95 protein-coding genes and 1 other RNA gene (1 of these 96 running past the window's edge) are annotated in these 115,343 nt (G+C 64.6%); 34 read left to right on the forward strand and 62 right to left on the reverse strand.

The genetic code is table 11. From position 1 onward, the window contains the following. Nucleotides 1–182 (forward strand): transposase (locus tag YUU_RS0110295; RefSeq protein ID WP_027521659.1); only part of this gene is annotated, 182 nt, incomplete at its 5' end. Nucleotides 183–446: 264 nt separating this feature from the next. Here YUU_RS0110295 and YUU_RS0110300 read toward each other — a convergent pair. Next, nucleotides 447–4,130, reverse strand: coding sequence for an AsmA-like C-terminal region-containing protein (locus tag YUU_RS0110300; protein WP_027522284.1), 3,684 nt, complete (start codon nucleotides 4,128–4,130; stop codon nucleotides 447–449). 146 nt (nucleotides 4,131–4,276) lie between these two features. Further along, entirely contained in the window at nucleotides 4,277–5,509 is a 1,233-nt protein-coding gene (locus YUU_RS0110305) for a cytochrome P450 (protein WP_027522285.1), read from the reverse strand. Nucleotides 5,510–5,626: 117 nt separating this feature from the next. Between YUU_RS0110305 and YUU_RS0110310 the strand changes: the two genes are divergently transcribed. Further along, a complete protein-coding gene (locus YUU_RS0110310; RefSeq protein ID WP_027522286.1) occupies nucleotides 5,627–6,235 on the forward strand; it encodes a TetR/AcrR family transcriptional regulator in 609 nt (202 codons plus the stop codon). Between the two features lie 140 nt (nucleotides 6,236–6,375). On the opposite strand, the gene YUU_RS0110315 is transcribed toward YUU_RS0110310, so the two are convergent. From YUU_RS0110315 to YUU_RS61120, 6 genes are all read right to left on the reverse strand, one after another. Beyond that, entirely contained in the window at nucleotides 6,376–7,521 is a 1,146-nt protein-coding gene (locus YUU_RS0110315; RefSeq protein WP_027522287.1) for an HlyD family secretion protein, read from the reverse strand. After that, on the reverse strand, nucleotides 7,521–8,027 hold the full coding sequence (locus tag YUU_RS56270; protein ID WP_084801398.1) for a DUF3302 domain-containing protein: 507 nt from the start codon (nucleotides 8,025–8,027) through the stop codon (nucleotides 7,521–7,523). Before YUU_RS56270 ends, YUU_RS0110315 begins: the two co-directional genes overlap by 1 nt. A gap of 141 nt (nucleotides 8,028–8,168) precedes the next feature. Next, nucleotides 8,169–9,584 (reverse strand): DUF2252 domain-containing protein, encoded by a 1,416-nt coding sequence (locus tag YUU_RS0110325; RefSeq protein WP_027522288.1) that lies wholly within the window; start codon nucleotides 9,582–9,584, stop codon nucleotides 8,169–8,171. A 43-nt stretch (nucleotides 9,585–9,627) separates the two neighbouring features. Next, complete coding sequence (locus YUU_RS0110330) at nucleotides 9,628–11,328, reverse strand: SulP family inorganic anion transporter (RefSeq protein WP_027522289.1); 1,701 nt, start codon at nucleotides 11,326–11,328, stop codon at nucleotides 9,628–9,630. A gap of 147 nt (nucleotides 11,329–11,475) precedes the next feature. Then, the gene (locus YUU_RS56275; RefSeq protein WP_084801399.1) at nucleotides 11,476–11,661 is read right to left on the reverse strand and encodes a hypothetical protein; all 186 of its coding nucleotides are present in this window, start codon (nucleotides 11,659–11,661) and stop codon (nucleotides 11,476–11,478) included. Nucleotides 11,662–11,772: 111 nt separating this feature from the next. Further along, complete coding sequence (locus tag YUU_RS61120; protein WP_063621692.1) at nucleotides 11,773–12,312, reverse strand: hypothetical protein; 540 nt, start codon at nucleotides 12,310–12,312, stop codon at nucleotides 11,773–11,775. Between the two features lie 283 nt (nucleotides 12,313–12,595). Here YUU_RS61120 and YUU_RS0110340 point away from each other — a divergent pair, with 283 nt between their 5' ends. Then, complete coding sequence (locus tag YUU_RS0110340; protein ID WP_027522290.1) at nucleotides 12,596–13,501, forward strand: transglutaminase family protein; 906 nt, start codon at nucleotides 12,596–12,598, stop codon at nucleotides 13,499–13,501. 586 nt (nucleotides 13,502–14,087) lie between these two features. Beyond that, nucleotides 14,088–15,884 (forward strand): NAD(P)/FAD-dependent oxidoreductase, encoded by a 1,797-nt coding sequence (locus YUU_RS0110350; protein ID WP_027522291.1) that lies wholly within the window; start codon nucleotides 14,088–14,090, stop codon nucleotides 15,882–15,884. A 23-nt stretch (nucleotides 15,885–15,907) separates the two neighbouring features. Here YUU_RS0110350 and YUU_RS0110355 read toward each other — a convergent pair whose 3' ends face one another. The 3 genes from YUU_RS0110355 to YUU_RS0110365 form a co-directional block, all read right to left on the reverse strand. After that, nucleotides 15,908–18,484 (reverse strand): EAL domain-containing protein, encoded by a 2,577-nt coding sequence (locus YUU_RS0110355; protein WP_027522292.1) that lies wholly within the window; start codon nucleotides 18,482–18,484, stop codon nucleotides 15,908–15,910. A 160-nt stretch (nucleotides 18,485–18,644) separates the two neighbouring features. Then, a complete protein-coding gene (locus YUU_RS0110360) occupies nucleotides 18,645–19,946 on the reverse strand; it encodes an MFS transporter (RefSeq protein ID WP_027522293.1) in 1,302 nt (433 codons plus the stop codon). 118 nt (nucleotides 19,947–20,064) lie between these two features. Then, entirely contained in the window at nucleotides 20,065–22,461 is a 2,397-nt protein-coding gene (locus YUU_RS0110365) for an EAL domain-containing protein (RefSeq protein WP_035662016.1), read from the reverse strand. Between the two features lie 314 nt (nucleotides 22,462–22,775). Between YUU_RS0110365 and YUU_RS0110370 the strand changes: the two genes are divergently transcribed. Then, the gene (locus tag YUU_RS0110370) at nucleotides 22,776–23,936 is read left to right on the forward strand and encodes an ABC transporter substrate-binding protein (RefSeq protein WP_027522295.1); all 1,161 of its coding nucleotides are present in this window, start codon (nucleotides 22,776–22,778) and stop codon (nucleotides 23,934–23,936) included. 552 nt (nucleotides 23,937–24,488) lie between these two features. Here the strand turns inward: YUU_RS0110370 and YUU_RS0110380 are convergent. The 8 genes from YUU_RS0110380 to YUU_RS0110415 form a co-directional block, all read right to left on the reverse strand. Continuing rightward, on the reverse strand, nucleotides 24,489–25,925 hold the full coding sequence (locus YUU_RS0110380; RefSeq protein WP_027522297.1) for an arylsulfatase: 1,437 nt from the start codon (nucleotides 25,923–25,925) through the stop codon (nucleotides 24,489–24,491). A gap of 225 nt (nucleotides 25,926–26,150) precedes the next feature. Next, on the reverse strand, nucleotides 26,151–26,825 hold the full coding sequence (locus tag YUU_RS0110385) for a helix-turn-helix domain-containing protein (RefSeq protein WP_027522298.1): 675 nt from the start codon (nucleotides 26,823–26,825) through the stop codon (nucleotides 26,151–26,153). A 198-nt stretch (nucleotides 26,826–27,023) separates the two neighbouring features. Beyond that, a complete protein-coding gene (locus YUU_RS58545) occupies nucleotides 27,024–27,284 on the reverse strand; it encodes a hypothetical protein (RefSeq protein ID WP_156944207.1) in 261 nt (86 codons plus the stop codon). A 102-nt stretch (nucleotides 27,285–27,386) separates the two neighbouring features. Next, nucleotides 27,387–27,674 (reverse strand): hypothetical protein, encoded by a 288-nt coding sequence (locus tag YUU_RS0110395; protein ID WP_027522299.1) that lies wholly within the window; start codon nucleotides 27,672–27,674, stop codon nucleotides 27,387–27,389. Between the two features lie 272 nt (nucleotides 27,675–27,946). Then, nucleotides 27,947–28,924, reverse strand: coding sequence for a hydroxyacid dehydrogenase (locus YUU_RS0110400; RefSeq protein ID WP_027522300.1), 978 nt, complete (start codon nucleotides 28,922–28,924; stop codon nucleotides 27,947–27,949). 14 nt (nucleotides 28,925–28,938) lie between these two features. Further along, nucleotides 28,939–30,792, reverse strand: a complete 1,854-nt coding sequence (locus YUU_RS0110405; RefSeq protein WP_027522301.1) for a TRAP transporter large permease subunit — start codon at nucleotides 30,790–30,792, stop codon at nucleotides 28,939–28,941. Nucleotides 30,793–30,799: 7 nt separating this feature from the next. Beyond that, a complete protein-coding gene (locus YUU_RS0110410; protein ID WP_027522302.1) occupies nucleotides 30,800–31,831 on the reverse strand; it encodes a TRAP transporter substrate-binding protein in 1,032 nt (343 codons plus the stop codon). 376 nt (nucleotides 31,832–32,207) lie between these two features. Further along, nucleotides 32,208–32,648, reverse strand: coding sequence for a DoxX family protein (locus YUU_RS0110415; RefSeq protein WP_027522303.1), 441 nt, complete (start codon nucleotides 32,646–32,648; stop codon nucleotides 32,208–32,210). Between the two features lie 96 nt (nucleotides 32,649–32,744). Between YUU_RS0110415 and YUU_RS0110420 the strand changes: the two genes are divergently transcribed. The 3 genes from YUU_RS0110420 to YUU_RS0110430 all read left to right on the forward strand — a co-directional run bounded on the left by YUU_RS0110420 (nucleotide 32,745) and on the right by YUU_RS0110430 (nucleotide 37,175). After that, nucleotides 32,745–33,665: a LysR family transcriptional regulator gene (locus YUU_RS0110420; RefSeq protein ID WP_027522304.1), complete on the forward strand. Its 921-nt coding sequence runs from the start codon at nucleotides 32,745–32,747 to the stop codon at nucleotides 33,663–33,665. A 105-nt stretch (nucleotides 33,666–33,770) separates the two neighbouring features. Further along, on the forward strand, nucleotides 33,771–35,252 hold the full coding sequence (locus YUU_RS0110425; protein ID WP_027522305.1) for a caspase family protein: 1,482 nt from the start codon (nucleotides 33,771–33,773) through the stop codon (nucleotides 35,250–35,252). Between the two features lie 255 nt (nucleotides 35,253–35,507). Beyond that, nucleotides 35,508–37,175, forward strand: a complete 1,668-nt coding sequence (locus YUU_RS0110430; protein WP_027522306.1) for a SulP family inorganic anion transporter — start codon at nucleotides 35,508–35,510, stop codon at nucleotides 37,173–37,175. A gap of 5 nt (nucleotides 37,176–37,180) precedes the next feature. On the opposite strand, the gene YUU_RS0110435 is transcribed toward YUU_RS0110430, so the two are convergent. The 3 genes from YUU_RS0110435 to YUU_RS0110445 form a co-directional block, all read right to left on the reverse strand. Continuing rightward, nucleotides 37,181–37,576 carry a hypothetical protein gene (locus tag YUU_RS0110435; RefSeq protein WP_027522307.1) on the reverse strand — a complete coding sequence of 132 codons (396 nt, stop codon included), beginning with the start codon at nucleotides 37,574–37,576 and terminating at the stop codon, nucleotides 37,181–37,183. Between the two features lie 122 nt (nucleotides 37,577–37,698). After that, nucleotides 37,699–39,051: a Spy/CpxP family protein refolding chaperone gene (locus tag YUU_RS0110440; protein ID WP_027522308.1), complete on the reverse strand. Its 1,353-nt coding sequence runs from the start codon at nucleotides 39,049–39,051 to the stop codon at nucleotides 37,699–37,701. Nucleotides 39,052–39,150: 99 nt separating this feature from the next. Then, nucleotides 39,151–40,569 (reverse strand): FAD-binding oxidoreductase, encoded by a 1,419-nt coding sequence (locus tag YUU_RS0110445; protein WP_027522309.1) that lies wholly within the window; start codon nucleotides 40,567–40,569, stop codon nucleotides 39,151–39,153. 97 nt (nucleotides 40,570–40,666) lie between these two features. Here YUU_RS0110445 and YUU_RS0110450 point away from each other — a divergent pair, with 97 nt between their 5' ends. Then, complete coding sequence (locus tag YUU_RS0110450) at nucleotides 40,667–41,182, forward strand: thioesterase family protein (RefSeq protein WP_027522310.1); 516 nt, start codon at nucleotides 40,667–40,669, stop codon at nucleotides 41,180–41,182. 129 nt (nucleotides 41,183–41,311) lie between these two features. Here YUU_RS0110450 and YUU_RS0110455 read toward each other — a convergent pair whose 3' ends face one another. Next, entirely contained in the window at nucleotides 41,312–41,485 is a 174-nt protein-coding gene (locus YUU_RS0110455) for a DUF1328 domain-containing protein (protein WP_027522311.1), read from the reverse strand. 254 nt (nucleotides 41,486–41,739) lie between these two features. Between YUU_RS0110455 and YUU_RS0110460 the strand changes: the two genes are divergently transcribed. The 6 genes from YUU_RS0110460 (at nucleotide 41,740) to YUU_RS0110485 (ending at nucleotide 47,916) form a co-directional block, all read left to right on the forward strand. Further along, entirely contained in the window at nucleotides 41,740–44,313 is a 2,574-nt protein-coding gene (locus tag YUU_RS0110460; RefSeq protein ID WP_035661956.1) for an ATP-dependent helicase, read from the forward strand. A gap of 91 nt (nucleotides 44,314–44,404) precedes the next feature. Then, entirely contained in the window at nucleotides 44,405–44,821 is a 417-nt protein-coding gene (locus tag YUU_RS60160; RefSeq protein ID WP_027522313.1) for a hypothetical protein, read from the forward strand. Beyond that, nucleotides 44,821–45,507 (forward strand): OmpA family protein, encoded by a 687-nt coding sequence (locus YUU_RS60165; RefSeq protein WP_027522314.1) that lies wholly within the window; start codon nucleotides 44,821–44,823, stop codon nucleotides 45,505–45,507. The genes YUU_RS60160 and YUU_RS60165 overlap by 1 nt, the downstream gene beginning before the upstream one ends. Nucleotides 45,508–45,745: 238 nt before the next feature. After that, nucleotides 45,746–46,195 carry an Mpo1-like protein gene (locus YUU_RS0110475; protein ID WP_245287995.1) on the forward strand — a complete coding sequence of 150 codons (450 nt, stop codon included), beginning with the start codon at nucleotides 45,746–45,748 and terminating at the stop codon, nucleotides 46,193–46,195. Nucleotides 46,196–46,227: 32 nt separating this feature from the next. Next, nucleotides 46,228–47,259, forward strand: coding sequence for an NAD-dependent epimerase/dehydratase family protein (locus YUU_RS0110480; protein ID WP_027522316.1), 1,032 nt, complete (start codon nucleotides 46,228–46,230; stop codon nucleotides 47,257–47,259). A gap of 30 nt (nucleotides 47,260–47,289) precedes the next feature. Further along, nucleotides 47,290–47,916, forward strand: coding sequence for an isoprenylcysteine carboxylmethyltransferase family protein (locus YUU_RS0110485; RefSeq protein ID WP_027522317.1), 627 nt, complete (start codon nucleotides 47,290–47,292; stop codon nucleotides 47,914–47,916). Between the two features lie 13 nt (nucleotides 47,917–47,929). Here YUU_RS0110485 and YUU_RS0110490 read toward each other — a convergent pair whose 3' ends face one another. Beyond that, nucleotides 47,930–48,880: a LysM domain-containing protein gene (locus tag YUU_RS0110490; RefSeq protein WP_027522318.1), complete on the reverse strand. Its 951-nt coding sequence runs from the start codon at nucleotides 48,878–48,880 to the stop codon at nucleotides 47,930–47,932. A 297-nt stretch (nucleotides 48,881–49,177) separates the two neighbouring features. Here YUU_RS0110490 and YUU_RS0110495 point away from each other — a divergent pair, with 297 nt between their 5' ends. Further along, nucleotides 49,178–50,305: a threonine synthase gene (locus tag YUU_RS0110495; protein WP_027522319.1), complete on the forward strand. Its 1,128-nt coding sequence runs from the start codon at nucleotides 49,178–49,180 to the stop codon at nucleotides 50,303–50,305. Nucleotides 50,306–50,343: 38 nt separating this feature from the next. Here the strand turns inward: YUU_RS0110495 and YUU_RS0110500 are convergent, their stop codons facing one another. Next, nucleotides 50,344–51,063 carry a hypothetical protein gene (locus YUU_RS0110500; protein ID WP_027522320.1) on the reverse strand — a complete coding sequence of 240 codons (720 nt, stop codon included), beginning with the start codon at nucleotides 51,061–51,063 and terminating at the stop codon, nucleotides 50,344–50,346. A gap of 276 nt (nucleotides 51,064–51,339) precedes the next feature. On the opposite strand from YUU_RS0110500, the gene YUU_RS0110505 reads away from it, so the two are divergent. Both YUU_RS0110505 and YUU_RS0110510 read left to right on the forward strand, forming a co-directional pair. Further along, nucleotides 51,340–52,263 (forward strand): ABC transporter ATP-binding protein, encoded by a 924-nt coding sequence (locus YUU_RS0110505; protein ID WP_027522321.1) that lies wholly within the window; start codon nucleotides 51,340–51,342, stop codon nucleotides 52,261–52,263. Beyond that, nucleotides 52,260–53,021, forward strand: a complete 762-nt coding sequence (locus YUU_RS0110510; RefSeq protein ID WP_027522322.1) for an ABC transporter permease — start codon at nucleotides 52,260–52,262, stop codon at nucleotides 53,019–53,021. The genes YUU_RS0110505 and YUU_RS0110510 overlap by 4 nt, the downstream gene beginning before the upstream one ends. A 101-nt stretch (nucleotides 53,022–53,122) precedes the next feature. Here the strand turns inward: YUU_RS0110510 and YUU_RS0110515 are convergent, their stop codons facing one another. Further along, nucleotides 53,123–53,446, reverse strand: a complete 324-nt coding sequence (locus YUU_RS0110515; RefSeq protein WP_027522323.1) for a hypothetical protein — start codon at nucleotides 53,444–53,446, stop codon at nucleotides 53,123–53,125. Nucleotides 53,447–53,738: 292 nt separating this feature from the next. Here YUU_RS0110515 and YUU_RS0110520 point away from each other — a divergent pair, with 292 nt between their 5' ends. The 3 genes from YUU_RS0110520 (at nucleotide 53,739) to YUU_RS0110530 (ending at nucleotide 56,385) form a co-directional block, all read left to right on the forward strand. After that, nucleotides 53,739–54,536 (forward strand): L,D-transpeptidase, encoded by a 798-nt coding sequence (locus tag YUU_RS0110520; RefSeq protein WP_027522324.1) that lies wholly within the window; start codon nucleotides 53,739–53,741, stop codon nucleotides 54,534–54,536. Nucleotides 54,537–54,721: 185 nt separating this feature from the next. Continuing rightward, complete coding sequence (locus YUU_RS0110525; protein WP_156944213.1) at nucleotides 54,722–55,324, forward strand: hypothetical protein; 603 nt, start codon at nucleotides 54,722–54,724, stop codon at nucleotides 55,322–55,324. Nucleotides 55,325–55,461: 137 nt separating this feature from the next. Beyond that, on the forward strand, nucleotides 55,462–56,385 hold the full coding sequence (locus YUU_RS0110530) for a glycerophosphodiester phosphodiesterase (RefSeq protein WP_035661959.1): 924 nt from the start codon (nucleotides 55,462–55,464) through the stop codon (nucleotides 56,383–56,385). Nucleotides 56,386–56,532: 147 nt separating this feature from the next. On the opposite strand, the gene YUU_RS0110535 is transcribed toward YUU_RS0110530, so the two are convergent. After that, the gene (locus tag YUU_RS0110535) at nucleotides 56,533–58,824 is read right to left on the reverse strand and encodes a spermidine synthase (protein WP_027522327.1); all 2,292 of its coding nucleotides are present in this window, start codon (nucleotides 58,822–58,824) and stop codon (nucleotides 56,533–56,535) included. A 164-nt stretch (nucleotides 58,825–58,988) separates the two neighbouring features. Between YUU_RS0110535 and YUU_RS0110540 the strand changes: the two genes are divergently transcribed. Then, nucleotides 58,989–60,599 (forward strand): NAD(P)/FAD-dependent oxidoreductase, encoded by a 1,611-nt coding sequence (locus tag YUU_RS0110540; protein WP_027522328.1) that lies wholly within the window; start codon nucleotides 58,989–58,991, stop codon nucleotides 60,597–60,599. Nucleotides 60,600–60,780: 181 nt separating this feature from the next. Here YUU_RS0110540 and YUU_RS0110545 read toward each other — a convergent pair whose 3' ends face one another. After that, nucleotides 60,781–61,026: a hypothetical protein gene (locus YUU_RS0110545; RefSeq protein WP_027522329.1), complete on the reverse strand. Its 246-nt coding sequence runs from the start codon at nucleotides 61,024–61,026 to the stop codon at nucleotides 60,781–60,783. 187 nt (nucleotides 61,027–61,213) lie between these two features. Then, complete coding sequence (locus tag YUU_RS0110550) at nucleotides 61,214–61,369, reverse strand: Flp family type IVb pilin (protein WP_156944231.1); 156 nt, start codon at nucleotides 61,367–61,369, stop codon at nucleotides 61,214–61,216. Between the two features lie 170 nt (nucleotides 61,370–61,539). Between YUU_RS0110550 and YUU_RS0110555 the strand changes: the two genes are divergently transcribed. Continuing rightward, the gene (locus tag YUU_RS0110555) at nucleotides 61,540–62,427 is read left to right on the forward strand and encodes a 50S ribosomal protein L11 methyltransferase (protein ID WP_027522331.1); all 888 of its coding nucleotides are present in this window, start codon (nucleotides 61,540–61,542) and stop codon (nucleotides 62,425–62,427) included. Nucleotides 62,428–62,589: 162 nt separating this feature from the next. Here YUU_RS0110555 and YUU_RS0110560 read toward each other — a convergent pair whose 3' ends face one another. Then, on the reverse strand, nucleotides 62,590–62,772 hold the full coding sequence (locus tag YUU_RS0110560) for a hypothetical protein (protein WP_027522332.1): 183 nt from the start codon (nucleotides 62,770–62,772) through the stop codon (nucleotides 62,590–62,592). 186 nt (nucleotides 62,773–62,958) lie between these two features. On the opposite strand from YUU_RS0110560, the gene YUU_RS0110565 reads away from it, so the two are divergent. Together YUU_RS0110565 and YUU_RS0110570 are read left to right on the forward strand one after the other, a co-directional pair. Beyond that, nucleotides 62,959–64,785, forward strand: a complete 1,827-nt coding sequence (locus tag YUU_RS0110565) for an aminopeptidase P family protein (RefSeq protein ID WP_027522333.1) — start codon at nucleotides 62,959–62,961, stop codon at nucleotides 64,783–64,785. Between the two features lie 274 nt (nucleotides 64,786–65,059). Beyond that, nucleotides 65,060–66,337 (forward strand): multidrug effflux MFS transporter, encoded by a 1,278-nt coding sequence (locus YUU_RS0110570; RefSeq protein WP_027522334.1) that lies wholly within the window; start codon nucleotides 65,060–65,062, stop codon nucleotides 66,335–66,337. Between the two features lie 164 nt (nucleotides 66,338–66,501). On the opposite strand, the gene ligA is transcribed toward YUU_RS0110570, so the two are convergent. The 19 genes from ligA to rsmH all read right to left on the reverse strand — a co-directional run bounded on the left by ligA (nucleotide 66,502) and on the right by rsmH (nucleotide 92,643). Continuing rightward, the gene (gene ligA / locus YUU_RS0110575) at nucleotides 66,502–68,649 is read right to left on the reverse strand and encodes an NAD-dependent DNA ligase LigA (protein WP_027522335.1); all 2,148 of its coding nucleotides are present in this window, start codon (nucleotides 68,647–68,649) and stop codon (nucleotides 66,502–66,504) included. Nucleotides 68,650–68,810: 161 nt separating this feature from the next. Further along, nucleotides 68,811–70,484 (reverse strand): DNA repair protein RecN, encoded by a 1,674-nt coding sequence (gene recN, locus YUU_RS0110580; RefSeq protein ID WP_027522336.1) that lies wholly within the window; start codon nucleotides 70,482–70,484, stop codon nucleotides 68,811–68,813. A gap of 16 nt (nucleotides 70,485–70,500) precedes the next feature. Then, nucleotides 70,501–71,400, reverse strand: coding sequence for an outer membrane protein assembly factor BamD (locus tag YUU_RS0110585; protein WP_027522337.1), 900 nt, complete (start codon nucleotides 71,398–71,400; stop codon nucleotides 70,501–70,503). Between the two features lie 254 nt (nucleotides 71,401–71,654). Next, nucleotides 71,655–72,617 carry a UDP-3-O-acyl-N-acetylglucosamine deacetylase gene (gene lpxC, locus YUU_RS0110590; RefSeq protein WP_027522338.1) on the reverse strand — a complete coding sequence of 321 codons (963 nt, stop codon included), beginning with the start codon at nucleotides 72,615–72,617 and terminating at the stop codon, nucleotides 71,655–71,657. Between the two features lie 360 nt (nucleotides 72,618–72,977). Beyond that, entirely contained in the window at nucleotides 72,978–74,765 is a 1,788-nt protein-coding gene (gene ftsZ, locus YUU_RS0110595) for a cell division protein FtsZ (RefSeq protein ID WP_027522339.1), read from the reverse strand. A gap of 87 nt (nucleotides 74,766–74,852) precedes the next feature. Beyond that, entirely contained in the window at nucleotides 74,853–76,172 is a 1,320-nt protein-coding gene (gene ftsA / locus YUU_RS0110600; RefSeq protein WP_027522340.1) for a cell division protein FtsA, read from the reverse strand. After that, nucleotides 76,169–77,194, reverse strand: a complete 1,026-nt coding sequence (locus YUU_RS0110605; protein ID WP_027522341.1) for a cell division protein FtsQ/DivIB — start codon at nucleotides 77,192–77,194, stop codon at nucleotides 76,169–76,171. Before YUU_RS0110605 ends, ftsA begins: the two co-directional genes overlap by 4 nt. A gap of 346 nt (nucleotides 77,195–77,540) precedes the next feature. Continuing rightward, entirely contained in the window at nucleotides 77,541–78,527 is a 987-nt protein-coding gene (locus tag YUU_RS0110610) for a D-alanine--D-alanine ligase (protein WP_027522342.1), read from the reverse strand. Nucleotides 78,528–78,657: 130 nt separating this feature from the next. Beyond that, the gene (murB, locus tag YUU_RS0110615; RefSeq protein ID WP_027522343.1) at nucleotides 78,658–79,575 is read right to left on the reverse strand and encodes a UDP-N-acetylmuramate dehydrogenase; all 918 of its coding nucleotides are present in this window, start codon (nucleotides 79,573–79,575) and stop codon (nucleotides 78,658–78,660) included. A 193-nt stretch (nucleotides 79,576–79,768) separates the two neighbouring features. After that, nucleotides 79,769–81,172, reverse strand: coding sequence for a UDP-N-acetylmuramate--L-alanine ligase (gene murC, locus YUU_RS0110620; protein ID WP_027522344.1), 1,404 nt, complete (start codon nucleotides 81,170–81,172; stop codon nucleotides 79,769–79,771). A gap of 120 nt (nucleotides 81,173–81,292) precedes the next feature. After that, complete coding sequence (gene murG / locus YUU_RS0110625; protein WP_027522345.1) at nucleotides 81,293–82,393, reverse strand: undecaprenyldiphospho-muramoylpentapeptide beta-N-acetylglucosaminyltransferase; 1,101 nt, start codon at nucleotides 82,391–82,393, stop codon at nucleotides 81,293–81,295. A 183-nt stretch (nucleotides 82,394–82,576) separates the two neighbouring features. Beyond that, nucleotides 82,577–83,728 carry a putative lipid II flippase FtsW gene (gene ftsW, locus YUU_RS0110630; protein WP_027522346.1) on the reverse strand — a complete coding sequence of 384 codons (1,152 nt, stop codon included), beginning with the start codon at nucleotides 83,726–83,728 and terminating at the stop codon, nucleotides 82,577–82,579. 196 nt (nucleotides 83,729–83,924) lie between these two features. Further along, complete coding sequence (murD, locus tag YUU_RS0110635; protein ID WP_027522347.1) at nucleotides 83,925–85,325, reverse strand: UDP-N-acetylmuramoyl-L-alanine--D-glutamate ligase; 1,401 nt, start codon at nucleotides 85,323–85,325, stop codon at nucleotides 83,925–83,927. A 7-nt stretch (nucleotides 85,326–85,332) separates the two neighbouring features. After that, on the reverse strand, nucleotides 85,333–86,436 hold the full coding sequence (gene mraY, locus YUU_RS0110640; protein ID WP_027522348.1) for a phospho-N-acetylmuramoyl-pentapeptide-transferase: 1,104 nt from the start codon (nucleotides 86,434–86,436) through the stop codon (nucleotides 85,333–85,335). Nucleotides 86,437–86,580: 144 nt separating this feature from the next. Beyond that, on the reverse strand, nucleotides 86,581–87,960 hold the full coding sequence (gene murF / locus YUU_RS0110645; protein WP_027522349.1) for a UDP-N-acetylmuramoyl-tripeptide--D-alanyl-D-alanine ligase: 1,380 nt from the start codon (nucleotides 87,958–87,960) through the stop codon (nucleotides 86,581–86,583). After that, complete coding sequence (locus YUU_RS0110650) at nucleotides 87,957–89,429, reverse strand: UDP-N-acetylmuramoyl-L-alanyl-D-glutamate--2,6-diaminopimelate ligase (protein ID WP_027522350.1); 1,473 nt, start codon at nucleotides 89,427–89,429, stop codon at nucleotides 87,957–87,959. Before YUU_RS0110650 ends, murF begins: the two co-directional genes overlap by 4 nt. Nucleotides 89,430–89,497: 68 nt before the next feature. Continuing rightward, nucleotides 89,498–91,261, reverse strand: coding sequence for a penicillin-binding protein 2 (locus tag YUU_RS0110655; protein WP_027522351.1), 1,764 nt, complete (start codon nucleotides 91,259–91,261; stop codon nucleotides 89,498–89,500). Continuing rightward, nucleotides 91,258–91,650 carry a hypothetical protein gene (locus YUU_RS0110660; protein ID WP_027522352.1) on the reverse strand — a complete coding sequence of 131 codons (393 nt, stop codon included), beginning with the start codon at nucleotides 91,648–91,650 and terminating at the stop codon, nucleotides 91,258–91,260. The genes YUU_RS0110655 and YUU_RS0110660 overlap by 4 nt, the downstream gene beginning before the upstream one ends. A gap of 3 nt (nucleotides 91,651–91,653) precedes the next feature. After that, the gene (gene rsmH / locus YUU_RS0110665) at nucleotides 91,654–92,643 is read right to left on the reverse strand and encodes a 16S rRNA (cytosine(1402)-N(4))-methyltransferase RsmH (RefSeq protein ID WP_027522353.1); all 990 of its coding nucleotides are present in this window, start codon (nucleotides 92,641–92,643) and stop codon (nucleotides 91,654–91,656) included. Nucleotides 92,644–93,159: 516 nt separating this feature from the next. Here rsmH and YUU_RS0110670 point away from each other — a divergent pair. Continuing rightward, a complete protein-coding gene (locus YUU_RS0110670) occupies nucleotides 93,160–93,942 on the forward strand; it encodes an N-acetylmuramoyl-L-alanine amidase (protein WP_035662020.1) in 783 nt (260 codons plus the stop codon). Between the two features lie 113 nt (nucleotides 93,943–94,055). On the opposite strand, the gene YUU_RS0110675 is transcribed toward YUU_RS0110670, so the two are convergent. Genes YUU_RS0110675 through YUU_RS0110690 form a run of 4 tightly spaced genes read right to left on the reverse strand, consistent with a single transcriptional unit; the run spans nucleotide 94,056 to nucleotide 96,117 of the window. Continuing rightward, nucleotides 94,056–95,294 carry an RNA polymerase sigma factor gene (locus tag YUU_RS0110675; protein WP_027522355.1) on the reverse strand — a complete coding sequence of 413 codons (1,239 nt, stop codon included), beginning with the start codon at nucleotides 95,292–95,294 and terminating at the stop codon, nucleotides 94,056–94,058. After that, nucleotides 95,291–95,641: a YciI family protein gene (locus YUU_RS0110680; protein WP_027522356.1), complete on the reverse strand. Its 351-nt coding sequence runs from the start codon at nucleotides 95,639–95,641 to the stop codon at nucleotides 95,291–95,293. The genes YUU_RS0110675 and YUU_RS0110680 overlap by 4 nt, the downstream gene beginning before the upstream one ends. Before the next feature lie 3 nt (nucleotides 95,642–95,644). Then, nucleotides 95,645–95,770 (reverse strand): hypothetical protein, encoded by a 126-nt coding sequence (locus tag YUU_RS62335; RefSeq protein WP_256375274.1) that lies wholly within the window; start codon nucleotides 95,768–95,770, stop codon nucleotides 95,645–95,647. Further along, the gene (locus tag YUU_RS0110690) at nucleotides 95,767–96,117 is read right to left on the reverse strand and encodes a YciI family protein (protein WP_027522357.1); all 351 of its coding nucleotides are present in this window, start codon (nucleotides 96,115–96,117) and stop codon (nucleotides 95,767–95,769) included. Before YUU_RS0110690 ends, YUU_RS62335 begins: the two co-directional genes overlap by 4 nt. A 148-nt stretch (nucleotides 96,118–96,265) precedes the next feature. Here YUU_RS0110690 and rnpB point away from each other — a divergent pair. Next, nucleotides 96,266–96,693, forward strand: an RNA gene (gene rnpB, locus YUU_RS55040) — RNase P RNA component class A. A 102-nt stretch (nucleotides 96,694–96,795) separates the two neighbouring features. Here rnpB and YUU_RS0110695 read toward each other — a convergent pair. Both YUU_RS0110695 and YUU_RS0110700 read right to left on the reverse strand, forming a co-directional pair. After that, complete coding sequence (locus tag YUU_RS0110695; RefSeq protein WP_027522358.1) at nucleotides 96,796–97,512, reverse strand: alpha/beta fold hydrolase; 717 nt, start codon at nucleotides 97,510–97,512, stop codon at nucleotides 96,796–96,798. A 76-nt stretch (nucleotides 97,513–97,588) separates the two neighbouring features. After that, nucleotides 97,589–98,029 (reverse strand): DUF983 domain-containing protein, encoded by a 441-nt coding sequence (locus YUU_RS0110700; protein ID WP_027522359.1) that lies wholly within the window; start codon nucleotides 98,027–98,029, stop codon nucleotides 97,589–97,591. Nucleotides 98,030–98,107: 78 nt separating this feature from the next. Here YUU_RS0110700 and YUU_RS0110705 point away from each other — a divergent pair, with 78 nt between their 5' ends. Continuing rightward, a complete protein-coding gene (locus YUU_RS0110705; RefSeq protein WP_027522360.1) occupies nucleotides 98,108–99,484 on the forward strand; it encodes a PLP-dependent aminotransferase family protein in 1,377 nt (458 codons plus the stop codon). A gap of 30 nt (nucleotides 99,485–99,514) precedes the next feature. Further along, on the forward strand, nucleotides 99,515–100,258 hold the full coding sequence (locus tag YUU_RS0110710) for a sulfite exporter TauE/SafE family protein (RefSeq protein WP_027522361.1): 744 nt from the start codon (nucleotides 99,515–99,517) through the stop codon (nucleotides 100,256–100,258). Here the strand turns inward: YUU_RS0110710 and YUU_RS0110715 are convergent. The 5 genes from YUU_RS0110715 to YUU_RS0110740 form a co-directional block, all read right to left on the reverse strand. Continuing rightward, on the reverse strand, nucleotides 100,255–101,514 hold the full coding sequence (locus tag YUU_RS0110715) for an O-antigen ligase (protein WP_027522362.1): 1,260 nt from the start codon (nucleotides 101,512–101,514) through the stop codon (nucleotides 100,255–100,257). The genes YUU_RS0110710 and YUU_RS0110715 overlap by 4 nt on opposite strands. 71 nt (nucleotides 101,515–101,585) lie before the next feature. Beyond that, complete coding sequence (locus YUU_RS0110720; protein WP_027522363.1) at nucleotides 101,586–102,986, reverse strand: MATE family efflux transporter; 1,401 nt, start codon at nucleotides 102,984–102,986, stop codon at nucleotides 101,586–101,588. Between the two features lie 62 nt (nucleotides 102,987–103,048). Then, nucleotides 103,049–104,848, reverse strand: coding sequence for an ABC transporter ATP-binding protein (locus YUU_RS0110725; RefSeq protein ID WP_027522364.1), 1,800 nt, complete (start codon nucleotides 104,846–104,848; stop codon nucleotides 103,049–103,051). A gap of 335 nt (nucleotides 104,849–105,183) precedes the next feature. Further along, nucleotides 105,184–106,767, reverse strand: a complete 1,584-nt coding sequence (locus tag YUU_RS0110735; RefSeq protein WP_027522365.1) for a DHA2 family efflux MFS transporter permease subunit — start codon at nucleotides 106,765–106,767, stop codon at nucleotides 105,184–105,186. 25 nt (nucleotides 106,768–106,792) lie between these two features. Next, on the reverse strand, nucleotides 106,793–108,115 hold the full coding sequence (locus tag YUU_RS0110740; RefSeq protein WP_027522366.1) for an HlyD family secretion protein: 1,323 nt from the start codon (nucleotides 108,113–108,115) through the stop codon (nucleotides 106,793–106,795). A 184-nt stretch (nucleotides 108,116–108,299) separates the two neighbouring features. Here YUU_RS0110740 and YUU_RS0110745 point away from each other — a divergent pair, with 184 nt between their 5' ends. From YUU_RS0110745 to YUU_RS0110755, 3 genes are all read left to right on the forward strand, one after another. Further along, a complete protein-coding gene (locus YUU_RS0110745) occupies nucleotides 108,300–108,935 on the forward strand; it encodes a TetR/AcrR family transcriptional regulator (RefSeq protein WP_027522367.1) in 636 nt (211 codons plus the stop codon). Between the two features lie 164 nt (nucleotides 108,936–109,099). Further along, nucleotides 109,100–109,459, forward strand: coding sequence for a DUF6665 family protein (locus YUU_RS0110750; RefSeq protein ID WP_027522368.1), 360 nt, complete (start codon nucleotides 109,100–109,102; stop codon nucleotides 109,457–109,459). Further along, the gene (locus YUU_RS0110755; protein WP_027522369.1) at nucleotides 109,456–110,649 is read left to right on the forward strand and encodes a LanC-like protein; all 1,194 of its coding nucleotides are present in this window, start codon (nucleotides 109,456–109,458) and stop codon (nucleotides 110,647–110,649) included. The genes YUU_RS0110750 and YUU_RS0110755 overlap by 4 nt, the downstream gene beginning before the upstream one ends. 424 nt (nucleotides 110,650–111,073) lie before the next feature. On the opposite strand, the gene YUU_RS0110765 is transcribed toward YUU_RS0110755, so the two are convergent. Both YUU_RS0110765 and YUU_RS0110775 read right to left on the reverse strand, forming a co-directional pair. Beyond that, nucleotides 111,074–112,294 (reverse strand): extensin family protein, encoded by a 1,221-nt coding sequence (locus tag YUU_RS0110765; RefSeq protein WP_027522370.1) that lies wholly within the window; start codon nucleotides 112,292–112,294, stop codon nucleotides 111,074–111,076. Between the two features lie 373 nt (nucleotides 112,295–112,667). Then, complete coding sequence (locus YUU_RS0110775; RefSeq protein WP_027522371.1) at nucleotides 112,668–113,003, reverse strand: hypothetical protein; 336 nt, start codon at nucleotides 113,001–113,003, stop codon at nucleotides 112,668–112,670. Nucleotides 113,004–113,454: 451 nt separating this feature from the next. Here YUU_RS0110775 and YUU_RS0110780 point away from each other — a divergent pair, with 451 nt between their 5' ends. Together YUU_RS0110780 and YUU_RS0110785 are read left to right on the forward strand one after the other, a co-directional pair. Beyond that, nucleotides 113,455–114,243, forward strand: a complete 789-nt coding sequence (locus tag YUU_RS0110780) for a DUF2147 domain-containing protein (protein WP_027522372.1) — start codon at nucleotides 113,455–113,457, stop codon at nucleotides 114,241–114,243. Between the two features lie 197 nt (nucleotides 114,244–114,440). Beyond that, nucleotides 114,441–115,343, forward strand: the 5' portion of a protein-coding gene (locus YUU_RS0110785; protein WP_027522373.1) for a FecR domain-containing protein. The gene runs 498 nt beyond the window's last position; only the first 903 of its 1,401 coding nucleotides appear in the window; its start codon is at nucleotides 114,441–114,443; its stop codon lies off the right edge, out of view.

Here is a 115,343-nt window from a genome sequence, read left to right on the forward strand (position 1 = left end):
TCAAACGCTACAACCTTCTCATCGCACGACGGCGAGCGCAGGTGGAGACGACCTTCGCCACCCTCAAACGCCGCATGCGATTGACTTGCATCCGATACGTCGGCCTCATCAAGGCAAACGGGCAGGTTCTGCTCGCCTCCATCGCGTTCAACATGAGGCGGTGGGCCGCAATCGCTGCGTGAACCGCCCGCCGAGGAGCATGAGCCGCTCCATCGTCGGCCCGCTACTCCGACAACTAGCTTCTTCCCTGACCTGTCTTGGCCTCAAAAGCCAGTAACGCAACAGGCCCCTTGTGGGAGAGGGCAACTCCGCAGGCAGATGCGTGCTCATTCAGGTGAGGGGTCTCTCTCCGCGCACACATCTCTCGCGGTGAATTCGCGGAGAGAACCCCTCATCCGGCGCTTCGCGCCACCTTCTCCCACAAGGGGAAAAGGAAGGCACCGTCTTTACGGATTGGACTGCGGCACCAGGACCAGCGGCGGTTTCGGCTTGGGCCTTGGCGGTGGAGGACCGGGCGCCGGCCTGACCTCGATCGGCGGCGGAAGCGGCGCCACCTGCTGGCTCGCGATCGGCGGGCTTGAAATCGAAGGATTTGAGACCGAGGGGCTCGGTGCAGCCGGTGCAGCCAGCGGCGGCCGCGGCGTTGGCGGGCCCTTGGGCTCGACCTTGGCTTTGGGCTGGGCGCGGCGAGGATCGCGGCCGGGCAGCGGCACGTCGACCGGTGGCGACAGCTCGGGCGCGGCGTCAGGTGACACCAGACGCGGTAGTACCGCGGTCGCCGGCGGCGGCTCGCCGCGCTCGATCGCATCGAGCCGCCGCGTCTCGCGATCGATCGTCCGCACCGCCAGCCACGAGGACAGCGGCGTGAGATCGACGGTGCGTTTGAGCTTGTCCGGCGGGCCCGCCGCAAAGAGCTGGATTTCCGGAGGCGCGCCGGAAAGGCCGGTCATGATCGGCGTCAGGCTGGCGCGGATGTCGGCCTGATCGGCGGGAATGTCATAGCCGCCGGAGACGATGGCGCGGGCGTTCTTTGCTTCCAGCGTGGTCGCGCCGACACGCAGGCGGCCGTCGCGGATCGTGAACGGGATCTGCGCCGAGCCGATCGCCAGAGGGCCTGCCGACAGCGCCGCCTCGACGAGCTGCCTGAGCCTTGCGTCGTCAGCGACCTGGCCGCCATCGCTGGCCCGGATCGCGAGCTCGAAGGCGAGCGGATCGAGCCCGGTAAGCTCGGCCGACTCGAGCGTCACGGTACCGTTGCCGGCGAGCGCACCGGTCAGCGCCGCAATGCTGCGGCCCTGGGCGGACAGCGCCATCTGCACCGAGGCGCGGCCCTTGGGGACGGCGAGATTGCGATAACGCAGCACCTTCGCATCGACGTTGGCGAGCTGGATACGCGCGTTCAGCGACAGGCCGTTGGGACTGTCGCGTGCATCGATGCTTGCGGTCATCTCGCCGCCACCGATGCCGCCCTTCAGCGAATCCAGTGCCAGCGACTGGCCGTCATTGCGGATCGTGCCGCTGATGGGCCGCATCTCGATGCCGCCGGGCAATCCGCCGCGCAGGGCCTGGAAGGTGATGCGGCCGCGCCAGCCGTTGACAAGCCCTGGCGCGAGCGGCTGGTCGGCATCGCGCCCGACCGCGCCAATGGCCACCGCCAGCGCCGGGACGAGATCGAGCGTATCGAGCCCGACCTCGCCATCGATGCTCTTCTCCGGGTCCAGCGTCACCGCAAGACGCCCGCGCAGGTGCGAGCCCGCAGCCGTGCTGTCGAGATCATCGAAGGTCAGGCTGTTGCCGGACAAGGTCAGGCGCGAGGACAGGTTGACGGTTTGCACTGACTTCTCGCCCGCACCGATCCCGAGCAGCGGCGCGAGGTTCGCGTTGCGCATGCGCAAATTCACGCTCGCTTTCGGATCGGGCGAGGACAATTCGAAGCTGCCCTGCGCGTCCGCATCCAGTCCGCCGCCCGCGATCTTCGCATTGAGCTGAAGCGGCCGGCCCCAGGTGCCGCTCACCTTGCTTTCTGCCTGCGAAGCCCCCTCGCCTGCCGCGACCACACGGTCGAGTCCGAACAGCGTCAACAGAGAGCTCGCCTGCGGCGCGGAGAGCTTTGACTCCAGTGTGAAGTCGCTGTTGCGCAGCTTGTCGAGATCCAGGCCGTTGATCGCCGCCGCCAATGTCTGCGCCGACAGCGTCGCCGTTCCCTTCAACTGCGGCGCATCGAGATCGAGCGCGGCGCGCGCATTGGTGCGATCGGCATGCTCGGCGTTCTTGTCCAGGCTCACATCGAGCTTCAGGCGCGCTGGCCCCGGCAGCGCGTCGACGCGATCGAAGCGTGCACCGAGCGCCGGCGCGATCGGGTTGATCAGGGCCGCGAGTTGAGACAGGGAATTGGCCGCCGACTTCAGCGTCAGCCTGCCGGTCGCATGCGCACGATCGAAGCTTCCGTTCGCGTCCGTCGTCACTCCGCTTGCCTGGCCGAATTGCAGCTGCTCCAGCGACAGCGTGGTCGGGCTGTAACCGAATTTGGCGGTAAACGGCCGCAGCTCCTGCCCGGCCGAGATCGCGCGGCCGACGTCGAGCGACAGTCTTGCCTCGTCCGGCCATTCGCCTTGCGGCCCGGCGAGGCCGCGCACGAAGCTTGCGGCCGCATCGAGGTCGAGCCGGTCGGCCTTCAGCTCGGCGTCAAACCGCGAACCCTTGTTGGCAGCGGTCTGCACGAAGGCGATGTGGCCCTCGACCGCGCCGCCCTCGATCTCTGCCTTCAGCTTGTCGATCGCAAGGTGGTTGGCGGCGACCGTCACGTCACCGCTCAGGCGCAACGGCTTGGTGCTGCGGCGATTGATCTCGCTGCGGCCCTGAAGCCAGGCCACCAGCGTATCGGGGTCGGAAGATTCGATGCTGAGCCGGCCGCTAAAGCTGTCGACGCCGGGGCTGGCGCCGTTGAGCGCGACCTGGGTCATGCCCGGCGCGCGCAGATCGAGCCGCTGAAAGGTCCAGGACCTGCCGTCGGTCTGCAACTCCGCGGCGATGTTTTGCAGCGGCCGGCCGCCGAGCATGATCTGCTCGGAGCTGAACGAGATCTGCGCCGGGATCGGCGCCTGCGGAATGGCGGCGAGCCCGGCGCGCAGCGCCGGCAGGATGCGCAGCGGCTCGGTATTGTCCTTGGCCGCGAGCTTGTCGGCATCGAGTTGCCGCGCCGCCAAATTCGCGCGCAGCAGGGGCGCGGCGCCGAATTTGAGGTCGCCGACGCCGGCGACCTTGAGCGCGGTGTCCTCGGGACCAAAACTCGCCTCGATCTGGTCGAACTTCGCAAGCGACGGATCGGCCTTGAGCTTCGTCGTCAGCTTCCACGGCGTCGGTGCGGGGGCTGCCGGCTTGTCCTTTGACGTCTCCTTGGGTGGAGGTACGGCCAGCGTGAGCGCGCCGTCGAATTTCGGCAGCCGGCCGTCAAAGGCGAGCACGCCTTCGAGATCGGCCAGGATCGCGCGCTCGCCGGGATCGATATTGATGTGGAGACGGGTGGCGGTGCCGTCGGGGCTCGGGCCGGAGGAGATGCGGAATGGATAGCGCGTGCCGGAGACGGTGACGTTGCCGTCGCCCCGCACCGAGCCCGCAAGCGAGCGGACGTCACCGGCAAACGCGATGTCGCTGAGCTCGAGCGTCGAGCGGCTGGCGGCATCATGAAGCGCGATGCGGCCAGTGAGGTTCAGCCGCTCGATCGCGAGCGAGGCGAGATTGAAGCTGCCGCTTGCCGTCGACGGCAGGTCGACCCGGCCCTTGGCATCGAGGCCGAGATCGGCCGCCACGCCATTGACCGTGAGCTCGGTGGCGCGCCATTCACCGCGCATCAGCGAAGAGAGGCTGAACTCGACGTCGAGCTTGTCGGCGCGGAGCTTACCGAGGTCGTTGTTGCCGCCGAAGGTGACCGAGCGCAGCCGCAGCGTCGGCGCCGGCAATAGCCGCGCATCGAGCTGGCCGGCAACCCGCACCGGGACACCGATGATTCGGCTCGCCTCCGCCTCGAACTGGGGCCGGAACTGGTTCCAGTCGATGAAGTAAGGCCCGATCAGCGCGGCCAGCAGCGCAATAATGAAGGCAATCGCCAATCCGAGCAGCGTCGTCTGCACGGGTCTCCCCTCGGCCAAAACCGGCACCCGGGCCAAACCCAAGCCTACGTCTAAGCCAAATCGAAGCCTAAGCCGCGCCGGAACAGCCCCTTATATAGGGGCAAGTGTGGCGATGTCACAGCGACTGTTGCGCACGGAGGTTAACGCTACCAGCTCGCCGGCAGCCGCTTCAGGCCGCGCAGGACGAAGGTCGGCCGCCATTCGGGGTTCTCGACGTCGTCGATCCGCAAGTCCGGCAGCCGCCTGAGCAGGGTGTTGATGGCGATTTCGGCCTCGATGCGCGCCAATTGGGCGCCCAGGCAGAAATGGATGCCGCCGCCGAACGACAGCGGCTTGACGTTCTCCCTGACGATATCGAGGCGGTCGGGGCTATCAGGATAGACGGCTGGATCGCGGTTGGCCGAGCCCAGGAGGCACAGCACGGTCTCGCCCTTGGGGATCCGCTTGCCGCCGAGATCGTCGATATCCTCCAGCGTGACGCGCCCGGTCATCTGCACCGAGGAATCGTAGCGCAAGAACTCCTCGATCGCGTTGGTGATCAGCTCCGGCCGCGCCTTGAGCAGTGCGAGTTGGTCCGGATTGCGGTGCAGGGCCAACAAGCCGTTGCCGATGAGATTGACGGTGGTCTCGTGGCCGGCGCCGAACAGCAGGATGATGTTGGCGGTCAGTTCCTCATTGGTCAGCTTGTGGCCGTCTTCTTCGGCCTGCACGAGCTGGGTGGTGAGGTCCTCGCCCGGATTGCGGCGGCGCAGCTCGAAGAGCTGCTGGAAGTACATCTGCGCCATCAGGTTGCCGGCGTTGCCCTGGCGGATCTCCTCCGGAGAGAGGGGCACGGGATCCAGAATCCGCCCGCCATCGCGCGAGCCCTTGTAGAAGGCCTCGCGATGATCTTCGGGGATGCCAAGCATGTCGCAGATGATCGTGACCGGCAGGCGGAAGGCATAATCCTCGATCAGGTCCATCCGCCCACGATTGATCACCTCGTCGAGCGTCTGGTCGACGATCTCCTGGATCCGCGGCCGCATGTCCTCGACCCGGCGCGCAGTGAAAGCTTTCACGACCAGACCGCGCAGGCGGGTGTGGTCTGGCGGATCGGCCTGCAGCATCCAATGGCTCATGCTGCGGAAGACCGGCTCCTCCATGATCTTCGGACCGTAGCGGCGCTTGCTGCGCTCGACGAAATCCTTGCCGAAGCGCTTGTCGCGCATCACGAGGCTCACCTCGGCATGCCGGCTCGCCACGAAGGAACCGAACGGGGTCACATGCATCGGATCGATCGTGCGCAACCGCTCATAGTGGGGATAAGGATCCCTGATGAAATCGGGGGCCAGTGGATTGAACAGCTGATCGCTTGCCGCCGCCTGCGCATGCTCGTTCATGGTGACCTCAAATCGTTCACGACATCGAACACGCCGGAGCCGAAATAGGCGGCGTGACCATCCTCTGAAATTCGATACGTTATTGTATTGAGTTGCATCCTGAACTAAAATGCAGCGATGTCAAGAGTGAGGACCAGGCCGACCCGCGACGACACCCGCGACCAGCTGTTCGAGGCGGCCGCGCGCGTGTTCGAGGACCAGGGCATCGGCGGCGCCAGTATCGAGGCGATCGCAGCCGCCGCCGGTTTCACGCGCGGCGCGTTTTATTCGAACTTCACCAGCAAGGACGAGCTGATCATCGCCATGCTCGAGGACCATGTCGAGCAGTCGATCCGGCGCAATCTCGACCTGCTCGCTGAGCATACCGACCTCGACGATTTCATCGCGGCGCTGAAGGCCATGGAGCGCAACCGGCGCGATCCGCTCGGCCGCTCGCCGCTCCTGCACATGGAGATGATCCTCTACGTCGCGCGCGCAGAGAAGCGCCGGCCGGAGCTCGCAAAACGCCTGCGTGCGCGGCGCAAGCTGGTCGCCGACATCATTCAGGGGGCACAAGTCGACCGCGCGAACAAGGTGAAAGATCCGTCCTGGGCCGCCGCCGTGGTCTTGGCGCTGGATGACGGTTTTCGCCTGCACCGGCTGATCGATCCGGAGACCACGCCGGCCGACAGTTTTTTCCGCGCCATCAGCGATCTCCGCCGCGCGATGGGGCTTGTCTCAGGCTAGGAATGCCTGGCCACAGATCGGCGCGCGGACGTTCGCTGGCCCTGATCGCGGCGGAATAGCGGAGTTTCCCCAACGGCTGCCAAGGGCGAATCTCGGACCTCGGCACCTGCACCGGGCGGGATCTCCGAACTAAGAGTTTCCTAGAGGGACTCAAAGAAGATGTAGTTCTGCCAGCTTCGCATCCGCAGAAGAATCTTCCGCAGCAATGAAAGTTCGTGAAAGTGCTCGGTGTAGATGGCGGCTTCGCCGGCCGCCCCGAGCGGAATTTGATAACCCGAGATGTCATCGACGATCTCGAGGACGGCCAGAGCGCGGTCTCCGGGCAGCGCTCCCCCGACATTTACTAGCGTCCCCGTGGTTTGAAGCTGGCCACCTGCGATCGCATCGATCACCACTTGGACCTTGGCCTTGAATACGCGGCCCGGTATGCCCTTGAACAGAACTTCGGCCTCATCGCCGGCGCGAACCCGCTGCAGGGCGTTTTGCTGGAACGCGGCTGCAAATTTCCGGTCCCTTTGGCTGTCGTTGACGAAAATCATGGCTGGACGGAAGGGCGCCGGGACCACATACACGCCCGGCCGCAGCGCGAGCTCGGTGACAAAGCCACTGGTGGGTGCGCGAACAGTGGTCTGGTCCAGATCGAATTGAGCATCAGCAAGTTCGTTGCGAAAACGCACGATCGCCGTATGTTCGCCATTAACAGTCGCGCCATACGCCTGCCGGGCACGATCTTCCGCAGCATTAGCTTCGGCCACTGTCTGTTTTGCCGCGTCGAGATTGCGCGTTGCGGTATCGAGCGTCGCCTGCGCGACGACTTGTTTCTGGAACAGCGTCGCCTGACGATCGTAGTTCTCTTGGGCCAGCTCCAGTTGCGCCTTAGCCTTTCCGGTCGCCGCCGCGGCTTGATCAACTGACGCCTTGAGCTGGGCAACATTGGCCTCGGCATCGGCCAGTCCCGCCTTTTTTTCGGCGACGGTGTACTCGTATGGCTTGGGATCGATCTTGAACAGAACTTCGCCGGCCTCGAGATGTTGGTTGGTGCGGTCTTCGACCGGCACCTCGACCACGCGTCCGCGGACGCCGGGCAATATCGGCGTTACGGTGAAGTAAATGCGTGCATTCGTGGAGAACGGGTGGTTGTAGGCCATCGTTATGAACAGCAGCGAAAGCCCAAAAATGCCGCCGAGCGCCGCTGTCGCAAGTGTCCATTGATTGACCGGGATTCTGAAAAGCTTGAACGTGGCATAACAGAGCGCCACGTATGTCAGGGTGAGCAGGATTTCCATCAGCGGCCTCCCGTCCCGACCTTGGAGAGCGCCTCCGCTATCGTATTTCGGCTCTCGGCACTGGCGGCTTCTGTCGCGGGAACCTTCACCTTATCGACAGCCGAGACTGCTTCCTGCGGCGGCTCTGAGCCGACCCTGCCTTCCTGAACGTGAGCTGCTCGATCGTCGATGCCGACCTTGGCCTCGATCGCTGCCAATCGATGCTTGAGCTCCTCCAGTTCAGCCACAGCCTCCTTGGGCGAGGTCGGTTCGCCCGGCTTGTGGCCGAAGCCCCAGCCACGTTCCGGCTGATACATCATCGCCCAGATCCAAAGGAACGGCCACAGCAGGTGCAGCAGGAAGAGGCTGATCCATCCGGCGGCATGGATTGCGTCCTCGTGCGGATGATGGCGGGCCTTGGCGATCCGGGCCGGAATGTCGTGGATCGCGATGATGCCGTAGACCAGCACGATCACCACGAAAAACAGCAGACCAAGCGCGAAGTAATTCAGGAATGGGTCTTCCATGGCGATCCCCATCCGGGTCCAGAATTGCAAGGCTCCGGCAATACCTCGCGCTCGGCGCGAGAACTCAATTGATCTAGATCAAGTCAAGTCTTCCATTGCCATGGCGCTGAACGGTCTCTGCGGTGGAGTTGGCTGTCAATTTTAGAACCCCTGCCGGGCAGCTATCCTTCCGTTTCGCACCGCAGCCTTGAGCGCCGCATAATCACGTTCGGCCTGATCTGCGTACGCCAACGCGAATTTTCCCATGGCCGCATCGAACGCCTCGTTCGAACCACCGAGGTATCCGCTGATGGTTGCGGAAATCTCGCTCGCCTTTGCGTGGGCGCGAGCGAGTACCCAGCCGCAAGCTTGCGCGTAGACATCCAGCATTTCGACATCAAATGTTTCCACCAGGGGCTTGATTTTGGCGTCGTGCAACTGCCGCACATAAAACTGCCGGCCGTTGGGAGCGGTCGTCCACCCGAGAAAAATGTCTGACACGGGCTGCATCAAGCGCTGCCCCATCACGACGCGCTGTCCGTGATGGGAGTATCCGCTTCGTCCGGCGTAAGGTTCGAGCACCGATTGCGCCGCTTCCTTGAATTGCAGAAACAAGGGATCGTTGCCCTCTGACATCATCAAAGCGATCCAGCACCTCCGGCCGACGCTGCCGACACCGACCACTTTGATGGCAACGTCGACGAGACGGTATCGATCAAGAAGCGTGCGTCGGTCGGCGGCCAGCGATTCTCGGTAGGTTTGAAAAAGCTCCTTGAGTGTCGACGCCGCATCGAGACTGGCGGTGCTGTCGGGATGAAAGATGAGCGGCGGCTGATCGGTAATGCGGATCTGTCCGCCCACCGAGCCTGCAAGCTTCGGAAACTCAAATTCCGAACCCGTGTGAGCTGCGGCCTTGTCGATCCGCCTCCTGACCTTTTTTTGCAAGGCTTTCGGTAAGGATGCGATGAAATCCGCGGCACTGGTTTCGGCGTACCAGATTTGGAGCGGGTCCATCTTGGAGAATTTGCGCATGTGTTCGCGGTACATGCGGGCAGAACTGATGGCGCAGTCGCGGCCCTGGGCGTCGGACAATCCGTTCGATCTCGCAGCGAGCACAATCGATGCGACCAATCGCTTGACGTCCCATTCCCAGGGCGCGGAAGAAGTTTCGTCAAAGTCGTTGATGTCGAAGATGATGCTGCGTTCGGGCGTGGCAAACCCTCCAAAATTGAGAAGGTGACAATCGCCGCAGGCCTGCACCTTCAATCCCGTGATTGGCACTCGCGCCAGGTCCGCCGCCATGATGCCGGCAGATCCGCGATAAAACGCAAAGGGAGACTGCAGCATCCGGCCGTACCGGATGGGTATGAGCTTTTTCAACCGGCCAGCGTCCGATTTGAGCAAAAGCTCGATCGGGTCCGCCCGTCCCTTGAGACTATTCCAGCGCCCATGCTGCTCGCGTCGGACCTTGTCACGCAACGCCTTGCCGGCCGCTATTCGCGCGTCTGGCGAGACGATATGCAGAGCAGGCAACGCAAGGGAAGATTCGGGTTCAACGATGTGCCTCGTGTGTTCCATCTTAGGGTGACCGCATGCCAATCAACGGGTTTTCCGGCGGCGCCTAGGCAATGCCGCCTTGCTGCTGCCAAGCTCGGACGCCATCCGTGGTCCTTTCATAGAAATTGTCTGCTCGGACAATTGCCTCGATCCCAGCACGTTTCATATCGTCTCGAACCGCATCGCGAACACGGACAAAGGCGACGCTCATCCCCATCTTCTCCAACTCCTTGATGAGACCAAGGAGTTCATCTCCCGCACTGACGTCGATGAAGTTGACGGAAGAGCAATCCAGAAGCACACGCTTGACGTCTGGCCGTGCGGCCAGTGATGCTTTCAAGGCGGAACTCATGTGTTCAATGCTGGCGAAGAAGAGGTCGCCGCCCGTTCGCCAGATCAGCAGGCCCGGAAACGTAGCAGCCTCGGGATGGTGCCGGACGTCGCGATAAGCCTCCGTGCCCGGAAGTTGCCCAAGCTCCGCTCCCCTTGGATGGCTCGCAAGGTAGACCAACGTCAGCAACGAAAGCACGACGCCCAGGGCGATGCCCTGGAGTACGCCCAGAGTCAGTTCGCCGAGGATGACAATCACACAATTGGCAAACGACCAGCGGCTTCGGGCGAACAATTCGCGCAGGTAGCTCGGCTTTGTCAGATGCAACATGGCTGCAATGACGATGGCCGCGAGTGCCGGCTGGGGCATGTTTCGGAAGAGGGGCGTCAGAAAGATCAGCGTGAAAAAGCAGAAGACCGCCGCGATGAGGTTGGCGACCTGGCTGCGGGCGCCTGCCGCCGTGGCCACCGAAGTCTTCGACAGGCTGCCCACAACGAGGAATCCGCCAAACAGCCCGCTCAGCATGTTTGCCGGCCCGTGCGCAATCAACTCCTGGTTCGGATCAATCTTGCCGCCGCTTTGCAGGGCTGCGGCCTTGGCCGCGCCGAGCGCTTCTGCGTAGCCGACCAGGACGATGGCGAGCGCGCCCGGCACAAGCTCGCTCAGGGTGGAAATCTCCAGAGTCGGAACCGTAAAGTGGGGCAAGCCGGATGGGAGGTGGCCCGCCACATGCACACCTGTCGCCTCTCCGCCGAGCAATCCGATCACGATCGTCGCGGTGGCCATGACCACGAGCGCCGCCGGCACAGCGGGCGCGATGTGGCGGAGCAGGAGCATGGCGGCAAGCGACAATATGCCGGTTACGACAGGCGCGGCCGAAGCGTCCGGTAGATGCTGCAAGATATGCCAAAGCTTCGTGAAGAAATTGCCCGACGCGCCGCTGATGCCGAGCAGATGTGGCACCTGGCCGATGATGGTGACGTAGACCAGACCTTCGATGAAGCCCCGCATAACGGGCGTGGGGATGAAGCTTGCGACCCAACCCATGCGCAGAATTCCAAAAGAGAGGAAGAAGAAGCCAATCAGGACAGCCAGGGTGGAGGTCAGCGAATTGTACTCCGCAGTTCCCTGCGTAGCGATGGCGCCGACGGTCACCGCGGAGATCAGGCCGGTCGCTGTGTCGGGTCCTACCACGAGCTGTCGCGACGTGCCGAGCAGCGCGTAGGCGAGTAACGCCGGCACGATCGTGTAGAGACCCATGATCGGCGGCACGCCGACGATGCCCGCATAGGCCATTCCCTCGGGCACCATGACGGCCCAGAGCGCGAGGCCGGCAAGAACGTCAGGCAACAGCCAATCGCGGCGATAGCCTGGAATCCAGTCGAGGATCGGCAAAAATCTGTGAGTCACAGACGCAACGTCGGAGTTGGCCATGGCCCGGCCTCCCGCGTATGAACCCGTTCGCTGCATTTAAAAGTAGATCGAATGACACAAAGCGGCTGAGACCCGATGAACTGGGTCTGGCCACCCGCTGCTCCCCGATAGTGACTTCGAGCAATTTAGCGTCCAAATCCGAGCGTTTCAGTCCGCCTTCCTTAATATTTCAAAGCCATTGGCCTTGAGTTCTCGCAGGATGACCGTGGTCAAATGCGAACATTCTTCAGGCTTGATCCAGCATGGACTCCTCCAGTCGGGATCGTCTTCCTTTGGGTAGTTGACAAAAGCGGAGCGAATTGCCGCCTGAATTACCTCTGCGGAATCTGGCATTGGAGGCCTCTCAACGGGACCGCCGCAAGCAGCGCCGAGTTATGCATCGTTGGTGTTCGAGCGAATTTAGAGGGCGGCTCTTGAGCCGCCCTTCATCGGTGCAATGAGGATCTACTGACAGACGTGCATCAGGCCGTCATCGCCTTTGAACATGCTGCCAGGATCGCAGACGATTCCATAACGCGCCTTGTAGCCAGCCCATCCATCAACGCCATACCAAGGGCCATTCGCAGGATAAGCCCTTTGCAGGTAGAACGGACTGGTCTGGATGGCGCCGCCGCCATAATAGGCATTGGCCGCCAAAGCCCCACTGCCGACGTATGGCCGGCCGCCATAGTAACCAGTACCACCCCAGCCCCAAGGCTGGGTGGCGGCGACGGTTGCCGTGCCAGCGGCGCTTGCAAGGCCGGCGTAGTTAACCGCCATCGGGCCTGCAATGCCGGCCGAGTCGTACTGGTACGCAGCCCGCCGGTTTTGCCGGCGTGCGACACCCGCAACGCTCACCGGAGTGAGCGGACGACCGACTCGCGCCTGGGCACTCTCGATCGACAGCGAGACCCCGCGTTGCTCGGACCAGCCGAAGGAGAGCAATGCCGCGCATGCGAAGGTCGAGGTTGCTATCGCAACGTTTCTCAGACTCATCTGCTTCATGGATTGACTCCACTATTTGCTGCCCGACTGACGATGCGCCGTAGGTTCCAGAACGAGCATTGCGCCAGATCAAAGGTTTTCCAGAAGATCGCTTGCATGAGGCAACGATGCTGACGCACTGCCGTGCTTCGCCAAACGGACCGACCTCCAAGCCTGTTCGATCACGTCTGTTCAATTGGATCTTTCGGGAATAGAACGTTGCGTACATTCCGAATGTCGGTCGTGTCGGCGCTGCATTCCGGTGAGCCATTGATGTGATCAATCGATCCGGCTCGGAGGAGCAATGGCTATTCTCTTCGAGATCAAGCACACCACCACCTACAGCTATGCAAACCCGGTGGCGTTCGGTACGCATCGGGCCATGTTCCTGCCGAGGCCTGCAGCACGCGGGCGCTTAATAAGCTGGTCTGCAAGGACCAATCTCTCTTCCCGTATCCGCTGGATCAGCGACGGCCTTTCCAACAATCTAACGGAGATCGAGCTCGACGAACCCGGCAAGGAATTGACCTTTACGTTCGAGTTTCAAGGCGTCCATTTTGGAGCCAAGGGCGTTGAGCAATTTGCACTGGAACGAAGGGCCGAGCTCGTACCGGTACAATACACGCAGGACGAATGGACCGATCTTGCCGGCTTCATGCGCCCGCATACTGGCGATCCCGACCTGGCCGTTGCAACCTGGGCCAGGAGCTTCGTCGCCGATGGCAGGGGGCAAACGATCGATGTCCTGCAACGGATGCTCGACGCTTTCCGCGATACCTTCACCTACGAAGCGCGGGAAACGGAGGGTACCTTGGCTCCGGGTGAAACTCTGCGTTCGAAATCAGGAACCTGCCGAGACTATGCCTGGCTCATGATCGAGGCCTTGCGCCGGCTCGGCTTCGCCGCTCGCTTCGTCAGCGGTTACATCTATGACGCCGCGCTCGATGGAGGCGGCGCAGGGATGACTGGGTCGGGCGCCACCCATGCCTGGGTGCAGGTGTTCCTCCCCGGTGCCGGCTGGATGAATTACGACCCGACCAATCATATCAACGCCGGCTTCGATCTCATCCAGGTGGCGGTTGCCCGACATCCGGGCCAGGCCGTGCCGCTGGCGGGGGCGTGGTTCGGCAACGCGGGGGACTATCTCGGCATGTCAGTCCATGTCGCGGTCCACAAACTTGGCGATGTCACCGATCAATCCGAGGGATAGAAGGCAACGCGCAAGCGCGTCATTGATCGCTCACCGTTCCAATCGGAACCGTCCCCCCAACATAGGTGGCGCTGCCCTCCACTATGCGAACGAATGCTGTTCGAGGCCCGCTGCCGAGAACTTCGATCCTGCTGGCCTGAAGCGCTTTGCACGTCAGCAGCGTCAACAGAAGGCTCTCATCGTTGGGCGTTGACCGTGATGTTGAAGAATGTATCTGTCGGCACCGAGTTGGATATCACGCAGGCAGCAGGCATCCTGGACATCGCAAGGCCGGTCGAGCCCGAGATCAATCAGTAGTGCGACACCGGTGAAGGCGACGCGCGTCAAGCGTGCTGAAAGCTCACGTAGCTGACCTTGTGAAACACGAGCGGGCTGCACGCAGATTCGTCGCTGGACAGCGCCTCGCCGAGAATGATGTCGTGGTCGCCGCCAGCCGTTCGAGCCGCGCAAGTATCGAGACAGGGGCGGCTGAGAAGCGCTGAATCCGACCGGGAACCTCGCCGCACCAGCCTGGATTCCCGCGATAGTTGGGCTAAGGTGACGCTGCCTGCGCAGAAAAATTGCAAACGACATCCGGGAGGAAGTGATGCTCGACACAACGCTTGCCGCGCGCGTTCAGGTTTTCCTCGACAAGTTTGAAGCCGCGCTCGCGGCGGGCGATCTCGACGCCGCCGTGGGAATGTTCGCTCCGGAATGCTACTGGCGCGACCTTGTCGCCTTCACCTGGAACATCAAGACCATGGAAGGCCGGGATCAGGTCCGCGACATGCTCGCGCATTGCCTCGCGCATGCGAAGCCGCGCAACTGGAAGATTGCCGAGGGTGAAACGCCAACCGAGGCAGGCGGCGTGACCGAGTCCTGGATCTCGTTCGAGACCGAGCTCGCGCGCGGATATGGACTCATCCGACTGCAGAACGGCCAGATCTGGACGCTTCTAACGACGATGGCCGAACTCAAGGGCCATGAGGAAAGGGCTGGCTTCAGCCGGCCACTCGGCGCCAGGCACGGCTTCAATCCCGGCGCCAAGACCTGGAAGGAACTGCGCGACGAGGAAGTCGAGCAACTCGGCTTCAAGACCCAGCCCTACGTGCTTATCATCGGCGGCGGACAAGGCGGCATTGCGCTCGGAGCGCGGCTGCGCCAGCTCGGTGTGCCGACGATCATCGCCGAGAAAAACGCACGCGCCGGCGATTCCTGGCGCAACCGCTACAAGTCGCTCTGCCTGCACGATCCCGTCTGGTACGACCATCTGCCTTATATCGATTTCCCCAAGAACTGGCCTGTGTTCTCGCCCAAGGACAAGATCGGCGATTGGCTGGAAATGTACACCAAGGTCATGGAGCTGAACTACTGGACGAACACCACGGCCAAACGCGCCAGCTGGGACGACACCAAGAAGGAATGGACGTTCGTCGTCGAACGCGACGGCAAGGAGATCACGCTGCGGCCCAAGCAGCTTGTGTTCGCGACCGGCATGTCAGCCAAGCCGAACATGCCGAAAATCAAAGGCATGGAAACCTTCAAGGGCGAGCAACACCATTCCTCACGCCATCCCGGCTCCGACGGCTACAAAGGCAAGAAGGTGGTGGTGATCGGCTCGAACAATTCGGCTCATGATATCTGCGCTGCGCTGTACGAGGCCGGCATCGACGTAACGATGGTGCAGCGTTCGACAACCCACATTGTGCGCTCGGACTCGCTGATGGAGACGCTCGGCGATCTCTATTCTGAACGCGCCGTCCGCGGCGGAACGACCACGGCGAAGGCCGATCTGATCTTCGCTTCACTGCCCTATCGGATCTTGAATCAGTTTCAGAAACCGGTCTACGACAAGATCCGCCAGGACGATGCCGCCTTCTATGCCGGGCTGGAGAAGGCCGGCTTCAGGCTCGACTTCGGTGACGACGATTCCGGACTATTCATGAAGTATCTGCGCCGCGGCTCGGGCTACTACATCGACGTCGGCGCCTCGCAGCTCATCATTGACGGCAAAATCAAACTGTTCGCTGGACAGGTCGAGGAAATCACGCCCAACGGCGTCAGGCTCGACAACGGCAAGGAATTGCCTGCGGACGTGATCGTCTATGCCACCGGCTACACCTCGATGAATGGCTTTGTCGCCGATCTCGTGAGTCGGGAAATGGCCGACAAAGTCGGCAAGGTCTGGGGCCTCGGCTCGGATACGACAAAGGACCCCGGCCCATGGGAAGGTGAACAACGCAACATGTGGAAGCCGACGCAGCAGGAAGGCCTATGGTTCCACGGCGGCAATCTGCATCAGTCGCGACATTACTCGCAATTCCTTTCCCTGCAGTTGAAGGCGCGCTACGAGAGCATCCCGACGCCGGTCTATGGCCTGCAGACTGTCCACCACAAGGCCTGAGGTTGCCGAGTGCACAATGGGCGTCAGGCCGTGCGCTTGACCGGCCTGGCATCGCCCTGCGCGCGATCGAGATCGTCGTGCATCGCCCTCGCCTGCTCGGCGCTGTGATCGAGCAGCCAGCGTTCGAACGCGACAGGCGTCAGCGCCGGTGCGTAGAGAAAACCCTGCACGACGTCGCAGCCGAGCTCGGCGAGCACCTTGCACTGCGCCTCGGTCTCGACGCCTTCGGCAACCACGGTCATGCCGAGGCCCTGGCCGACGCGGACGACGGCGGTGGCAATGGCGAGCGCACCAGCATCAGCTTCGATGTCGCGCATAAAACTGCGGTCGATCTTCAGCTCTCGGATCGGCAGATGCGCCAGCCGGCTCAGGCTGGAATAGCCGGTGCCGAAATCGTCCAGCGACAGCCCAACGCCGAGTTCGCGGATCGCCTTCATGGTCTCGAGCGCAACCGCCCGCTCCTGCATGAACGCGCCCTCGGTGATCTCGAGCATCAAGGCGTCCGGCGGCAGCTCGTGCGCGGCGAGGACGTTTCCGACATGCTTTGCCAGCACGACGTTGCGGAAATTGATCGGCGAGAGGTTGACCGACACGCTGGGGATGTCGAGCCCGGCGCAGCGCCAGCCCGCCATCTGGCGGCACGCCTCGCGGATCGACCACAGGCCGATCTGCTCGATCAAGCCGCATTCCTCGGCAAGCGGAATGAATTTGGCCGGTAAGACCTCGCCGAGGTCGGCGTCATGCCAGCGCGCCAGCGCCTCGACGCCATGGATGGCGCCGTCAATGGTGCGGATCTGCGGCTGGTAGCGCAGGCTGAGCTTGTCCTCCGCGATGGCGCGCCGCAGCGCGGCAGTGAGAACGAGCCGCTGCTCGGCGAGCCCATTCATGTCGGCGCTGAAGAAGCGATGGGTGGAGCGTCCCGCCTGCTTGGCCTTGTACATCGCCGCATCGGCCTGCTGCATCAGCGTGTCGATATCGGTGGCGTGATCGGGATAGAGGCTGATGCCGATGCTGGCGGACATCTGCATCTGCCGCGCGCCGAGCCGCAGCGGCTCGGCCAATGCCTCGGTGATCCGGCGCGCGATGCGCGCGGCACCCTCGGCGTCGCGGTTCGGCAACAGGATGACGAATTCGTCGCCGCCGAGCCGGCCGAGCAGGTCGCTGGGCTCGATCTGCGCGCGCAGGCGATGCGCCAGCTCGACCAGCAGCTCGTCGCCAGCGGCGTGGCCGAGCGTGTCGTTGACGTCCTTGAAATGATCGAGATCGAGAAACGCCAGCGCGACGTGGCTGCCGGGGCGACAATCGTCGATCGCGGCCGTGATCAGGTGCCGCAGTTGCACGCGGTTCGGCAGGCCGGTGAGGATGTCGTGATAGGCGAGCCGCGCGATCTCCGCGCGCGCTTCCTTGCGCTCGATCGCGAGCGCGCCGAGATTGACGCAGGCATCGACGATGCGCCGGTGCCAGCGGCTCGGTGCGCGCGGCTCCCTGTAGTAGAAAGCGAAGGTGGCGATGACCCTTCCGTCCTTGGCCTTGACCGGGGTCGACCAGCAGGCGCGCAGGCCGACCGACAGTGGCATCGCCTTGTAGGGCTGCCAGCGCGGATCCCTATCGATATCAACAGCCAGGACCGGCTTGCCGTAGTAGGCGGCCGTGCCGCAGGAACCGACATCGGGTCCGATCGCGACGCCGTCCAGCGCGCGTGAATAGTCATCGGGAAGGCTGGGACCGCCGAGCGGATGCACGAAGCCGGCGGCATCGACGTGAAGCAGCGAGCAGACGACATCGGGCGCGATCTCCTCGACGCGCCGGCACAGCCGGTCGGCGATCTCGGTGATCGGCACCTCGTCGGCGAGCGCGCACGTGATCAATTGCTGGAGCGATCGCAGCTGCTTGGTTTCGGTGATGTCCTCGAGCAGGGCGAAGATATGCTTGACCCGGCCCTTGCGATCGCGGAAGGCGTCGATCCTGGCAGCAACCCAGATCTCCTCGCCATCCTTGCTGTAGAGCATCACCTCGGCTTCGCCGCCGCGGCCACCCGCCATCAGCCGTTTGCCGAGCCTTGCAAGCGCCCTGCGGTTGGTATGGCGGCCGGCCACGAGCTCGCTCACGGGCCGCCCCTCGGTCTCACCGGAGGCATAGCCGAACACGGTGGCGAAGGCCGCGTTGGTGTAGCGGATCTTCAGTTCGGTATCGGTGATGATCACCGCGCGATTGGTCTGGTCGGACACGGCGTTGAGCAGTCCGATCCGCACGCGGCGTTCGGCCTCCTCGGTGACGTCGCGAACGAAGACCGCGTACTGGGTTGTGCCGATGGACGAAAGCGATATCGCAGCCCTGATCCGCGTGCCGTCGCACCGCACGAGGCTGATCTCGTCGCGAAACCCCGCCGCGATCGGCTCGCCCAGGCATTTGAGCCCGAGAATGCGGGCATCGCGTCCGAGCGCGTCCGTGCGCGGGAGCTTCCAGAGTCGCTCTGCGGCTGCGTTGAAATGCGTGATCCGGCGGTCGGCATCGACGATGACAACGCCGTCCACGGCCAGCTCCAGCGCAGCCAGCAGGACTTCCGGAGTTCCGATCGCAGGGCAATCGTTGGCGGACATCGTTGGACCCGGGCGCGTCGCAACCAGATGCGACAAGGACGGCAAGCCTAGCGGTCCGATGGTGTCCAAGAGGTTGGCTCAACCTGGCATGGGCTCGCCAAGACGAGACATGCTTAAGATTCCGCGAAGAAGAGCCGAGGAATTGCGAAGGGAAGCGGACCTATGCGGCGCCGGTTCCCGGCTGAAGCTTGTGCAGCCGGCCTGCGACCGCCCTCACCTTGCGAGGTGCGGCCTGCCAGATCGACAACGCCGACAGTCCGCTCGCGACCATCGCGATGACAAAGGCAAGCGTGTAGTCGCCGGCAAGATCATAGAGGAAGCCCGTCACCCAGGGCCCGGCCGCGCCGCCCGCCAGCGCGGCCAGCATGATCATGCCGAAGATGCTGCCCTGATTCCTTCCCCCGAAGATCTCGAACACCACCGCGCCCATGATCGAAGTCAGCCCGTAGCCGAGAGCCCCTTGCGTAAACACCATCAGGTAGACGAGCCAGAGTGAGGCTTCGAATTTCAGCGCGATCAGCGCAGCAAAGCAGATCGCAAAGCCTGTGCAGCTCATCGCCCAGACCCATTCCCGGCCGATCCGGTCCGAGACATGGCCGAGCAGGATCTGGCCGGGAATGCCGAGCAGGCTGACGGCGCCGAGCGCCCACACTGCGACGCTCGGGCTGAAGCCGATGTCGAGCAGGAACTTGGTCTGGTGCACCTGCACCGCGTACCAGATGTACAGACCGCAGAAATAGCCGAGCGCGATCCACCAGAACCGCGCCGTCCGCAGCGCAAGCTTCAGGGTCCAGTCGGTGCCGGCCCAGACGGGATCGACGATGTTGGAGACGGGCTTTGCCGCGCTTGCCGACGGCGCGGCATCGCCGTCCGGCCGCAAACCGAGATCCTCCGGCCGCTTGCGCAGCAGCAGGTTGATCGGCGCCAGCGCGATCAGCAGCAAGAGTCCCATCGCAGTGCAGGCGGTGCGCCAGCCGCTCTGCTCGATCATGTGCTGCACCCAGGGCAGCAGCGTCACCGAGCCGATGCCGACGCCGGCAAAGGCGATACCGATGGCGAAGCCACGCTTGCGGATGAACCAGTTCGGCAGGAACAGCGACTGGCCGGAATAGCCGAGGCAGACGCTGCCGGCGCCGACCATGACGCCGATGGTGACATAGAGATGCCAGGGCTGGCTCGTCAGCGGCGCCAGCAGGAGGCCGCCCGCCATCAGCGCGACGCCGACCTCCATCACCGCGCGCGGACCTGCGCGATCCATCAGCCGGCCGATCAGCGGGCTGACCACGCCCGAGACCACGAAGCCAAACGAGAAGGCGCCCGCGGTGATGCCGCGATCCCACCCGAACTCGGAGATTATGGGAGGAAAGAACAATGAAAACGCGGTGCGCGCGTTGACCCCGATGGCCATGGTGACGAACGTCACCGCGACCACGACCCAGCCATAGAAGAACGGAAGCCGCATTGTGTTGGTTTCATCCCTGGACGATCTTTCCGATCATCCGGGGATGTCCGGGTCAAGCGCTTTTCGCGCATGCCCGGGCCACGTTTGCATGCGACGGACCTTTGCGCGGCGATGCGTCTCAGGCCGCGTCGAGCTGCGAGCGGGAGACCGGCGCCTCCGGCGCGATCCGTTCGATCGGCTGCGGCCGTCCGAGCAGATAGCCTTGCGCGAAATTCACGCCGAGCCCCTTCAGCCGCTCGAACTGTTCACTGGTCTCGACGCCCTCGGCGGTCACCGACATGTCGAGGCCGCGCGCCAGCGTCACGATCGAAGAGATGATGGCCGAGCTGCGCGGCCGATAGCTGAGATTGCTGATGAAGGACTTGTCGATCTTGATCTTGTCGAACGGAAACGCCGTCAGGTAGCTCAGCGACGAATAGCCGGTGCCGAAATCGTCGAGCGCGAGCTCGATGCCGATGCTCTTGAGCCGCTCCATGAAGGCGTGGTTCTCGATGCCGCGCTCCAAAAGGACGGACTCGGTGATCTCGATCTCGAGGCGCTCCGGCGGCAGGCCGGAATCTTCCAGCGCCGCGCAGATCACGTCGAACAGCTCGGCTTCCTTGAACTGCACCGGTGACAGGTTGACGGCGACCCGCGCGTCCGAAGGCCACGACGCCGCGTCCTCGCAGGCGCGCCGCAGCACCCATTCGCCGAGCGCCACGATCAAGCCGGTCTCCTCCGCGAGCGGAATGAACTGGTCCGGCGGGATCAGCCCGCGCGTCGGATGACGCCAGCGCACCAGTGCCTCGAAGCCGCGGCGCTCGCCGCTGGCGACGTCGACGAAGGGCTGGTAGTGCAGCTCGAACTGACAGCGCGCGATGGCGTCGCGCAAGTCACCCTCGAGCATGTTGCGCGCCTCGAGGTCGGCCGACATCGCCTCGTCATAGATGGTGAAGCAGTTGCGTCCCGCACCTTTCGAGCGATAGAGCGCGAGGTCCGCCTTCTTCAGAAGCTGTTCCTGGTTGCTGCCGTGCTCCGGCGCGATCGCAATGCCGATGCTGGTGCCGATCTCGACGCGGTGGCCGGGCAGGAAGAACGGCTCGGTGACGAGCTTGGCGATCCGGCCCGCGAGCTCGGTCGAGCACACCCGCTGATCGTCGCAGCCTTCCTGGATGATCGCGAACTCGTCGCCGCCGAGCCGCGCCAGCACGTCGTTCTGGCGCAGCGCGGATTTCAGGCGCTGCGCGACCTGGCGCAGCAAGAGGTCGCCGGCGCCGTGGCCGAGCGAGTCGTTGACGTTCTTGAAGCGGTCGAGATCGAGCATCAGGATCGAGAAGGTCAGCCCGTCCTCGCGCATCTGGCGGTTGATCTCGTCCAGCCGCGCGAGGAAGAAGGCGCGGTTCGGCAGCCCCGTCAGGATGTCGGTCTGGGCCAGCTCGAGCACCCGGCGGTTGGCGAGCGACAGCCGCCGCGAGTTGCGGCTCGCGAGCACGAGGTAGCTCGCCAGCGACAGCGTCAGAAGCATGCCGACGACCAGCACCGTGAGCGCGCGGTCATAAGCGGTTTCCAGCGGACCACCGGCGGTCGGCACGGCACGCACCTGCCAATCGGTGTCGCCGATACGCAAGCCACCCGACCAGTGCACGCCCTTCGACACGTCGCTCATCGATTGCGGCGCGGTCGCCGAGGACGCGAAATCCGGCAGCGACTGCTCCAGGCTGACGATCTGCCCCGTGAAGGGCGGATAGACGTTGACGCTGATCGCGGGACTTGCCGCCGTCGTGGTTCGGATGGCACGCAGCAGCAGCGGCAGATCGAACACGGCGACGATGACGCCCGCCTGGTTGCGGCGGCGATCGGCAACCGTGTCGCGCGAGGTGCCCTTGGCGTAGACGGGGACGACGACGAGGACGTTCGGCAACTGGCCGCCTTCCCGCGGCTCGTAGAGTCGCGTGCGTAGCGCCGCGATCCGGTCATTGTCGCGCGCGCGCTCGATCGCGGCATAGCGATCCGGAATGGTCGCGTAGTCCATGCCGTAGACCGGCGAGGTCTTCGGCTGCGTGGAATAGAAGACCGGGAAATACTCGTCGCCCTGCGGCGCGGTTGTGAAACCGTCGCCCTCGCCCTGAAGCGATTTGATGCGATAGCCGGACACACCGTCCGCGACTGCGGCGGCTTCGTATTCGGCACGCTCCTTGCGGTTGATCCGCGGCAACCATGCGACGCGGAGCATGCCGGGGTGATGCTCGAACAGCCGTCCCGCGAACGTCTCGAACTCGCTGCGGGTGACGTCCTCGTTGGCCGATTCGAACAGGGTACGCAGCGCCACGAGCCGGCTGATATATTCGTTCATGCCGTTCTGCATGACGATGGCTTCGGTTTCCGCCGCGCTCTCGAACTCGACCTTGTTGACGCGGTCCTCCCAGCGCGCGACCGCAGCCGCGCCCACCACCGAGAACGACAGGCCGAGGATTGCGGCGACCAGCGCAGGGCGATAGAGCCCGAACAACGGCGCAGGACGCCATCGCGCGATCATGCGCTTCCGATCCTGATCATTCTGATCGCGATCGCCCATCTCTCTTAAGCCGTCCCTCTGGCGTGACGGATCGAACTTCTGGTTGAGCCGTCAGAACGACGATCGGACATGGGGCTCGGTTAAGAAGTGCACAATTTCACTGCGGCGCCGGCCGCAACTGCGGAGCTTAGTTAACGTTTCCCCCGCAAGTCGCTGCATCATGGAAACAATCTGCACGGATTCACCGGAGTAATACGGAGCGCGATCAGCCTTGCGGTTAGCGAGGCCGTGGCACTATCGTTCTTCCGTAATTCCCGCAAATCCCCTATCACGCCATGACACGAGTCCGTTCCGCGACACGCATCATTTTGGCCGTCGTGCTGGCTGCATTCGTTGCGCCGGCGGCCCGAAGCGAGGAGGCTGGCGTCGGCACCGACGCGATCCTGTTCGGCCAGGCTGCGGCGCTCGAGGGGCCCTCCTCCGCGCTTGGCTTACGCATGCGGCAAGGCATCGTTGCCGCCTTCAACGAGATCAACGCCAAGGGCGGCGTTCATGGCCGCAAGCTGCAACTGATCAGCCGCGACGACGGCTATGATCCCGACCGATCGGTGGCGCAGACGCTGCGGCTGATCGACGAGGACAAGGTGTTCGCACTGATCGGCGCGGTGGGCACGCCGACCGCGATGGCGACCATCCCGATCACCAGCCTCAGGAACATTCCCTTCATCGGTCCGTTCAGCGGCGCGGAATTCCTGCGCGATCTGGAGCTCAGCAACGTCGTCAACATCCGCGCCTCCTACGGCGCGGAGGCCGAGGCCTGGATCAAGCATCTCACCGAGGATCGCAAGTTCAGCCGCATCGGGATCTTCTACCAGGACGACGCCTTCGGCCGCGACGGTCTCCTGGGCGTGAAACGCGCGCTCGCCAAGCGCGGCCTCGAGCTTGCCGCCGAAGGCACCTTTGAGCGCAACACCAAGGCCGTCGCGTCGGCCTGGCGGATGCTCAGGCGCGCCGAGCCCGAAGCCATCGTCATGGTCGGGACCTACGGCCCGTGCGCGGAGTTCATCAAGCTCGTGCACCGCAGCGGTCTCAATCCGACCTTCGTCAACATCTCCTTCGTCGGCGCCAATGCGCTCGCAAAGGAGCTCGGGCCCGAGGGCGAAGGCGTCATCGTCTCGCAGGTCGTGCCGTTTCCCTGGGACACATCGCAAAAGCTCGTTGCCGACTACCAGGCGGCGCAGAAGGCGTTCGAACCGACGCTCACGCCGGACTTCGTGTCGCTGGAAGGCTATATCTCCGGGCGCCTTGCGGCCGCCGCACTGGAGAAGACGGGGCCGAACCCGACGCGCGCCGAGCTGCTACGGGTCATCAACGACGTCGGCCGCTTCGACATCAGCGGCAACACCATCACCGTCGGCGTGCACATGATCGACACACCGCCAAAGGTGTTTCTGACGATGATCCAGAAGGACGGGACGTTCAGGCCGATCGACTAGGGCGCCTACTTATGAACCCGCACCATGGGCCCGAGCTGGGCCATCAGCAGCCTTGCGGCACTTGGCGCCGCTTTCGGGTCAGACCTCGAGCTACAGCCTCGCCCTCCTCCGCCGGGATTCTAGCCGACCCAAGCCGAGCTGCCGCCTGAGCAGCGGTCGCAAGAACTGCAAGGCACGGCGAGAGCGCTATTTTTGAATTCGCACAATATTTGATGTGAAAGAAGATCCGTAGCGGTACCGCCGCGTTATTGTCCCCTCACGCGTTTAACCAGCAGCGGTCGGCCTGACGATCGTGTGGCGACCGTTTTCCCGCAGAAAGCCGACATGGCGGTGGCTCTTGAGCTGTTCGGCTCAGGGCCATCGGCGGATGCTCAGGTGTTTGAGCTGAAACCAGCCGAATATCGCAACGACGGAGCATCCAAGCAGGCCGACTGTCTTCAGGCCCATTTCCAGTCGGTACCGGACAAGAGCGGTATCTCTATGAACAACCATCTGCCGACATTGCTCGATCACCTCTTGAAGGGCGAGCGACCCCGAGAACACGGTTGGAGATCAATCCACCTGCTCGTAGAACGCATCCTCGTCGGGCAATGCCGGGGGCCTACCGGTCAGTTCCTTGGTAACGCCCTTAAAGACTTCGGTGAGCAGTTGCGATTTCGACATCTCTGCTGCCAAGCCATCAATTCGCTTCTGTAATTCAGCGACCTTTTCAGGATTTTGCCCTGCAAGGTTGCTCTTTTCGTAGGGGTCTTGCGCCAAGTTAAAGAGCTCAATTTTCGATGGCAACGTCGTTCGCCAGACCAGTTTCCAATCCCCCTTGCGAACTGCACCGCGAAACATTTCAACGTTGTACACCACCTCGTCGCGCGGCGATGCTTTGCCATCGCTGATGGTCGGCCACATGTCGAAGCCATCAAGCGGCTTGCTCTTGCCGAGGCTCGCGCCGCCAAGTTTGGCCAGCGTCGGGTAGTAATCCACCACGTGCATCATCTGGTCGACGATGGTGCCCGGCTTGATCCTGCCCGGCCAGTTGATGAGAGACGACACCCGCGTGCCTCCCTCGTACAAGTCTCCCTTTCCGCCACGATAAGGCCCGTTACTCGCAGGCAGCGGTCCCTTCACCTCGGTCTCGCCCGCCAGATGGGCCGATTGATTGCCGCCATTGTCGCCGTGGAAAACGATTATCGTGTTTTGCCGCAAACCCTTCTTTTCCAGCGCCTTCACGACCCGGCCAATCTGGTCATCCATGGCCGTGATCATCGCAGCATAGATGCGGCGGTTAGGGTCACTGATTTGCTTGTACCTCTCGATATACTCCTGCGGAGCCTGATAGGGCGTATGGGGTGCAGTGAAGGCGAGATACATAAAAAAAGGCTTCCTGGTGTTCTGTGCGTCGATGAAGCGAACCGCGTCATCGCCCAACAGGCTCGTCACATAGCCCTTCTCATTGACTGGCTTGTTGTCCCGATACCAATCAAGCTTGCCGTGGACGGAGTGCGTGAAGTAGTCGATCTCGCCAAGTTGCGCGCCATACTGATAGTCGAAACCGCGTTGCTTTGGCCAAAACTCGCGTTTGGCATGACCGAGATGCCATTTGCCCACAATCGCAGTTGTGTAACCGGCCTCCTTCAGCGCTTGAGGGAGGAGCCATTCATCAGTCGGCAGGCCATAGGACGAAGATGCGGGAATGACCAAGGTTTGCAGTCCGTAGCGTAAGGGATAGCGACCAGTCATCAAAGCCGCTCGCGTAGGCGTACACATGGGCTGCACGTAGAATTGTTCGAGCCGTGCCCCGGTCTTTGCGAGCTCATCAATATTTGGTGTCAGGATGTCGGAGCCGTGAAATCCGACATCGGCCCAACCCAGATCGTCGGCCAGGATATAGATGATATTGGCCTGCGACTGCTGCGCAGCAGTTGGCGCTGCGGCGCCGAAGCAAGTCGCTAGACCCACGAGCACGGAAGCCACCGCGAACAGTGTTCTCTTCATATTGTCATCCCCAGCGCCGGAGGTCCCCGGCAAAAATTAGATCACCTGAAACTATGGCGGTTGGACCTAGCAAAAGGGTTGATATGCAAAGTGGGCGCTGAGGTCCGTTCCGGGTCAAAATGAAGAACTCAACGTGAGCAAATCTAGTCCGCTATACCCTGCTGTCCGGACCTCTACGCGGCGTGCCGGCACTTCGCTGATGGGCCACAAGCGGAAGTTGACGAACTATCCTTGCAGATCCAAAGCAAGCAGCTTTTTTCGGTTGAGGATCGTGATCTCGCGCTGACTACCAACAAAGCTGAGGACTTCTGCACGGTGTAGTCGAGATATTGAGCGAGATACAGTTTCGAGCGTCAAGCCAAGGTAGTCGGCAATATCTCGGCGGGTCATCGGGAGTGTCACGACGCCAGCAGCACTGAGCCGCTTATCCATTTCACCCAAAAACGCGGCAACTCTTTCCAAGGCGTCTTTGCGCCCCAGAAGAAGCATATGATTTTCCGCGTGCTGAAGGTTGGTGGTAGTCACACTAAGCAGGTTACAGGTCACGACCGCGTCGCTATCGGCCGCCGTCTCGAGGCTTTTCCGCTTTATGAGGCGCAGAGTGGTTTCGACAATTGCCTCTGCAGTAAATCGATGGGCATCGCCGTTCACCAGTCCGAAAATATCGCCCGCCAAGTGAAAGGCACCGATTTGACGCCGACCATCAGGAAGCATCTTGTAAGTTCGCACTGCTCCACTTCTAACCTGATAGACGTACTCGGCAGGCTCCTTTTCACCGTAGATCTCGCTTCCCTTTTTGTAAGTGAACTCATTTAGGCTCACGATCGGGTTTGAACTGCTCGTCAGGCCAAGATCGCTGAGTGTGTTAGAACGAGACTCCGTGGTGATGCGAACAAACAAATCCACCTCCCAAATCAATCGAACTTTTCGCAGAACATCCCAACAGAGTAGTGGCGCACCTCCCGCAATGGTTGAATCGTAAATCCGGCAAGCGTATTCCATGCCCGTCCGTTGGATCATTGTACCAAGGGACAATGCGACAACTGAGGCCCAATCGTTTAGTAGCGCGAGTTGGGGACCTCCCCGGCGAGTGGGCAATTAGTTGAGGCGATCGCGAAGCTTCTTGATGATTGCCCGCAATTCGTTTGCGTACTCCTCGATGATCCGCAGGGCCTCCTCGGTTCGCATCGGTTTCAACGGCAGCTCCTTTTCATCCGGACGTGGACCATCGGTCGATTTCATGTTGCAACCGTCGAACAGGGCTGAAATGGCCCATTGAGCTAAATCAACGTGTGGTCGATCGAAGTTGGAGGCATGGAGCGCGTTCGGTGAAAGCCGGGCGCGTCCGCTCCGGGTCAACAGGAGCGGTCGGCCTAACGATCGTGTGGCGTCCGGTTTCCCGCAGACCGCCGACATGGCGGTGGCTATTGCGCTGTTCGGCTCAGGGTCATCCGCGGATGCTCAGGTGTTTGGGTGAAACCAGCCGAACATTGCAACGCCGGCGCATCCAAGCAGGCCGAATGTCTGCAGGCCCATTTCCAGCCAGTACTGGACCGGAGCGGTATCTTTATGAACAACCCGCTTCGACAAGCCTGCAAGACTGTCTACAATAATGTCCAGAATACCAGTACTATGCGGGCAAGCCGTGATCTTTCTCTCGACAAGGCCAGACCGCACTTTGCGGAAGCAATCGACGCAAAGATAGATTGCGACGATACGAGCGACGATTTCATAAAGAAAGAACTGCATTCAAAAATCCGTTCACCAAGTAACCGGTTTGATGACCAGGCCGTGTTGCGCGTCAATCGGCAGGGTTACAGGCTAGGTGCGGTCATGAGCGCTACCTGGTCTTGGTGTGGCCGGATTTGGTGTTGGTTCAATTGCAGGAATGATCACGGCGCAGGTCGCGCCTAATCCGGCGCAGGAGCGTTAACGCCATGACTGATCGAAGGATTTCCGCCTCACCGCCAGAGAGCTGACGTCCGGGCCTTTATGAACACATGCCCCGGTTCAAGCGCTCTTCACGGACGGCGCGTCCAGCGTTCGGCATTGACGGCGCCCGGCGGGACCTCGCCCTTGATGATCGCCTCGACCTGGCGCACGGTTTCCAGCGACTGATATTCGATCGCCTGCGGCGTCAGGCCGCCGACATGCGGCGTGGCGATGACGTTGGGAAGATGCGCCAGCTCCGGCGTCGGCATCTGGTCCGGCGCGCGGCCGACATCCATCGCGGCACCAGCGATGCGGCTCTCGCGTAGCGCCGCTGCAAGCGCCGCCTCATCGACGAGATTGCCGCGCGAGAGGTTGATGAAGACGGCGTGCCTTTGCATGCGCGCCAGCGCCTCCGTGCCGATCAGATTCTCCGTCTGCTCATTGGCGATGGCGAGACAGACGACATAGTCGGATGCCGCCAGGAGTTCGTCGAGCGGGACGTGCCTGATTGCGGCATCTTCGATCGTCACGAAGGGATCGGCGACCAGCACCTCCATGCGCAGCACCTTTGCGACCTCGGCAAGATAGCGTCCGATACTGCCAAAGCCGATGATGCCGAGGCTGCTGCCGGCGAGCTGGCGCCCCATCCGCGCCACCGGCTTGCGGCCCGCCCGGTAATCCGCCGTGGTTCGCGACACGCCGCGCGACAGGTCGACCATGAAGCCAAGCGCGAGCTCGGCCACCGCCTGGACGAAGCCGGGGCCGGCGCGCGTCACCAGCACGCCAACTTCCGAGGCGGCCTCGACACTGACGTTGCGGATATCGACGGCGCAGCGGACGAAGGCGGAGAGGCGCGGCAGTTGCCCAAAGATCTCGCCGCGGCCTTCGGTCATGCGGTCGGCGACGATGATGTCGGCTTCGGCCGCGGCGCGGACGAGGCCGGCGGCATCGAGCGGCTGGTCGCCCTCATGCAGCATCACCTCGGCCAGCGCTTGCAAGCCTCTCAGGCTGCGCTCGCCGTAATAATTCCTGCGCATCTCCGGCGTGTGGGCCAACAGAACCTTCACGGCAAGAACTCCCTCTAGTAGCCGAATGCGCGCGGCAACGCGGTCGAGATCGACGGCACGAAGGCAATCACGAGCAGGCAGAGCATCAACAGCCCGAGATACCCCATGATCGGCTTCACCGTCCGCTCGATCGGCACATTGCCGATCAGGCAGGCTCCGTAAAGCCCAAGCCCGAGCGGCGGTGCGAACAGGCCGATGCCCATCGCGATCACCAGCACCACGCCGAAATGCAGGGGATCGATGCCGAGCTGCACCGCGACGGGCAGGAGCAGCGGCCCGAAGATGATCAGCGCGGCCGCGCCCTCCAGCACCGAGCCCATCACGATCAGCACGAGGATCGCGAGCAGCATGAATAGCCAGACGCCGGAGGTCTTGGACAGGCCCAGCATGAAGTCGCCGACCGCGTGCGGCACCTGCTGCAGGGTCAGCGTGAACGCCAGCGACTGCGCGGCCGCGACGATGAACAGCACGAGCCCGGCGCGCGTCGCCGCCTGCACGAAGCTGTGGGCGGCGGCTTTCAACGTGAGCTCCCTGAACACGAGGCTTCCGACCAGGATGGCATAGGCTGCCGCGAAGGCGGAGATCTCGGTCGCGGTGGCAAAGCCGGTTTTGAAGCCCGCAAAGATCATGAAGATCAGGCCGAAGGATGCGATCGCACCGCTCCACAGGCCGGACACCGGGACTTGCGGCTCCGTCTCCTCGGTCGCCGTCGGCGGCTTGCCGAAGATGATGGACACGGCGATCAGCACCAGCGCCATCAGGGCCGCCGGCAGCAGGCCCGCCATGAACAACCCGCCGATCGAGAGGTTCGCGACGAAGCCGAGAATGATCAGGTTGATGCAGGGCGGAATGGTTTCTGCCATCACGGCGGAGGCCGCGAGCAATGCCACGGCGCTGCCCGGATTCTGCCGGGAGCGGCGCGCCGCCGGGATCAGCACCGAGCCGACGGCGGCAACATCGGCCATCTTCGAGCCGGAGATGCCGGAGAACAGCACCATCGAGGTGACCATCACGACGTTGAGGCCGCCGCGCATGCGGCCGACCGCGCGCTGCAACAGCTCGATCAGGCGCACCGACATGCCGTTGGCTTCCATGAGGTAGCCGACCAGGATGAAGAACGGGATCGCGAGCAGCACGAAATTGTCGATGCCGCGCGCCATCTGCTGGGCGAAGATGACGCCGGGCAGCGCGCCCTCCACCCAGATGAAGATCAACGCCGCCAGCGCCAGTGCAAAGCCGATCGGCAGTCCGCCGAACAGCGTGACGAAGAAGCCGATCAGCATCAGCGTGCCTGATGACGGCACCGACGCGGGCAGCAGCGCGTCCCAGGCGAGATAGAGACCGGTGACCACGATGATCGCAACGAGGCCCCTGGCGATGTCGGAAAGCGGCCTTGCGCAGAGCTGATCGATCGCGAACACCGTCATGAACAGCGCGCCGACGCCCATCGGGTAGAACGTCAGCTCCAGCGGCAGCCCGGATCCTGTGGTCTGGCCCGTGGTCAGGGTCCCCAGCTTGATCGCGTTGTAGGCGACGTAGGCCGAGATCAGCACGATCAGCAGCGCGCTCGCGGCATCGACCAGCGCCCGCAGCCGTGGAGTCAGCATGTCGCGGAAGAAGGACACGCCGACATTCTCGCCGCGCGCAAGCGCGCTCGCCGCACCAAAAAAGGCCGATCCGACCATCAGACCGCGCGCGACGTCGTCGGACCATTCGACCGGCGCGTTGAAGAGGAAGCGCAGCAGCACCGAAACGCAGACCACCACGAGGTCGGCGGCCAGCAGGATGGCCGCGATTGCGTCGCTCAGGCGCAGCAAAAGGGTGATGCTCCCGCGGCGGCCGCCTGAGAGGGACGCGGCGGCGGTCATCGTCATCTCAGGCCTGGGTCGCGCGGATCATGTCGATGACGGGCTTGGATTCAGGGCGCGCCTTGATGAAGTTATCGCTCTGCGGCATGACGCGCTTCCTGAACGCCTCGCGGTCGCATTCGGCAACCGTCACGCCCTTCTCGGTCAGAGCCGCCAGCGCCTCCTTCTCAACCGCAAGGCCGTGCGCACGCGTGTCGGCCGCAGCCTTCTTCGCAGCATCGAGAAAGCCGTCGCGCAGCTTCGGATCCATGCGGTTGTAGGTCATGTCGCTGAAGTAGATCGCGAGCGGCGAGAAGTTGTGCTGCGTCAGCGCATAGAACTTTGCCGTCTCGAAGAACTTGCTGGCCAGGATGGTCGGCGGGTCGTGCTCGAGCCCGTCGAGCACGCCGGCCTGCAGCGCAGTGTAGATTTCGCCGAACGCCAGCGGCGTCGCCGCTGCGCCCATCAACCGTAGGCATTCCGTGATGACGGGATTTGGCAGCGTCCTGATCTTGAGGCCCGCGAGGTCCTCGGGCGTTTTCACCGGCTTCTTCGCCAGCACGCTGCGCGAGCCGAAATTATAGGCCCAGGCGATGATGCGGATGTTTGCGCCCTTGAGCAGCGCATCCTCGATCGGCTTGGCGGCGCCGGCATCGAACGCCTTGGTCTGCTGCGGGAAGCTCGCAAAGAGATAGCCGAGGTCGAAGGTGCCGACGAGCGGCACCAGATTGGCCGAGATCGACGAGCCCGACACCATCAGGTCGATGACGCCGAGCTTCACCGAATTGATGACGTCGATTTCCTGGCCCAGCTGGTTGTCGGGGAAGAAAGCGACCTCGACCTGCTCACCGAGCCCGTTGGCCTTCAGCTGCTTGACCAGATTGTCGTAGTAGACGCGGCCGTTGGCATATTTGGGATCGTTCGGCAGCGATGAGGAGCATTTCAGCTTCAATGTCGCGGCTTCCGCGCGGCCGATGATGGCGGGCGAGAATACGAGGCCGGCGGTTATCGCCGTCGAGGATTTGATGAACGCGCGACGGCTCACTGGCACTGACGTCATTGTGCTCTTCTCCCCAAGTCTTTTTTATTTTGTGCCGCAGTCGTTGCCGCAGCCGTTTGATCGACTGTAGGGCCAAAGCGACGAGACAGGCAAGGGTAGCGGCACGTGGCGACCCGGAGGGCGGCAGGCGCGGATGTTTTGGCGACAAGACGCGCGATTGGCCTATCTTTGCAGTTGTTTCCAGCAGGCCGGCGCGATGCGCGATGGATGGTGCGGCGCTCGGCCAGCCCAAGACCGATCGATCCAATTCAGGTATGGATCGATGCAGAAGTCATATTGATTGCTCTCGGCTCTCGCCGTTGGCGCAACGGAACGAGAAAAGGCTGCGGGAAGTGCTCCCGCAGCCTTGTCTCTCAATCAGTCCTCGCGAACGATCTCAGCGCGAATGCGCGCCGCTCAACTGGCCGATCGCATCGCTCTGGCGCGAGGGGCGAAGCGCATAGGCGCCGTCGCCGAGCAGCGCCTGCGCAAGCAGTGCGATGGCCCAGAAGGCGGGGAATTCCCAGCCGCCCTTTGGATTGGTGAAGAAGAAGCCGGCGCCGCCGTGCACGGTGAAGATGGCGCCGAGCAAGATCGGAATGCCGGCGAGCGCAGCGTAGCGGGTCCACACGCCGAGGATCAGGGCGACGCCGCTCAGCACCTCAACCGTCATCACGAGATAGGCTAGCTCGGGCGGAAAGCCGAGGCTGCCGAAGAACTTTGCAGTCCCGGCCGGGGTAAAGACGAACAACTTCAAGCTGGCATGGGCGAGAAACAGCGCACCCAGCGTCACGCGCAACACCAGCGCCGCATAGGGCGCGGTACGGGAATCGATCATAGCGGTCTCCTTTGATGGCCCACCTTATGATCTATTCTCAATTCGGTGATAATCTGCTATTCTGGAAGAATAGTTCACACCCATAGAGTGAGATCATTGCTCGACCGCCTGACCAGCCTGGAAGTCTTCGCCAAGGTGGCGGCGGTCGGCAGCCTGTCTGGCGCCGCGCGCGCAATGGGCCTGTCGCAGACCATGGTCACCAAGCACGTTGCGTCGCTTGAAAGCCGCCTCGGCATCAAGCTGTTCCATCGCACCACGCGCCGGCTGTCCATCACCGAGGCCGGGCGCAGCTATCTCGAATCCTCCGAGCGAATCCTCGCCGACATGGAGACCGCCGACGCCGCGGCCGCCGCCGAACGGGTCGAGCCACGCGGGCTGCTCCGCGTCAACGTGCCGGTGGTGTTCGGCACACGACAGATCGCGCCGCTGCTCGGCGATTTTGCCGAGCGCTATCCGAAGGTCACGACCGAGCTCGGCCTCAACGACCGGCTGGTCGACCTGGCCGAGGAAGGCTGGGACCTTGCGATCCGCATCGGACGCTTGCGCGACTCCAGCATGGTGGCGCGGCGGCTGGCACCGAACCGCCTAGTAGTCTGCGCTGCGCCGGCCTATCTCGCCAAATACGGCACTCCGCGCAAGGTCGCCGACCTCGCCGCCCACAACTGCCTCGGCTACACGCTGTCGCAGCAGGCGAGCGCCGCGGAATGGCTGTTCGGCGCGGACGGCGAGATCCGCGTCCAGGTCAACGGCAACCTCCGCGCCAACAATGGTGATGCGCTGCGTGCCGCGAGCCTCGCTGGCCTTGGCATCGCGCGGCAGCCGACCTTCATCGTCGCCGATGATCTGCGCGCCGGGACCCTGGTGGCGCTTCCGCTCGACCAGCCGGAGGTCCGGTCGTCGGCGGTGCATGCGGTCTATCTGCCGGATCGGCGGCCGCCGGCGAAGGTCCGCGCCTTCATCGATTTCCTGGCGGCGCGCTTTTCGCCGGAGCCGCCCTGGGATCGTGGCCTGTTCTGACCCATTTTGCCGCACATCCCAAAGTGAGCTAGCGCACAGACGCCGTCACGGCGCGCGGCTAGAAGAGCTGTCACCCTCGCGCGCATCGCCGATGGAGGTGACACCATGCGCCGTCCAGCCCTTTGCAATTTGCTTCTTGCATCCAGCCTTCTCGTTCTTTCGCAGCTCATCGCACCGACGGACGCCTCCGCCGAAACACGGCTCGCGCTCGTGATCGGCCAGTCCGCCTATCGCACAGTGCCCGAACTGCCCAACGCCGCCAACGATGCCAAGGGCATGACGGAGCTGCTCGGCAATGCCGGCTTCAACGTCACCACCGCACCCAACCTGGCGCAGAACGAGATGCGTCAGGCGATCAGCGATTTCGCCGGCAAGGTCAGCGCGAGCGGCGCCGACACCGTCGCATTGGTGTTCTATGCCGGCCACGGCTTGCAGATCGACGGCGAGAACTATCTGGTGCCGGTCGATCTCGATCCGAAGCGCGAGGCGGACATTCCCTTGCAGGGCGTGCGGCTGAACGACCTGCTCAACACGCTCGGCGCACTGCCGACGCGCGCGCGCATCTTCATGCTCGATGCCTGCCGCAACAATCCGTTCCCGGCGCTCAATGGCGCCGGCCACGGGCTTGCGATCGTCGACACCAAGGCCGGCGCGCCGGGCTCCTTCATTTCCTACTCGACCTCGCCCGGCGCGGAAGCCGAGGACGGCGCCGGCATCGACAGTCCCTACACCACGGCGGCGCTGACGATCGCCAAGCAGCCGAACCTGCCGATCGAGGAAGTCTTCAAACGCATCCGCGTCGCCGTCGCCCAGTCGACGGACGGCCGGCAGATCCCGTGGGAAAGCTCGTCGCTGACGGCCGACTTCAAGTTCTTCGGCGACAGCAGCGGGCAGCAGCTTTCCGTTCCCGGCGCGGGTTCGCCGGCGCTGGCCAGCGCGAGCCGCACCGTCGAGGACTGGCGCCAGGAGCTGCGCGGCAAGGAGCCCAAGGTCGCCTATGATCTTGTGATCGCGGACGACTCCGTGCCCGCGTATCAGGCCTATGTCGAGCTGTTCGCGCAGGCCCCCGCAACGCCGCGCCTGCGCACGATCCTGGAGCGTCGGCGCCAGATGCTGGCCTGGGAGCTAGCGGTCGCGATCAACACCCGCGCCTCATACGAGACCTATCTCACGAACTGGGGCAGCAGCGACCTTGCGGCAACCGCGCGCAGGCTGCTGCTCCGCGTGCAGAACCGCAACTACGGGCCGACGGCTGCGGCCGCCGCAGTACCGGTCGCCGTCGCGATGGCACCGACCTGCCCGTGCTCGACGCCGTCCACACCAGCGACGCCGATCAATCCGACGGTCGCCCCGATCATCAAGAAGCGCGTCGACGACACGCCGCCAAAGAGGAAGGTCGTCGACACGCCGCCAAAACCGCGCCGGCCGCCACCCGACGAAGTGGTCTACGAGCGCGCCCCGCCCCCTGATCGCGGGCCGCCGCCCGGCGCCGTCATGCAAGGCATCGGCATTGGTGTCGGAATTGGCATGGGCATGGGTATGGGCGGCGGCCGCAGCGGCGGCGAATACAATCGCGGCAGATACTGAGCCCACCTCGCACGATGCGGAGGACAGGTGCGCCCTCCGTCATTGCGAGCGAAGCGAAGCAATCCAGGCTGCCTCTGTGGAAAGTTCGGGATTGCTTCGTCGCAAGAGCTCCTCGCAATGACGACTGAGAAGCCGCCGAGCACCAACTATCACCCCGACTTTTCTGTTGATGGCCGCGAAGCCACGCCATCGGCCGCTCCCCGTTCCGGAAATGCTATAGTCTGATCGAGCAACACGGACTTTCCGAGGACCTCGATGCCGCAAGACGCACACACCAAACATGCATGGCCGCTGTTCCGGTCGCTTGCGTCCTATTCGTTGCCGGCAGACCTGATGGCGGGCCTGACGCTGGCGGCGATCGCCATCCCCGAGCAGATGGCGACATCGCGGCTCGGCGGGTTCGCGCCGCAGATCGGCTTCTTCGCCTTCATGGCGGGCTCGCTCGGCTTCGCGCTGCTCGGCAGCAACCGCTTCCTGTCCTGCGGCGCCGATTCCACGATCACGCCGATCTTCGCCGGCGGCCTTGCGGCGGCCGCCGCGACCGGCTCGCCGGAATATCAATCGCTTGCGATCGCGCTCGCGCTGATGGTCGGCGCGATGCTGGTCGCGAGCGGCATCTTCCGCCTTGGCGGCATCGCCAACCTTCTGTCGGTGCCGGTGATGGTCGGATTCCTCGCCGGCATCTCCGTCCACATCATCGTCTCGCAACTGCCGGGCGTGCTCGGCGTGGAGGCGCCAAGCGGACCGACGCTCGATCGCATCGGCACGCTGGCGCGCGAACTCGGCCGGTCCAATCCCTCCACGATCTTTATCGGCTTCGGCGTGCTCGCCGTCGTCTTCATCGCCGAGATGATCAGCGCCAAGATTCCGGGCGCGCTGATCGGACTTGTCGGGGCGACGCTGGCGGTGATCGGGGCCGGGCTCGAAGCCAAGGGCGTGAAGGTGGTCGGCACTGTCCCCGGCACGCTGCCGATGCCGACCTTGCCGGAGCTTGCACCCGAGGCGTGGGTGCGCCTCGTTCCGCTGGCCTTCGTGATCACCGTCGTCGTGATGGTTCAGACCGCGGCAACGACGCGATCGTTTCCCTCCGATCCCGACAAGCCCGCCGACGTCGACCGCGATTTTCTCGGCGCCGGCGCCGGCAGCCTGCTTGCGGGCGTATTCGGCGCGTTTCCGGTGAACGCCAGCCCGCCGCGCACGGGCATCGTGGTCGAGACCGGCGGGCAGTCGCAACTGTCGGGGCTCGCCGCAGCCGTGATCGTGCTGGCGCTGCTCGCCTTCGGCACCGGGCTGTTGAAACACGTGCCCGACGCGGCGCTCGGCGGCATCCTGCTGTTCGTGGCGCTGCGGATCATCCGCGTGAAGCAGATCGCCACGATCTATCGCCAGTCCTTCAGCGAGTTCCTGCTGATCCTTGCTACTGCCGCGCTGATCATCGTGCTGCCGATCCAGCAGGGCGCCTTCCTCGGCATCGTGCTGTCGCTCCTGCACGGAATCTGGAGCACGACGCGCGCCAAACTCGTCGAGTTCGATCGCGTGCCCGGCACCACGATCTGGTGGCCGGCACATCCGCACATCGCGGGCGAGCGTCTTCCCGGCGTCGCCGTGATCGGATTGCAGGCGCCGCTGTCGTTCCTCAACGCGCCCGGATTCCGCAACGACGTCGCCAATCTGCTGAAGACCGCGACGCCGAAGCTGATGGTGCTGGAAGCGAGCGGCATGGTCGAGATCGACTTCACCGCGGCCCAGGTCCTGCTGGACGTCTTCAGAGCATGCCGTGAACAGGACGTCACCGTCGCCGTGGCGCGGCTGGAATCGGTGCGGGCGCAGAACGCGTTCGAACGCTTTGCGCTGTTTGACGTCCTGCCGAGAAACCACGTCTTTCACAGCGTACATGAGGCCGTCGTCACGCTCGCCAAATAAGGGCCTCACTGGCCGAGCGCGGGGTAATCCTTTTGCGTGGCCTCCCGAACCCAGCTCGCCTGGATCGCGCGATAGAGGATCTGCGCCGTCTTGATGTCGCCCGCCTTCATGCAGAGATCGACGATGCGGCGGACGGCGTCGTCGCGCATCAGATCGTCCGAGATCTTCATTGCGATTTCCATCGCAGCGCGCGCCGCGCGCTCATAGCGCTCGCTTTCGAGCTTGCGCTGTTTCTCCAGCGATTTTCGGCCGTGGTCGGCAGAACCGCCAACCAGTTCTGCGCTCGCGGATGCGGACTGGCAGATGTTGCGGATGCGATCGGCGGCCTCGATGTCGCCGATCGGCCACTGGATCGGCTCATCCCAGACGTCGGACGGCTTTCGCCTTGCGAACCACTTCATCGCCCCGCCACCCGTGGTCTTCCAGCCACCGCATTGTCGAGCTTCAGCTCTGCGCAGCATAAAGAACCCCGTCGCGCTCGGCGAGGCAGTTTTTCCCGTCAAGCCTTTGGCTTGCGACGCGCTCAGGACGTCCGGCGCGGACCGATCGCCTCGAATTGCGCCTTCTGCTCGTCATTGAGCGTGGCATAGAAATCCTCGAGCGCGTCGCGCACCGACTTGACGCCGTCGAGCATGACGTCGAGCCGCTTGCGGATCGCAGCCATGCGCGCCGGCGGCGTCATCACGTCACTGGGCTGGCAGGCCGCCTTGAGCGACGCGCTGACCTTGGCGCTGGTATCCTGGAGCACTTGCAGCGCGGCGCGCTGGGTGTCGTCGGGATGAAGCCGTGCTTCGATTTCGGCGCCCGGCCAATCGAGCCCAACAGGCGTACCGCAATTCTGCACCAGCGATGCATTGGCATTGCTGGACGCAGGCGCGCGGCGCTGCTCCTCGGCCAGCGCATTGAAGCGCGCCTTCTGCTCGTCGGTGAGCGAGCCGTAGAATCTGTCGAGCGCCGGTTGCACCAGCCCGACGGCCTTCGCCATCGCCTCGACGCGCTGCTGCATGGCCGCGAGCCGGCCGGGCGCCGTCGCCGCGACCTGCGTTGGACAGGACGCGCGGATCAACTCAGCCGCCTGGATCGAGGTATTGCCGAGAGCATCGAGATCGGCGCCTTGCGCGTCCGTCGGCTGCACCGCATCCGCGATCTGGTCGATCGGCAGACCGACGATCTCGCGGCGGTCGCTGCCGCAGAGCTGATCGAGCCCAACGCCGCGCGCCCGCCGTCGTCCATACGAGCGTTGCGGCAGATAGGTTGCAAGGCCGTCATAGCCGTAGGGGCCGAAGATGCCGGCATAGATATCCGGGTAGCCATAACCCCAGAAGCCGAGACCATCGCCCCAGATCGTATAATCGTAGAGGTCGTTATAGGCGAACGGCCAGAACAGCGGTCCCACCCAGCCATAGAAGCCGCCGGGATGCTGCCACCACCCGCTGCTTGCGCCGTGCCAGCCGGCGAGTGCGGCCGCGGCCGCAATCTGGGCCCGCGCCGCCGGATTGCTGATCAGCCGGCCATTGCGGAAGGCACTGGAGTGGACGTTCAGCGCATTGCGGAAGCCCGCAGGGCGCACAGCCGCATTGCGGATCTGACCGAAGTTCCGACCGCCATGTCGGGCACCGGTTGCGAAGCGCATTCCGCCATGATGTCCGCCGCCGTGCACATGACCGAAGCCGTGACCGCCAAAATGGCCGCCACCATGATGGCCACCGCCATGCCCACCGCCGTGACGTCCACCACCGTGCCCGCCGCCATGACCACCGCCATGACCACCACCATGACCACCACCATGGCCACCGCCGCCGCCCTTGGCCAGAGCCGCACCCGCCAGCATGCAGGCAAGCACCATCGCGGCAATTCCAATGACCGGTCGCAACATCGCATCCTCCCGAGAGTACCGCGCCATTGAGGCATCGGAACGTGTCGGGAATTGGAACCGGCGCACTTGCCGAAAGTTCCCGCGCCGAGGCCGGCGGCGCTAGCCCGCCGGCACGATCTTGCCGGGATTGAAGATGTTTTGCGGGTCGAGCGCCTTCTTCAGCGCCCGCATCGCATCGAGCGCTTCAGGGCCGAGCTCGGCCTGGAGATATTTCTGCTTGCCCTGGCCAATACCGTGCTCGCCAGTGCAGGTGCCGCCCATCGCCTGCGCGCGCTCGACCAGGCGATGCATGAACTCCTCGCCGCGCGCCATCTCGTCGGCATTGTCGACGTCGCAGAGCAGCGAACAGTGGAAATTGCCGTCACCGACATGGCCGACGATCGGCGACAGCAGGTTGAGACGCTTCAAATCCTCCTCGGTCTCGGTGACGCAATCCGCAAGGCGCGAGATCGGCACGCAGACGTCGGTTGCGACCACGCCGGCGCCGGGCCGCAGCGCCTTGACCGACCAATAGGCATCGTGCCGCGCCTGCCACAGCTTGGTGCGATCCTCGGGCTTGGTGGTCCAGGAGAAATCGCCGCCGCCGCAGTCTTTGGCGATCTCGGCGAAGGCTTTCGACTGCTCGGCCACCTCGATCTCGCTGCCGTGGAATTCGAGCAGCAGCAGCGGCGTCTCCGGCAGAGTCAGCTTCGAATAGGCATTGCAGGCCTTCACCTGAGCAGCGTTGAGGAGCTCGATGCGCGCAACGGGAATGCCGGTCTGAATCGCGAGGATCACTGCCTGGCAGGCGCCATGCACTGTCTCGAAGGAGACGGCGCCGGCCGCGATCATCTCGGGGATGCCGCGCAGGCGGATGGTGAGCTCCGAGATGATGCCGAGCGTGCCTTCGGCGCCGATGAAGAGATGCGTCAGATCGTAACCGGCCGACGACTTCTTCGCGCGCGTGCCGGTCGTGATGATCTCGCCGTCGCCGCGCACGACCTTCAGCGCAAGCACGCTCTCGCGGATGGTGCCGTAGCGTACCGCGTTCGTGCCCGAGGCGCGTGTCGATGCCATACCGCCGAGCGAGGCATCGGCGCCGGGATCGATCGGGAAGAACAGGCCCTGGTCGCGCAGATGCTCGTTCAGCGCCTTGCGCGTCACGCCGGGCTCGATCACGCAGTCGAGGTCCTCGGCATGCACCGCGAGCACCTTGTTCATGTCGCGCAGGTCGATGCAGATGCCGCCCGCGGGTGCATTGACCTGGCCCTCGAGCGAGGTGCCGGTGCCGAACGCGATCACGGGCACGCCGCTCCCAGCGCAGATCCGCACCACGTCCTGGATGTCTTTGGTCTCCTGCGCCATCACCACGCCATCCGGCGGCTGGTTGGCGAGCCAGGTCGTGGTGTGGCCGTGCTGCTCGCGCACGGCCTGCGAGGTGATCAAGCGATTGCCGAAGCGCGCGGTGAGCGCTTCGAGCGCACTCGCGAGGGCTTTCGGCTCAGGCCGCGGCGGATTATTGGTGATGGTCATACCCACGGACATTCCTCCCGACAGAGGACCGTGGCAAAGGACATATGGCGGGTCAAGTCAAGGGACCCGACGCATGTCGGAAAGGAACACGGCGGGAAGGAAGATGATGCAGAGTGCTGCCCCGGGAGATGCCACGCTCACGTCCCAGCCGTTCCGTTCTTCGATCATGCAGATCGAGCCGCAATGGATCGACTATAACGGCCATCTGAACATGGCCTATTACAACGTGATGTTCGATCGGGCGATCGACCAACTCTGGCTGAAGCTCGGGATCGGGCCGACCTATATGAAGGAGCGCCACGGCTCGACCTTCACCGCCGAGTGCCATGTGCGCTATCTGCGCGAGATCCATCTCGGCGATCCCGTGCAGATCTCGGTGTGGCTGCTGGAAGCCGACGACAAGCGGCTGCACACTTTCGAGGAGCTTCGTCACGCAACCGAGGGCTGGCTGTCGGCAACCTCCGAAAACATGTCGCTGCACATGGACATGGCCTTGCGGAAAGTGGCGCCCTTCCCGGCCGACATTCGCGAGAACATCGCGTCCGTGGTCAAGGACCACAGCGCGGCGCCGCGACCCGAGGGCATCGGGAGGAACGTCGCGATGCCCTCGAAGCGCTAGCGACTTAGACCGCTGTAACACCTCGTCCTGAGGAGCCCCCGAAGCTGGCGTCTCGAAGGATGCAAGCCACGGTGGGGCCTCATGGTTCGAGACGCGCTTCGCGCTCCTCACCATGAGGGGCTTGTCACGCTAAACCCTGGTGCGGCCGCGGGCCAATCCGACCACGGCCGAGATCAGGAACAATACGACCGCGATGAAGAAGATGACCTTGGCGATTTCGATCGAAGCGCCGGCGATGCCACCGAAGCCCAGGATACCGGCGATCAGTGCGATAACCAGAAACGTCACAACCCAGCCAAGCATGGTCAAAACCTCCGTCTCGATTGTCTGCGGACGATCGGCGCGACCTCGCGCCACGCCTCGTTTGCACAGACAATCTCGAGCTCGAAACGATGGTTCCTGGCTGAGCGGGGCGGAAATTCGCTGAGAGGGCAGGAACAAATCGGCCTTCGGCGTACGTGGAAAACCCCTCGCCGCCGCCCCATATAGGGGTTAATCCCTGTTATGAAGGCTCCCTTCCGCCACCCCGCGGTGCCATCGTGGGGCCACTGATTCGCATGACCGAGCCGAGCAAAATTACCTCTCACAGCGTCCCCGACCATCAGCCCGCGGCCGGCGGCATTGCCGCGCGCGCCCGCGCCTCCGTGGGCCCGAAGTATCTGGCCGGCCTCAATCCCGAGCAGCGCGACGCCGTGGAGACGCTGGACGGCCCCGTACTGGTGCTCGCCGGCGCCGGCACCGGCAAGACGCGCGTGCTCACCACACGCATCGCCCATATCCTGAGCCAGGGCCGCGCGCGCCCCGGCGAGATCCTGTCGGTGACCTTCACAAACAAGGCCGCGCGCGAGATGAAGCACCGGCTCGGCCAGATGCTTGGGCAGGCGGTCGAGGGCATGCCGTGGCTCGGCACCTTCCACTCGATCGGCGGCCGGATTCTGCGGACGCACGCCGAGCTCGCGCAGCTCAAGTCGAATTTCACCGTGCTCGATGTCGACGATCAGGTGCGGCTGTTGAAGCAGCTCCTGCAAGCCGAAAACATCGACGACAAGCGCTGGCCGGCGCGCATGCTGGCCGGTCTGATCGACGGCTGGAAGAACCGCGGGCTCGGCCCAACGCAGGTGCCGTCAGGTGAAGCCGCGATGTTCGCCAACGGCAAGGGCGGCAAGCTCTATGCGAGCTACCAGGAGCGGCTGAAGATCCTGAACGCCGCCGATTTCGGCGATCTGCTGCTGGAGAACATCCGCATCTTCCGCGAGCACCCGGATATCCTGCGGCAGTACCAGCAGCGCTTCAAATACATCCTGGTCGACGAATATCAGGACACCAACGTCGCGCAGTATCTGTGGCTGCGGCTGTTGTCGCAGGCGCCCTCTTCTTTCACCGCTCCCCGCTTGCGGGGAGAGGTCGGATCGCGCAGCGATCCGGGTGAGGGGGACTCTCCAAGCACCGAGCTCTTGGAGGCAGCCCCTCACCCCAGCCCTCTCCCCGTGAAGGACGGGGAGAGGGAGAAGACCAAGAACATCTGCTGCGTCGGCGACGACGACCAGTCGATCTATGGCTGGCGTGGCGCGGAGGTCGACAACATCCTGCGCTTCGAGCACGATTTTCCCGGCGCCAAGGTCATCCGGCTGGAGCGCAACTACCGCTCGACCGGCCACATCCTCGCCGCCGCCTCGCATCTGATCGCGCATAATGAAGGCCGGCTCGGCAAGACGCTGCGCACCGAGGACGAGGACGGCGAGAAGGTCACGGTCACCGGCGCCTGGGATTCGGAAGAGGAAGCCCGCGGCATAGGCGAGGAGATCGAGCAACTCCAGCGCCAGGGCGAGCGGCTCAACGAGATCGCGATCCTGGTCCGCGCATCCTACCAGATGCGCGAGTTCGAAGATCGTTTCGTCACGCTCGGCCTTCCCTATCGCGTGATCGGCGGCCCGCGCTTCTATGAGCGCGCCGAAATCCGCGATGCGCTCGCCTATTTGCGCGTCATCAACTCGCCCGCCGACGATCTCGCCTTCGAGCGCATCGTCAACACGCCCAAGCGCGGGCTTGGCGATGCCACCGTGCAGATGCTGCACGATCATGCCCGCAAGCGCCGCATTCCGCTGTTCGAGGCGGCGCGCGCCGTGGTCGAGACCGACGAATTGAAGCCGAAGGCGCGCGGCTCCTTGCGCGACCTCGTCACGCAATTCGACCGCTGGCGCGCCCAGCGCGAGGTGACCTCGCATACCGATCTGGCCCAGATCGTGCTCGACGAGAGCGGCTATACCGAGATGTGGCAGAAGGACCGCTCGGCGGACGCCGCGGGCCGACTCGAAAACCTCAAGGAGCTCGTGCGTTCGATGGAGGAGTTCGAGAACCTGCAAGGGTTCCTCGAGCACATCTCGCTGGTGATGGATCGCGACGGCGGTGCCGAGGAAGATGCGGTGTCGCTGATGACGCTGCATTCGGCCAAGGGGCTCGAGTTCGACAACGTATTCCTGCCGGGCTGGGAGGAAGGCCTGTTCCCGAGCCAGCGCACGCTGGACGAACAGGGCCGCGCCGGCCTTGAGGAAGAGCGCCGGCTCGGCCATGTCGGCCTGACCCGCGCCCGCCGCCGCGCAAAACTCTATTTTGCGACCAACCGCCGGATTCACGGCACCTGGTCGACCACGATCCCCTCGCGCTTCCTCGACGAATTGCCGGCGGCCAATGTCGAGATCACGGAATCCAAGGGCGGCTCCGCCTGGGGCGGCACCGGCGGCTACGGCGCCTCGCGCTTCGACGACATGGAAGCCTTCGGCTCCAGCTATTCGACGCCGGGCTGGCAGCGCGCCCAGGCGAATCGCAACCGTGGCCAGGGTGGCCGCAACGGCGGCGGACGCGGCGGCTTCGAGGAGGAGCCCTCGCCGTTTTCCACCGCGCCCGATTTCGGCGGCAGTTTTTCGTCGCGCCGTCGCGGCCCGATGACGATCGAAGGCGAGCTGGTGGCCAAATCGACCGGCACGACGTCCGAATTCTCGATTGGCGACCGCGTCTTCCACCAGAAATTCGGCTACGGCCGTGTCGCCAAGATCGACGGCAACAAGCTGACCATCGCCTTCGACAAGGCCGGCGAGAAGAAGGTCGTGGACAGTTTCGTGCAGCGGGCGTGAGCCCGCGCCCTGTTGCGGCGGCGTTACGCCGCCGGCTTTCCTTGCTCCACGCCCCTTGACCATGGCGAACTTCCCCGTATCAGATGCGGCCATGGCCCGGGGCTTCATCACATTCGCCGTACTTGCATTTGGCATGCCGTCGCTGGCGGCAGCCGAGACGATGAGCTTTGGCGATGCGATCGGCATGCTGGCCAAGAGCTGCGGCGCGGAGATCGTGGCCAATTGCCGCGGCGTGAACCCGGATTCGACGCGGCTGAAGGAATGCCTGTCGCGCAACCGCGACGTGCTGTCACCGCAGTGCCAGACCGACTATCTCGCGGCCTTCGACGCGATCCAGAAGCGGGTCGCCGCGCGCGTGACCGTGGCGAACGCCTGCCAGCGCGAGATCGTCAAGGTCTGCGGCGGCTCGACCAAGGAGACCAGCAAGTCGATCCCCTGCCTGATCTCGACGCCCAAGGGCATCAGCAACAACTGCCTGAAGGCGGTGGACGACGCGGGGTATCGCTGATGCGCGCGGCCGGGCTCACTTTGCAATCGATCGGCCTCGCGCTCGGACTTGCACTTGGTCTGGCGCTCGCGGCAGGCCCCGTGGGCGCGCAGACGGCGCCGCCGACCCGCGACGACATCGTCGGCAAGCTCAACCATTTCGAATCAGCGCCTGATGTCGACCTCGCGGCGCTGAAGCAGCAGGTGATGGAGCGGGCGAAGGCGCGGATCAAGAACGATCCGGGCCCGGTGAATCGCCCACTGATCGCGCCTGACCTTGCGAGCCTGCCGGCTTTCACTACGCTGATCCAGTTCGACGCCGACACGCCGATCATCCAGCCTTCGTCCTACCAGACGGTCGGCCGCATCGCGGATGCGCTGGTTCACGCCTCGCTGCTGCCTTACACCTTCCTGATCGTCGGCCATGTCGAATCCAATTCGAAGACGCGGGAAGCCAATGCGATCCTGAGCCAGCGCCGCGCGGATGCGATTCGCGACGTGCTGGTCAACACGTTCAAGATCTCCGCCAAGCGAATCCAGTCGATCGGCCTTGGCGAGGAGCAATTCCTCGACCGCGCACGCCCGACCTCGACCGCAAACGGACAGTTGCAGATCCTGACGCTTGCAAAACTCCCCGAGGAACAAGCCAGCCAGCCCGCCGCGGCCAAACCTGCGGCACCGGCCAAGAAGCCGGCCAAAAAACGCTAATCGATCGCATCTGGGCCGTGCCCGGAACCCCTTGAACCCCTGACTGTTTTTTCACGCGCAGGCCGCCTCGAATGGCTGCTCTGCGCGACAACTGCACGGTTTGTGCAGGGGACAAGCAGATGCTATAGGCTGGTCGCTTCCTCCGACCTGCATTCTCAGTGAGACCAAGATGGGTGGCTTTTTTCAACGCCAACTTGCCGTTTATGTCGAGTACCATCGCGATCCCCGGAACACGGCGATGCATGTGATCGGTATCCTCTTGCTGTTCACGGGTGCGGTGATGCCGCTGACGCTGGTGGCGGTCCCGCTGTTCGGATTCGAATTCAGCCTTGCGGTGATCCTCGCGTTGCCGGTCCTCATCTATTGGCTGCTGCTCGATGTGGCGCTCGGGACCGGCATTCTGGCCGTGTCGATCGTGCTGTTTTCAATCGCGACGACCATTGCGGCGCAAGTCAGCACCGTAATGATGTGGGCGATCTTCGCCACCCTGGTCGCGCTCGGCTTTGCCGCACAGGCGATCGGCCACAAGGTTTTTGAGGGGCGCGAGGCCTCGCTGTTCACCTTTCCGTCTCATCTTTTGCTTGGACCGATGTTTGTAATGGCAAAATTATTCATTGCGCTGGGTTTTCGTCGTGACCTTGCCGCGATTCTCGCGCCTGTTCCGACCAATTCCCTTTCAACCCGATAAGATTCCAGAGCGGAACAGCAGCAACCTTCTTCATGGCTCTCGTACTGGTTACCGGTGGCAGCGGCTTCATCGGACATCATCTTGTAGAAGCGCTCCGCGCCAGGGGGCAGCGGGTGCGCGTTCTCGATGTGCGGCCGCCGGCCGCGCCGTGTGCTGACGTCGACTACGTCGCGGGCTCGGTGCTCGACGGCGACGCGGTCGATCGCGCGCTCGCGGGCGTCGATCAGGTCTATCACCTCGCCGGCCTGCCCGGCATGTGGGTCGCCGACAAGCGGGATTTCCACGAGGTCAATTGCCGCGGCACCGAGGTCGTGCTGACGGCCGCGCAACTGCGCGGCGTGTCGCGCTTCCTGCACTGCTCGACGGAATCGATCCTGTTCCCCTACTCGCAGCTCGGCGGCGTTCCCGCCGAGGAGGCGCTGCAGCCGGCCGATGCGATGCCGGGCGCCTATACGCGGTCGAAGTCGCTCGCCGAACATTGCGCGGCAAAGGCCGCGGCGGCGGGCTTCCCGCTCGTCATCGGCACGCCGACCATGCCGATCGGGCCGGTCGATCACAACCTCACGCCGCCGACCGCGATGCTGTGGTACTTCCTGCAAAAGAAGGTGCAGCCGCACATCAACTTCCTCGTCAACCTGGTCGATGTGCGCGACGTCGCCATGGGCCTCGTGCTCGCGATGGAGCGCGGCCGCATCGGGCAGCGCTATATTCTCGGCGGCGACTGCGTCCGGCTCGGACAGATCCTGCGCATGATGTCGGTGATCAGCGGCCGCAAGCAGTACCCCATCGCGGTGCCCGGCAGGCTCGCCGAACTTTCGGCGATCATGCTCGAATACATCTCCGACCACGTCACGCACCGGCCGCCCAACGGCACCGGCGAGGGCGTGCGCATCGCGCTTGCCGCCAGCGACCTCTCGATCGACAAGGCGCGTACCGAGCTCGGCTATTCGCCGCGCCCGATCGAGCCGTTGCTGCGCGAAACCATCACCCATCTGCTCGCACGCGGCGGCCTGCAAACGCAGGCCGGCATCGAGCGTCACGCGCTCAGCTCGCGCGCGAGCTGAGCCCAAGCCCAAAAGCAAGAACCTTTCCGCATGTCCTTTGATTTCAACAAGCTTCTCTCTTTCGCCTGGGGTGGCTGGACCACGACCTGGCCGACCAAACTCCTGGCGCTGATCTGGCTCGCCTGGCTTGCGAGCTGGGTCGGGGCCTCGTTCTGGCAGGGCCGCACCAAGAAGCAGGTGATGACGCTGGACTCGCAACGCTATCGCCTGCCGATCCTGATCGGCGGCATCCTGTTCACGCCGTGGACCGCGGAAGTGCTGAACGAGAAACCACTATGGGTGTTCGGCGAGGTCGGCGTCTACATCGCAGCACTCGTCGTGCTCGCCGGCATCTCCTTCACCTGGTGGGGACGCCTTCATCTCGGCAAGTTCTGGTCGAACACCATCACCCACAAGGAAGACCACCGCGTCATCGACACCGGCCCGTATGGCATCGTTCGTCATCCGATCTACACCGGCCTGATCGCCGGCATGCTCGCGACCGGCATCGCGGTCGGCACGGTGACGGCGATCCTCGGCGCCATCCTGATCTCGCTAGGCATGTGGCAGAAGGGCCGGATGGAGGAAGTCTTCCTGTCGAAGGAACTCGGCGAAGACGCCTACGGCGCCTATTGCCGCCGCGTCCCGATGATCATTCCGTTCCTGTCGCCGCGGTGATTTCCGCGCGCCGTCAGCGCGCCGGTCGCGGCTTCGCCTCGGCGGCCTGCGCCGGCATGGCCGGCAGCAGGTGGCGCGGGATGATGACGTCCTGAGCGGCGGCAAGCGGCGTGCCTTCAGACAACCCGTTGGCCTGCGCGAGCGACCACACCGGCACGTGATATTGCGTGGCGATCCGCTCGAGCGTATCGCCGGCGCGCATGGGCAGCTTCACGCCCGAGTCCCACAGTTCCACCAGCGTGTCGCCGGGAACGAGATAGCGCAGCGGCACGGGATCGCCCTGCGCCTGCGCCGGCACGCGCGGCAATTGCGCGACCATGTCGACGATCTGGCGGTGGATGTCTTCAGACTTCTCGATGTTGATGTGGGTGACGCGCTTGTTCTGCTTCAGATCGAAGCTTGCATAATGGCCGCGATAGCCGGGCTCCGCGATCACGTCGCCGCCGCCGAGCACGCTGTCGGACAGATAGATGTTGATGAAGCGCTCGACATTGAGCGGCACGTTTCCGGTCGCATGCGCAGGATCGATGGTGATCACGAGGCTGACCGGAATCTTCTCCTCGGCAAGCATCTCGGCGAAGATGATCGAGCACAGCCCACCCATGGAATGCCCCATCAGCACGATCGGCGCAGGCTGTTCGCGGTAGGTGGAGATCGCGCGCTGGGCGACCAGCCGGCAGATCGTGAATTCGTAGGCGTCGGCCTTGAAGCCAGCTTCAGTCAACCGCTCCGCGAGCCGATCCATGCCGGTCGAGAAGATCGGCCCGAGCGCGCCGCGGAAGAGATAGATGCGCGGCGGCGGCCCGGGCTCGGCCTCAGCGGGCAGCGGGGGCGGTTGCGGCAGGGACGGCGCCACGATCGCGACGGCTTTCTTCAGCTTTGCCGGTGAAGCCACCGCCACGGCCGTCGAGACGGCGAGCAGCACGCCGGCCGCCAGCAGGACCACTCGCCTCAAAACAACCATTCGTCTTGCAACCCCACCGCGGGAAGGCGGGCGCCTTCCCTATTCCGGCCTTACTGACCACTGATTTGGCAGAATTTGGGGCGCAAAGCTTGCCCAATCGCGCTCCAACGCCAACGCGAAAGTCTGCCGCTCACTATCGAGAACCACATTTCGCCAACTCCGGAACGCCGGAATTGACATCGATATTCCGTTTCGGCACCTAGAATCGTTCAATCGAGCGGTCAGTCTGTTCGCGTCTCTCGTCTGATCATCAGGCGGCGCGATCGGCCTCAAAATGCTCGTATCCGAGATCGCCCCATGAAGACGCCATCCTACATCGAACCGCTCAGCGGCACGCTCTATCCGCTGGACCAGCCGCGCTGGTGCTCCGACGACCGCAAGCCGCTGATGGTAACGCCGCTGCGCGGCATCTCACGCGACGAGGTCGATCGCAGCGTGCGCTCGCTGTGGCGTTATCGCGCGGCGCTGCCGGTCGAGATCGCGAGCCCCATCTCCATGGGCGAAGGCTGCACGCCCCTCGTCCAGAAGGAGTGGGGCAAGTTGAGGCCATACTTCAAGCTCGAATGGTTCAACCCGACGGCCAGCTTCAAGGATCGCGGGACCACGGTGATGTTGTCCTTCATCCGCCAGCTCGGCGTCAACGCCGTCCTCGAGGACAGTTCGGGCAATGGCGGCGCATCGGTTGCCGCCTATGGCGCGGCCGGCGGAATGAAGATCAAGATCCTGGCACCCGCGTCCACCTCTCCGATGAAGATCGCGCAGGTGCGCGCTTATGGAGCGGACATCCAGCTGGTGGAAGGGCCGCGCGAGGAGTCGGAGGCGGAAGCGATCCGCCAGTCCGGCAACATCTTCTATTCGAGCCACAACTGGCAGCCCTTCTTCCTCGAAGGCACGAAATCCCTCGCTTACGAGATGTGGGAGGATTTCGGCTATTCGGCCCCCGACAACGTCGTCGTTCCCGTCGGTGCCGGCAGCAGCCTGCTCGGCTGCTATCTCGGCTTCAAGGAGCTGCTTGCGGCGGGGCAGATTGCGCGGATGCCAAAACTGTTCGCCTCGCAGCCGCTGAACTGCTCGCCACTCGATGCGAGCTTCACGGCAGGCGTCGATACGCCGGTCTCGCGCGAAGTCCGCAAGACCATCGCCGAGGGCACCGCGATCAAGAGCCCGCTGCGACTGCGTCAGATGGTGGCCGCACTGAAGGAAACGGGCGGCGGCACGGTGGCCGTCGCCGAAGAGGGCATCGTCGCGGGGCTGAAGAAGCTCGCGGCCACGGGCCTGTTTCCCGAGCCGACATCGGCAAGCGCCGCCGCTGCACTCGACGAGCTTGCCCGGCGCGGCGCCATTCGCCCGAATGAGCGCACCGTCGTCGTCATCACGGGAACGGGGATCAAGGCGGCGTCGCTCATCACCGAGATCCTCAGCTAACGCCGAGGCAGCGGGACGAGACGTCCCGCGGGGCTCGCCTAGTTCCGAGCTGGCGCCGTTGCCGCGGCCGAGCGGGCGACCGGCCTCGCCGCACGCGGCTCGGCCTGCGGGGCCGCGGGCGCGCGCGAGCGCATCACCACGGCATCGATCTCGGCGATCACGCGGCGCTGGATCAACTCGTTCTTGTCGATCGTGATGTGGCCGGCGCCGGAGCCGCGCACGTCGACATTGTCGAGCTTGCCGCGCAAGCCATCCGCCGCGCGCACCGGCTCGCCGGGGCCGTCGCCGATATAGAGGTTGATGTAGCGCTCGGCGCCGGTCGAGAGCTTGGTCTTGAACACGGAGTCGAGGCCGATCGCGAGCTTCACGGGCACGCCGAGGTGATTGAGCTTGGCGATCATGTCGGGCAGCGCGGTCGCACCCGAGGAATGCCCGACCAGGACGATGGTCTTCAGCCGGCCGGCCTTGTAGGCGGCCGCCGCCTCATCCGCGAGCGAGGACCAGGAGACGAAGTTCGCAACCGTCACCGGGATGCCCTGCGCCTCAAGCCGCGAGCCGATGGTGTCGAGCCCGAGCGAGAAGATGTTGAGCACGCCGCGCAGCAGATAAACATGCGTGGTCGCAGCCGCCTGGCTCGGCGCGGCCTTGGCGCTGGTCGGGCTCATGGCAACAGCTGACAGAAGGAGCAGGCACGTCGCCCACACACGGATGGTGGACAACTGGCTGGCGCCGGCTGCGTAACGGCCGTTCGGTCTCATCGATCTTTTCCCCGGGAACAATACGCTTCGCAATTTGCCGGAATCGTAGCCATGGCCCGCTCGCAGACGCAACAAAGAGCCGCGTGACCGACAATCTTAGCAGCGGCCCGTGACTGTTGCGCAACAGTTGCCCGAAACCGGCCACTGAAGGGGCTGTTTTGAGACCATTTTTCTCCAGGGAATTGCGACCGGGCAACGGCGTTCCTATTTCAGGGCTCCGCTGACCTGCCCTCCAGGGGCGGGTTCCAGCCTCCCCTCCCCAGCCCTCCGGCCATCATGTCCTCCATCATCTCCGTCGCCAACCTGTCGAAGACCTATGGGTCCGGCTTCAAGGCGCTGAAAAACGTCAATCTCGACATCAAGCGCGGCGAGATATTTGCGCTGCTCGGCCCCAACGGCGCCGGCAAGACCACGCTGATCTCGATCATCTGCGGCATCGCCAATCCGAGCGAAGGCAAGGTCATGGTCGGCGGCGAGAACATCGTCACCTCCTGGCGCAAGGCGCGCTCGCTGATCGGGCTGGTGCCGCAGGAGCTGCACACCGACGCCTTCGAGAGTGTGTGGGCAACGGTGAGCTTTTCCCGCGGCCTGTTCGGCAAGCCGAAGAACCCCGCCCATATCGAGAAGGTGCTGAAGGACCTCTCGCTCTGGGACAAGAAGGACAACAAGATCATCACGCTCTCCGGCGGCATGAAGCGCCGCGTGATGATAGCCAAGGCGTTGTCGCACGAGCCGCAGATCCTGTTCCTGGACGAGCCCACCGCCGGCGTCGACGTCGAATTGCGCAAGGGCATGTGGGAGGTGGTGCGCGGCCTTCAGCAATCCGGCGTCACCATCATCCTCACGACCCACTACATCGAGGAAGCCGAGGAGATGGCCGACCGCATCGGCGTCATCAACAAGGGCGAGATCGTGCTGGTCGAGGACAAGGCCACCTTGATGCAGAAGCTCGGCAAGAAGCGGCTGACGCTGCACCTTGCGAGCAAGCTCGATACGCTGCCGGAGAGCCTTGCCCACTACAAGCTCGACCTCTGCGACAATGGCGCGACGCTGGTCTACGACTACGACACCAAGGGCGAGCGCACCGGCATCACCAGCCTGCTCGGCGACCTCCGCAACGCCGGCGTCCGCTTCTCCGACCTCGACACGACGCAATCGTCGCTCGAGGACATCTTCGTCGACCTCGTGAGGACGTCATGAATTTGCACGCCGTTCGTGCCATCTATCTGTTCGAAATGGCGCGCACCTGGCGCACGCTGCTGCAAAGCATCGTCTCGCCGGTGGTCTCGACCTCGCTGTACTTCGTGGTGTTCGGCGCCGCGATCGGATCGCGCATCGACCATGTCGAGGGCGTGAGCTACGGCACGTTCATCGTGCCGGGTCTCGTGATGCTGTCGGTCTTGACCCAGAGCATCACCAACGCCTCCTTCGGCATCTACTTCCCGAAATTCGTCGGCACGATCTACGAAATCCTGTCCGCGCCGATTTCCTATTTCGAGATCGTGCTCGGCTATGTCGGGGCGGCCGCGACCAAGTCGATCATCCTCGGCCTGATCATTCTCGCCACCGCCGGGCTGTTTGTGCCGCTGCACATCCATCATCCGATCTGGATGCTGACCTTCCTGGTACTGACCGCGGTGACCTTCAGCCTGTTCGGCTTCATCATCGGCATCTGGGCCGACGGCTTCGAGAAGCTTCAGATGATTCCGATGCTGGTGGTAACGCCTCTCACCTTCCTCGGCGGCAGCTTCTATTCCGTGAACATGCTGCCGTCGGGCTGGCGCACGGTCGCGCTGCTCAACCCGGTGGTCTATCTGATCTCCGGCTTCCGCTGGAGTTTTTACGAGATCGCCGATGTCAGCGTCGTCTTGAGCATCGGCATGACTGCCGCCTTCCTGGTGATCTGCCTCGTCATGATCGGCTGGATTTTCCGAACCGGCTATCGGCTGAAGAATTGACCCTTGCCGTCATTTCGGGGCGTGCGAAGCACGAACCCGGAATCTCGAACCACAACCTCCGGATTCCGGGCTCGCGCGCTCCGGAATGACGACCTGAGCCGTCACCTGTAACAATGGAAGTGGTGGTACCCGTCATAGTAGCCGCGGCAGCGATGGCGCCAGCCGTGATGAGGAATGCCGAACACGCCCTCGACCGCGCCCACGGCGCCGCCAACACCGGCCCCGACCGCGCCTCCGACCACGCCGCCGACGGGCCCGGCGACGCGGTTGCCTTCATAGGCACCTTCCTGGGCGCCGCGCACGATGCCCTGAGTGTGTCCGGGCCGCGGCAGCGCCACGAGCGCAAGCAGGAGGCTCGCGGCAAAAAGCAGGCGGAAAGGCACACTGGCCGGCAACGCGGCCGCGGTTAAGCGAGCTTTGTTCATCTCAATATCCCAGCGGATGGACCGGCGAGTTGGCCGGTGAAGGCAGGCAGTCTGAAACGCTGCTGCGGCCAAATGGTTGCGCAGCCGTGACGAATTGGCGACGCGTCGCGCTCGCGAAAATGTCAGCACCGCACGCGCGGATTCGTGATGAAGCAGCCTTGCTTACGCCCGGCGCCAAGTTAACGATGGCCAAGACGGGCCACTGGAACCGAAACCTGATTGCGGGCATAGTACACGCCGGGGGACGGACAGCCGCGGCACTTGCGCGAACAGGCCGGAGGCCGGAAGTAAAATGCGTACTTTATTTGTTACAATCGTCTCATTGATGCTTTTCAGCGCGGGCACCGCGCAAGCCAAGGTCGACATCACCATCGACAAGGACAATCAGCGGATGACCGTCGCGGTCGACGGCGTCGCGCGCTATCGCTGGCCGGTTTCGACCGGCATCCCCTCCCGCGAGACGCCGAACGGCAGCTTCCGTGCCTTCCGCATGGAAGAGGATCACTACTCCAAGGAGTTCGACGACGCGCCGATGCCTCATTCGATCTTCTTCACCAAGATCGGGCATGCGATCCACGGCACCGACTCGGTCGGCCGGCTCGGCACGCCGGCGTCCCATGGCTGCGTGCGGCTGTCGCGCGAGAACGCCTCGACGCTCTACGCTCTGGTCCAGGAGCAGGGCGTGCTCAACACCACGGTGACGCTGACCGGTTCGGCGCAGGTGGCCTTGATGCGCAATCCGCGCGGCCGCGGCACCAGCGCGGTGGCGCGCGCGGCGCAGCCATACGGTGACCAGTACAGCGCGGCCGGCGAGCCCGTCGACCTGACACCGCAGATGCAGCCCGGCCGCCGCGCGATGCCGCAGGACGACGGCTACATCTATCCGGCCGACGGCACCGACACCGGCGCGCGCTATCCGGCGCCGCGCAGCTCGCGCCAGGTCTATGACGCACAGGTCTATCAGCCGCAGGTCTATCAGCAGCAGCGGCAGTACCAGACTTACGATCCGAGCTACGGCCAGCAGGGCTATTATCAGCAGCAGCCCCGCCAGTACTATCAGCCGCGCACCTACTACAATTACCAGAACTGACGGCTGAGGATCGCCGGCGCTATCTGAACGCGGCAGTGCCGCGTTCAATCGCCTTGCACCCTGCGTCGACGAAGGCGCAGGCAACCGGCTCGCGCGGCAACTACCATCAGAATTAGTGCCTCATGCCGTGAACCCGAGAGGAGTTGCCGGCGTCATACGGTGGCTACCGCAAGAAGCCTGCGGAGATGAACGGCAATCTGGCGATGAGCGACCCTGCCCCCGATCGTATCACACTGAAATTCAACATGACCGCCGACGACTACGCCCGCCACGCGGCGGTCATAGGGCGGCGCAACAGGAGCTGGTTGGGAGTCACAGCTTGGGCTGCAGCCGGGTTCGGCGCAATCCCCGTCGCATTGCTATTCCGACTGCAGGCTGCTGGCCGTCAGCTCGACACCGAAGCGATCGAGATGATCGGATCTTACAGCCTTTACGCCTTCACACTTGGCATGCTCGCCGCCATCATCGGGAGCTCCGTCGCGCACCGCATCTTCAGAAGACGATATTTCGAAGCGATGGCGACCCCCAGGGAATTCAGCACGCTCGAACTCTACCTGACCGGGCTTACCGTGACGGCCACGGGGGCCCAGTACAGATACGAATGGACCCGGATCCGTCAGTGCACCCGCGAGAGGAGCCTTCTTCTGATGTGGATCACGCCCCGCTCGGCAGTGGCGATCCCGGACCGAAGCTTTGGCGACGCCGCCGCCTACGACGCCGCCTTTGCGTTCGTCCGCGCGCGCCTGCGCGACGCCAATGCGACGAACGCGCAAGCCCAGGGGGCATGATCGCCCTTGAAATGACCGGAGGCACACGGATAGAGCTAGAATGGCCAGCAAACGCGAACCACGCCATGAGCCCTGCCGTTCCATCCCCTGTTGTCGCGATCCTGTCAGCTTTCTGTTGTCTCATTGCCGGAGAGGTCATGGCCTTCGATCTCGAAGCGCATCGCGGCGGGCGCGCGCTGCTGCCGGAAAACACCCTGCCCGCCTTTGCCAACGCGCTGTCGATGGGCGTCGACACGCTGGAGCTCGACGTCGGCATCACCGCAGACGGTGAGGTCGTCGTGTCGCATGAGCGCGGCCTCAATCCGGATCTCGCGCGCGACGCCGCGGGCGGCTATGTCGCCGCGCCCGGCACGCCGTTCGTCAAACTGCGGCTCGACGAGGTCAGGACGTATGACGTCGGCCAGATCCGCCCCGACAGCGCCTATGCCAAGCAGTTTCCCGAGCAGCGCGCGGTACCGGGAACGCGCATTCCCACGCTGAAGGAGTTGTTCGCGCTGGTCGAAAAATCCGGCAACACGCGCGTGCGCTTCAACATCGAGACCAAGATCGATCCGAACCTTCCGGGCGAGTCGCTCGATCCGCAAGCTTTCGCCGCGCGGCTCCTCGGCGTCATCGACGCTGCGGGGTTTTCGGGCCGCGTCATGATCCAGTCCTTCGACTGGCGGACGCTGCTTCTGGTCCAAAAGCAGGCGCCGCAAATTCCGACGGTCTACCTGACGCTGCAGCAGGGCAAAGCGCCGACCATCGCGCTCGACGCGGCGACCAACTGGACGGCCGGCTTCAATCCGGCCGATCACGGCGGCTCGCTGCCGCGCACGATCAAGGCGGCCGGCGGCGCGGTCTGGTCACCCTATTTCGGCGACGTCAACGCCGCGCTGGTCACGGAAGCCCACGAGCTCGGCCTGCGCGTCGTGGTCTGGACCGTCAACAAGGCGGACGACATGGCGCGGATGATCGAGATCGGCGTCGACGGCATCATCTCCGATCGCCCCGACCTGTTGCGGCAGGTCGCCGGCGATAAAGGCATCGCGCTGCCCGCGGGCACGCCGGTCAGTCCGTGAATCGCAAATGATCTCGTGCCCCGGACGCGGCGCAGCGCGTAGCGGTGCGCTGCAGAGCCGGGGCCTATATGGGTCCCGGCTCTGCGTCGCGTCATTTCATGCCGCGCCGCGTCCGGGGCACGAGACTGTCCGAGTGTCGCGGCAGCGTTACTCCCCATCCCGCAGGCGCCGATACAGCGCGCCGATGATGTTGGAGTAGTCGTCGGTCCACACCCGCACATTGTCGTCGGCCTCGATCTCCTCCCATTGCTTGGAGGAGGCGAGCTTGCCGACATCGGCTTCCTCGCGCGCAGAGACCACGACGTCGGTCGAGAAGATGTAGTCGGCGTCGCGCCCGGAATCCTCGTTGTAGACCCAGCTCTTGAGATCGTTGGCATCGGCAATGCCGACTACGACCGGCTCGAGGTCGAGATGGCGGTTGGAGACGTGCATCACGACCGCGCCATGCGGGGCGAGCTTGTCCTTGTAGATCTTCATCGCTTCTTCGGTCGCAAGGTGGATCGGGATCGCGTCCGAGGAGTAGGCATCGACGATGATGAGGTCGTAGAGACCGTCGGGCTCCTTGGCGAAGGTCAGGCGCGCATCGCCGATCACTGGCTTCAGGCCCGGTGCGCAGCTCGAGATGTAGCGGAAATATTTGGGATCGCTTGCTGTATCGACCATGCTCTGGTCGATCTCGAAGAACTTCCAGCTTTCACCGGGTTCGGCGGCGCAGACGAGCGTGCCGGAGCCGACGCCGATGGCGGCAACCTTGAGCGGCGCGCCCTTGCGCTCGCGTATGGCGGTGATGGCCTGACCGATGCCGCCGTCCTTGTGGTAGTAGGTGATCGGCTCGGGCCGCCCCTCGACCGGCGTGCCGTCATTGTTGAGGAAGCGCTCGGCGCCGTGGATCGTGGTGCCGTGCATCAGCACGTGGAAGTAGCCGCCAGGCGTCACCACGATCTTGTGCACGCCGAAGAAGCTGCGAATGGTGACGACACGACCCTCGTCCGCCGGATAGACGCGGGTCAGCGCCAGCGCGAGCACGATCGTTGCAAAGATCTTCCAGCGGTTGGCATTGAGCGCGAGCGCCAGAAGCGCTGCGAGCAGGCCGACGCCACCGGCGATCCAGACGCGGTGATCCTCGAACCAGGTCGTGACCTGCTCTGGGATTTGGCCGGTTGAATAGGATGGCGCCACCAGCGCGATCGCGAGCGCGGCGAGCACGAGCCAGTACCACTTCATGACGGGAGCAAGCCGCTCGCCTGCCGATGGCCGGCATAGCGCGGCGAGCGCGATCAGGATCGGATATTCGGCGATCCAGGAGAAAGTGAAAGGCGCGACGAGGCCTGCGAACAGGCCGCCGACCATGCCGCCGAACGACAGTGCGACATAGAAGCCGGTGAGATATTTCGCGGCCGGCCGCGTGCGCGCCAATTCGCCATGGCAGGCCATCGCGATGACAAAGAAGCAGAGCTGGTGGCCGCCCAGCGTCAGCAGGAGGTTCTGCTCGCCGCCGAAAGCCAGCAGGATCACGGTGCCGGCAATGGCGAGTGGCTGGAGCATCAGCATCCATTTGTGCGGCAACAGCGGCCGCGACTGGAACACCAGCACCCAGGTCAAGAGGTAAAGCGACAGCGGCACCACCCAGAGCAGCGGCGCGGCGGCAACGTCGGTCGAGATGTGCGCGGTCACCGCGATCAGAAGGCCGGAGGGTACCGCGGCAAGGAAGATCCAGCGTGCGCGAACGAGCCAGCTCGGCGCCGGCGAGCTCGTGTCCTCGGTCCGCGCGTCGGCCGCAGCGAGAGCCGGCGAGCGCAGCAGCAGCAAGCCGCAGCCGGCGATCAGCAGGATCAATAATCCATAGCCGGCGGTCCAGAGCATGTTCTGCGTGCGCAGCGTGAACACCGGCTCCAGCAGCACCGGATAGGACAATAGCGCGAGGAAGCTGCCGATGTTGGAGGCGGAGTAGAGGAAATAGGGATCGGGGCCATCCGGGTGGCCGGTGCGGACGAACCAGGCCTGCAGCAGCGGATTGTTGGCCGCGAGCGCGAAGAACGGCAGCCCGATCGACACCGCAAACAGGCCGAGCAGCCAGAACGCGTAGCCCGAGGTCGGCGGCTCACCGAACGAATGCGCGATCCCGAGCGGCAGCGTCAGCAAGGCCACGACCAGCAGCACGAGATGGATGGCGACCGGAATCGCGCGGTTCCTGATCTGCATCAGGAAATGCGCATAGGCGTAGCCCGCGAGCAGCAACGACTGGAAGAAAACCATCGCCACCGACCACACTGCCGGCGAGCCGCCGAGCCGCGGCAGCACCATTTTCGTGAACAGCGGCTGCACCGAGAACAGCAGCAGCGCGCTGACGAAGATCGCGGCGGTGTAGACCGTCAGCACTAGCCGGTTGCGCGAGGCGGACGGCTGCTCGGTGACGGCGGGAGGCACGATCGAATCCATGAAAGCTCCGGCAAAACCCCGGCGGCCGCCGGACGCGCGCAATGGAGCACAAGGCGCATGAACGGGCAATAAATGGTGGGACTGTCGCGACAGGGAATGCCTGATATACAGACGTCATTTCCGGGATCGCCTCTGCGGCAACAGTCGAGAATGTTGAACCTTTCATGACCGAAACCGACGTCGTCATCATCGGCGCTGGCCATAACGGCCTCACCTGCGCGGCCTATCTCGCGATGGCGGGGCTGCGGGTGACGGTGGTCGAGCGGCGCAAGGTGGTGGGCGGTGCCGCGGTGACCGAAGAGTTCCATCCCGGTTTCAAGAATTCGGTCGCCGCCTATACTGTGAGCCTGCTCAATCCGCAGGTCATCCGCGACTTGAAGCTGGCCGAGCACGGCCTACGCGTCGTCGAGCGCCGCGCGCAGAACTTTTTGCCCGCGCCCGATGGCAGTTATCTCCTCACCGGCGAGGGACGAACGAAGGAGCACGTGGCCCGGCTCAGCGCGCATGATGCCGAGGCGCTCGACGGCTTTTCGCGCGAGCTCGAGGCCATCGCCGACGTGCTGCGCCAGTTCGTGCTGCGCGCGCCGCCGAACCTCGTGGAGAGCTTTGGCGCGGGCGCGATCCGCGAGAGTGTCAACGCGCTGCAAAGCGCCAACATCCTGCGCAAGCTCACGCTGGAGCAGAGCCGCAGCCTGCTCGACCTGTTCACGCGCTCGGCCGGCGAGATGCTGGACGAGCGCTTCGAGCACGATCTCGTCAAGGCGCTGTTCGGCTTCGACGCCATCGTCGGCAATTACGCGAGCCCCTATGCGGCGGGCTCGGCCTACGTGATGCTGCACCACGCCTTTGGCGAGGTGAACGGCAAAAAGGGCGTCTGGGGCCATGCCATCGGCGGCATGGGCGCGATCACGCAGGCCATGGCGCGCGCCGCGCGCGACCAGGGCGTTGCGATTCAAACGGACGCCGGCGTGCGCGAGGTGATCGTCGAGCGCGATCGCGCTGTCGGCGTCGTGCTCGAAAGCGGCGAGAGCATCCGCGCAAAATACGTTGTCTCGAACGTCAACCCAAAACTGCTCTACACGCGCCTCGTCGCGGCGGACGCCGTCCCTGCCGACTTCCTCGCCCGCATCCGGCACTGGAAGAACGGCTCCGGCACCTTCCGCATGAATGTCGCGCTCGACCGCCTGCCGTCTTTCACGGCGCTCCCTGGCGACGGCGATCATCTGACCTCCGGCATCATCATCGCGCCGAGCCTTGGCTACATGGACCGCGCCTATCTCGACGCGCGCGCGCAGGGCTGGAGCAGCTCACCCGTGGTGGAGATGCTGATCCCCTCGACGCTCGACGATTCGCTCGCGCCCGAAGGAAAACACGTCGCGAGCCTGTTCTGCCAACACGTCGCGCCGGAGCTGCCCGATGGCAAATCGTGGGACGACCACCGCGAGGAGGTCGCCGACCTCATGATCGCGACGGTGGACGAATATGCACCGGGCTTTGCAGGCCTCGTGCTCGGCCGCCAGATCCTGTCCCCGCTCGATCTCGAGCGACAATTCGGCCTCTTGGGCGGCGATATTTTCCACGGCGCGCTGACGCTGAACCAGCTGTTCTCGGCCCGCCCGATGCTGGGACACGCCGACTATCGCGGGCCGCTGAAGGGCCTTTATCACTGCGGCTCCGGCGCCCATCCCGGCGGCGGCGTCACCGGCGCCCCCGGCCACAATGCGGCGCGGGCGATCCTGAAGGATCATCGCTCGTTGTTCGCTGGCCGTGGATAGGTGTGTGGATAGCCTGTGCACAGGCCTGTCCGACGCGCAGGGACAGGTAGCGCGAGGATCGTGGGAAATCCTGGGGACCATGCCGGGGATATCCTGGGGACAACGCCGGGATATCCCTGTGGACCAGCCGGTGGATCGTCCTTGGGTTAACGGCTGAAAGCCTGTGAGCACCGGATCGGTCTCAGTTTGAAAATGTGCCGTCTGGGAATGCCGTCACGTAGCCCTCTGACCATCCTGGTCGCATTGGGTCCAATAGGCATTCGTCAATCGTAAATCCCTCCGGAACGTCACGAAAGCCCGGCTGATTGCGGACGGCTGCCAGCGCTGCCTCGGCGTTGGTTCGGGTGCTGTAAACCCCGATGAGCTTTATCTCTTCGTGGCCGTCGTCGAACTCATGGACGTGGTGGAGGAGAAACAGTTTAGTCATTGACTTGCACTTTCTTGTACAGCCCCCGCGATGGGATCAGAAAAATCGGCCGCCAGATTTAAAAAGAGACACTACCGGGCACCGCCGCCGCGCCAAAAACGACTTCGCCCGCAAGGGGCGTTCCCCCCGCGGGCGTCGGTCGTGGTCTTCAATGCAATAGCCCCCGCTCGGAAAAGGGAGGCGGAAATTACTTCAAGTTGCTGCTAACTGAACCGAACTTGTCATTCAGGCTGGTGCCCAGGCTGTTGACCACGGTAATGATCGCCAGGGCGATGCCGGCTGCGATCAGACCGTATTCGATCGCGGTGGCGCCGGACTCATCGGACCAGAACTTTTGAACCATGCGCTTCAAGATTTGCCTCCAATTTCCAGTTGCGTTGGCTGCACCCAACATCCGGTAATCTACGGAGCGGAACCTAAAGTTGAATAAACGCGGGAAGCACAAGTTTTGAGAATGATGCGAGGCGATAACTCATCAAATTGGACCGAATTGAGCGAGTATATTTGAAGCAAATGCCCCCCTCACCCACCCACCGCGCGAGCTTTGCGATCGGCGACGAGGCCGCCGCCAAGCGCGTTGTCGATGTCCTGACCGAGATCTTTTTCGATGGCGACGCGGCGGTCGCGGCATTCGAGCAGCCCGATGGGCGCTGGGACGTCACGCTGCACTTCGCGGATGCGCCGGATCAGGATTTCCTGAGGGGAATCATCGCTGAAACGGCAGGTAGCCGGATCGCGGACACGCTGGTGTTCGACAGCGTCGAGGCCAGGGATTGGGTCAAGGCGAGCCTAGAAGACCTCGTGCCCGTTCCGGCCGGACGCTTCGTCGTCCACGGCAGCCATGACCGCGACCGTGTGCCGCCGAACAAGCTCGCCATCGAGATCGAGGCGGCGCTGGCTTTCGGCACCGGCCATCACGGCACGACGCGCGGCTGTTTACTGTTGCTTGACCATATCTTGAAAGGTTCTAGGCCGAAGCGCGTGCTCGACCTCGGTACCGGGACCGGCGTGCTGGCGATCGCGGCGGCCAAGGCGCTGCATCGCGCGGTGCTGGCGAGCGACATCGATCCGCCCTCGGTGCGCGTGGCCCGCGAGAACGCTGGCCTGAACGAGACCGGTCACCACGTGCATGCGATCCGCGCCACCGGCTTTGCCGCGCCCGATTTTGGCGCGTGGGGACCGTTCGACCTGGTGCTGGCCAACATCCTCGCCAACCCCCTGCGGCAGTTGGCAGGTCCCATGAAGCGGCACCTTGCGCCGAGGGCGCACGTCATCCTATCGGGCCTCCTGACGCCCCAGGCCCCTGCCGTGATCGCCGCCTACCGCGCGCGCGGCCTCGTGCCCATACGACACTTGCGGATCGAGGGCTGGAGCAGCCTGTTGCTGCGACGGGTCGGGTGAGGTGCTGTTACAAGGGTGCGTAAAGGCGCGCTCTTCGCGCGCCGTGCCCACCATCGATCCACACCTGGCGATAAAAGTGGTGGGCACGCTTCCGCCTTCGCTCTTCGAGCTACGGCGGACAAGTCGCTTTGCCCCCCTACGCAGTCGTCGATGCTGCCCTAGCTACTCCGCCACCTTGTCGTCGCGGCGGACGGGCGCGCGCTCCTCACGCAAGATCCGCCTGGCGCGGCGCTCGGCGAAGCGGTCGATCATCTGGTAGAGGACGCCGCGTGGCTTCTCTGCCTCGGGGGAGGACGGTCCACGGCGGACCGGAGGCGAGATCTTTTCAAACGTGAACGCAGGCATCGTGTGTCCCCTCGCCGTTGAGATGAACCACTTGCTCGTTTTGCCCTGTTACCCGGACGAAGCGCAAAAGCCGCATCCTTTACTCCACTCGACGCGAATGGAACTTCGCAAGCACGGTCTATGCCAATGCACAACGATTGCGTCCACATTGCGGAGCAATCCCCATCACCCTAAGATAGTCACAGCATGTTCGAAGCTCATTTCCAGACATTCGAGGAGCCGGAAGCCGGCGTCGCATTGAGCGCGCGCCTTGCGGCACTTCGCGAAGAACTCGCCCGCCGCAAGCTGACCGGCTTCGTCATTCCGCGCGCCGACCAGCAGCAGAATGAATATGTGGCGCCGTCGGAGGAGCGGCTGGCCTGGCTCACCGGCTTCACGGGCTCGGCGGGACTGGCGGTCGTGCTGCCGCAGGAGGCCGCGGTGTTCGTCGACGGCCGCTATACGCTGCAAGCGGCCAAGCAGGTCGACACAAAGGCCTGGGCCGTCGAGTCGCTGATCGAACCGCCACCGGAAACCTGGCTCTCCGTGCATCTGAAGGCGGGCGACCGCCTAGGCTTTGACCCGTGGCTGCACACCTTTGCGGCAGCCGAACGCCTGTCCGCCGCCTGCGCCAAGGCCGGCGCCGAGCTGGTGGCGGTCGACTCGAACCCGGTCGATGCCGTGTGGCACGACCGGCCGCCCGCGCCAATCGCGCCGGTCGTGATTCACGCCCTGCAACATGCGGGGATCGCGGAGGCGGAGAAGGCCGCGCAGATCCGTAGCGAGATCGGCAAGCTCGGCGCCGATGCGCTGGTACTGTCCGACAGCCATGCGGTGGCCTGGAGCTTCAACATCCGTGGCGGCGACGTCGCGCACACGCCCTTGCCGCTGTCCTACGCCTTGGTGCCGAAGGACGGCCGGCCAACCGTGTTCATCGACCACCGAAAGCTCTCCAACCTGACGCGCGACCATCTCGAGCGATCCGCCGACGTGCGCGAGCCGGATGCGTTGACGCCGACGCTGATGGCGCTCGCCAAGAGCGGCGCGGCGATCGCGCTGGACAATGCGACGGCCGCCGATGCGCTCAGCCGGCTGATCACGAGCAGCGGTGGCAAGCCGCTGCGCGGCGCCGATCCGGTGACGCTGCTGAAGGCAGTCAAGAATGCCACCGAGATCGCAGGGACGAAGACCGCGCACCGGCGTGACGCGGTGGCGCTGGCCCGCTTCCTCGCATGGGTCGATCGCGAGGCACCCTCGGGCAAGCTGACCGAGATCGACGCGGTGGAGGCGCTGGAGACGTTCCGCCGTGACACCGGCGCACTGAAGGACGTATCGTTCCCGACCATTTCCGGCACGGGCCCGAACGGCGCCATCGTGCATTACCGCGTCACCCGCAAAAGCAACCGGCGGATCGCGCGCGGCGATCTGCTCTTGATCGATTCCGGCGCGCAGTACGAGGACGGCACCACCGACGTCACGCGCACAATGGCCGTCGGCGAGCCCACCGCGGAGATGCGCGACCGCTTCACGCGCGTACTGCGCGGCCATATCGCGATCGCGCGCGCGGTGTTTCCCGACGGCACCACCGGCGCGCAGCTCGACACTCTGGCACGGCAATATCTGTGGGCCGCCGGTGTCGATTTCGAGCACGGCACCGGCCACGGCGTCGGCAGCTATCTCTCCGTGCATGAGGGGCCTGCGCGGATTTCGAAGCTCGGCACCACGCCGCTCAAGCGCGGAATGATTCTCTCCAACGAGCCCGGCTACTACAAGACCGACGGTTTTGGCATCCGCATCGAGAATCTCGAGCTCGTGGTTGCCGCCGACATCGCGGGCGCCGAGAAGCCGATGAACGCCTTCGAGACGCTGACGCTCGCGCCGATCGACCGCCGCCTGATCGATGTGGCAATGCTCAGCACGGATGAGCGCGACTGGCTCAACGCCTACCACGCCCGCGTCAGGGCCGAAGTGCGGCTGGCGCTCGATGAGGCCACCAAGGCGTGGCTCGATGAGGCGACGGCGGAGCTGACGTAGCGCTGCATAGCATTCTCGCGTTCAGCGCAACGCTCTCGCCCCGACCTCCGCCGTCATTCCCCGCGAAGGCGGGGAATCCAGTATTCCAGAGACAGCAGTCGTATACGGAGAAGCCGCGGCGTACTGGATCGCCCGGTCGAGCCGGGCGATGACACCTGCTTTGTGGCGGCCGCGCTGTGTCTGGTGACAGTAAATTTGCGGTGCCAGCATCGCGCATGGCCGCATGCCGAAACATCCGTATTCGCTGGTCCCGCGATGCGGCTAGTGTCGATCCATGCATGGCATGATGGGCAAGCCGACGCTCTCGGCGCAACAGAACCTCGCGACCTCGCGCGTGATGCTGATGTTGCTCGTCGCCATGACCGGCGTCGCGCCAATCTCGCTCTACATGCTGGTTCCGGCACTGCCGGTGCTGGCGACGACGTTCGGTCGCGACATCTCCGTCGCGCAGATGACGGTGTCGCTCTACATGGTCGGCATCGCCTGCTCGCAGATCATCATGGGACCACTGTCGGACCGGTTCGGCCGGCGGCCGGTGCTGCTCGCAGGGCTGGCGCTGATGGTCGGTGCGAGCATTGCCTGCATCTTCGCGGACAACCTGCCGCAACTGATCGCCGCACGCTTCTTCCAGGCGCTGGGCGGCGCCACCGGCATGGTGGTGAGCCGCGCCATCATCCGCGACCTCTACGAGCGCGAGCGCGTCGGCGCGATGATCAGCCTCGTCATCGCCGTCATGATGATCGCGCAAATGCTCTCGCCCCTGACCGGCGGCCTGATCGAGACCGCGTTTGGCTGGCGCGCGATCTTCTACGCCATCACTGGAGGCGCGCTTATAGTCGCTGTCGGCATCGCGCTGGCGCTGCCCGAGACGCGCCGCGCCCGCGCCGCCGGCAGCGGCTTTCGCGGCGACGTCGGCAGCCTCATCCGCAATCGCGCCTTCGTGGGCTATGTGCTGTGCCAGGTGCTGGCTTCGCAGATCATCTTCACCTTCGCCGGCGGCGGTCCCTACATCGTGGTCACGCAGATGGGCCGCAGCAGCGCCGAATATGGCGCGTGGTTCGCGACCACGGCGTTTGCGTATCTGGTTGGCAATCTCCTCTGCGTGCGCTTTGCGCCGCGGCATTCGCTGGAGAAGCTGATCTGGTTCGGGCTCGCGCTGCAACTCAGCGGCAGCGTCCTGAACCTTGTCTGGAGCCTCACGGGCTGGAATGAGGCACCAAGCTGGCTGTTCGGCACGCAGATGATCGTGATGGTCGGCAATGCCTTCGTGATGGCGAACTCGGCCGCCGGCGCCATCAGCGTCCGTCCCGAAGCCGCCGGCACTGCGTCAGGCGCGATGGGCTTCCTGCAGCAGGGCATCGGCTCGCTGGTATCGCAGTTCGGCGCCTATCTCGGCGGCCACTCCGCGACGACGCTGCCACTGACCTCGGCCATAACAGCGATCTCGCTGCTGTGCGCCTCCACCATGATCTTCGTCGTACCGCGGCGCGAGGTCGTGGTGAGCGAAGAGCTGATCGAGCAGGCGGAAGAGGAAGAGAGCGGGATGATGTAGCTGTCGCGCTAGCGATGGTCGTTGCAACAATCTCAGCGTCACCCCCCGCGAAAGCGGGGGATCCAGTATTCCAGAGACAGCGGTCGTAAACAGAGAAGCCGCGGCGTACTGGATCGCCCGCCTTCGCGGGCGATGACGGCGGAGCAAGGGGCGAACGTACCGCCTCACTCCCCGATCAGCTTCAGCCACTCGTCTTCGGTCAGCACCTTGACGCCGTGCTTGTTGGCTTCAGCGAGCTTTGATCCCGCGCCGGGGCCGGCAACGACGAGGTCAGTCTTCTTCGACACCGATCCCGACACCTTCGCACCCAACCGCTCCGCGGTCGCCTTGGCCTCATCTCGCGTCATCTTCTCCAGCGAGCCCGTGAACACCACCGTCTTGCCGGCAACGGCCGAATTGCTCTTCGGCTTCTCGGCGTCGATGATATCGACCTCGCCTGTCAGCCGCTCGACGATACCGCGGTTGTGGCTCTCGCCAAAATAGTCGGCGATGCTCTTGATCACGGTGTCACCGATCTGGTCGAGCGCATCCATGTCGGCAATCGCCTCCTCGTCGCCCTTGGCGGCCTTGAGACAGGCGTCGTGGAAGGCGTCCCAGGAACCATAACCGCGCGCTAGCGCCAGGGCCGTGGTCTCGCCGACATGACGCATGCCGAGCGCATAGATGAAGCGCTCCAGGGCGATGTTGCGCCGGCTCTCGATCGCGCCGAACAGGTTGCGCACCGAGGTCTCGCCGTAACCCTCGATCTCCTCCAGCTTCAGCTTCGCGTTGCGCTTCTGTAGCGTGAAGATGTCGGCGGGCTCCTTCACAAAACCTTCGTCGAAGAAGTATTGAAGCTGCTTCTCGCCGAGGCCATCGATGTCGAACGCGCGCCGCGACACGAACAGCTTCAGATGCTCGATCTTCTGATAGGGACAGGCGAACTCGCCGGTGCAGCGGGCGCGCGACCCCTCCTCGCCCGTCGCCGTCTCCTCGCGCACCACGTCAGTGTGCAGCGGGCACGGGCACTTCTTCGGGAGGTGGAATTCCTTCGCGTTTCTGGGCCGCTTGTCGATGACGACGTCGACGACCTGCGGAATGACGTCGCCGGCGCGCTGAATCACGACGGTGTCGCCGATCCTTATGTCACGACCCTCCCGCAGCACCTCGCCCTTGTTGCCAATGCCCTTGATGTAGTCCTCGTTGTGAAGCGTGACGTTCTGCACGATCACGCCGCCGACGCCGATCGGTTCGAGCTTGCCGACCGGCGTGAACGAGCCGGTGCGGCCGACCTGAATCTCGATGTCGCGCAGCACGGTCATGGCGCGCTCGGCCGGAAACTTGTGCGCAATGCCCCAGCGCGGCGTGCGCGACACGAAGCCGAGCCGTTCCTGCCAGTCGATGCGGTCGACCTTGTAGACGACGCCGTCGATGTCGTAGTCGAGCTCGGCACGCTGCTCTTCGATTGAATGATGAAACGCGAGCAGCTCCTCGACGGAGTGACAAAGCTTCGTCAGCGGATTGGTCTTGAAACCGCAGCGCTCGAACCAGTGGATCATGCCGCTCTGCGTGCCCTCCGGCATCGCGCTCATCTGCCCCCACGCATAGGCGAAGAACCCGAGCGGGCGCGAGGCGGTGATGCCGGGGTCCTTCTGCCGCAGCGAGCCCGCGGCCGAGTTGCGCGGATTGGCGAAGATGGTGTCACCCGCCGCTTTCTGCCGTTCGTTGAGCGCCAGGAATGCCTTCTTGGTCATGTAGACCTCGCCGCGCACCTCGCAGATGTCGGGGACGTTGCGGCCTTTGAGCTTCTTCGGCACGTCCTCGAGCGTACGGATGTTGGCAGTGACGTCCTCGCCTTCCGCGCCGTCGCCGCGCGTCGCAGCTGTGACGAGCTCGCCGCCCTCATAGCGCAGCGACATCGAGAGCCCATCGATCTTGGGCTCGGCGGAGAAATCGATCCTGTCATCGGCAAGCTTCAGGAAGCGCGCGATGCGGCCGACGAAATCGCGCACGTCCTCTTCCGCAAAGGCATTGTCGAGCGACAGCATCGGCACCGCGTGCCGGACCTTCCTGAAGCGTCCGGACGGCGCCGCGCCGATCTTCTGCGACGGCGACTCCGCGCTGACGAATTCCGGGAAGCGCTTCTCGATCGCATTGAAGCGCTGGCGCAGCGAGTCATATTCGGCGTCGGTAACGGTCGGCGCGTCGTCCTGGTAATAGCGCTTGTCGTGCCCCTCGAGTTCGAGGGCAAGCCGCACGTGCTCGACCTTGGCCTGCGCCTTGGTGAGATCGGCGACGTCGGGAAGCGGTTTGGATTTTGCTGCTCTTGCCATGGTGCTTGAATACGACAGACGCGGCGCGAGGGTAAAGGCGGGTCACGGTTTCGTGCCCCGGACCCAGCGCAGCGCTTCTTCAGCGATGCGCTGCAGAGCCGGGGCCCATGTGGCAGCGCTCTGGGTCCCGGCTCGCGCTACGCGCGTCCGGGACACGAAAATTAAGCCGTCGCCGCCCTTAGCAGCCGTTCCGCGGCCGCCCTCGCTTCCGCGGTGATCTCCGCGCCCGCCAGCATCCGCGCGATCTCCTCGCGGCGGTGGTCGGCGGCGAGCGCATTGACGCGGGTGGCGACGCGCTTGCCCTTGTCGAGGGCGTCCTTGGAAATCAGGAGATGCTGGTCGGCGCGGGCGGCGACCTGCGGGGCGTGGGTTACGGCCATCACCTGCACCTGGCCGGCAAGCCGCGCGAGCCGCGCGCCAATGGCGTCAGCCACCGCACCGCCGACGCCGGTGTCGATTTCGTCGAACACCAGGGTCGGCGCCGAGCCGCGATCGGACAGCACGACCTTCAGCGCGAGGAGGAAGCGCGACAGCTCGCCGCCGGAGGCGACCTTCATCATCGGCCCCGGCTTGGTGCCCGGATTGGTCTGCACCCAGAACTCGACGCGATCGAAACCCTGCGGTCCCGGCGCGCGCTCATCGGTCTCCACCTGGGTCATGAATTTCGCGCGTTCGAGCTTGAGCGGGGCGAGTTCGGCGTTGACGGCCTTGTTGAGCTTTTCCGCCGATTTCTGCCGCGCAACTGACAGCTTCTTTGCGGCGCCGGCGTAGCGCGCGTCGGCCTCGATTGCGGCCTGCTCGAGCTTCTTCAACTGTTCGGCGCCGGCATCGATCAACCTGACATCGGCCGCGTATTTCGCGGCAAGCGCTGCCAGGCCATCGACCGGCGTCGAATATTTGCGCGAGGCGGCGCGCAGCGCGAACAGCCGTTCCTCGATGCGTTCGAGCTCCAAGGGGTCGAAATCGGTTGCGGCGAGTGCGGCCTGGAGATGCTGGTCGGCCTCCTCCAACGAATTGATCGCGGCGTCGATCGCCTTCACCGCGGGCTCGACCAGCGCCGGCGAATTGACGCCGCGGCGCTCCAGCCTTCGCACCGCCGCCGAAAGAGCCGCGACCGGCGAATTGTGTCCGCCGACGATTTCCTGCGCCTCGCGCAGGTCGGAGGCGATCTTCTCACCCTGCATCATGGTGGTGCGGCGGGAGGCCAGCGAAGTCTCCTCGCCGTCCTTCGGCGCGAGTTGCTTCAATTCGTCCGAGGCATGGCGCAGATAATCCGCCTCACGCGCGGCGCGCTCCATGCCCGTGCGATGCTCCTCCAGCGCGGTGTTGGCGGTGCGGCGCGCATCCCACAGCGCTTCGACGGCTGTGACATCCTTTTCGAGGCCGGCAAAGGCATCGAGCAGGCGGCGGTGCGTGGATGCATCGACCAGCGCGCGCTCGTCGTGCTGGCCGTGGATCTCGACCAGCGCAGCGCCGACCGCCTTGAGGGTCTGCACGCTGATCGACTGGTCGTTGATGAAGGCGCGGGTGCGGCCGTCGGCGAGCTGCACGCGGCGCAGGATCATCTCACCGGTATCTTCCAGCCCGTTCTCAGCGAGGATCTTCGTCGCGGGATGGGCCTTCGGCACGTCGAACACGGCCGTGACCTGCCCCTGCTCCGCGCCGTGGCGCACGAGGCCGGCATCGCCGCGGCCGCCGAGCGCCAGCGCAAAGGCATCGAGCAGGATGGATTTTCCCGCGCCCGTCTCGCCGGTCAAAACCGCAAGGCCGGTTGCGAATTCGATATCGAGCCGTTCGATCAGGACGATGTCACGGATCGACAGACGCGCCAGCATGGAACCCCAAAATTTCCTAGCCGCCGAGGCCCATCTTCTTGAAGGTCCTGCTGATCCAGGACCCCTGATTCTCGCTCGGCTCGAGACCGCCGGATTTTACAAGATTATAGGCGTCCTTGTACCAGCGGCTGTCAGGAAAATTGTGCCCGAGCACGGCGGCCGCGGTCTGCGCCTCACCGACGATGCCGATCGCGATATAGGCCTCGGTCAGGCGGTAGAGCGCCTCCTCGACGTGGCGCGTGGTCTGGTACTGCGTGACCACGGTCTTGTAGCGGTTGATCGCGGCCGTGAAGTCGCGCTTCTGCGCGTAATAGCGGCCGACGGCCATTTCCTTGCCGGCGAGCTGGTCGCGTGCGCCCTCGATCTTGGACTTGGCGCTGGTCGCATATTCGGAGTTCGGATATTTGCGCACCACCTCTTCGAGCGAGGCGATCGCCTTCTCGGTGCGGGTCTGGTCGCGGCTGATGTCAGGGATCTGGTCGTAATGGGAGGCCGCGATCAGATACTGCGCGTACGCCGCGTCCGGGCTGCCGGGATGCAGGGTGACGTAGCGGCTCGCGGAGCCGATGCAGCTGTCATAGTCGCCGGCCTGATAGGACGCATAAGCCGACATCAGAAGCGACTTACGGGCGAGGTCGGAATAGGGGTGCTGCCGGTCGACTTCCTCGAACTTCTTGTTCGCCGCCTTGATGTCCTTCTTCTCGTTCATGAGGTACAGGCCCTCATTGTAGAGCTTGTCGGCCGGCTCCTCGACGAAGGTGTCGTCCTTGGCGGTGAACTTGTCCCACAGCTCGCCAGTGCCGCAGCCACCGAGCGGCAGCGCGACCGCGAGGAACGCGGCAGCCTGCAGCAACCGCCGTGCCGAGGGTGCGAGCGAAGCCGTGAATGATTCGCGCGTCATACGCTGTGCTGACATGAATTTAAGACCTGACGCCCTGTGATGCGCTGCCCGCCGCGCCATGACCCCGCCATGGCCGCGAAATCTGCCGTATAAGTTTGCCCGTGCTTCGGCGCCCTGCCATGCGACCCAAGCCGGTGTAACCCAAAAACGATCGTTAAGGTCCCGGATAGGCAGGCATTTCGCCCGGATTAAGGCGACGGTGCACTGAAGCTAGCCGATCATGGTTACCAGGAAATGCGTAAAGGGCCAAAGCGGCCGGAATCGGTCGTTCAGGACACGTCCGGCCCGTAGGCGGCGGCAATCCGGCCACCGACGATACCGCTGCCGACCTCGACAACGGGACGCGTGGTGCGGCGAGCCGCCTCACCCTCGACCACCCGCCAGGCGGTCCGATCGGCAAGCAGCGCGGTCAGGACGGCGTGGTTGAGCTTGTGGCCGCCGCGGACCGAACGATAGGCGCCCAGCAACGGCAGGCCAGCCAGCGCCAGATCTCCCACCACGTCCAGCACCTTGTGGCGCACGCATTCGTCGGCGTAGCGCAGGCCTTCGGTATTCAGCAGCCGCTCCTCGTCGAACACGACGGTGTTCTCGAAGGAGGCGCCGCGCGCGAAGCCTGCGCTCCAGAGACGCGCCTGATCGCACATCAGGCCGAAGGTGCGGGCCCGCGCGATCTCGCGGCGGAAACGTTCCGGGCTGAGCTCGAACGTGTAGGCCTGCCGGCCGATCACCGGATTGGCGAAATTGATCTCGATCTCGGCGCGGAAGCCGTTGGCGTAAGGCCGCAGCTCGCCGAAGGAATCGCCGATCGCAACCGAGACCGGCTTCAAAATCTGGATGAACCGGCGCTGCGCCGGCTGGCTCACGATACCGGCCTGGTCGATTGCCGCGACGAACGCCGCTGCGCTGCCGTCCATGATCGGTACTTCCGGACCGTCGATCTCGATGGTCGCGTTGTCCACGCCCATGCCACGCAAAGCAGCAAGCACGTGCTCGGCCGTCGACACCAGCGCACCGTCGCTGTCGCCAAGCACGGTCGCAAAATCGGTCGCGATGACCTGCTCGGCAGTGGCCTGCACTTCGCGGTCGCAACCTTCGAGGCCGGTGCGGACAAAAACCAGGCCTGCATCAACAGGTGCAGGCCCCAAGGTCAGCGTTACGGGGAGACCGGAATGAACGCCGACGCCAACCACTGTGGCCTGCGCGCGGAGCGTTGTTTGCCGGCTAAATTTCATCAGGAACTGCCCACCCTACGACCCACTGCGACTTATACTGGACCGAACTGGCCGTCTGAGGCACCAGCTCGAATCTCCGTATCCCCAAGTCACGCGCAAACCATAGTCACTGCCCCAAACAAGCCAACTCACGCTTTTTTACCAATTGTTACCCCAACTCTGCCGCATTCGGGCGGGGCGTGAACCAATTTGCGCCACGTTTGGAGCCGGTCTCGGCAACTTTATTGCATCACGAAATACATAATTAATCATTTAAAATCAGTCGGTTGCCTCTGCCAGCCGAGATCCCGCAGGCCGAAAGCAAAGGTCCCGGCGAACATTTCGCCGGGACCTTTTTCGTCGTCTTGATTGTAACAATCCTCACGTCGCCTGACGGCGGAGGAAGGCCGGGATATCAAGATGGTCGTCTCCCTGTGGCGCCGGCGCAACAGGCGCGGGGCGGCCGTGGACGTCCAAGCCTTGCGGCGGGGGTCGGCGGGCATACTCTGATACCGGCTCGCTAGCTGCGATCTGCTGAGCCACGCTGCGCTGTGGCTTGCGGTCAGGCAGCGGCGGCATAGCGGGAGCTGCGGTGCGGGCGACGACCGGCGGCTCGCTCTCCTCGTCGCGACGGCCGAGGCCGACATTGGCAAGGCGCTGCAACAGCGACAGGCGAGTCTTCTGAGTCGGCTCGTCCTCGGTCTCGCGGCCCTGGCGAATCTCCGCCTGCGCCGGCATCGGCAGGTCCTCGAGGCGCGGCATCCGCGGCGCTCGCAGCGGCGGTCGCTCGGCCTGCGGCGGGATGAAGGTTTCCGGCGTCATCGGCTCATGCATCGCGACGGGTGCTGCTTCCGGCTCGGGGAACAGCGAGGGCTTTTGCGCGATCGGGCGCACGGTGACGTCGCCATAGGTCTGGGGCGCCGGCGCATGCGGCACTTCCGGCGCCACAGCGGCGGCAATCGCAGCCAGCGCAGCGCGCTCGACATTGGGACGCGGCGCCATGGGGGCGGCAGCAACCGGAGCGGCCGCCGCCTGCGGGATCTGCGCTTCCAGCTTCTGGGCACGCTCGGCGAGCCGCTGATTGTCCGCCCGCAGCCGCGCGGTGAGATCGGCGAGCCGGGTTTCAGCCACGGCGGCCGGAGCATGCGGGGCGGCAACGGCGACGGCCGGTGCGCTCGAGGCCTGGCTGTTGCGGGCGATCGCCGCCTGCTCGATGCCGGTGGCAACGACCGAGACGCGGATCAGGCCGTCGAGGGCTTCGTCGAAGGTGGCGCCGACGATGATGTTGGCGTCCTGGTCGACCTCCTCGCGGATGCGGGTCGCGGCTTCGTCGACCTCGAACAGGGTGAGGTCCTTGCCGCCGGTGATCGAGATCAGGAGGCCCTTGGCACCCTTCATCGAGGAATCGTCGATCAGCGGGTTGGCGATCGCAGCTTCAGCGGCGGTCAGCGCGCGCTTGTCGCCGGAGGCTTCGCCCGTGCCCATCATCGCCTTGCCCATCTCACGCATCACGGCGCGGACGTCGGCGAAGTCGAGGTTGATCAGGCCTTCCTTCACCATCAGGTCGGTAATGCAGGCAACGCCCGAATAGAGCACCTGGTCAGCCATCGCGAAGGCGTCGGCGAAGGTGGTTTTCTCGTTGGCGACCCGGAACAGGTTCTGGTTCGGAATGATCAGGAGCGTATCAACGACCTTGTGCAGCTCGTTGATGCCCGCTTCAGCGGTGCGCATGCGGCGGCCGCCTTCAAAGTGGAAAGGCTTGGTCACCACGCCGACGGTGAGGATGCCCATGTCGCGCGCGGTCTTGGCGATGACAGGAGCGGCTCCCGTGCCGGTGCCGCCGCCCATGCCGGCGGTGACGAACACCATGTTGGCGCCCGAGAGATGGTCGCGGAGTTCGTCGATCACCTCTTCCGCGGCAGCCGCACCGACGTTCGGCTGCGAGCCGGCACCGAGGCCTTGCGTGACCTGCGTACCCATCTGCACGATGCGCTGCGCCTTCGACATCGTCAGCGCCTGCGCGTCGGTGTTGGCGACCACGAAGTCGACGCCCTGAAGGCCCGCCGTGATCATGTTGTTGACGGCGTTGCCGCCGGCGCCGCCGACGCCAAACACGGTGATCCGCGGCTTCAGTTCGTGAATATCAGGAACGTTGATGCTGATGGTCATGGTTGCCTCTCGATCACGTGCGCGTGGGTTCGCCCCGGCCGGCGGCCGCGGGAGTTGGTGAAAATCCGGGAATGTGGAAACCTGTCATCAGAAGCCCTCGCGAAGCCATCGTCCGACCTTTCCGAAATAACCGCCGGTCCCTGTCTTAATCTGCCGCGTATGCCGCGGTTCGACATGTTCAAGGTGAACATATTGCGGGTAGACCAGGAGCCCGGCGGGCACCGCGAAGGCGGCGTTCTTCGCCTCATTGGGCAGCCGGCCGAAGCCGAGCGGTCGGCCGATCCGCACGGGACGGCCGAGAATTTGCGTGCCGAGCTCGACGAGCCCGGTGAGTTGCGAGGCACCGCCGCTGAGAACGATGCGACCATTCGGCTCGGCCGCGAAGGGCGATTCCTTCAGCTTGTCACGGACCATCTCGAAGATTTCCTCGGCCCGGTGCTTGACGATGTTGGCGATGGTGGCGCGGGAGACGATCTGCGGCAGATCCTGCTCGTCGCCTGCGGTCGGCACCGACATCAGCTCGCGCGAGTCCGATCCACCGGTGATGACAGTGCCATAGAGCGTCTTGATTCGCTCGGCGTCGGCGATGGTCGCCGACAGTCCGCGCGCCAGGTCCATCGTGATGTGATGGCCGCCGACTGCAAAGCCTGCCGCATGCACGAAGCGGCCGCCGGAATAGACGGCGATGGTCGTGGTGCCCGCACCCATCTCGACGACGGCGGCGCCGAGATCGGCCTCGTCGTCGGTCAGCACGGAGAGGCCGGCGACATAGGGGCTCGCCGCCATGGCTTCGACGTTGATGTGGCAGCGTTCCACTGCCAGCATCAGGTTCCGCGCCACGGTGGCGTCGCAGGTCACCACGTTCATGTCGACGCCGAACTGGCGCGCGACCATGCCGCGGGCATCACGGATGCCCTTGACGCCATCGAGCGTGTAGCCGACGGGCAGCGCGTGCAGCACGGTGCGGCCCTCGCCGGTGGCATGACGCATGCCGGTGGAGGTGACGCGACTGACGTCGGCCGGCGTGACCGCGCCGCCGCGGATGTCGGCGGCAGCCTCGACCATATGCCCGGCGAGCCTGCCGCCGGAGACCGACAGCAGCACGGATTCGACCCGCACCTTGGCCATCTTTTCCGCAAGCCCGACGGCCTGGCGCACCGCCTGCTCGCATTCGCCGAGATCGATCACCGCACCGGCCTTCATGCCGCGCGCCTGGATCTGGCTGTAGCCGGTCAATTCAACCGCATGGGTGCGGCCGCGCAGCGCCTCGCTCGGCGCGGACGGCTTCAGCCGCGCGATCATGCAGGCGATCTTGCTGGTGCCGATGTCGAGACAGGCGACGAGCCCGGCGCGCTTATGCGGCATCGGGCGGGTCTTCGGCGTCTGGGTGCGATCGAGACCGGTCATGCGGAATCACCGGCCTTCTTCTTCGGCTGCTTTGCCTTGAACAGCTCTTCGCGCGCCTTTGCGGCGTCGTCGGAGAGCTGCACTACGAGACGATCGGGCAGACGCATGTCGACGGCGACGATGTCCCTGGAGAACAGCTTCTCCTCCTTGTCGAGCTTGGACAGGGCGGCAAGCGCATTGCCGACGTCCTGCTCGGGGAGCCGCACGTCGAGGCCGTCCTTCAACCGCAGATTCCAGCGGCGCTCGCCGATGAAGATCGCCGCCTTGGTCGCCGACTGCACCTGCGGATAACGCGCGAGGAGCGCGAGGAAATCGCGCGCCTGGGTGGCGGCGCCCTTGCCGACCACGAGCGGCAGCGTCAGGAAGCGGCGCGAAACATAGGGCTCGAGCACGGCGCCGTCGTCGGCAATCACGGAGAGCCGGCCGGCTTCCTGCCACAGCGCGAACGCCTTGCGCTCGGTGATGTCGATCTGGAGCTGGCCCGGATAGAGCTTCAGCACGGTCGCATCCGCGATCCAGGGATTGGCCTTGAGCTTGTCGCGCAGGCCGTCGGCATCGAGGAACAGCAGCGAGGAGCGGCCGCTGACGCCGCCGATGGCGAGGATCTCGTCCTGGCTGAGCTGCTTGCGGCCGTTGATGACGACGGAGGTGATTCGGAAGCCGGCGGAATTGGCCAGCGCATTGCGGGCATCGCTGACCGCGGTGATGAAATCCTGGAGATGGCCGCCCTTGACGATGCCGAGGCCGGTGGCGCCGGCGAGCAGGATGACTGTCAGGCTGATCCCGACCCGGCGCGGCAGGAAGCGCTCGACCAGCGCGACGATGCGCGGCGTCGGCTCGCGCTCCGGAAGAGCCTTGGCGCGGGCGCGCTTTTCCTGGAGCTTCTCTTCGCGCTTGTCCTGGCGCTTCTGCTCGATCCACTCGCGCAGAAGCACGACCGCTCCAACAGCGGCCGCCTTCAGGTCAGCTTGGGGCCTCAGAGATCGAAGTACTGACCGGGTGAGGCTGCCTGCACCATCCATTGCACGAGCTCGTCAACAGTTAGCCCGCGGAAATCTCGCGGGTTCTGGCGCCCATGACGTCTCGGACCGGCCGGCCGGGTGGTCTTCAGCAGAAGAAGCCTCTCCCCTTCAAAGCGTTGGCCGGAGACGGGAACACCCGTGACAGCCCACGCGCCGGCAGCCAAATCGCCATATGCGCCGCCAGCGTTAACCTTCGGACTTCCTGGTAAACAAAAGGTAAACTTCGTTAACGGCCGGAGCTTTTTGCCTCGTCTTGTGAGGCATTTATGCCGCCATCTCCGGCATTTTACCGATTCTGGGTTCCAAAACGGGCTGTTTCGCCCGGCCGGCCGTTAACCAACCCTAATTATTTCCGCACGCGCTGTTCGGCGAGCTCGATCAGGTCGCGCAGGAAGTCGACGAACTCGATCCCCTGCGCCTTCAGCGCCTTGGGATAGAGCGAGGACTTGGTGAGGCCGGGCAGCGTGTTGGTCTCGAGATAGACCAGGCCCTTGTCCGACACGATGAAGTCCGACCGGGAATAGCCGGTGCAGGACATCGCCCGATGCGCCCGCATCGCCTGGTCCATCAGCGCGGCCGTGACCTCCGGCGAGAAGCGGCCGGGGCAGATCTCCTGGGTCGATGAGAGCAGATATTTTGCGGCGTAGTCGAAATTGCCCTCGCCCGGGATGATCTCGATCGGCGGCAGCGAGATCATCGAGCCGTCCGGCCGCTCCAGCACGCCGCAGGTCGCCTCGATGCCGGCGATGTAGGGCTCGATGACGTACTCTTCGTGCTTCGCAGCGTTGCGAACAGCAACCAGATCCTGCTTGGCGTTGACGAAGATCAGGCCGTAGCTCGAACCATCGCGCGCCGGCTTTGCGATCAGCCTGCCGTATTCGGCAAAGGCGTCGTCGATGTCTTCCAGCGCAATACCTGTCGGTGGCGTCACGCCGCCGAGCGCGGCAAACTGCTTGGCGGCGATCTTGTCGAAGGCGAGATGCGAGGATGCCGAGCCCGATCCAGTGAAGGGCACGCCGCGCGATTCGCACATCACCTGCAGTTCGCCGTTCTCGGCGCAGCCGCCATGTAGCGCAAGCACCAGCACACGGTTCTCCGCTTTCGCCTGGTCCAGCGCTTGTTCCAGCGGAATTCCGCGCGTGCCCGGATTGAACTCGTCCTCAAAGGGACGGGCGTGTTCGGCGAGCTGCTTTGACTGGACGACGTGCACCTTGTCCTGGACATCCCAGAACCAGAGATCGGCTTCAGGCAACGCCTGGTGCAGGGCCTGCGCGCTTGCAACCGAGACCAGACGTTCCCTGTTGGAGCCGCCGAAGAGAATGGTGATGCGCATGATTAGCCAGCTGCCTTTCCACCTTCGTCATTCCGGGATGCGCCGGTAGGCGCAGGCCCGGAATCCATAACCACGATCGGGAGTATGGATTCCGGGCTCGCGACTTCGTCGCGCCCCGGAATGACGGTGATCATGGAACCCCGATCCTTTTGATTTCCCAGTGTAGCTCAATTCCCGAATTTTCCTTCACGCGCTCGCGCACGGTTTCGCCAAGCGTCTCGATGTCATGACCGGTCGCATCGCCGGTATTGATCAGGAAGTTGCAGTGCATCTCCGACACCTGCGCGCCGCCGATGCGCAAGCCGCGGCAGCCGGCGGCGTCGATCAGCTTCCAGGCGGAGTGGCCGGGCGGATTCTTGAAGGTTGAGCCGCCGGTCTTCTCGCGAATCGGCTGCGCGGTCTCGCGATGGGTCTGCACCTCCGCCATGCGGGCGCGGATCGCGTCCGCGTCCGTGATGACGCCGCGAAAGCGCGCGGAGGTGAAGATGATCGAGGGGTCAACGCCGCTGTTGCGGTACACGAACTTCATGTCGGCGTTGGAGAAGGTGTGCTTCGTGCCGTCGCGACCGATGCCGGTCGCCTCGATCAGCACGTCCTTGGTCTCGCCGCCATTGGCCCCTGCATTCATGCGCAGCGCGCCGCCGATCGTGCCGGGAATGCCGAAGAAGAATTCGAGCCCGCCGATATCAGCGCTGGCCGCCACTTCCGCGACGCGCTTGTCGAGCGCGGCCGCACCAGCGGTGACGATGTCGCCGCTCGCACTCGCATCGCCAAAGGCACGCGGTGCAAGACGGATCACGACGCCCGACATGCCGCCATCGCGCACGATGAGATTGGAGCCGACGCCGACGACACAGACGGGAATGTCGTGCGAGAGATGCGCGAGGAAGTAAGCGAGATCATCCTCATCCGCCGGCGTGAACAACACCTGCGCCGGCCCGCCGACGCGAAACCAGGTGAGCTCGGCCAGCGACTGATTCGCCAGCAAACGCCCGCGCAGGTCAGGCATCGCGGCTTTGAGGTCGGGGGTGATGTCGGGGAAGCTCATGCGAGAGCACGCGCCTCATGCAAGGGAGGCACACTGTCCCCGTTCCCTCCCCCCTTGTGGGGGAGGGCCAGGGAGGGGGGTAGCCCCAAGCGACGTCGGAGTTTGTGGCTACCCCTCTCCCCCACCCTCTCCCACAAGGGGAGAGGGAGCGCAGGGTGCCGTGGGGCAACTGATCCGACCATCGTCATCGCCGTCATCCCAGCGCCTTCAATTCGCCGGGCAGCGCATAGGCCCATTGCGTGATGTTGCCGGCGCCCAGGCACACGACCAGATCGCCTGGCTTCGCCATGCCCTTGACGATGCCGGCGAGATCCGAGGATGCCGGTAGCGGGATCACCTGGCGATGGCCGTGGGCGCGCAGGCCGGCGACGAAATGATCGCGGTCGATGCCTTCGATCGGCGCCTCACCGGCGGGATAGACCTCGGCGACAACAACCGCGTCCGCATCGTTGAAGCAGGTGCAAAATTCCTCGAACAGCGATTGCAGGCGGGTGAAGCGATGCGGCTGCACCACGGCGAGGATCTTGCCATTGGTGGATTCGCGTGCCGCCTTCAGCACGGCAGCAATCTCGACGGGATGGTGACCGTAATCGTCGATCACGGTGATGCCGTTCCACTCGCCGGTCTTGGTGAAGCGGCGCTTGACCCCGCCGAAAGTGGCCATCGCCTTGCGGATCGCCTCGTCGGAGACGCCGAGCTCATGCGCCACCGCGATTGCGGCCGTGGCGTTCGAGGCGTTGTGACGTCCCGGCATCGGCAGCGTGAGATCCGCAATCTCATGCACGGCACCGCTCTTGCGATCGCGAATCGCGACCTTGAATTTCGATCCGCCACCCATCGGCGTGAGATCGACGAGCCGCGCATCGGCCTGCGGATTCTCGCCATAGGTGATGATGCGGCGATCCTCGATCTTGCCGACCAGGCTCTGCACGGTCGGATGATCGATGCACATCACGGCAAAGCCGTAGAACGGCAGGTTCTCGATGAAATGGCGGAACGCATCCTGCACGGCATCGAACGTCTTGAAGTGATCGAGATGCTCGGGGTCGACATTGGTGACGATCGCGACATCCGTCGGCAGCTTCAGGAACGTGCCGTCGCTCTCGTCCGCTTCCACCACCATCCAGTCGCCGGCACCGAGCCGTGCATTCGAGCCATAGGCGTTGATGATGCCGCCGTTGATCACGGTCGGATCGAGGCCGCCGGCATCGAGCAGCGTGGCGACCATCGTCGTGGTCGTGGTCTTGCCATGAGTGCCGGCGATCGCGACGCAGCTCTTCAGCCGCATCAGCTCGGCCAGCATCTCGGCGCGGCGCACCACGGGAATGCGTTGCGCGCGCGCCGCCATCAATTCCGGATTGTCGCGCTTGATCGCAGAGGACACCACGACGACGTCGGCGCCATCGACATTCTCGGCCTTGTGGCCGACCGAGACCTTTGCGCCCTTCTTGCGCAGCCGCTCGAGATTGTAATTGTCGGAGGCGTCCGAGCCCTGCACGGTGTAGCCGAGATTGACCAGCACCTCGGCAATGCCGCTCATGCCGATGCCGCCGATCCCGACGAAGTGGATGGGTCCGATCCCGCGCGGCAGTCTCATGATCTGTTCCCTGACCTTGCCGCCTGCGAAGGCGGCATCTGGCTGATCTCACGGCCCAAATCAGCCGCGCCTCGTACTGGATGCCCCGCTTTAGAAGGCGAAGACAAGGGCTTTTTCGCGTCAAAGTCCGGCGACTTTGACCACCAGATCGGCCAGCCGCTCGGCGGCATCGAGCCGGCCAGCGCCGCGGGCGGCCTCGGCCATGGCGGCAAGGCGGGCAGGCTCGGCGGCGAAAGCGGAGATCTCGGCAGCCAGCCGATCCGAGGTGAACTCGGTCTGCGGAATGCGCAAGCCGCCGTTGACCTGGGCCAGCACGCCGGCATTGGCGAACTGGTCCTGGTCGATCGAGCCGGGCAGTGGCACCAGGATCGAGGGCCGCCCGATCGCGGCGAGCTCGGCGACCGTGCCGGCGCCCGAGCGCGACACGATGAGGTGATTGGAAGCAAGCCGCGCCGGCAGATCGGTGAAGAACGGCGCGAGCTCGGCATTGATCTTGAGCTTGTCGTAGACCGCGCGCACCCGCGTCATGTCCTCTTCGCGGACCTGCTGGGTGAGGATCAGCCGGCTCCAGAGCGCAGGCTCAAGCCGCTCGATCGCGCCGGGCACGATGTCGGCCATGATGCGCGCACCCTGGCTGCCGCCGACGACGAGCAGGCGGAGCGGACCGTTCGGCTCAGGCGGTGTGTACTTCACCGCGGCGGCCGCAAGGATCGCCGGACGCATCGGTGTGCCGACCGTCGTGGTCTTCGGCGCCAGCGCAGGATCGCGGTCGAGCACGCCCGGCAAGGACGTCGCGATCGCGCGGACATAGCGCGCTAGGAACCGGTTGGCGCGACCGAGCACCGCGTTTGCATCGTGGATGATGCCGGGCACGCCGGCGAGCCTGGCCGCGATCAGCGGCGGCAGCGTCGGATAACCGCCGAAGCCGACGACCGCGATCGGCCTCGATCGGCGCATCAGGTTGAAGGCTGACAGCGTGCCCGCGGCGAGCGTGAAGCCGGCATGGGCGAGCTGCAACGGATTGCGGCCGCGCGCGGTCTCGCTCGCCACGACGTCGATCATGTCCTTGCTGAACAACCCGCTGTAGCGGAGCGCCCGCGCGTCCGTGACGAGGCGCACGCGAAATCCGCGCCGGATCAGCTCGACGCCGAGCGCCTCGGCCGGGAACAGATGACCGCCGGTGCCGCCCGCGGCGAGAAGAATCAAGGGGGAGGTGTCCATGGCCGTGGGTTTTACAGGGACTTTCCCGTCATTGCGAGACAGACCACGTCACAGAGTTCGTGCCCCGGGCGCAGCGCAGCGCGCCGCTTCTTCGCGGCGTGGTGCGCTGCTGAACCGGGGCCCATGCTCGCGACATTCTGGGTCCCGGATCTGCGCTTCGCTTGTCCAGGACACGAGGGCAACTCACGCGTAGCTGCGCATCGCTTCGGCGTGGCCGATCGACTCGACCTCGGTGCGCGGTCGCAGCCGCGTCAGTGCCAGCATCATGCCGACGCCATAGGCGAGCGTCACGATCGAGGAGCCGCCATAGGAGATGAACGGCAGCGTCATGCCCTTGGCCGGGATAAGCTGAAGATTGACCGACATGTTGATCGCGGCCTGCACGCCGAACAGGATGGCAAGGCCGGAGGCGGCGAAGCGGGAGAACATGTCCTCATTGGCATAGGCGCGCGACAGCGTGCGGATGACGATGAAGGCGAACAGCCCCAGCATCGCAAGGCACAGGATGATGCCGAACTCTTCGGCGGCGACCGCGAACACGAAATCGGTGTGGCTGTCCGGCAGGCTACGCTTGGCGATGCCCTCGCCCGGCCCGAGGCCAAACCAGCCGCCGTTGTAGAAGGCCTCCATCGCGGTATCGACCTGGAAGGTGTCGCCCGAAGCCGGATTCATGAAGCGCTTGATGCGCCCGGCGACATGGGGAACAAAAAGATAGGCGCTGAACAGGCCGGCGGAGGCGGCGCCCGCAAGCCCGAACACCCAGATCATGCGCATGCCCGCGATGAAGAACAGCGCGCCCCACACCATCAGGATCAGCATGGTCTGGCCGAAATCGGGCTCCATCACCAGGAGCGAGACCAGCATCAGCAGCAGCACCAGCGCCATCGAGGTCGCCGGCATCTCCGGCCGCTTGGTCGATTCCGCGAATAGCCAGGCGGCGATGACGACGAAGGACGGCTTTGCGGCCTCGGAGGCCTGGATGTTGACGCCGAGCAGTGTGATCCAGCGCCGCGAGCCCTTCACCTCGGGACCGATGGCGAGCGTCACCACGATCAGGATGATGCTGATCGCGAAGATGATCAGCGCGCTGCGCCGGATCGCGCGCGGCGACAGAAACGACACGCCGATCAGGACGATGAAGGACGGAGCCAAAAACATCACGTGCCGGCTGAAGAAGTGGAAGGGATCAAGCCCGATGCGGGTCGCAACCGGCGGGCTCGCCGCCAGCGACAGGATCACCCCTGTCAGCATCAGCGCCAGGATGACACCGAGCAGCGGCTTGTCGACGGTCCACCACCATTCGGAAAAGGGGGTGCGTTCTTCACGGGAGAGCATGGGCGGCCGGCCTTCGGACAGAGATCAGCCCATTGGTCGCCGAGGTTGGTTTACGGGGAGTTAATGGGATCAATCAAGTTGTGAAGAGTTCGTGCCCCGGACGCAGCGCAGCGCTCTTGCGGTGCGCTGCAGAGCCGGGGCCCACTGTGTCTTCTGGGTCCCGGCTCGCGCTACGCGCGTCCGGGACACAAGGGCATCACACCACCGGCTTCACGCCCGGCAGCGCCTGCACCAGCTCGCGGAACCTGGCGCCGCGGATCTCGAAATTGCGGTACTGGTCGAACGAGGCGCAGGCGGGTGAGAGCAACACGACAGCCTCGCCGAGGCCCGAGGCTTCGGCATCGCGTGCGGCGTGCTCCACCGCGACATCGAGTGTCTCGCTGATCTCGTGGGCGACTTGCGTGCCCAGCGTGCCCGAAAATTCCTGCGCGGCCTCGCCGATCAGATAGGCCTTTCGGATGCGCGGGAAGAAGCCCGTCAGGCTGGTGATGCCGCCCATCTTCGGCTTGCCGCCGGCGATCCAGAAGATGTCGGCAAAGGACGACAGCGCATGCGCGGCCGCATCCGCGTTGGTGCCCTTGGAGTCGTTGACGAACAGCACGTTGCCGCGCCGACCGACCTGCTCCATGCGATGCGCAAGGCCGGGGAAGCTGCGCAGGCCGTTCTGCAGGACATCGAGACTGATGCCCATCGCGAGCGCGGCGGCGGTGGCGCAGGCGGCATTCTGCGCATTGTGCAGGCCGCGCAGCGAGCCGATACCGCCGAGCTTTGCAACTTCGCTGCGAGCGCCGCCGGAGGCGCGGGCAATCGTGCCGTGCTCGACATAGACGCCGGTCGCAAGCGGATTCCTGACGGAGATGCGCACCACGTTCTTTCCGGCGCGGTCGAGCCGGTCGGCGATGTCGCGGCACCAGCCATCGTCGACACCGACGATCGAGGTGCCGCCTGCTTGCACGCCGGCGACCAGGCGCTCCTTCACCGCGGCGTAGTGCTGGATGGTGCCGTGGCGGTCGATATGGTCCTCGCTGATATTGAGCAGAATGCCGGCGGAGGGATCGAGCGAGGGCGTGAGGTCGATCTGGTAGGACGACATCTCGACGACATGGACGCGCCCCATGCGCGGCGGCTCCAGCGACAGGATCGCGGTGCCGATATTGCCGCCCATCTGGCTGTCGTAGCCGGCAACCTTGGTCAGATGCGCGATCAGCGCAGTCGTCGTCGACTTGCCGTTGGTGCCGGTGATGGCGACGAACGGCGCGTTCGGCGCGTGGCGCCGCCGCTCGCGGCAGAACAGCTCGATGTCGCCGATCACCTCGACGCCGGCCTCGCGCGCTTTCAGCACGCTCCAGTGCGGCGCCGGGTGGGTGAGCGGCACGCCGGGTGCGAGCACCAGCGCCGAAAAATTCGCCCATGACACGGTGCGCAGATCGGCGGTGATGAAACCTTCCTGCGCCGCCTTGGCGAGATTGTCGGCACTGTCGTCGCCGGCGATCACCTCGGCGCCGCCGGCTTTCAGCGCATGGCAGCTTGCGAGACCCGAACCGCCGAGTCCGAAGACCGCGACGGTCTTGCCGGCGAAGGACGTGACCGGGATCATCGATCGATCACCGCAGCTTCAGCGTGGAGAGGCCGGCGAGCGCCAGCATCACCGAGATGATCCAGAAGCGGATCACGATCTGCGGCTCTGTCCAGCCGAGCTGCTCGAAATGGTGATGGATCGGCGCCATCTTGAAGATGCGCTTTCCCGTCAGCTTGAACGAGACGACCTGCACGATGACCGAGACCGCCTCCAGCACGAACAGCCCGCCGATCACCGCGAGCACGATCTCGTGCTTCACCGCAACCGCGATCGCACCGAGCATGCCGCCGAGCGCCAGCGAGCCGGTGTCGCCCATGAAGATCGAGGCCGGCGGCGCATTGAACCAGAGGAAGCCGAGGCCGGCGCCCAACAGCGCGCCGCAGAGCACCGCGAGCTCGCCGGTGCCCGCCACATATTTGATCTGGAGGTAGTCGGCGAACACGGCGTTACCGGCAAGATAGGCGATCATGGCAAAGCTCGCGGTCGCGATCATCACGGGCACGATGGCGAGGCCATCGAGCCCGTCGGTGAGGTTCACCGCATTGCCAGCGCCGACGATGACGAAGGCGCCGAAGATCACGAAGAACCAGCCGAAGTGCAGCACGACGTCCTTGAAGAAGGGAATCGCGAGCGCGGTGGAGGAGGGATCGCGGTTCAGCCGCACCAGCGCGTAGCAGGCGACCAGCGCGATCATCGCCTCGATCAGCAGGCGAAGCTTGCCACCGAACCCGCTCGTCGTCTGCTTGGTCACTTTCAGGTAATCGTCATAGAAGCCGACGAAGCCGAAGCCGAGCGTCACCGCGAGCACGATCCAGACATAGGGGTTGAGCGGATTGGCCCACAGCACCGTGCCGACCGTGAGGCCGGACAGGATCATCAGCCCGCCCATGGTGGGCGTGCCCTTCTTGCTGAGATGCGATTGCGGGCCATCTTCCCGGATCGGCTGACCCTTGCCCTGGCGGATGCGCAAATGATCGATGATCCAGGGCCCGAACAGGAACACGAACAGCGCGCCGGTGACGACGGCGCCGCCGGTGCGGAACGTGATGTAGCGGAAAACGTTCAGCAGGGTGCGAAACGCACCGAAACTCGGAAATGTGTTGGAAAGCTCGATCAGCCAGTAAAACATTCAGACAGTCCTATACCGCCTCTTCGCATGCGGCCTTGCCGGAAAGCGCTTTTGGCGCATTCGCCGGCCTTCATCATGTGGTCGGGCGACCCTCAAAAACCGGACAGCCGGGGATGGTGGGATCAGACACGGCGCTTAACCAGTTTACGCCTTTGCCTGCAAGGCGGCCACTAGCCCCGGCACAAACTTGTTGACCCAGAACATCTTCTTGCTGCCCTTGACAACCACGACATCGCCTGCCTTCAGCAGATCCGCAACATCTCGCGGGGCCAGCGTGGCGGGGTCCTCATGCCAGCCGAGGCCCTTGGCCGCCGGCAGCTTCTGGTAGAGATGATGCATCAAGGAGCCGACGCAGTAGACGCCGTCGATGCCGTCGAGATGTGTTGCAAGATTCACGTGATAGGACGGCGCGTCAGTTCCCAGCTCGAGCATGTCGCCGATCACGGCGATGCGGCGGCCGCCGGTCATATGGCGCGCCTTGAGGCTTTCCAGGGCCGCGGCCATGCTGGCCGGGTTGCCATTGAAGCTGTCGTCGATCACGGTGACGCCGCCAACGGTCTGCTCGACGCCGCGGCCGGTCATGATGCCGACGCCATCGAGCCTTGAAGCGAGTGCAGCCGCATCGAGATGGGCCGCGTGAATCGAGGCCAGCGCGGCCAGCGCGTTGTGGACGCGATGCGGTGCGCCGGGCGTAAGGCTGAAGTCGATCTCCTTGCCGCCGACCAGCGCACTCACCTGCCAGCTTTCACCCTGCGGCGTGTGCCTGAGCTCGCACAACTCGGTGCCGTCACCGAAGCGGATGACCTTACCGTTCCATTCGGGGGCGGCGATATCGGCCGGCAGCACCAGCACGCCATCGTTCGGCAGGCCCAGCGCGATCGAGACCTTCTCGCGCCGGATCGCTTCGAGCGAGCCGAGCTTTTCCAGATGCACCGGCTGCACGTTGACGACCAGCGCCACCGTCGGCTGCGTCAACCCGCTCAGCCGCGCGATTTCGCCGGTCTGGTTCATGCCCATCTCGACGACCCAGAGGCTCGCGTCAGGCCTCGCATTGCACAGCGTCAGCGGCACGCCCCAGAAATTGTTGAAGCTGGACGGGCTCGCATAGGCGTTCGGATAGGCCGCGAGATATTCCTTGGTGCTGGTCTTGCCGGCGCTTCCCGTGAGCCCGATCACGGGCCCCTTGAAGCGCGCACGGGCGGCACGCGCGAGGCCCCAGAGGCCTTCGATCAGCGTGTCCTTGACGACGAGTTGCGGAATGCGGATGCCCGCGATCTCGTGCGGCACGATCATCGCGACCGCGCCTGAAGCTTCCGCCTTGTCCGCAAACTCCCAGCCGTCGCGCGCGCTGGCGAAGGCCGAGATGAAGCCGCCGCTCGGCGTGCCGCTCAGCGCAACGAACAGGCAGCCCGGCTTCACCAGGCGGCTGTCCTGGGTGACGAAGTCGATCGCCGTGTCGGGGAACGATCCTGCGATCCCCAGCGCATGCGCCACCTCGGCAACCGTCCACAATGGCGCGCTCATGAAACCCTCGTCGCTAATGCGGCGGCGACCGCCTCGTGATCGCTGAACGGCAGCACATCGCTGCCGATGATCTGCCCGGTCTCGTGACCCTTGCCGGCAATCAGCAGCGCATCGCCCGGCTCGAGCTCGTCGATTGCCGCGCGGATCGCCGCTGCACGATCACCGATCTCCTTCGCGCCCTTTGCGGCGCTAAGGATCGCGGCGCGAATGGCTTCCGGCTTTTCGCTGCGCGGATTGTCGTCGGTGATGATGACGCCATCGGCATTCTCAGCCGCGATCGCGCCCATGATCGGTCGCTTGCCGGCATCGCGATCGCCGCCGGCGCCGAACACGACGATCAGCTTGCGCTTGGCATAGGGCCGCAGCGCCTGCAGTGCCTTGACCAGTGCATCCGGCTTGTGTGCGTAGTCGACGAAGATCGGCGCGCCGTTGCGTTCGCCGACGAGCTCGAGCCGACCCTTGGCGCCTTCGAGATGTTCGAGGCTCGCAAAGACATTCGCCGCATCGCTCCCGGTGCCGATCGCAAGGCCGGCGGCAACCAGCGCGTTCTCGATCTGGAACGCGCCGACCAGCGGCAGCCTGATCGAATACGCCTTGCCGCGATGCTCGATCGCGAGCTGCTGCGAAAAGCCGTCGATCTTGGCGTCGACGAGGCGGATGCCCTCGCCTGCCCCGTCGCCGTTGCGGCCGACCGCCATCACGCGCAAGCCGCGCGACCTCGCGGCCTCGATCGCCTCAGTCGAGCAATCATGATCGGCGCAGATCACGGCCGCGCCGCCCGGTAGAACCAGATCGCGGAACAACCGCAGCTTGGCTGCAAGATAGTGCGCGACGGTCGGATGGTAGTCCATGTGATCGCGCGAGAGATTGGTGAAGCCGCCGGCTGCGATGCGCACGCCGTCGAGGCGGTATTGATCGAGCCCGTGCGAGGATGCTTCGAACGCCAGATGCGTGACGCCGTCGCGCGCGATCTCATCGAGCTGCCGGTGCAGCGCGAGCGGATCGGGGGTCGTCAGCGAGCCGTAGACGGTGCGCTTCGGCGAGACGAGGCCGATTGTCCCGATGCTCGCGGAGACGTGCCCAAGCCGCTCCCAGATCTGCCGCGTGAACGCTGCAACCGACGTCTTGCCGCTGGTGCCGGTCACCGCCGCGATGGTTGCGGGTTGGGCGGGAAAGAATTTTGCCGCGGCCAGCGCCAGCGCGCGGCGCGGATTGGAGACCGCGATGAACGGCACCTTGCAGCCGGCCGGCGCCTGGTCGCCGACAATGGCCACGGCACCCGCGGCAACGGCAGCGTCGATGAAGCGCGCGCCGTCGGTCTTGCTGCCCGCAAGCGCGAAGAAGAGATCACCTGATTTGACCACGCGGCTGTCGAGCGCAAGCCCCGTCACCTCGAGCGCCGCGACAGCGGGGTCGATTGCGGCATCATTGCCCAGAAAATCCTGACCTAGGAAGTCGCGCAGTTTCATGGCCTTCCAGTCGAAATGCCAAGCCGGATCCAAGGGGGAAACCCGACTCAGGGCAGCCCGGGTACGGCTTACTGGGTTGTCCTGGATGCTGCAAGAATAAGGCGGTCGGACGGCGGCAGGTCAAAACGGGGCTCGATGCCCAGGAGAGGCGCGATACGGGCGATGACCTTGCCCCCCGTCGGCACGGCATTAAAGCCCGACGTGATGAAGCCATACGTCTCCTGCAGCGCCTGCGGCTCGTCCAGCATGACCAGAATCTGATATTTCGGATTGTCGGAAGGCATAATCGCGGTGAAGGAATTGAGCACGCGCTTCTTGGCATAGCGGCCGTTGACGACCTTCTCGGACGTGCCGGTCTTGCCGCCGATATAGTAGCCGGGAACATCGGCCTTCTTGGCCGTGCCGATCTCGGCGTTGAGCCGCATCAGATAGCGCATCTTGTCGGAGGTCTCGGGCTTGATCACGCGCTTGGCCATCGCCGCGGCTTCTTCTTCGCTGCGCTTGAGGAACGTCGGAGGAATCAGGTAGCCGCCGTTCACCAGGGCGTTGATGCCCATCACCGCCTGCAGGGGCGCCACGGACAGGCCCTGACCGAACGCGATGGTGACCGTGTTCAGCTCGCCCCAACGGCGCGGCACCAGCGGAGCCGCGCTCTCCGGTAACTCGGTGCGCAGCCGCGTCAACTGGCCCATTTTAGCCAGGAAAGCCTTGTGCGCCTCGACGCCCTGGCCGAGCGCGATCCGCGCGGCGCCGATATTGGACGAGTAGGTGAACACTTCCTTGGTGTTGATGAAACGACCAAGCATGTGGCTGTCATGGATGGTGAACTTGCCGTAGTGCAGATTTCCCCGCGCATCCCACGACGAGTTCAAGTTGATCTTGCCGGAATCAAGCGCCATTGCCAGCGTGAACGCCTTGAACGTCGATCCCATTTCGTAGACGCCGGTGGTCAGACGGTTGATGCGGTCGGGGTCGTGGGCTTCTTTCGGATTGTTGGGATCGAAATCCGGGAGCGAGACCATCGCGACGATTTCGCCGGTTTTGACATTGGAGATGATGCCCGAGGCCGCCTTGGCGTGGAACTTCTCCTTCGCCTTCAACAGCTCGTCGCGCAGCGCATGCTCGACGCGCAGGTCCACCGACAGCTCGATCGGCTTTTGCAGGCGATCGGTGGCAAAACCCGCGCGGTGGAGATCGGCGAGCCCGTTGCTGTCGAGCCACTTCTCCATGCCGGCGATGCCCTGGTTGTCGATGTTGACGAGACCGATGAGGTGGGCGACCTCGTTCCCGGTCGGATAGACGCGCTTGTTCTCGCGCAGGAAGCCGATGCCGGGAACGCCGAGCTTGTGGATATCCTGCTGCTGCTTCGGCGTGATCTCGCGCTTCAGCCAGACGAAACCCTTTCGCGAGGACAGGCGCTCGCGCACTTCGGCCTCGTCGAGGTCAGGCACCGTGGCGGTCAGGAGTTCGATCGCCTCGTCCTTGTCGATGATGCGGCGCGGCTCGCCGAACAGGCTCGGCGCCTTGACGTCGGTGGCGAGAATCTCGCCGTTGCGGTCGACGATGTCGGGCCGCGCGGTCGCAACCACGTCCTGAGCGCCGCCGCGGCGGGCGCTATGGACGTCGGCGCCGATGGCGAACATCACGAGCCGGCCGCCGATCAGCGCATAGACGGCCGAAAACGCCAGGATCGCAAGGCCGACGCGCGCACGTGCCTTCGCCGCGCGATCGACGTTGCGCCCGTAGAGCAGGCTGCGGATCAGCCGCTGACGCCAAGGCTCGGTTGCGCGCTCCGCAGGCTTTGCGGGTTTGCCCGGAGTGGCAGCGCTCATTGCTTGTCCTCCGGCTGCGGTACCGAACCCGTGACCGTGTCGGCATCGGTCGCAGCTTCGATGGTGTTGATCATGGCGCCGATCGGATCGGGCTCACCGGGCTTGACAAGCCGCGGCGGACGATCGGGCAGGTTCTTCAGCGAGTCATATTGCGTTCCATTGACCGGCTTGAGCTGCAGATGCCGCTCGGCAAGTCCTTGCAGCCGCAGCGGCGCATCGAGCTTGGCCCATTCGGAGCGCAATACGGCGATGGCATCGCGCTGCTCGCGGATGTCGGCATGCAGCCGCAGCACCCGCTCGGTGCGGGCAGTGGATTCCATCTTGATCCGGTAGACATAGGCCGCGGCGAAGATCAGCGCGCCGATGACGAAGAGGTGGATGAGGCGCATGCGCTAGCCACCCCTCATGACATCGGAAAGGCTCGGCCAGGACGATGACTCGCCCTCGGCATGCGCGGCAGCCCCGGTCCGCTCGGCCGCGCGCAGCTTCGCGGAACGCGCGCGCGGATTGTGCGCGACTTCCTCGTCGCCGGCGACGACCGGACGCCGCGTCAGAAGCTGGAAGCTCGGTGGTACCTGTGCGACCTCGGGCAGATGCCGCGAGCCCCCACCGGTCTTGGCGCGTTCGCTGAGGAAATTCTTGACGATGCGGTCTTCCAGCGAATGGAAGGACACCACGACCAGCCGCCCGCCGGGCCTCAGCACGCGTTCGGCAGCCGCTAGAGCGGTCTGAAGCTCTTCGAGCTCTTCATTGACGAAGATGCGCAGGCCCTGGAACGTCCGCGTCGCCGGATGGATATCACCGGGCTTCGAGCGCACGACCCTGCCAACGAGATCGGCGAGCGCGCGCGTTGTCGTGATCGGCGCTTCCTCACGCGCCGCGACGATGGCGCGTGCGACTTTGCGCGAATGCCGCTCCTCGCCGAAGAGGTAGATGATGTCGGCAAGATCGCTCTCGGACGCCTTTGCGACCACATCCGCAGCCGTCGGCCCGGCCTGCCCCATCCGCATGTCGAGGGGACCGTCGAGCCGGAACGAAAAACCGCGGCCAGCCTGGTCGAGCTGCATCGAGGAGACGCCGACGTCCATGACGACGCCGTCGACGAAGTCGAAACCTTGCGCGGCGCAGACCTCGGCGAGATTCGAGAAGCGGTCTTCGACAAGCGTCAGGCGCCCGCCAGAGCGGTCGACCAGATCAAACCCACCGGCGATCGCCGTGCGATCGCGGTCGATGCCGATGACCCGGGTTCCCGGCATATCCAGGATGGCGCGGCTGTAGCCGCCGCCACCGAAGGTCGCATCGACATAGAGGCCGCCCTCGCGCGGCGCGAGAAGCTCGATCGCCTCGCGGCCGAGAACGGGAATGTGGGCAGCCGAACTCATGCGCCCGGCTCGCGAGTGGTGCTGGCGAGAACGATGGTTAACGCGTCCATCACGTCTCGAATTGTTCCGCTTCGCGGCGGTTCCACGACTCAACCCCTGTACGGCGCGCTCGCCCAGCCCGGCGGACCCAGGCTGCAGACCCTGTTTTCCGCATGGAATTTGTCGGGCAGCCATGGGATTTCGAACAAAAAACGCGTTGGCCACCTCCGGACGCGGGGCGGCTCTTCACTCTCAGTAACGGCCCTTAGCGTTAAGAAAGCGTTGATGGTTCGATTACAAGTCAAAAAGGTAAAATCCGTTGTGATGCGTCATCCACACACATCCGACAAAATGCGCCCGTTAACCGAAGCCGGCGATTGCGCGGCCGCAAGGGTAAAGGAATAGTAAAGTGAAGGGCTTGAAGGGCCCGCCGCTCCCATCCGATTGAGCCTTATAATGTCGTCCGGTTCGTCCGCGTCACCAGGATCTGATTCGAAGCGTCAACGCGTGCTCCCGGTTCCCAAGGCCGCGGCGAGCATGCGGACGTTCGACCCCGATTCCTCGATCGTGTCCGACATCATTCCCTCGCCGAACTATGGCGAGCGCAACAAGGGCCGCCTGCCGGACATGATCCTGCTGCACTACACCGGCATGCCCGATGTCGAGGGCGCGCTGGCGCGGCTGTGCACGGCGGGCACCGAGGTCTCGGCTCATTATGTCGTGCTGGAGGACGGCCGCATCGTACAATGCGTGCCGGAGAGCAAGCGCGCCTGGCACGCCGGCGTCTCGTCATGGGCGGGCGAGGACGATGTCAATTCCTGCTCGATCGGCATCGAGATCGTCAATCGCGGCCATGATTGGGGCTATCCGGAGTTCCCGCTGCGCCAGATCGCTGCCGTGATCGCGCTCTGCCGCGGCATCATGCTCCGCCGCAAGGTGGCGCCGCACCGGGTGCTCGGCCACTCCGACGTCGCGCCCGCGCGCAAGAAGGATCCCGGCGAGAAATTCCCGTGGCACTCGCTGGCCAATTCCGGCGTCGGCCACTGGGTGACGCCGGCGCCGATCGTGCGCGGCGAAAGCCTGATGCTCGGCACCATCAGCGACGAAGTGCTGAGCCTTCAGCAGGCGCTCGCCAAATATGGCTACGGCGTCCCACTTACCGGCAAGTACGATGCGACGACGATGGAGGTCGTCACCGCCTTCCAGCGCCACTTCCGCCCGGCGCGGCTGGATGGTGTCGCCGATCATTCGACGTTGTCGACATTGCAGACGCTGCTCGCGAGTTTGCCGGCCGAAGGCACGACCGTGGCGTCGAAGTGACGACGGAGCCGTCATTCCGGGGCGCACGAAGTGCGAACCCGGAATCTCGAGATTCTCAGGTGCGCAATTGCGCACCATAGTTCGATGCTTCGCATCGCCCCGGAATGACGATACTAGTTGCTGAGCTCCCTCATCCTTCGCGCGTACAGCCTCCGCAGCGGCTCGAGCTGCGTCGCCGCGGTCGCCGCAACATAGGCCTCGCGCGCCTCGTCTTTCCGGTCGAGCCGTCGCAGCAAATCCGCGCGCACCGCGGGCAACAGCTCATAGCCGTCGAGCCCGCCGCGCGCTGCGATCGCGTCGACGAGATCGAGCGCGCGTGCGGGGCCGTCGACCATGGACACGGCCGCGGCATGATTGAGCTCGATCACCGGCGACGGGTTGATCCGCAGCAGCACTTCGTAGAGTCCGGCGATCTGCGGCCAGTCGGTCTCCTCATAGCTCGGCGCCCGCGCATGGAGCGCAGCAATCGCCGCCTGCACGGCATAGGGCTGCGGTCGGCCGGGCACGCGCAGCGCATCGTCGACCAGACGCAACCCTTCCTCGATCTGCGCACGATCCCACAGGTCACGGTCCTGCTCTTCCAGCAGCACGATGTCGCCGGCCGACGTCTCGCGCCCGGCTCGGCGCGCATCGTGCAGCAGCATCAGGGACAGCAGGCCCTTGATACCAGCACGATCTGGCATCAGGCGCTCGAGCAGCCGGCCGAGCCGGATCGCCTCGATCGCAAGATCAGGCCGCATCAAATCTGCACCTGACGTCGCGACATAGCCTTCGGTGAAGACGAGATAGATGACGGCAAGCACGCCGCGTAGCCGTGGCTCCAGCGCGTCGCGCTCCGGCACCTCATAGGGAATGCCGGCGAGCCTGATCTTCTGCTTGGCGCGGACGAGACGCTGCCCCATCGCCTCCTCGCTGACGAGAAAGGCGCGCGCGACCTGCGCCGTGGTGAGCCCGCATACCGTGCGCAGCGTCAGCGCGACTTGCACCTCCGGCGCGAACGCCGGATGGCAGCAGGTGAAGATCAGCCGCAGCATATCGTCGTCGAGCATCGTCGCCGGCTCGTCGGGCGCTTGCGCATTCGGCGCGAGCTCATGCACGAGAGCCTGCTGCTTGCCGCGAAACGCGACCTGGCGACGAATGCGGTCGATCGCCTTGTTGCGCCCGACATTGACGAGCCAGGCGCGCGGGTTGTCGGGAAGCTCAAGTGTCGACCACCGCTCCAGTGCAACCGCAAAGGCGTCCTGGAGTGCATCTTCAGCGAGATCGAAATCGCCGACGAGGCGGATCAGCGTGGCCAGCGCCCGCCCCGCCTCGTCGCGAAAAATCTTGTCGATGTCCGTGGACGAATTCACTTGTAGATCATGACCGGCCGGACTTCGATCGAACCGTCCCGGGCTCCGGGAATCCGCGCAGCCAGCGCAATCGCGGCGTCGAGATCCTTGGCCTCGACCAGATAGTAGCCACCGAGTTGCTCTCGCGTCTCCGCGAACGGACCATCGGTCGTCATGATCTTGCCGTCGCGCACGCGCACGGTTGTCGCCGTCGTGGTCGGCTGCAGCCCGTCGCCCGCCTTGAAATTTCCGCTCTGGATGATGGACTGGGTATAGGCGCCATACTCCGCCGATACCTTCTGTCGGTCCTCGGGCGTCATCTTGGTCAGTTCAGCTTCGTTTCGATAGATCAGCAGCAGATACTGCATTGCTCACTCCTGTTGCTCGGCTTGATCGCCGACATCCAGTCGAACGGCGCCGACATCAAACGACATCTTCCCAATTTTTTTCGCGCTGGGCGAAGCGATATCGCCTTCGATGCCGGTGAACGAGATCACTTGTAGACCATGACCGGTCTGACTTCGATCGACCCGTCCCTGGCTCCGGGAATCCGCGCGGCCATTGCGATCGCGGCGTCGAGATCCTTGGCGTCGACGAAGTAGTAACCGCCGAGTTGCTCACGGGTCTCCGCGAAAGGACCATCGGTCGTCAGTATCTTGCCATCGCGAACGCGAACGGTGGTCGCGGTCGTGGTGGGCTGCAGCCCGTCGCCGGCCTTGAAATTGCCGCTCTGAACGATGGACTGGGTATACGCGCCGTACTCCGCCAACAGCTTCTGGTAGTCCGCAGGGTCCATCCTGCCCTGTTGAGCTTCGTTCCGGTAGATCAGCAGCAGATACTGCATCGCTTACTCCTGTTGCTCGGCTGGATTGCCGACATCCGGTCGAACGGGGCTCACGGCCAACGACATCTTCAGGATAAATTATTTTCCCATGTCGTGCGGAACGATATCGCCTTGACGAAACCGTCATAAATGCCCATTGCGTACACCGTCAGTCGGCCGGACGGCCGCCCCTGCAAGTGCCGAAAGGCCGCCGGGGAGGAAAGTCCGGGCTCCATTGACATGCGGTGCCGGATAACGTCCGGCGAGGGCGACCTCAGGGAAAGTGCCACAGAGAACGAACCGCCTCGCTTCGCCTTCGGGCTTGGTGGGGCAAGGGTGAAAAGGTGCGGTAAGAGCGCACCGCGGTTCCGGCAACGGAGCCGGCATGGCAAACCCCACCGGGAGCAAAACCGAATAGGGACGGCTTAAGCGGGCTGTTCGCGCAAGCGATAACGCCGCGGGGCGATGTCAGGCCCGCCGTCCGGGTAGGTTGCTCGAGGCAATGTGCAAACATTGCCCCAGAGGAATGGCCGTCACGTATCGCCTGCGCAAGCAGGCGGTGCCCTACAGAACCCGGCTTACAGGCCGGCTGATGTTCTAAAGCGCGAGGGGTTCGATGCTGACGCATCGGACCCCTCACCATTTTCGCCACCGCCATTCCACATTGTGCAATTGCGCAATGTGGAATGACAGCGAGAGCTATTCGACGATCTTCGCCAACACGTCCATCAGCGCCTCCGGCGCAGTGACGTTCGGTGCGTGGCTGGCGTCGAGCTCGAAATAGCGCCAGCCGGCTTCGCTCTTCGTGCGCCTGGCGAATTGCCCGAACACGTCGCCCGGCGGAATGCGCGTGCAGTAGATGTAGCTGCGCGGCATCGCCGGCTCGCCATGCTCAAGCTTCAGCTTCGTCTCGAAGCATTTGACTGGCATGCTGACGCGGCGCGCGTTGAGCCAGTCGAGATCGGCTTGCGGCGTATCGGGCGGCGGCGGGTTGGGCGGGATGCGGTAGCCGTCGCCTGCGGCCGCGGCTTTTCGCATCGGCTCGCGCCCCTGCTCGTTGAGATCGAACAGCGACTGGCCGTCGCGCGGCACGAAGGCGTCGAGATAGATCAGTTGCGCGATGCGATCGCGTGCGCGATCGGCAACGCCAGTCGCGACCATGCCGCCATAGCTGTGGCCGAGCAGCACGACGTCGCTGAGGTCCTCGAACTTGATGACGTTGACGATGTCCTGCAGATGCGTCTCCAGGTCGATCGAAGGATTTGCGAGATGCGATCGCTCGCCGAGACCGGTGTAGGTCGGCGCCACCAGGCGATGACCCGCCTGCGCCATAAGCCGATGCATCTTCTTCCAGGCCCACCCGCCGGACCAGGCGCCATGACAGAGCAGGAAGGTTTTGGGCGAGCGTGCGGTCATCGGCGTTTCCATCGTTTCTTGTTTGGTGCGATGGAGTGTACCGGCCGACCGCGCGATGTAAACGTCGCGACGCGCTTCAGGCAGCGCGCGCTGCGGGTTTAGCCTTGACCAGCGCCGGCGCGAGTTGGCCGGCTTCGCGGCGCCGCTTGGCCTCCTCGAAGCCGTGCATGCCGACCTGCCATTGCAGGCCGACGATGGCGCCCTTGGTCGGCTGCAACAAAGCGAGCGAAGCAAACAGCGTCACCGGCAGCCACACTGCCAATTGCAGCCAGACCGGCGGTGCATAAGCCGTCTCGATCGCGAGGATCGCCGGCACCACGAGATGGCCGACCAGGACGATCACAAGATAGGCCGGGAAATCATCGGCGCGGTGGTGAAAGAGCTCCTCGCCGCAGACGTCGCAACTGTCGGCGACTTTCAGGAAGCGCTTGAACGCATGGCCCTCGCCGCAATGCGGGCACCTGCCGCAAAAACCCCGCCACATTGCCTTCGCCAGAGAGACTGAACCGGTCGCCATGACCACACCTCTTCCTTTCCAACGATCCATACAATAATATCTTGCATCCATACATTCAAACAAAACGGCCGGACTTGCATGGATTGGGTCCCTACAATCGCCGAGCTCAGCGGCCCGCGCTATCAGCGCATCGTCGAGGCCATGGAGGCCGACATCGCCGCAGGAAGGCTGGTGCGCGGCCAGCAATTGCCGACGCAGCGCGCGCTGGCGAAAGCGCTGGGCATCGATCTCACGACGGTGACGCGCGCCTATACCGAGGCGCGGCGGCGCGGAATTTTGGAAGCGCGGGTCGGACAGGGCTCGTTCGTCTCGGAGACCAGCGCGCGACGAACGGTCGACCTGCCGCATCCGGTCACGATAGATCTGTCGATGAACGTGCCGCCGCATCCACTGGAGGCGCAGCTCGACGAACGCATCCTTGCCGGGCTCGAGGCGATCCGCGAGCAATCCGGCCTCACCGCCTATCTCAACTACCAGCCACCGGGCGGCAGCGCGCACGAGCTCGATGTCGCGGCCAAGTGGATGCGCTCGCGCGTGCCCCATGTCCGTACCGACCGGCTCGTGATCTTTCCCGGCACGCAGACAATCCTGTTCAACCTCATGGCCTATCTCGTAGCGCCCGGCGATGTCGTGTTGACGGAAGCTCTAACCTTCCCCGGCATCAAGGCGGTCGCCGCACGATGCGGCATCAAACTGGTCGGTGTTGCAATGGATGAAGGCGGCATCCTTCCTGAGGCACTGGCCAGGGCGTGCCTAGAGCACAAGCCAAAGGCCGTGTATCTCATTCCGACGCTGCACAATCCAACGACAGCGACGCTCTCGGCCGAGCGGCGGAGCGCAATCGCAAAAATCATCCGCGATGCCGACACGACGCTGATCGAGGACGATGCCTATGGCCTGCTGGACCGGTCGGCCTCGCCGATCGCCAATCTCATTCCGGAGCGGACTTATCTGGCGACCACGCTGTCCAAATGCATCGCGCCGGCGCTGCGCGTGGCCTATCTGGTGACGCCCGACGCCGCCGCGCAGCAAACGATGCGCAGCTATCTTCAGGCGACCGTGCAGATGCCCGCGCCGCTCATGGTCGCACTCATCACCCATTGGCTCGAGACCGGAGTCGCGGACCGCATCATCACCGCGATCCGTAACGAGGCGATCGGCCGTCAGCAGCTTGCGCAGCGCGCGCTCAGGGGTTTTCAGTTCCTGGCCAAACCTGCCGCGCATCATCTCTGGCTGCGGCTGCCGGAGGGACGGAGCCGGACGGAGATATCAGCGCAACTGCTGCGCAACGGGCTTGCGGTCATCGCCAGTGACGCCTTCGTGGTCGGCGATCACCCGCCGCATGCGGCGCGACTATCGCTTGGCGCGGCGCGCAATCGCGCTGAGCTCGGCCAGGCGTTGCAGATTCTCCTCAGTGCGCTGCACAGACCGGTCGACGCCCGGCAGATCGTCTAGTACACCGCCGATAACAACAAGGACATTGGTGTGGATACGCTCAACTACGCGCTGTTGCTTTTTGGCGCATTGGCCGGCGGCTTCGTCTCGGGGCTGGCCGGCTTCGGCACGGCGCTGATGGCGCTCGGCATCTGGCTCTACGTGCTGCCGCCGTCGCTCGCCGTGCCGCTGGTGCTGATCTGCTCGGTGGTCGCGCAAGCCTCGACGCTGCCCTCGATGTGGAAGAGCTTTGACCTCTCGCTGGTCTGGCCGTTCCTGATCGGCGGACTTGCCGGCGTGCCGCTGGGGACCATGATGGTCGCCCAGGCCGACCCAAAGGTGTTCAAGCTCAGCATCGGAGTGCTGTTGCTGATCTTTCCGACCGCGCTGTACCTCAACAAGCGGCCGCTCGCCTTCAAATTCGGCGGCAGGATCGCCGATGGCGCGATCGGCTTCGCCGGCGGAATCCTGGGCGGCCTTGCCGGGTTGTCGGGACCGCTGCCGATTCTGTGGGCCAACATCCGCGGCTGGAACAAGCATGAGCGGCGCGGCATCTTCCAGCTTTTCAATTTCACGGTGCTGGCGGCCGCGCTGGTGCTGCAGACGGCGTCAGGCCTGGTCGCGACGCAGGTGATCTGGCTCGCGCTGATTGCATTTCCGGGCACGCTGGTCGGCGCCTGGTGCGGCGCGCGCGTCTATCACGCGCTCAGCGACAAGCATTTTGGCGACGTCGTGCTCGGCCTGTTGTTCCTGTCGGGTGTCGGCCTGGTCTGGAACAGTGTAGGCGCGCACTAGCGCTGGGCCTTGCACAGCGCCATGCCGCCGGCGACGCCGACGCCCAGCACATAGAGCCAGCCCTCGCTGAAATCGAACAGATGCGAGTTGAACAGCGAGGACAGGATATTTTGCAGGACGACCAGTAACCCGACCCAGCTCGCAAGCCCCGCGCCGCGGAACAGAGCGAGGTGCGCGAGCCACATCGCGTAGAGCACGATGACGCCGAGTGTGCCCCATTGCACCGCGACGTTGAGGGTCTGGTTGTGGGGATCGCTGACGATCTGCGCGCGCACGCCGCTCTCGCCGATCGCGGCGTGCTCGAACAACCCGCGGGTTGCGCCGGTGCCGTGCCCGAACAGCGGCGCGTCGGCGACGAAGCGCAGCGACTTCCGCCAGAACTCCAGGCGTGAGCCCATACCGCTGACCTCGTTCTCGACAGCGGTGCGCTCATAGTCGCCACTGAACTTGTCGACCGTGGCGCGCAGATGTGGCGAGGCGCTCCAGAGCAGCAGCGCGGCCAACGCCGCCGCTGCTCCCAGAGCGAGCGCCGTCTTCAATCGCAGATGCAGCAGCGCAACCACCGCAATCAGCACCGGCAGGGTGACCAGCGCCGTGCGCGAGACCACCACGAACATCATGTTGGCGAGGAATCCGATCGCGAGCAGCGCCAGCAACGCCGCGACACGCGTTCGACCGGCGCGAAGTTGCGCCGCGACCGGATATGCCAGCGCGAGGGCGCAGAGCGCGAATTCCTGACTCTGGTCGATATAGTTGCGTACCGCGATCCCGCTCTCGACCTTGTAGGGCCCGCGCGACAGATAGAGCTTGAGCGACAGGCTGGGCTCGATCGCGACGGCAAAGGACGTCAGCAGCAACAGCATGCAGGAGACGAGGAACGCCGCGAAGACCCAGTTGCCATGGGGCCAGCGCTCGAACTGGTAGATCAGCAGCGGCAGCACCAAAAGCTTCGCCGATGGCGCGACCGCGTGCAGACGCTCCGGCCAGGACGCATCCGACCATAGCGTGCCGGCAAGGGCGAGGACGAACAGCGCGATCGGCAGCAGGCAGATCGGGCGGAGCAGCGAGCGCGGAAATTCCCGGAGGTCGATGAACGCGAAGGCGATCAGCCAGGCCGGGAGCGCGAAGATCACGCCGGTCGTCGTCCACGGCAACAGCAGCGCGATCAGCGCGACGAAACGGGCCGGCGTCCGGTAGCGCGCCACCCAGATCGCCGCGAGCCAGGAGGCCACCCGCCCGTTCGACGTTTCGCTCATGCCGTCCCCTCGCCTTCCCACGGCGTCAGCAAGTCTGCCGGAGCCGTGGTTGCGGGACAAGCCGGAGGAGCCTATTCAGCCGCGGTCGTGCCGACGGCCGCGACCTCCGCCTCGGCACGCACGAGACCGGCGTCCGCAGACGGCAGGCGCTTCCTGAACTCTCGGCGCAGCAGCCACACGCTCAAGAAGGCCTGCAGCGTGGTCGCCGCGATCGAGAGATACCAGACTTGCTCGATCTGGAAGTTCGGCCGCGTCGACAACCAGATCGCCGGCAGCGAGTAGGTGAGCAGGCGAGTCACCGAGCTCAACAGCACCGGCTTGGTATTGCCGAGGCCCTGGAACATGCTCGAGCAGGTGAAGATCAGGCCTTGCGCCACCATGTTGAATGAGATGATCCGCAGGAACAGGAAGGCGATCCTCATGGTCTCCCGATCGTTCGAGAATCCGGCGAGCAGGAGGTCCGGTCTCAATTGCGCCGGGATCATGAAGCCGATCATGACGACGGTCACGATCAGCGCCGCCTTGACGAAGGTCTCCCGCACGCGCGGGCCATTTCCGGCGCCGAAATTCTGGCCGGCGATCGGCCCGGCTGCGAGCGCAACCGCAAGCGCCGGCATCTGGATGAGGGCCAGCACCCGCTGACCGATCCCGAACCCCGCCTGCGCCGCCGCGCCGAAATCGCGCAGCACGTAGTAGACCACCGCCATGAAGACGAACATCATCGCGAACTCGCCGCCGGCCGGCAGGCCGACATTGAGAATCCGCTTCCAATGATGGAGCTGCGGACGCCATTGCGCGGGGTCGAAGGCGACATAGCGCTCCACCTTACGAAAATACGCATACAGCATCAGCACGCCGGTCAGAATGCCGATCGAGCTTGCGAGACCCGCGCCAGCCACGCCGAGCGGATGACCGGTGCCCCAGCCCGCGATCAAGACCGGTGCCAGCGCGATATTGACGACGACCGCAAGCGCCTGGACCAGCATGGTGGGCCGCACGATGCCGGTCGCCCGCAGCGCGGACGCCATCACCTGTATGGCAAATTGCAGCGCCAGAGCCGGCACGAACCACAGGAGATAAGTGCTGCCCGCCTCGATGGTGGCTTCGTCCGCGGCAATCGAATGCATGTAGGAGCGCGACAGCGCGGAGCCTGCGGCCAGTGTCGAGAGCCCAAACAGCACCGACAGGACGATGGCCTGGTTGAAGATCAGATTGGCGTCCGTCCGATCCTTGCGTCCCACGGCATGGGCTATCAGCGCGCCGGTCCCGACGCCGAGCACCTGCATCAGCGCATTGACGAGGAATCCCGCGTTGCCGGCCGCGGCCACGCCCGCGACGGCGGCCTCGCCCATACCGGAGACGAAATAGAGATCGACGAGCTGGCAGATCATGATCGTGACCATGCCGACCACGATCGGGGGTGCCATGGTCAGGATGTGGCTTACGATGGAGCCGCGTGTCAGGTCTTTCATGTCGTTTCCATTTGCGGCGTGGCCTTTGCGGATTCTCCATCCGTCGGCCACGCCTCCTTTCCTCATTCCGCCGCGACGTCGTGACTGAACTCGATCACCTGACGCTCGAACAGGCCGCGATAGAGTCCGCCTGGCCGCGCCGTCAGCGCCTTGTGGGTGCCCTGCTCGACGATCTCGCCGCGGTCGAACACCAGGATGCGATCGATGCTGCGCACCGTCGACAGGCGATGCGCGATCACGATCGAGGTGCGGCCCTTCATCAGCCGCTCCATCGCCTGCTGGATCAGCGCCTCCGATTCCGAATCGAGGCTCGACGTCGCCTCGTCCAGGATCAGCACCGGCGCATCCGCCAGGAACGCGCGCGCCAGCGCGACGCGCTGCCGCTCGCCGCCCGACAGTTTTACGCCGCGCTCGCCGACCAGGGTGCCGTAACCCTTGGGCAGGCGCAGGATGAAGTCGTGCGCATTCGCCAGCCGCGCCGCCTGCTCGATCGCCTCCAGGCTGGCGCCGGGCCGGCCGTAGGCGATGTTCTCGGCGAGCGAGCGGTGGAACAGGATCGGCTCCTGCTGCACGATCGCGATCTGGCTGCGCAGCGATTGCTGCGTCGCTTTCGCAATATCCTGCCCGTCGATCAGCACGCGGCCATCAGAGACGTCGTAGAGCCGCTGCACCAGCTTGACGAAGGTCGTCTTGCCGGAGCCGGAGCGGCCGACGAGACCGACCCGCTCGCCGGCGCGGATGTCGATCGACAGACCGTCATACAGCGGCGCGCGATGGCCGCCATAGTGGAAGGTCACGTCGTCGAACACGATGCGGCCACCCTCGATCAGGATCGGCGTCGCATCCGGCGCATCGGCAATGCCGATGGGCTCGTCATGGATCGCAACCAGCTCCTCCATGTCGTTGACCGAGCGCTGCAGGTTGTTGATGTGCATCCCGACGTCACGCAGATAGGCGTGGATGATGTAGTAGCTAGTCAGCACATAGGTGACGTCGCCGGGTGAGGCGCGCCCCGCCATCCACAGCAGCACCGAGCCGCCGATCACCGACGCGCGCAGGCATAGCAGCAGCGAGAGCTGCGCCAGCGCCGTGTAGTTGTAGCGCAGCCAGGTCCGCCGCACGCGCACGCGCCAGCGCTTGATGACACGGGCGAGCCGCGCATCCTCGCGCGCCTCCGCGCCGAACGATTTCACCACCGCGTTGCAGGTCAGCGCATCGGCGAGCGTGCCGCCGACCTTGGTGTCCCAGGCATTGGAGACGCGCGCGGCCGGTGCGATGTAGCGCGTGGAGAACAGCGCCGTCATCGTCACGTAGACCAAAGCGCCGAGCGCAATCACCGCACCGAGCGAGGTCCAGTGCACCCCGAGCAGGATCATCGAGCCGACGAGCACGCTGAGGGAAGGCAATAGCGCCAGCAGGATGGTATCGTTCAAGAGATCGAGCGCCCACATGCCACGCGTGATCTTGCGCACCGTCGAGCCGGCGAACGAGTTGGCATGCCAGTCGGTCGAGAAGCGCTGCACGCGCATGAAGGCGTCCTGCGCGATGTCAGACATCAGCTTCAGCGTGAACGGCACGATCACCTGCAACCCGGACAGCCGCAGCACCATCGACGTGAAGCCGAGCGCCACGATCGCGCCGAACGCGACCAGCGCCGCATGGCGCGCGACGGGATCGTCGGGACCGTGGGTCAGGGCGTCGACGAGCCGCCCGGAGAACACCGGCATGAGGAGGTCGGCTACCGTCGCGCCCAACAGGCCGCCGGCGACCGCGAGCGCGCGCCCCGGCTGCTTCAGCCAGTGGCGGAACACGAAGGGCAGCACCACGCGTATCGCCGCGGGCTTTTTTGACAGTGCGGTCATGGCGTTATCCGGCTGCGCTCTGGCGCAGTCCGGCTCCGTTGATGGACGCATCACGGCCACGAAGGCCGAAAACGGCGTCGCTAGATCAGGTTGTCGCTTGGGAGATGGGGCGGCCGGGGAATCGGGCCCGGTCGAAGCTGGCGAAAACGGTCTCTAGAGGACCGAGCACACACCGAGCTTGAAAAAGTTAGACATCGAGCGCGGGCGTGCGATCTGCGAATGCGTCGAAATCATGCAAATCTCTCCCCGGTTCGAGCAATGAGGCACGCTTTATAGATGTGTCGGTTGCGATTTGCAACACCGCTCGCGCAAGATGTCGCGCGAGTGTTGCAAATTTAATGCGCGTCGCCGCCGCCGGCGAGGGACGCCGGCTTGTTCAGGAGCGTCACCAGCAGGCTCAGGCTGAGATAGAACAGCGTCAGCATGAAGAAGGCATCGCCATAGCCCATCACAACGGCCTGGCGGTGCACGATCTGGGTGAGCTGCTTCATCGCCATCAGCGTGGCATCGCCCAGCCCCTGGAATTTCTGCATGAAGGTGTTGAGCGTCTCGGTCGCCGTCGCGTTGCCCCAGGTCACGCGCTCCTGAAGCCGCGTGATGTGCAGATCGGTGCGGCTGTTGAGCACGGTGTTGATCACAGCGAGGCCGACGGCGCCGCCGAGGTTGCGCATCAGGTTGAACAGGCCGGAGGCGTTCTTGACCCGGTCCGGCGGCAGCGTGCCCAGCGCGATGTTGTTGGTCGGCACCATCGCGAACATCATGCCGATGCCGCGCAGGATCTGCGGCAGCAACAGCTCGTAGAAATCGAAGTCGCGCGTGATCCAGGTCATCTGGTAGGAGCCGATCGCGAACACGATGAGCCCGAACGCGATCATGTAGCGCATGTCGAAGCGCAGCATCAGACGGCCGACGAGCGGCGCGACCAGGAACATGGTGGCACCGGAGACGAACATGGTCTCGCCGATCATCAGTGCGCTGTAGCCGCGCACTTCGGCGAGATAACGCGGATAGATATAGGTCAGGCCATAGAGCCCGATGCCGATGCAGAACTGGAGCACGCAGCCGACCGCGAAATTGCGGTTGGAAAAGGTGCGCAAATTGACGATCGGCTCCGTCGCGGTGAACACGCGCCAGAAGAAGGCGATCGCCGAGATGGCGCAGACCCAGGCGAAGATCGCGACAGACGTGTCCTGGAGCCATTCATATTGCGGGCCTTCCTCGAGCACATATTCCAGCGAGCCGAGGAAGCCGGCCATGAAGATCAGGCCCCACCAGTCGAAGCGGTCGAGCAGCTCGAAATGCGGCTCGTCGAAATCGACCAGCGTCAGCACACCCAGCGTGATGGCGATGCCGGGCACGACGTTGATGAAGAACAGCCAGTTCCACGACATCAGATCAGTGATGTAGCCGCCGACGGTCGGACCGACGGTCGGCGCCAACGTCGCGACGAGACCGATGATGGGTCCGACGATGTGGAATTTCGTGCGCGGAAACACGGTGTAGGCGGAGGCGAACACCGTCGGGATCATGCCGGCGCCCAAGAACCCCTGAAGCGCGCGCCAGAGGATCATCTCCTCGATCGAGGAGGCGAAGCCGCACAGCAAGCTCGAGAGCGTGAATCCGGCCGCCGAGATCGCAAACAGCAGCCGCGTGCCGAGCGCGCGCGACAAGAATCCCGACAGCGGGATCGCGATCACTTCGGCGATGAGATAGGCGGTCTGCACCCAGGAGACTTCGCTCTGGCTCGCCGACAGGCCCGCCTGGATCTCGGACAGCGAGGCCGAGACGATCTGGATGTCCAGGATCGACATGAACATCCCGAACACCATGATGATGAAGGCGAACAGCCGCTTCGGCGCGATGCGCTCCGAAGCGGGGTTCGCCATCATGGCGGGAGAAGCGGTGGTGGCGGTTGCCATCGTCTGGCCTCGCAGCGCTCTTCGCTTACTGCGGATGGATCATCGTGGGGTCGTCGAGATCGACCTCGCTGTCGGCGTCGACCGCGCCCTTGTTGGTGTCCACGGTCGCGTAGACCGACATGCCGGCGCGGAGCAGGTTCTGGCGCGCGACCGACTTCGGCACGCGGACGCGGACCGGCACGCGCTGCACGATCTTGGTGAAATTGCCGGTGGCGTTGTCCGGCGGCAGCAGCGTGAACACCGAGCCCGCGCCCGCAGCGATGCTGTCGACCACGCCGCTGAATTTGCGCATGCCGTAGGCATCGACCTTGATCGTCACCGGCTGGCCGGGACGGATGCGCTTGAGCTGGGTTTCCTTGAAATTGGCGTCGATATAGACCTCGTCGAGCGGCACGATGTTGCCGAGCCGCTGGCCGACCGCGACGAAGTCACCGGTGTTGACGAGGCGGTTGGAGAAGGTGCCGTCGACCGGCGCGCGCACCGAGGTGAAGCTGAGGTCGCGTTCGGCCTTCGCGAGCGCGGTCTTCAACTCCGCAAGCTGCGCCTGCGCTTCGGCCTGCTGTGCCTTGGCAACGTCGACATTGCTGACTGCGACGTCGTAAGCGGCCTGCGCGGCCTTGACCGCGGCGGCGCCCTGGTCGCGTCCGGCTTCCGAGGTTTCGAACGTCGCGCGCGAGGCAAAGCCCTTGCTGCTCAGCGCCTGCTGGCGCTCATAGTCGAGGTCGGCGCGCTTGAGGCCGGCTTCGGCGGAAACGAGCTGCGCCTTCGCCTGCACGACCTGGCTGTCGAGCGCTGCGACCTGGCGGCCGATGCGATCGATGGTGGCCTGCTGGGTCGCGATCTTGGTCGCGGCGGCGTCGACTGCGATCTTGTAGTCACCGTCATCGATGCGGAAGACGACGTCGCCGGCATGCACCAGCGTGTTGTCGCCGGGCAGGATCGAGGAGATGTGGCCGGCAACGCGCGCACCCAGCATGGTGTTGTTGGCGCGCACATAGGCGTCATCGGTCGAGACGTAGAAGCGGCCGACCAGCGTGTAGTAGCCGGCATAGCTCGCGGCCGCGAGCGCAAGCAGAAGGCCGACGCCCATCAGGACGAATTTGCGCTTGCCGGATTTCGACGGGGCGGCGCTCGGTGCAGGCGCTCCGGTTGCCGGCATAGCCGGGGCGGGCTTCTCGATTGCCGGCTTCTCCGGTGTTTCGGCCGTGCGGCGCTTGCTCTCTTCGGCCACGGTCCGCAACTGCTCGGCCAGTGCCGCATTGTCGCTCGCGGCTTCGCCCTGAGCTGGCGCTTGCTCCAGCGAATCCTGGCGAAGGATGCGCGCGGCCTGGTCTCTCGATACGGCCATAAAGGCCTCCCCACAAAAACACGCGATCGGGCGGTCCGCGATGCGGCCCCATTGCCTTCGCAGAACGACAAATAGCATTGACCGAACCGTTCGGTCAATATACATTATTCCCCGGCCGGACCCTAGTGGCGGGAATCCTTGCTTTGGGTTTCCGGCGCCAAAAACCTCAGGGAACCCTGAATCAATGGTTGCAGCCATTCGCGACACCGTCGCTATCGTCTCCGAGGAGGACAGCTCCAAGCGCCGCCAGATTCTCGATGGCGCCCGCAGGGTGTTCATGGACCTCGGCTTCGACGGCGCCAGCATGGGCGAGATCGCGCGCGCGGCCGCCGTCTCCAAGGGCACGCTCTACGTCTACTTCGCCGACAAATGCGCGCTGTTCGAAGCCATCCTCGAGGAGGAAGCGCTTCAGCACGGCCAGGTCGTCTTCAACTTCGACCCCGCGCGCGATGCAGAGACCACGCTGAAGGAATTCGGCCAGGCCTATATCCATTTGCTGTGCCGGCCCGGCGGCGGATCGGCGATCCGCACCGTGATGGCGATCGCCGAGCGCATGCCGGATGTCGGCCGCCGCTACTATGGACGGGTGCTGGACAAGACCATCAACCGGCTCGCCGACTATCTGAAGGCGCATGTGGCATCCGGCGACCTTGCGATCGACGATTGCGACCTCGCCGCCTCCCAGTTCATGGAATTGTGCAAGGCCTCGCTGTTTCTGCCCTTCGTCTTCCAGGCCGCGCCGGCCCCATCGGAAGAGCGCATGACCGAGGTGGTCGACAGCGCGACGCGGATGTTTCTGGCGGCGTACCGGGGGAAGTGAGAACGGCAAGGCCGTACACCTAACCACGTCATTGCGAGCGCAGCGAAGCAATCCAGACTATCTCCGCGGAAAGATTCTGGATTGCTTCGCTGCGCTCGCAATGACGAAACCTGTTCAGAACCACCGCGTTGCGCATGCGCACCACGTGACGCTATAAATAAGCCATGCCTCCTGATCTTCGCCTTCACCGCACGCCGGTCGACGTTCTCAACTATGAGATCGTCCAGGAGCAGGCCTCTGCGTTCGGGCGGATGGGACGGGCGCTGGAACAAGCGCTCGCGAAGCTGCGCGAATTCGATGCCGCCCATCCGCCCTCGGACGCGCCGGCATCGACGCAGCAGGCGCGGCGCGCCCTGGTGATGGAGGCGGGCCACGCGCTCTGGATGTTCGTGGTGCAGCGGGAGGCGTGCGGCATGCGCGACAGCCGCCCCGTCATGCGCGATTACAATGTGCCTGGCGAGGTGCAGCGCTGCATGGGGCTGGTCCCGGCGCCGTCGATGCGGGCCGCAAGACTCAGATCATGATCACCCTCGGTCGCCATCGCGCGCTTGTGCACGACGCCTGGAGCGAGTTGGCTGTTCGCACCGCTATCGATGACATCGTTGCCGATGCCATCGCTGATTTCGATCCCGAGACGTTTTGGCCCGGTCACCCCGGCGATGATTGGGTGGGAGACGGCAACCCCAGCTTCTACTATGGCGCGGCAGGTGTGATCTGGGCGCTCGACTATTTGCATCGTGTCGGCGCGAGCCTTGTCGCTGAAGACTTTCGCCCGGTGCTGCCGAAGCTCCTGGAGCGGACTTCCGCCAGGTTCGAGAGCAATTCGCCGGCCGGCTATGCCAAGCATGGCTCGCTGCTTTTTGGCGACATGGGAGCCGGACTTCTCGCCATGCGTCTTGCTCCCACGTCAAGCCTGGCCGATCTCGTGCATGTGCGCGCAGAAGCAAATATCGAGCTCCCGATCCGTGAACTGATGTGGGGCATGCCCGGATCCATGCTGGCCGCGATCCACATGGCCGAGATGACACGGGAGCCGCAATGGCGCGGGCTCTTCGAAGCGCAGGCGGCCCGGCTGTTAGCCGATCTGGAGGAGACGCCACAAGGTCCGCTCTGGACACAAGATCTTTACGGCGCCAACGACCGCTGGCTTGGGCCAGTACACGGCTTCGCCGGCAACGTCATTCCGTTGATGCGCGGATGGGACTGGTTGACGCCCGCGCAGCAGGAGCAGGTGGCCGATTTTGTGCCGAGAAGCCTCGCAGCGAATGCGTGGCGCTCTGAGGTCGGAACCAATTGGGGCGCGAAAAGCAAGCGCGAGACGCCGCCGACCTTGTGCCAGCACTGCCACGGCGCACCAGGCATGGTGACGACATTTGCCGACGCGCCGTTCGCGACACCTGACCTTGATGAACTTCTGTTGGATGCCGGCCGATTCACCTGGACCGCCGGACCGCTGACCAAGGGGTCGAATCTATGCCACGGCACCGGCGGGAACGGCTACGCATTCCTCAAACTTTATCGCCGCACAAACGATCCAGTCTGGCTGGACCGTGCGCGCCAATTCGCCATGACGGCCATCGTCCAGTATCGCGGCGCCAAGCACGTCGTCGGCCGCGGACGCTATTCGCTTTGGACCGGCGACGTCGGCCTGGCGATATACCTTTGGGACTGCATCACCGGAGAGCCGCGTTTCCCGACAATCGACGTGTTCTGATCCGAGGTGTGGCTTACCAGGCCCCGACAGCCATCAGAACGACATTGGTCGGGCACGAGGCGCAAGCGACCGCCACCGCATAGCATTCGGGCGTGTTCATAGTTGTCTACCGGGCGCACTGAAACAGTCTTGAACTGCCTGACTACCAGGCGCCGACGGCAATCAAGACGGCAATGGTCAGCACAAAAATGCAGACGATCGTCGCTGGGACAGTAAGCCAATCGGGTGTCATCGTTGCCTCCCGAACGGTTCTGCCGAAAGCTTAAATGGTCGGCTCGAAAGAGACTATGAAGTAGCCGACACCCAGCAAATGAACTGCATTTTCAATCTGAGGACGCTGAGCGTCACCTCGTGCGCTCTTGGTTGATCGCGCGCATCGTGCGGCGCGAGCTTCGCGACCGTCGTCCGCCGTGCCTGCGTCCCCCTACTCGTCCTCGAATTCGTCTTCCTCGTTGACCTTCTCGCGCTTGGCTTTGCGACCGAGCGAGCCGGTCACGTAGGGATCGCGGGAGTTGGCGTAAGGATTACGCTGCTGCGCGCGGGCGGCGACCTCGTCGCCGGAGACGGCGGCCGGCTGGCAGATCAGGCGGCGGCTGGCGCGGCGCATCAGATCGACGTGGATGTGATCATAGTGATAGACGTTGGAGCCCGGCGCGAGCACGGTGGTGAAATGCGCGCACGCGCCGGACTGCACGTCGCGCAGAAAGCCCTGCTCCTCCGGCAGGCCGCGCCAGCCGTCCTTCACCGAGATGCGGCGGCCATCGGCGAGCGTGAACGCGGCGATGTCGAGCGCATTGCCGAACGCGTGCTCTGAGATGTGGGCGTGCGGATTGCCATTCATGCCGCGGCAGGAATAGGCGGAGATCTGCTTGATCTCGACCACGCGCTGGCCGAACCAGCGCATCGCCGAGGGCTGCACAGTGTCGGCGAACCAGCGGTCGAGCTCGGAGACGATCGGACAGGCCAGCGTCGCGGTCGGCTTCACCGCGACCGGGCCGACGGCGCCGACCGGACTTCCCTGCGCAGGACCAAGCCGCGGCAAGGGCTGCTGCTCGGGACGCTGTGAATAAGATGGCTGCGATTGCGACGGGTAATTCGGCCGCGCCGGATAGCTCGGTGCGTTCATGTAGCGCGCCGCTCCCGCCGCATCGGTGCCCTCGGGCGGCAGGTCAATCTCGTCCTCCTCCGGCGGCGCGACGCCGGGCGCGCTGAGCGAGATCGGGCCTGAGGCTCCGCCATAGCCGGACGGCTGGTTTTGACGCTGCGGATAGCTCGAGGCGTTCGGATAGGCCTGGTTCGGATAGTTCTGGCCTTGCGGATAGCTCGGCTGACTTCCCGGCCAGCGCGGCTGGTTGCCGATGCTCGCCGGCGGACGCAGCTCCTCATCGGCAAAGCCAAAGCTGCTGCTCGCTTCGCCGATGGCGGCCACTTTCAGCGGAAACTCGGCTCCACAGGCGCCAGGGCCGGAGATCGGCTCGATGCGGACGATCTCGGCGCTCTCTTTCACCGCGCCGGATTTCAGGCAGGCGGCTTCCGCCTCGGCCCGCCACGGTTCGCGTTCGGCTTGGAAGAAGCCGCGTCCGCAACCCGCAAGCGAAACAAGGACGATGGAGCCGACGAGATACAAACGAACTCCGCGCGTCATGCACGCACGTTCGGTGAATTTACTTAAGGACTCTTCAACGCATTGATTTTACGTTTCTTTAACCATACGGGCCGGCCCGTTTTGGCGGACGCGGCGGGTAAGCGACACCAGGACTGACTTTTTCGCCGACGGACTCTCCGTTAACTTGTTGGTTGCGCGCAAAGACGCGCGAACAGAGGGAGCTCCTTTATGACGTTCGTCGGCAGACTGAGCGTTGTGACCGCGTACCTCGCGATAGCCTTTGTCGGAGCCATCGTGCTCGGCGTGATCTAGTTTCCAGACATCGACGACAGGTAGCGGGAGCGCGCGCGATCTCGCGCGCGGGTCATGGTGCGCCGAGCCAGACGCGGCAGAGTTCAGTCGTCGGCAGAGTTCAGTCGTAATTCGAGCACTCCGATCCCGTGACGCCGCCGATCTTGAAATCGCGGCACATCATGCCGGAATTGTCGGGGTCCGGATAGCGGTCGTCCTTCCGGCGAACCGTATGGCTGAAGCGCCAGCCGCGCGACAGCATACAGCGCTTGTAGTCGCGTGACGTCACCGTGCCGTTCTGCGGCTTGCCGAACTGCGCGTCACAGAACGCGCCGTCCACCTGCAATTCGTCGTGGCCGCGCGACTGCTTCAACACGTTGCGATAGATATCGGTGTCGGCACGCGCCGTGGCGACGCTACCGGCGAGCAGCGCGGCGACGAGGATGAGGCGGGACATGATTGAAAGCTCCTTTGCAGACCGTGTTCATCCATCGGTCGCATGCAAGGGAGACGCGGGTTCGCTGAGAGACGATTACAAATTTGATAGGCGCGACGCGGCGCGCTCCTGTCCCTTCTCCCCTTGCGGGAGAAGGTGGCGCGAAGCGCCGGATGAGGGGTTCTATCCGCGCTTACAGATGCGCATGAGTTCGCGGAGAGAGACCCCTCACCCGGCTTCGATGCTTCGCATCGAATCCACCCTCTCCCACAGGGGGCGAGGGTGCAGCGGTCGCGTGGCACGAAAGTCAGTCAGCTGCACCCAACGAATGTGAAGCAGCTCACTCCGACGGCGCCGACGCCTGTGACATCAGTCACGGAAGCCGCGGCGGGCCCCGCATAAGGTCGAACCACGCTCAGTCGATCACCGACATCCGGCCACACCGTTTCCACGCTGCATTTGGGAGGCTGCCATGACAAGGCTTTCTGTCGCCGCTACCGCGCTCTTCCTCGCTTCGACCGCAATCGCCCATGCCGGCAATGCGATCTCCTTCGAGATCGAAGGGCAGCGCATCCATATCCAGGCCCCGCGAAACTGCGCCTCGCTGAACTGCGTCACCATCGTGGCGCCCGGCCTGTCGAAGAAGCCGATCAGGCTGAACAACATCAACCTCAACGGATTCGGCTCCAAGGACGATGACGACACAGCGTCGTCGAGCACGACGACTACGGCCCCGCCGGCTCCGGCGCCCGCCGCACAGCAACCGGCGCCGCAACCCCAGGTCCAGGCGACCGTCCATGCCGCTCCGATCGTGACCGCGCCGCCCGCGCCGTCCCCGACCGTTGCCCCACCGGCCACCACCGCGGCCGTCGACGCCAATGTCACGCCACAAGCGGCCCCGGTTGCACCGCCGGCACCGGTTGCCGCACCAGTCGCGCTCGCGCCGACGCCTGTTGCGGCTGCGCCCGCCCCCGCTTCGACCACGCCGCTCGGCGTGTGGGCGACCGAGGAGAACAAGGGCAATGTGCGCGTCGAACAATGCGGCGCCAATCTCTGCGGCTATGCCGAGAAGACCAACGAGAAGATCCTGATCAACATGAAGCCCGATGGCGCCAAGTGGAGCGGCCGCATCCACGATCCCGATTCGGGGCGCAACTACGACTCGACGATCGCGATGAAGGGCTCGAACCTGCTCCGCGTGCAGGGCTGCGCCTTCGGCGGCATGTTCTGCGGCGGCCAGACCTGGAAGCGCGTGAGCTGACGCGCGGAGCGCGTCACCCTCGACGCCGCTGGCAAGCCTTCTTGTTCTCATAATGGCGCCACGTCCCGAAATCCGGGACGTGGCGTTTGAACGTTGGCAGCGCCTGTGCGACAGATGTTCATCCGCCATTCAGCCATCTCCGGCTGAAATCGGCGGATCTCGCCTCGTGTCTTCACCGGGACCTCACTGTGGCTTTGATGCTGGCTTGGCGCCGCTGCGTGCTCGCGCTTCCGCTGCTGGTTGTTTCGTTGGCCGGCGCGACGGACGCATGCGCATCCGACGCGACCCAGCTCGCGCAGGCGCAGCCGGCGGCGCAGGCATCGCCGACACCGTCTCCCTCTCCGACATCAGCAACACCGGCGCCTGACGCGCAAACCGCCGCGTCCCAAGAGCCGATCGGCAACGTCGCCACCGTGACGGGGATCGCGACCGTGATCCGCGACAAGAATTCCTATCCGCTGAAGGCGCGCGACGACATCTATCTCAATGACGTCGTGCAGACCGCCTCGAACTCCTCGCTCAGCATCGCCTTCAACGATTCCACCACTTTCAATCTGTCCGCCAGCGCCAAGATCGCGATCGACAACTACGTCTACGAGGACGGCGGCAAGCAGAATTCCGCGATCTTCGACGTCGGCAAGGGCACGGTCGCCTTCGTCGCCGCGGCGGTGGCCAAGACCGGCGACATGAAGATCACGACGCCGACGGCGACGCTCGGCATCCGCGGCACCACCGGCGTCATCGAGGTGCCGGCGGACGGAAGCGCTGCGGCGGCCGCGACCAACAACGTCAACATCAAGCTCTATCCTGACGCCGACGGCAGGGTCGGCCACATCGACGTCAACGACCGCACCAGCGGCGCGCGGCTCGGCGCGCTGACGCAAGGCGCATCCGGCTTTGCGATCCGGCCCGGCACGGGCGCGGCGCGTTTTGCCGCGGTGCCAATCACGATTGCTCCGCAACAGGTCGCGCGCGACCGCGTCTTCGTGAGCCAGGTGCACCAGGCCCAGACCACCGGTCGGCAGATCGTCACCGAGCAGCGCGAATTCCGCAGGGCCAATCCGGGCGCGACCCCGCGCATTCCGCGGCCGGTCCAGCCG

Origin of the sequence: Bradyrhizobium sp. Ec3.3, assembly GCF_000472925.1 — a bacterium.
Classification (GTDB): domain Bacteria; phylum Pseudomonadota; class Alphaproteobacteria; order Rhizobiales; family Xanthobacteraceae; genus Bradyrhizobium.

Coding starts and splice junctions, on each gene's coding strand:
- YUU_RS0110305 (WP_027522285.1), bottom strand. CDS start 5,509: ATGAACGAGCATGCGCAGGCGGCGGCAAGCGATCAGCTGTTCAATCCA.
- YUU_RS0110310 (WP_027522286.1), top strand. CDS start 5,627: ATGTCAAGAGTGAGGACCAGGCCGACCCGCGACGACACCCGCGACCAG.
- YUU_RS0110315 (WP_027522287.1), bottom strand. CDS start 7,521: ATGGAAATCCTGCTCACCCTGACATACGTGGCGCTCTGTTATGCCACG.
- YUU_RS56270 (WP_084801398.1), bottom strand. CDS start 8,027: ATGGAAGACCCATTCCTGAATTACTTCGCGCTTGGTCTGCTGTTTTTC.
- YUU_RS0110325 (WP_027522288.1), bottom strand. CDS start 9,584: ATGGAACACACGAGGCACATCGTTGAACCCGAATCTTCCCTTGCGTTG.
- YUU_RS0110330 (WP_027522289.1), bottom strand. CDS start 11,328: ATGGCCAACTCCGACGTTGCGTCTGTGACTCACAGATTTTTGCCGATC.
- YUU_RS56275 (WP_084801399.1), bottom strand. CDS start 11,661: ATGCCAGATTCCGCAGAGGTAATTCAGGCGGCAATTCGCTCCGCTTTT.
- YUU_RS61120 (WP_063621692.1), bottom strand. CDS start 12,312: ATGAAGCAGATGAGTCTGAGAAACGTTGCGATAGCAACCTCGACCTTC.
- YUU_RS0110340 (WP_027522290.1), top strand. CDS start 12,596: ATGGCTATTCTCTTCGAGATCAAGCACACCACCACCTACAGCTATGCA.
- YUU_RS0110350 (WP_027522291.1), top strand. CDS start 14,088: ATGCTCGACACAACGCTTGCCGCGCGCGTTCAGGTTTTCCTCGACAAG.
- YUU_RS0110355 (WP_027522292.1), bottom strand. CDS start 18,484: ATGTCCGCCAACGATTGCCCTGCGATCGGAACTCCGGAAGTCCTGCTG.
- YUU_RS0110360 (WP_027522293.1), bottom strand. CDS start 19,946: ATGCGGCTTCCGTTCTTCTATGGCTGGGTCGTGGTCGCGGTGACGTTC.
- YUU_RS0110365 (WP_035662016.1), bottom strand. CDS start 22,461: ATGATCGCGCGATGGCGTCCTGCGCCGTTGTTCGGGCTCTATCGCCCT.
- YUU_RS0110370 (WP_027522295.1), top strand. CDS start 22,776: ATGACACGAGTCCGTTCCGCGACACGCATCATTTTGGCCGTCGTGCTG.
- YUU_RS0110380 (WP_027522297.1), bottom strand. CDS start 25,925: ATGAAGAGAACACTGTTCGCGGTGGCTTCCGTGCTCGTGGGTCTAGCG.
- YUU_RS0110395 (WP_027522299.1), bottom strand. CDS start 27,674: ATGCAGTTCTTTCTTTATGAAATCGTCGCTCGTATCGTCGCAATCTAT.
- YUU_RS0110405 (WP_027522301.1), bottom strand. CDS start 30,792: ATGACCGCCGCCGCGTCCCTCTCAGGCGGCCGCCGCGGGAGCATCACC.
- YUU_RS0110410 (WP_027522302.1), bottom strand. CDS start 31,831: ATGACGTCAGTGCCAGTGAGCCGTCGCGCGTTCATCAAATCCTCGACG.
- YUU_RS0110415 (WP_027522303.1), bottom strand. CDS start 32,648: ATGATCGATTCCCGTACCGCGCCCTATGCGGCGCTGGTGTTGCGCGTG.
- YUU_RS0110425 (WP_027522305.1), top strand. CDS start 33,771: ATGCGCCGTCCAGCCCTTTGCAATTTGCTTCTTGCATCCAGCCTTCTC.
- YUU_RS0110430 (WP_027522306.1), top strand. CDS start 35,508: ATGCCGCAAGACGCACACACCAAACATGCATGGCCGCTGTTCCGGTCG.
- YUU_RS0110435 (WP_027522307.1), bottom strand. CDS start 37,576: ATGAAGTGGTTCGCAAGGCGAAAGCCGTCCGACGTCTGGGATGAGCCG.
- YUU_RS0110440 (WP_027522308.1), bottom strand. CDS start 39,051: ATGTTGCGACCGGTCATTGGAATTGCCGCGATGGTGCTTGCCTGCATG.
- YUU_RS0110450 (WP_027522310.1), top strand. CDS start 40,667: ATGATGCAGAGTGCTGCCCCGGGAGATGCCACGCTCACGTCCCAGCCG.
- YUU_RS0110455 (WP_027522311.1), bottom strand. CDS start 41,485: ATGCTTGGCTGGGTTGTGACGTTTCTGGTTATCGCACTGATCGCCGGT.
- YUU_RS0110460 (WP_035661956.1), top strand. CDS start 41,740: ATGACCGAGCCGAGCAAAATTACCTCTCACAGCGTCCCCGACCATCAG.
- YUU_RS60160 (WP_027522313.1), top strand. CDS start 44,405: ATGGCCCGGGGCTTCATCACATTCGCCGTACTTGCATTTGGCATGCCG.
- YUU_RS60165 (WP_027522314.1), top strand. CDS start 44,821: ATGCGCGCGGCCGGGCTCACTTTGCAATCGATCGGCCTCGCGCTCGGA.
- YUU_RS0110475 (WP_245287995.1), top strand. CDS start 45,746: ATGCATGTGATCGGTATCCTCTTGCTGTTCACGGGTGCGGTGATGCCG.
- YUU_RS0110480 (WP_027522316.1), top strand. CDS start 46,228: ATGGCTCTCGTACTGGTTACCGGTGGCAGCGGCTTCATCGGACATCAT.
- YUU_RS0110485 (WP_027522317.1), top strand. CDS start 47,290: ATGTCCTTTGATTTCAACAAGCTTCTCTCTTTCGCCTGGGGTGGCTGG.
- YUU_RS0110490 (WP_027522318.1), bottom strand. CDS start 48,880: ATGGTTGTTTTGAGGCGAGTGGTCCTGCTGGCGGCCGGCGTGCTGCTC.
- YUU_RS0110495 (WP_027522319.1), top strand. CDS start 49,178: ATGAAGACGCCATCCTACATCGAACCGCTCAGCGGCACGCTCTATCCG.
- YUU_RS0110500 (WP_027522320.1), bottom strand. CDS start 51,063: ATGAGACCGAACGGCCGTTACGCAGCCGGCGCCAGCCAGTTGTCCACC.
- YUU_RS0110505 (WP_027522321.1), top strand. CDS start 51,340: ATGTCCTCCATCATCTCCGTCGCCAACCTGTCGAAGACCTATGGGTCC.
- YUU_RS0110510 (WP_027522322.1), top strand. CDS start 52,260: ATGAATTTGCACGCCGTTCGTGCCATCTATCTGTTCGAAATGGCGCGC.
- YUU_RS0110515 (WP_027522323.1), bottom strand. CDS start 53,446: ATGAACAAAGCTCGCTTAACCGCGGCCGCGTTGCCGGCCAGTGTGCCT.
- YUU_RS0110520 (WP_027522324.1), top strand. CDS start 53,739: ATGCGTACTTTATTTGTTACAATCGTCTCATTGATGCTTTTCAGCGCG.
- YUU_RS0110525 (WP_156944213.1), top strand. CDS start 54,722: ATGAACGGCAATCTGGCGATGAGCGACCCTGCCCCCGATCGTATCACA.
- YUU_RS0110530 (WP_035661959.1), top strand. CDS start 55,462: ATGGCCTTCGATCTCGAAGCGCATCGCGGCGGGCGCGCGCTGCTGCCG.
- YUU_RS0110535 (WP_027522327.1), bottom strand. CDS start 58,824: ATGGATTCGATCGTGCCTCCCGCCGTCACCGAGCAGCCGTCCGCCTCG.
- YUU_RS0110540 (WP_027522328.1), top strand. CDS start 58,989: ATGACCGAAACCGACGTCGTCATCATCGGCGCTGGCCATAACGGCCTC.
- YUU_RS0110545 (WP_027522329.1), bottom strand. CDS start 61,026: ATGACTAAACTGTTTCTCCTCCACCACGTCCATGAGTTCGACGACGGC.
- YUU_RS0110550 (WP_156944231.1), bottom strand. CDS start 61,369: ATGGTTCAAAAGTTCTGGTCCGATGAGTCCGGCGCCACCGCGATCGAA.
- YUU_RS0110555 (WP_027522331.1), top strand. CDS start 61,540: ATGCCCCCCTCACCCACCCACCGCGCGAGCTTTGCGATCGGCGACGAG.
- YUU_RS0110560 (WP_027522332.1), bottom strand. CDS start 62,772: ATGCCTGCGTTCACGTTTGAAAAGATCTCGCCTCCGGTCCGCCGTGGA.
- YUU_RS0110565 (WP_027522333.1), top strand. CDS start 62,959: ATGTTCGAAGCTCATTTCCAGACATTCGAGGAGCCGGAAGCCGGCGTC.
- YUU_RS0110570 (WP_027522334.1), top strand. CDS start 65,060: ATGCATGGCATGATGGGCAAGCCGACGCTCTCGGCGCAACAGAACCTC.
- ligA (WP_027522335.1), bottom strand. CDS start 68,649: ATGGCAAGAGCAGCAAAATCCAAACCGCTTCCCGACGTCGCCGATCTC.
- recN (WP_027522336.1), bottom strand. CDS start 70,484: ATGCTGGCGCGTCTGTCGATCCGTGACATCGTCCTGATCGAACGGCTC.
- YUU_RS0110585 (WP_027522337.1), bottom strand. CDS start 71,400: ATGTCAGCACAGCGTATGACGCGCGAATCATTCACGGCTTCGCTCGCA.
- lpxC (WP_027522338.1), bottom strand. CDS start 72,617: ATGAAATTTAGCCGGCAAACAACGCTCCGCGCGCAGGCCACAGTGGTT.
- ftsZ (WP_027522339.1), bottom strand. CDS start 74,765: ATGACCATCAGCATCAACGTTCCTGATATTCACGAACTGAAGCCGCGG.
- ftsA (WP_027522340.1), bottom strand. CDS start 76,172: ATGACCGGTCTCGATCGCACCCAGACGCCGAAGACCCGCCCGATGCCG.
- YUU_RS0110605 (WP_027522341.1), bottom strand. CDS start 77,194: ATGGATGGTGCAGGCAGCCTCACCCGGTCAGTACTTCGATCTCTGAGG.
- YUU_RS0110610 (WP_027522342.1), bottom strand. CDS start 78,527: ATGCGCATCACCATTCTCTTCGGCGGCTCCAACAGGGAACGTCTGGTC.
- murB (WP_027522343.1), bottom strand. CDS start 79,575: ATGAGCTTCCCCGACATCACCCCCGACCTCAAAGCCGCGATGCCTGAC.
- murC (WP_027522344.1), bottom strand. CDS start 81,172: ATGAGACTGCCGCGCGGGATCGGACCCATCCACTTCGTCGGGATCGGC.
- murG (WP_027522345.1), bottom strand. CDS start 82,393: ATGGACACCTCCCCCTTGATTCTTCTCGCCGCGGGCGGCACCGGCGGT.
- ftsW (WP_027522346.1), bottom strand. CDS start 83,728: ATGCTCTCCCGTGAAGAACGCACCCCCTTTTCCGAATGGTGGTGGACC.
- murD (WP_027522347.1), bottom strand. CDS start 85,325: ATGATCCCGGTCACGTCCTTCGCCGGCAAGACCGTCGCGGTCTTCGGA.
- mraY (WP_027522348.1), bottom strand. CDS start 86,436: ATGTTTTACTGGCTGATCGAGCTTTCCAACACATTTCCGAGTTTCGGT.
- murF (WP_027522349.1), bottom strand. CDS start 87,960: ATGAGCGCGCCATTGTGGACGGTTGCCGAGGTGGCGCATGCGCTGGGG.
- YUU_RS0110650 (WP_027522350.1), bottom strand. CDS start 89,429: ATGAAACTGCGCGACTTCCTAGGTCAGGATTTTCTGGGCAATGATGCC.
- YUU_RS0110655 (WP_027522351.1), bottom strand. CDS start 91,261: ATGAGCGCTGCCACTCCGGGCAAACCCGCAAAGCCTGCGGAGCGCGCA.
- YUU_RS0110660 (WP_027522352.1), bottom strand. CDS start 91,650: ATGCGCCTCATCCACCTCTTCGTCATCGGCGCGCTGATCTTCGCCGCG.
- rsmH (WP_027522353.1), bottom strand. CDS start 92,643: ATGAGTTCGGCTGCCCACATTCCCGTTCTCGGCCGCGAGGCGATCGAG.
- YUU_RS0110670 (WP_035662020.1), top strand. CDS start 93,160: ATGCGGACGTTCGACCCCGATTCCTCGATCGTGTCCGACATCATTCCC.
- YUU_RS0110680 (WP_027522356.1), bottom strand. CDS start 95,641: ATGCAGTATCTGCTGCTGATCTATCGAAACGAAGCTGAACTGACCAAG.
- YUU_RS0110690 (WP_027522357.1), bottom strand. CDS start 96,117: ATGCAGTATCTGCTGCTGATCTACCGGAACGAAGCTCAACAGGGCAGG.
- YUU_RS0110695 (WP_027522358.1), bottom strand. CDS start 97,512: ATGACCGCACGCTCGCCCAAAACCTTCCTGCTCTGTCATGGCGCCTGG.
- YUU_RS0110700 (WP_027522359.1), bottom strand. CDS start 98,029: ATGGCGACCGGTTCAGTCTCTCTGGCGAAGGCAATGTGGCGGGGTTTT.
- YUU_RS0110705 (WP_027522360.1), top strand. CDS start 98,108: ATGGATTGGGTCCCTACAATCGCCGAGCTCAGCGGCCCGCGCTATCAG.
- YUU_RS0110715 (WP_027522362.1), bottom strand. CDS start 101,514: ATGAGCGAAACGTCGAACGGGCGGGTGGCCTCCTGGCTCGCGGCGATC.
- YUU_RS0110720 (WP_027522363.1), bottom strand. CDS start 102,986: ATGAAAGACCTGACACGCGGCTCCATCGTAAGCCACATCCTGACCATG.
- YUU_RS0110725 (WP_027522364.1), bottom strand. CDS start 104,848: ATGACCGCACTGTCAAAAAAGCCCGCGGCGATACGCGTGGTGCTGCCC.
- YUU_RS0110735 (WP_027522365.1), bottom strand. CDS start 106,767: ATGGCAACCGCCACCACCGCTTCTCCCGCCATGATGGCGAACCCCGCT.
- YUU_RS0110740 (WP_027522366.1), bottom strand. CDS start 108,115: ATGGCCGTATCGAGAGACCAGGCCGCGCGCATCCTTCGCCAGGATTCG.
- YUU_RS0110745 (WP_027522367.1), top strand. CDS start 108,300: ATGGTTGCAGCCATTCGCGACACCGTCGCTATCGTCTCCGAGGAGGAC.
- YUU_RS0110750 (WP_027522368.1), top strand. CDS start 109,100: ATGCCTCCTGATCTTCGCCTTCACCGCACGCCGGTCGACGTTCTCAAC.
- YUU_RS0110755 (WP_027522369.1), top strand. CDS start 109,456: ATGATCACCCTCGGTCGCCATCGCGCGCTTGTGCACGACGCCTGGAGC.
- YUU_RS0110765 (WP_027522370.1), bottom strand. CDS start 112,294: ATGACGCGCGGAGTTCGTTTGTATCTCGTCGGCTCCATCGTCCTTGTT.
- YUU_RS0110775 (WP_027522371.1), bottom strand. CDS start 113,003: ATGTCCCGCCTCATCCTCGTCGCCGCGCTGCTCGCCGGTAGCGTCGCC.
- YUU_RS0110780 (WP_027522372.1), top strand. CDS start 113,455: ATGACAAGGCTTTCTGTCGCCGCTACCGCGCTCTTCCTCGCTTCGACC.